96 protein-coding genes and 2 pseudogenes (1 of these 98 running past the window's edge) are annotated in these 115,343 nt (G+C 70.6%); 63 read left to right on the top strand and 35 right to left on the bottom strand.

The window, feature by feature from the left end:
* Positions 1–17, bottom strand: the 5' portion of a protein-coding gene (locus ABT061_RS20190; RefSeq protein WP_350919718.1) for a LysR family transcriptional regulator. It extends 868 nt beyond the left edge of the window; only the first 17 of its 885 coding nucleotides appear in the window; it begins with the start codon at positions 15–17; its stop codon lies beyond the left edge, outside the window.
* A gap of 105 nt (positions 18–122) precedes the next feature.
* On the opposite strand from ABT061_RS20190, the gene ABT061_RS20185 reads away from it, so the two are divergent.
* The 17 genes from ABT061_RS20185 (at position 123) to ABT061_RS20105 (ending at position 23,903) form a co-directional block, all read left to right on the top strand.
* Positions 123–1,052: a DMT family transporter gene (locus ABT061_RS20185; protein WP_350919715.1), complete on the top strand. Its 930-nt coding sequence runs from the start codon at positions 123–125 to the stop codon at positions 1,050–1,052.
* 587 nt (positions 1,053–1,639) lie between these two features.
* Complete coding sequence (locus ABT061_RS20180; protein ID WP_350919712.1) at positions 1,640–2,194, top strand: peptidoglycan-binding domain-containing protein; 555 nt, start codon at positions 1,640–1,642, stop codon at positions 2,192–2,194.
* Positions 2,195–2,539: 345 nt separating this feature from the next.
* Positions 2,540–3,280 (top strand): TetR/AcrR family transcriptional regulator, encoded by a 741-nt coding sequence (locus tag ABT061_RS20175; protein WP_350919709.1) that lies wholly within the window; start codon positions 2,540–2,542, stop codon positions 3,278–3,280.
* A gap of 10 nt (positions 3,281–3,290) precedes the next feature.
* Positions 3,291–5,030 carry a methylmalonyl-CoA mutase family protein gene (locus ABT061_RS20170; RefSeq protein ID WP_350919706.1) on the top strand — a complete coding sequence of 580 codons (1,740 nt, stop codon included), beginning with the start codon at positions 3,291–3,293 and terminating at the stop codon, positions 5,028–5,030.
* On the top strand, positions 5,027–7,177 hold the full coding sequence (scpA, locus tag ABT061_RS20165) for a methylmalonyl-CoA mutase (protein ID WP_350919703.1): 2,151 nt from the start codon (positions 5,027–5,029) through the stop codon (positions 7,175–7,177). Before ABT061_RS20170 ends, scpA begins: the two co-directional genes overlap by 4 nt.
* Entirely contained in the window at positions 7,161–8,147 is a 987-nt protein-coding gene (gene meaB / locus ABT061_RS20160) for a methylmalonyl Co-A mutase-associated GTPase MeaB (RefSeq protein WP_350919700.1), read from the top strand. The genes scpA and meaB overlap by 17 nt, the downstream gene beginning before the upstream one ends.
* Positions 8,148–8,587: 440 nt before the next feature.
* Positions 8,588–9,970, top strand: coding sequence for a cytochrome P450 (locus ABT061_RS20155; RefSeq protein ID WP_350919697.1), 1,383 nt, complete (start codon positions 8,588–8,590; stop codon positions 9,968–9,970).
* The gene (locus ABT061_RS20150; protein ID WP_350919694.1) at positions 9,967–10,860 is read left to right on the top strand and encodes a terpene synthase family protein; all 894 of its coding nucleotides are present in this window, start codon (positions 9,967–9,969) and stop codon (positions 10,858–10,860) included. Before ABT061_RS20155 ends, ABT061_RS20150 begins: the two co-directional genes overlap by 4 nt.
* Positions 10,857–12,527, top strand: a complete 1,671-nt coding sequence (locus ABT061_RS20145; protein WP_350919691.1) for a prenyltransferase/squalene oxidase repeat-containing protein — start codon at positions 10,857–10,859, stop codon at positions 12,525–12,527. The genes ABT061_RS20150 and ABT061_RS20145 overlap by 4 nt, the downstream gene beginning before the upstream one ends.
* Before the next feature lie 205 nt (positions 12,528–12,732).
* Positions 12,733–15,315 (top strand): sensor histidine kinase, encoded by a 2,583-nt coding sequence (locus ABT061_RS20140; protein WP_350920063.1) that lies wholly within the window; start codon positions 12,733–12,735, stop codon positions 15,313–15,315.
* A 90-nt stretch (positions 15,316–15,405) separates the two neighbouring features.
* Positions 15,406–15,837, top strand: a complete 432-nt coding sequence (locus tag ABT061_RS20135; RefSeq protein ID WP_350919688.1) for a roadblock/LC7 domain-containing protein — start codon at positions 15,406–15,408, stop codon at positions 15,835–15,837.
* Positions 15,834–16,220, top strand: coding sequence for a DUF742 domain-containing protein (locus ABT061_RS20130; RefSeq protein WP_326641175.1), 387 nt, complete (start codon positions 15,834–15,836; stop codon positions 16,218–16,220). The genes ABT061_RS20135 and ABT061_RS20130 overlap by 4 nt, the downstream gene beginning before the upstream one ends.
* Entirely contained in the window at positions 16,201–16,842 is a 642-nt protein-coding gene (locus ABT061_RS20125; RefSeq protein ID WP_350919684.1) for a GTP-binding protein, read from the top strand. The genes ABT061_RS20130 and ABT061_RS20125 overlap by 20 nt, the downstream gene beginning before the upstream one ends.
* Before the next feature lie 255 nt (positions 16,843–17,097).
* On the top strand, positions 17,098–19,098 hold the full coding sequence (locus ABT061_RS20120) for a CehA/McbA family metallohydrolase (RefSeq protein WP_350919681.1): 2,001 nt from the start codon (positions 17,098–17,100) through the stop codon (positions 19,096–19,098).
* Between the two features lie 64 nt (positions 19,099–19,162).
* Complete coding sequence (locus ABT061_RS20115; RefSeq protein ID WP_350919678.1) at positions 19,163–19,960, top strand: polyphosphate kinase 2 family protein; 798 nt, start codon at positions 19,163–19,165, stop codon at positions 19,958–19,960.
* A 146-nt stretch (positions 19,961–20,106) separates the two neighbouring features.
* Positions 20,107–21,558 (top strand): bifunctional phosphatase PAP2/diacylglycerol kinase family protein, encoded by a 1,452-nt coding sequence (locus ABT061_RS20110; protein ID WP_350919675.1) that lies wholly within the window; start codon positions 20,107–20,109, stop codon positions 21,556–21,558.
* A gap of 1,355 nt (positions 21,559–22,913) precedes the next feature.
* Positions 22,914–23,903 (top strand): hypothetical protein, encoded by a 990-nt coding sequence (locus ABT061_RS20105; protein WP_350919672.1) that lies wholly within the window; start codon positions 22,914–22,916, stop codon positions 23,901–23,903.
* Positions 23,904–23,985: 82 nt separating this feature from the next.
* On the opposite strand, the gene ABT061_RS20100 is transcribed toward ABT061_RS20105, so the two are convergent.
* On the bottom strand, positions 23,986–24,276 hold the full coding sequence (locus ABT061_RS20100; RefSeq protein ID WP_350919669.1) for a TFIIB-type zinc ribbon-containing protein: 291 nt from the start codon (positions 24,274–24,276) through the stop codon (positions 23,986–23,988).
* 45 nt (positions 24,277–24,321) lie between these two features.
* Complete coding sequence (locus ABT061_RS20095; RefSeq protein ID WP_350919666.1) at positions 24,322–25,215, bottom strand: phosphotransferase family protein; 894 nt, start codon at positions 25,213–25,215, stop codon at positions 24,322–24,324.
* Positions 25,216–25,273: 58 nt separating this feature from the next.
* On the opposite strand from ABT061_RS20095, the gene ABT061_RS20090 reads away from it, so the two are divergent.
* From ABT061_RS20090 to ABT061_RS20070, 5 genes are all read left to right on the top strand, one after another.
* Positions 25,274–26,173, top strand: a complete 900-nt coding sequence (locus ABT061_RS20090; RefSeq protein ID WP_350919663.1) for a TIGR03619 family F420-dependent LLM class oxidoreductase — start codon at positions 25,274–25,276, stop codon at positions 26,171–26,173.
* A 24-nt stretch (positions 26,174–26,197) separates the two neighbouring features.
* Positions 26,198–26,629, top strand: a complete 432-nt coding sequence (locus ABT061_RS20085) for a nuclear transport factor 2 family protein (protein ID WP_350919660.1) — start codon at positions 26,198–26,200, stop codon at positions 26,627–26,629.
* A 229-nt stretch (positions 26,630–26,858) separates the two neighbouring features.
* Positions 26,859–27,641 carry an HAD-IIA family hydrolase gene (locus ABT061_RS20080; RefSeq protein WP_350963040.1) on the top strand — a complete coding sequence of 261 codons (783 nt, stop codon included), beginning with the start codon at positions 26,859–26,861 and terminating at the stop codon, positions 27,639–27,641.
* Between the two features lie 67 nt (positions 27,642–27,708).
* A complete protein-coding gene (locus tag ABT061_RS20075; RefSeq protein WP_350919657.1) occupies positions 27,709–28,341 on the top strand; it encodes a hypothetical protein in 633 nt (210 codons plus the stop codon).
* Positions 28,314–29,012 (top strand): alcohol dehydrogenase catalytic domain-containing protein, encoded by a 699-nt coding sequence (locus ABT061_RS20070; protein ID WP_350919654.1) that lies wholly within the window; start codon positions 28,314–28,316, stop codon positions 29,010–29,012. Before ABT061_RS20075 ends, ABT061_RS20070 begins: the two co-directional genes overlap by 28 nt.
* Before the next feature lie 297 nt (positions 29,013–29,309).
* Here ABT061_RS20070 and ABT061_RS20065 read toward each other — a convergent pair whose 3' ends face one another.
* Genes ABT061_RS20065 through ABT061_RS20055 form a run of 3 tightly spaced genes read right to left on the bottom strand, consistent with a single transcriptional unit; the run spans position 29,310 to position 33,420 of the window.
* Positions 29,310–30,968, bottom strand: a complete 1,659-nt coding sequence (locus ABT061_RS20065; RefSeq protein ID WP_350919651.1) for a long-chain fatty acid--CoA ligase — start codon at positions 30,966–30,968, stop codon at positions 29,310–29,312.
* Between the two features lie 2 nt (positions 30,969–30,970).
* On the bottom strand, positions 30,971–32,722 hold the full coding sequence (locus ABT061_RS20060; RefSeq protein WP_350919648.1) for a CocE/NonD family hydrolase: 1,752 nt from the start codon (positions 32,720–32,722) through the stop codon (positions 30,971–30,973).
* Positions 32,719–33,420, bottom strand: a complete 702-nt coding sequence (locus tag ABT061_RS20055; RefSeq protein WP_350919645.1) for an SDR family NAD(P)-dependent oxidoreductase — start codon at positions 33,418–33,420, stop codon at positions 32,719–32,721. Before ABT061_RS20055 ends, ABT061_RS20060 begins: the two co-directional genes overlap by 4 nt.
* A 102-nt stretch (positions 33,421–33,522) precedes the next feature.
* Here ABT061_RS20055 and ABT061_RS20050 point away from each other — a divergent pair, with 102 nt between their 5' ends.
* Complete coding sequence (locus tag ABT061_RS20050) at positions 33,523–34,173, top strand: TetR/AcrR family transcriptional regulator (RefSeq protein WP_350919642.1); 651 nt, start codon at positions 33,523–33,525, stop codon at positions 34,171–34,173.
* A 178-nt stretch (positions 34,174–34,351) separates the two neighbouring features.
* On the opposite strand, the pseudogene ABT061_RS20045 reads toward ABT061_RS20050, so the two are convergent.
* Positions 34,352–35,270, bottom strand: a pseudogene (locus ABT061_RS20045) (IS5 family transposase).
* A gap of 320 nt (positions 35,271–35,590) precedes the next feature.
* On the opposite strand from ABT061_RS20045, the gene ABT061_RS20040 reads away from it, so the two are divergent.
* Both ABT061_RS20040 and ABT061_RS20035 read left to right on the top strand, forming a co-directional pair.
* Positions 35,591–36,601, top strand: a complete 1,011-nt coding sequence (locus ABT061_RS20040) for an FG-GAP-like repeat-containing protein (protein ID WP_350919639.1) — start codon at positions 35,591–35,593, stop codon at positions 36,599–36,601.
* A 491-nt stretch (positions 36,602–37,092) separates the two neighbouring features.
* On the top strand, positions 37,093–38,214 hold the full coding sequence (locus ABT061_RS20035) for a glycosyltransferase family 39 protein (protein WP_350919636.1): 1,122 nt from the start codon (positions 37,093–37,095) through the stop codon (positions 38,212–38,214).
* Here ABT061_RS20035 and tnpA read toward each other — a convergent pair.
* Positions 38,184–38,588, bottom strand: a pseudogene (tnpA, locus tag ABT061_RS20030) (IS200/IS605 family transposase). The gene ABT061_RS20035 and the pseudogene tnpA sit on opposite strands and share 31 nt — an antisense overlap.
* Positions 38,589–38,640: 52 nt before the next feature.
* Here tnpA and ABT061_RS20025 point away from each other — a divergent pair.
* Positions 38,641–39,906 (top strand): RNA-guided endonuclease InsQ/TnpB family protein, encoded by a 1,266-nt coding sequence (locus tag ABT061_RS20025; RefSeq protein WP_350919633.1) that lies wholly within the window; start codon positions 38,641–38,643, stop codon positions 39,904–39,906.
* An 82-nt stretch (positions 39,907–39,988) separates the two neighbouring features.
* On the top strand, positions 39,989–40,516 hold the full coding sequence (locus tag ABT061_RS20020; RefSeq protein ID WP_350919630.1) for a hypothetical protein: 528 nt from the start codon (positions 39,989–39,991) through the stop codon (positions 40,514–40,516).
* Between the two features lie 36 nt (positions 40,517–40,552).
* Here ABT061_RS20020 and ABT061_RS20015 read toward each other — a convergent pair whose 3' ends face one another.
* Together ABT061_RS20015 and ABT061_RS20010 are read right to left on the bottom strand one after the other, a co-directional pair.
* Complete coding sequence (locus ABT061_RS20015; protein ID WP_350919627.1) at positions 40,553–40,996, bottom strand: NUDIX hydrolase; 444 nt, start codon at positions 40,994–40,996, stop codon at positions 40,553–40,555.
* A gap of 174 nt (positions 40,997–41,170) precedes the next feature.
* Positions 41,171–41,398 (bottom strand): DUF397 domain-containing protein, encoded by a 228-nt coding sequence (locus tag ABT061_RS20010; RefSeq protein ID WP_350919624.1) that lies wholly within the window; start codon positions 41,396–41,398, stop codon positions 41,171–41,173.
* Between the two features lie 82 nt (positions 41,399–41,480).
* Here ABT061_RS20010 and ABT061_RS20005 point away from each other — a divergent pair, with 82 nt between their 5' ends.
* On the top strand, positions 41,481–41,759 hold the full coding sequence (locus ABT061_RS20005; RefSeq protein ID WP_350920057.1) for an ATP-binding protein: 279 nt from the start codon (positions 41,481–41,483) through the stop codon (positions 41,757–41,759).
* 56 nt (positions 41,760–41,815) lie between these two features.
* Here ABT061_RS20005 and arfB read toward each other — a convergent pair whose 3' ends face one another.
* Positions 41,816–42,238 carry an alternative ribosome rescue aminoacyl-tRNA hydrolase ArfB gene (arfB, locus tag ABT061_RS20000; RefSeq protein WP_350919621.1) on the bottom strand — a complete coding sequence of 141 codons (423 nt, stop codon included), beginning with the start codon at positions 42,236–42,238 and terminating at the stop codon, positions 41,816–41,818.
* 319 nt (positions 42,239–42,557) lie between these two features.
* On the opposite strand from arfB, the gene ABT061_RS19995 reads away from it, so the two are divergent.
* Both ABT061_RS19995 and ABT061_RS19990 read left to right on the top strand, forming a co-directional pair.
* Positions 42,558–44,600, top strand: coding sequence for a cellulose binding domain-containing protein (locus tag ABT061_RS19995; protein ID WP_350919618.1), 2,043 nt, complete (start codon positions 42,558–42,560; stop codon positions 44,598–44,600).
* A gap of 791 nt (positions 44,601–45,391) precedes the next feature.
* On the top strand, positions 45,392–47,569 hold the full coding sequence (locus tag ABT061_RS19990; RefSeq protein WP_350919615.1) for a sensor histidine kinase: 2,178 nt from the start codon (positions 45,392–45,394) through the stop codon (positions 47,567–47,569).
* Between the two features lie 52 nt (positions 47,570–47,621).
* Here the strand turns inward: ABT061_RS19990 and ABT061_RS19985 are convergent, their stop codons facing one another.
* Positions 47,622–48,263 (bottom strand): TetR/AcrR family transcriptional regulator, encoded by a 642-nt coding sequence (locus tag ABT061_RS19985; RefSeq protein ID WP_350919612.1) that lies wholly within the window; start codon positions 48,261–48,263, stop codon positions 47,622–47,624.
* 36 nt (positions 48,264–48,299) lie between these two features.
* Here ABT061_RS19985 and ABT061_RS19980 point away from each other — a divergent pair, with 36 nt between their 5' ends.
* Positions 48,300–48,836 (top strand): GNAT family N-acetyltransferase, encoded by a 537-nt coding sequence (locus tag ABT061_RS19980; protein ID WP_350919609.1) that lies wholly within the window; start codon positions 48,300–48,302, stop codon positions 48,834–48,836.
* 253 nt (positions 48,837–49,089) lie between these two features.
* Here the strand turns inward: ABT061_RS19980 and ABT061_RS19975 are convergent, their stop codons facing one another.
* Positions 49,090–50,094, bottom strand: a complete 1,005-nt coding sequence (locus ABT061_RS19975) for a LacI family DNA-binding transcriptional regulator (RefSeq protein ID WP_350919606.1) — start codon at positions 50,092–50,094, stop codon at positions 49,090–49,092.
* Between the two features lie 185 nt (positions 50,095–50,279).
* Between ABT061_RS19975 and ABT061_RS19970 the strand changes: the two genes are divergently transcribed.
* Positions 50,280–50,972 (top strand): alpha/beta fold hydrolase, encoded by a 693-nt coding sequence (locus ABT061_RS19970; protein WP_350919605.1) that lies wholly within the window; start codon positions 50,280–50,282, stop codon positions 50,970–50,972.
* A 297-nt stretch (positions 50,973–51,269) separates the two neighbouring features.
* Here the strand turns inward: ABT061_RS19970 and ABT061_RS19965 are convergent, their stop codons facing one another.
* From ABT061_RS19965 to ABT061_RS19935, 7 genes are read right to left on the bottom strand one after another with little or no spacing between them, the layout of a single operon-like run.
* Positions 51,270–52,898 carry an amidohydrolase gene (locus ABT061_RS19965; RefSeq protein ID WP_350919602.1) on the bottom strand — a complete coding sequence of 543 codons (1,629 nt, stop codon included), beginning with the start codon at positions 52,896–52,898 and terminating at the stop codon, positions 51,270–51,272.
* A gap of 31 nt (positions 52,899–52,929) precedes the next feature.
* Positions 52,930–54,345, bottom strand: a complete 1,416-nt coding sequence (locus ABT061_RS19960) for an amidase (RefSeq protein ID WP_350919599.1) — start codon at positions 54,343–54,345, stop codon at positions 52,930–52,932.
* The gene (locus ABT061_RS19955) at positions 54,342–55,169 is read right to left on the bottom strand and encodes an ABC transporter ATP-binding protein (protein ID WP_350919596.1); all 828 of its coding nucleotides are present in this window, start codon (positions 55,167–55,169) and stop codon (positions 54,342–54,344) included. Before ABT061_RS19955 ends, ABT061_RS19960 begins: the two co-directional genes overlap by 4 nt.
* Complete coding sequence (locus ABT061_RS19950; protein ID WP_350919593.1) at positions 55,162–56,130, bottom strand: ABC transporter ATP-binding protein; 969 nt, start codon at positions 56,128–56,130, stop codon at positions 55,162–55,164. Before ABT061_RS19950 ends, ABT061_RS19955 begins: the two co-directional genes overlap by 8 nt.
* A complete protein-coding gene (locus ABT061_RS19945) occupies positions 56,130–56,993 on the bottom strand; it encodes an ABC transporter permease (RefSeq protein ID WP_350919590.1) in 864 nt (287 codons plus the stop codon). Before ABT061_RS19945 ends, ABT061_RS19950 begins: the two co-directional genes overlap by 1 nt.
* On the bottom strand, positions 56,990–57,940 hold the full coding sequence (locus ABT061_RS19940; RefSeq protein ID WP_350919587.1) for an ABC transporter permease: 951 nt from the start codon (positions 57,938–57,940) through the stop codon (positions 56,990–56,992). Before ABT061_RS19940 ends, ABT061_RS19945 begins: the two co-directional genes overlap by 4 nt.
* 8 nt (positions 57,941–57,948) lie before the next feature.
* Positions 57,949–59,568, bottom strand: coding sequence for an ABC transporter substrate-binding protein (locus tag ABT061_RS19935; RefSeq protein ID WP_350919584.1), 1,620 nt, complete (start codon positions 59,566–59,568; stop codon positions 57,949–57,951).
* Between the two features lie 160 nt (positions 59,569–59,728).
* Between ABT061_RS19935 and ABT061_RS19930 the strand changes: the two genes are divergently transcribed.
* Positions 59,729–60,799 (top strand): LacI family DNA-binding transcriptional regulator, encoded by a 1,071-nt coding sequence (locus tag ABT061_RS19930; RefSeq protein WP_350919581.1) that lies wholly within the window; start codon positions 59,729–59,731, stop codon positions 60,797–60,799.
* Positions 60,800–60,923: 124 nt separating this feature from the next.
* Here the strand turns inward: ABT061_RS19930 and ABT061_RS19925 are convergent, their stop codons facing one another.
* Positions 60,924–63,317: a beta-glucosidase family protein gene (locus ABT061_RS19925; RefSeq protein ID WP_350919578.1), complete on the bottom strand. Its 2,394-nt coding sequence runs from the start codon at positions 63,315–63,317 to the stop codon at positions 60,924–60,926.
* 354 nt (positions 63,318–63,671) lie between these two features.
* Here ABT061_RS19925 and ABT061_RS19920 point away from each other — a divergent pair, with 354 nt between their 5' ends.
* From ABT061_RS19920 to ABT061_RS19905, 4 genes are all read left to right on the top strand, one after another.
* Entirely contained in the window at positions 63,672–64,265 is a 594-nt protein-coding gene (locus tag ABT061_RS19920; protein ID WP_350919575.1) for a TetR/AcrR family transcriptional regulator, read from the top strand.
* Positions 64,266–64,695: 430 nt separating this feature from the next.
* Complete coding sequence (locus tag ABT061_RS19915; protein ID WP_350919572.1) at positions 64,696–65,529, top strand: hypothetical protein; 834 nt, start codon at positions 64,696–64,698, stop codon at positions 65,527–65,529.
* A gap of 225 nt (positions 65,530–65,754) precedes the next feature.
* A complete protein-coding gene (locus tag ABT061_RS19910; RefSeq protein ID WP_350919569.1) occupies positions 65,755–67,320 on the top strand; it encodes an alkaline phosphatase D family protein in 1,566 nt (521 codons plus the stop codon).
* Positions 67,321–67,363: 43 nt separating this feature from the next.
* Positions 67,364–67,894 (top strand): hypothetical protein, encoded by a 531-nt coding sequence (locus ABT061_RS19905; RefSeq protein WP_350919566.1) that lies wholly within the window; start codon positions 67,364–67,366, stop codon positions 67,892–67,894.
* A gap of 104 nt (positions 67,895–67,998) precedes the next feature.
* On the opposite strand, the gene ABT061_RS19900 is transcribed toward ABT061_RS19905, so the two are convergent.
* A complete protein-coding gene (locus ABT061_RS19900; RefSeq protein WP_350919563.1) occupies positions 67,999–69,213 on the bottom strand; it encodes an ROK family transcriptional regulator in 1,215 nt (404 codons plus the stop codon).
* 39 nt (positions 69,214–69,252) lie between these two features.
* Positions 69,253–70,662, bottom strand: coding sequence for an FG-GAP repeat protein (locus ABT061_RS19895; RefSeq protein ID WP_350919560.1), 1,410 nt, complete (start codon positions 70,660–70,662; stop codon positions 69,253–69,255).
* Positions 70,663–70,757: 95 nt separating this feature from the next.
* On the opposite strand from ABT061_RS19895, the gene ABT061_RS19890 reads away from it, so the two are divergent.
* Entirely contained in the window at positions 70,758–71,987 is a 1,230-nt protein-coding gene (locus tag ABT061_RS19890) for a cytochrome P450 (RefSeq protein WP_350919557.1), read from the top strand.
* A gap of 6 nt (positions 71,988–71,993) precedes the next feature.
* On the opposite strand, the gene ABT061_RS19885 is transcribed toward ABT061_RS19890, so the two are convergent.
* Entirely contained in the window at positions 71,994–73,421 is a 1,428-nt protein-coding gene (locus ABT061_RS19885) for an MFS transporter (RefSeq protein ID WP_350919554.1), read from the bottom strand.
* Positions 73,422–73,536: 115 nt separating this feature from the next.
* Here ABT061_RS19885 and ABT061_RS19880 point away from each other — a divergent pair, with 115 nt between their 5' ends.
* From ABT061_RS19880 to ABT061_RS19860, 5 genes are read left to right on the top strand one after another with little or no spacing between them, the layout of a single operon-like run.
* A complete protein-coding gene (locus ABT061_RS19880) occupies positions 73,537–74,487 on the top strand; it encodes an STM4015 family protein (RefSeq protein WP_350919551.1) in 951 nt (316 codons plus the stop codon).
* Positions 74,484–75,629, top strand: a complete 1,146-nt coding sequence (locus tag ABT061_RS19875) for an STM4014 family protein (protein WP_350919548.1) — start codon at positions 74,484–74,486, stop codon at positions 75,627–75,629. The genes ABT061_RS19880 and ABT061_RS19875 overlap by 4 nt, the downstream gene beginning before the upstream one ends.
* Positions 75,622–76,437, top strand: coding sequence for an STM4013/SEN3800 family hydrolase (locus ABT061_RS19870; protein ID WP_451954131.1), 816 nt, complete (start codon positions 75,622–75,624; stop codon positions 76,435–76,437). The genes ABT061_RS19875 and ABT061_RS19870 overlap by 8 nt, the downstream gene beginning before the upstream one ends.
* A 29-nt stretch (positions 76,438–76,466) precedes the next feature.
* On the top strand, positions 76,467–77,843 hold the full coding sequence (locus ABT061_RS19865) for an STM4012 family radical SAM protein (protein ID WP_350920051.1): 1,377 nt from the start codon (positions 76,467–76,469) through the stop codon (positions 77,841–77,843).
* Between the two features lie 56 nt (positions 77,844–77,899).
* On the top strand, positions 77,900–78,787 hold the full coding sequence (locus tag ABT061_RS19860) for an STM4011 family radical SAM protein (RefSeq protein ID WP_350920048.1): 888 nt from the start codon (positions 77,900–77,902) through the stop codon (positions 78,785–78,787).
* Between the two features lie 71 nt (positions 78,788–78,858).
* On the opposite strand, the gene ABT061_RS19855 is transcribed toward ABT061_RS19860, so the two are convergent.
* From ABT061_RS19855 to ABT061_RS19830, 6 genes are all read right to left on the bottom strand, one after another.
* The gene (locus ABT061_RS19855) at positions 78,859–80,043 is read right to left on the bottom strand and encodes an acyltransferase family protein (protein WP_350919545.1); all 1,185 of its coding nucleotides are present in this window, start codon (positions 80,041–80,043) and stop codon (positions 78,859–78,861) included.
* On the bottom strand, positions 80,036–80,776 hold the full coding sequence (locus ABT061_RS19850; protein WP_350919542.1) for an alpha/beta hydrolase: 741 nt from the start codon (positions 80,774–80,776) through the stop codon (positions 80,036–80,038). Before ABT061_RS19850 ends, ABT061_RS19855 begins: the two co-directional genes overlap by 8 nt.
* A 285-nt stretch (positions 80,777–81,061) precedes the next feature.
* A complete protein-coding gene (locus ABT061_RS19845) occupies positions 81,062–81,718 on the bottom strand; it encodes a response regulator (RefSeq protein ID WP_350919539.1) in 657 nt (218 codons plus the stop codon).
* A gap of 49 nt (positions 81,719–81,767) precedes the next feature.
* Positions 81,768–83,081, bottom strand: a complete 1,314-nt coding sequence (locus ABT061_RS19840; RefSeq protein WP_350919536.1) for a sensor histidine kinase — start codon at positions 83,079–83,081, stop codon at positions 81,768–81,770.
* A 130-nt stretch (positions 83,082–83,211) separates the two neighbouring features.
* Positions 83,212–83,808 (bottom strand): TetR/AcrR family transcriptional regulator, encoded by a 597-nt coding sequence (locus tag ABT061_RS19835; RefSeq protein WP_350919533.1) that lies wholly within the window; start codon positions 83,806–83,808, stop codon positions 83,212–83,214.
* Between the two features lie 61 nt (positions 83,809–83,869).
* Complete coding sequence (locus ABT061_RS19830; protein WP_350919530.1) at positions 83,870–84,517, bottom strand: TetR/AcrR family transcriptional regulator; 648 nt, start codon at positions 84,515–84,517, stop codon at positions 83,870–83,872.
* 91 nt (positions 84,518–84,608) lie between these two features.
* Here ABT061_RS19830 and ABT061_RS19825 point away from each other — a divergent pair, with 91 nt between their 5' ends.
* Complete coding sequence (locus ABT061_RS19825; protein ID WP_350919527.1) at positions 84,609–84,983, top strand: DoxX family protein; 375 nt, start codon at positions 84,609–84,611, stop codon at positions 84,981–84,983.
* Positions 84,984–85,098: 115 nt separating this feature from the next.
* On the opposite strand, the gene ABT061_RS19820 is transcribed toward ABT061_RS19825, so the two are convergent.
* Positions 85,099–85,752 (bottom strand): biliverdin-producing heme oxygenase, encoded by a 654-nt coding sequence (locus tag ABT061_RS19820; protein ID WP_350919524.1) that lies wholly within the window; start codon positions 85,750–85,752, stop codon positions 85,099–85,101.
* A gap of 316 nt (positions 85,753–86,068) precedes the next feature.
* Between ABT061_RS19820 and ABT061_RS19815 the strand changes: the two genes are divergently transcribed.
* The 19 genes from ABT061_RS19815 (at position 86,069) to ABT061_RS19725 (ending at position 111,339) form a co-directional block, all read left to right on the top strand.
* Complete coding sequence (locus ABT061_RS19815; RefSeq protein WP_350919521.1) at positions 86,069–86,311, top strand: hypothetical protein; 243 nt, start codon at positions 86,069–86,071, stop codon at positions 86,309–86,311.
* Positions 86,312–86,313: 2 nt separating this feature from the next.
* Entirely contained in the window at positions 86,314–87,921 is a 1,608-nt protein-coding gene (locus ABT061_RS19810) for an ABC transporter permease (RefSeq protein ID WP_350919518.1), read from the top strand.
* Complete coding sequence (locus tag ABT061_RS19805; RefSeq protein WP_350919515.1) at positions 87,918–88,973, top strand: ABC transporter ATP-binding protein; 1,056 nt, start codon at positions 87,918–87,920, stop codon at positions 88,971–88,973. Before ABT061_RS19810 ends, ABT061_RS19805 begins: the two co-directional genes overlap by 4 nt.
* Before the next feature lie 281 nt (positions 88,974–89,254).
* Entirely contained in the window at positions 89,255–91,624 is a 2,370-nt protein-coding gene (gene lon, locus ABT061_RS19800) for an endopeptidase La (RefSeq protein ID WP_350919512.1), read from the top strand.
* A gap of 177 nt (positions 91,625–91,801) precedes the next feature.
* Positions 91,802–92,944: a Fic family protein gene (locus tag ABT061_RS19795; protein ID WP_350919510.1), complete on the top strand. Its 1,143-nt coding sequence runs from the start codon at positions 91,802–91,804 to the stop codon at positions 92,942–92,944.
* Positions 92,945–93,268: 324 nt separating this feature from the next.
* On the top strand, positions 93,269–94,231 hold the full coding sequence (locus tag ABT061_RS19790; RefSeq protein WP_350919507.1) for a methionine ABC transporter ATP-binding protein: 963 nt from the start codon (positions 93,269–93,271) through the stop codon (positions 94,229–94,231).
* A complete protein-coding gene (locus tag ABT061_RS19785; protein ID WP_343966585.1) occupies positions 94,228–94,884 on the top strand; it encodes a methionine ABC transporter permease in 657 nt (218 codons plus the stop codon). Before ABT061_RS19790 ends, ABT061_RS19785 begins: the two co-directional genes overlap by 4 nt.
* 170 nt (positions 94,885–95,054) lie before the next feature.
* Entirely contained in the window at positions 95,055–96,602 is a 1,548-nt protein-coding gene (locus tag ABT061_RS19780; protein ID WP_502991459.1) for an acyl-CoA synthetase, read from the top strand.
* Between the two features lie 241 nt (positions 96,603–96,843).
* A complete protein-coding gene (locus ABT061_RS19775) occupies positions 96,844–97,185 on the top strand; it encodes a hypothetical protein (RefSeq protein ID WP_350919500.1) in 342 nt (113 codons plus the stop codon).
* Positions 97,186–97,541: 356 nt separating this feature from the next.
* The gene (locus ABT061_RS19770; protein ID WP_350919497.1) at positions 97,542–98,891 is read left to right on the top strand and encodes a S1C family serine protease; all 1,350 of its coding nucleotides are present in this window, start codon (positions 97,542–97,544) and stop codon (positions 98,889–98,891) included.
* 191 nt (positions 98,892–99,082) lie between these two features.
* On the top strand, positions 99,083–101,011 hold the full coding sequence (locus ABT061_RS19765; RefSeq protein WP_350919494.1) for a S9 family peptidase: 1,929 nt from the start codon (positions 99,083–99,085) through the stop codon (positions 101,009–101,011).
* The gene (locus ABT061_RS19760; protein ID WP_350919491.1) at positions 100,960–102,285 is read left to right on the top strand and encodes a serine hydrolase; all 1,326 of its coding nucleotides are present in this window, start codon (positions 100,960–100,962) and stop codon (positions 102,283–102,285) included. Before ABT061_RS19765 ends, ABT061_RS19760 begins: the two co-directional genes overlap by 52 nt.
* A 9-nt stretch (positions 102,286–102,294) precedes the next feature.
* Positions 102,295–103,635 (top strand): serine hydrolase domain-containing protein, encoded by a 1,341-nt coding sequence (locus tag ABT061_RS19755; RefSeq protein ID WP_350919488.1) that lies wholly within the window; start codon positions 102,295–102,297, stop codon positions 103,633–103,635.
* Positions 103,628–104,506: a serine hydrolase gene (locus tag ABT061_RS19750; protein WP_350919485.1), complete on the top strand. Its 879-nt coding sequence runs from the start codon at positions 103,628–103,630 to the stop codon at positions 104,504–104,506. The genes ABT061_RS19755 and ABT061_RS19750 overlap by 8 nt, the downstream gene beginning before the upstream one ends.
* Positions 104,507–104,535: 29 nt before the next feature.
* The gene (locus ABT061_RS19745; RefSeq protein WP_350919482.1) at positions 104,536–106,119 is read left to right on the top strand and encodes a PucR family transcriptional regulator; all 1,584 of its coding nucleotides are present in this window, start codon (positions 104,536–104,538) and stop codon (positions 106,117–106,119) included.
* A gap of 95 nt (positions 106,120–106,214) precedes the next feature.
* Entirely contained in the window at positions 106,215–107,801 is a 1,587-nt protein-coding gene (locus ABT061_RS19740; protein WP_350919479.1) for an ABC transporter substrate-binding protein, read from the top strand.
* Positions 107,802–108,824 (top strand): ABC transporter permease, encoded by a 1,023-nt coding sequence (locus ABT061_RS19735; protein ID WP_350919476.1) that lies wholly within the window; start codon positions 107,802–107,804, stop codon positions 108,822–108,824.
* Complete coding sequence (locus ABT061_RS19730; RefSeq protein WP_350919473.1) at positions 108,824–110,650, top strand: dipeptide/oligopeptide/nickel ABC transporter permease/ATP-binding protein; 1,827 nt, start codon at positions 108,824–108,826, stop codon at positions 110,648–110,650. The genes ABT061_RS19735 and ABT061_RS19730 overlap by 1 nt, the downstream gene beginning before the upstream one ends.
* Positions 110,647–111,339 (top strand): ABC transporter ATP-binding protein, encoded by a 693-nt coding sequence (locus ABT061_RS19725; protein ID WP_350919470.1) that lies wholly within the window; start codon positions 110,647–110,649, stop codon positions 111,337–111,339. The genes ABT061_RS19730 and ABT061_RS19725 overlap by 4 nt, the downstream gene beginning before the upstream one ends.
* A gap of 110 nt (positions 111,340–111,449) precedes the next feature.
* Here the strand turns inward: ABT061_RS19725 and menC are convergent, their stop codons facing one another.
* The 4 genes from menC to ABT061_RS19705 form a co-directional block, all read right to left on the bottom strand.
* Positions 111,450–112,550 (bottom strand): o-succinylbenzoate synthase, encoded by a 1,101-nt coding sequence (gene menC, locus ABT061_RS19720; protein WP_350919467.1) that lies wholly within the window; start codon positions 112,548–112,550, stop codon positions 111,450–111,452.
* 157 nt (positions 112,551–112,707) lie between these two features.
* Complete coding sequence (locus ABT061_RS19715; protein WP_350919464.1) at positions 112,708–113,487, bottom strand: GNAT family N-acetyltransferase; 780 nt, start codon at positions 113,485–113,487, stop codon at positions 112,708–112,710.
* The gene (locus tag ABT061_RS19710; RefSeq protein ID WP_350919461.1) at positions 113,484–114,713 is read right to left on the bottom strand and encodes a M20 family metallopeptidase; all 1,230 of its coding nucleotides are present in this window, start codon (positions 114,711–114,713) and stop codon (positions 113,484–113,486) included. Before ABT061_RS19710 ends, ABT061_RS19715 begins: the two co-directional genes overlap by 4 nt.
* Positions 114,710–115,343 (bottom strand): dipeptidase (locus ABT061_RS19705; RefSeq protein ID WP_350919458.1); only part of this gene is annotated, 634 nt, incomplete at its 5' end. The genes ABT061_RS19705 and ABT061_RS19710, both read right to left, overlap by 4 nt.

The raw sequence follows: 115,343 nt of genomic DNA, 5'->3' as shown, positions 1-115,343 counted from the left end.
GCGACCGTGGCACTCATGAGGACATCTCATCACACTGCCGGGATAACTCATTGGACACATGACCTGGGCCTGGTGAGACTGCTCCGGTGACCCGTGAAGGAACCTCCTCAGCATCTCCACAGGTGCGGGCGATCGACGCCGTACCGTCCCCGGCGAGCCGGTCCGTGCTTGCCCAATATCTCGCGCTGGCCCTGACCTGGGGGGCCAGCTTCCTGTTCATCAAGGTCGCTCTCACCGGGCTGTCTCCCGTTCAGACGGTGCTGGGCCGTCTCGCGCTGGGAGCGCTCACGCTCAACGTGATCATGTTGGTCACCCGCCGGCGGTGGCCGAGGCAGGCGAGACTCTGGGCGCATCTGGGGGTGGTCGCACTGCTGCTGTGCGTGGTGCCGTTCCTGCTGTTCGCCTGGGCCGGGCAGTACATCCCCTCGGGACTCTCCAGCATCTACAACGCCACGACGCCGCTGATGACGATGCTCGTGACCCTGGCCGCGCTCCGGCAGGAGCGCCTGGGGGCGGCGGGGGTGCTCGGTCTGCTGCTGGGTGCGGCCGGTGTCGTCGTCGTCCTGGCCCCGTGGAACCTGACCGGAGCCGCCGGCCCCGGGTGGGCGCAGGCGGCTTGCCTGGGAGCGACGTTCTGCTACGGCCTGGCCTTCGCCTACACGCGGCGTTTCGTGGTCTCCTACGGCTACGACGCCCCCACGATCGCCGCCGCCCAGATCAGCGTGGCGGCCCTGGTCATGCTCGCGCTGAGCCCGCTGCTGGCCACCGGTCCCGTACGTCTGGACCTGCCCGTCGTGGCGAGCATGGCCGCCCTGGGCATCCTGGGCACGGGGCTCGCCTACATCTGGAACACCACGGTCATCGCCCGCTGGGGGGCGACGGCCGCCTCGACGGTGACGTACCTGACCCCGCTGGTGGGTGTCGTCCTCGGGGTGCTCGTCCTGGGCGAGGCGCTGACGTGGAACCAGCCGCTGGGAGCGGTGGTGGTCGTGGTCGGCATCATGACCGGCCAGGGCGTGTTCGGTTCCCGGCCCGGTCGCCGGTCTCGGTGACCAGGCCGGGGACGTCCTTCGAGGTGCAGGTCAGGGCGTTGTCCTCGGGCCTGGGCCACACGGTGCCGGGAACGTGGCCGGCGTCGGAGCCGAGGGCGGTCAGGGGTGAGGAGGCCGCGACGACGAGGGCAAGGCCATCCATGCCCGCCCGGAGCGGGAGGTGTCGCGGGGAGGAGAGGCCCGCGGGCGCTTTTCTGGTTTAGGGCGCCCGGCTGCGGTCAGGGGGATGGCTGTTTCGCTGCCCGACGACCACCCGGAACGTTCCCACATCACGATACGACGATAGATCAGTTGATTAACAGCACCATACGGTGTCGTATCAACCATTACGCTCCGGTAGGGCAACATCACTTAGACAGTGGAGACGTTCCGTGGCCATCGATCTTGTTACTCGCCGAGAGTGGGGCGCTCGCCAGCCGCGCGGTTCCTACAGCAGGCTCAGTTCCACCCGGGGAGTGAAGGTCCACTACACGGGCGGCCAGGTCAGCCCGGATATCGTGAACGACCACGCCAAATGCGTTGCTCTGGTGAAATCCATCCAGAATCACCACATGGACGGCAATGGCTGGATTGACGTTGGTTATTCCATGCTGGTCTGTCCGCATCGGAAGGTCTTCGAGGGCCGGGGGCCGAATCGTGTGCCGGCCGCCAACGGCGCAGGTCTCAACAGCGACCATTACGCGGTGCTCGGCCTGGTCGGCTCGTCGGGGCTCACCAAGCCGACCGACGGCATCCTGCACGGCATCCTCGACGCCGTCGAATACCTCAGGGACAAGGGCGGGGCGGGTAAGGAGATCAAGGGTCACCGCGACGGCTACTCGACCAGCTGCCCCGGCGAGCCCCTGTACGCGTGGGTCAAGCGGGGCGCCCCCCGTCCCGGCGGCGGGACCACCAACCCGCCGGAACCGCACCCCTCCTTTCCCGGCCGCACGCTCAAGCAGCCGCCGATCATGGAGGGTGCGGACGTCCGCACCTGGCAGCGGCGGATGCGCGACCGGGGCTGGAACATCGACGTCGACGGTCTGTACGGTCCCGCCTCCAGCGATGTCTGCAAGAAGTTCCAGAAGGAGAAGGGGCTGCCCGTCACCGGCGCCGTCGACCGCGCCACCTGGGACGCGGCCTGGCAGGAACCCGTCAGCTGACCAGTGACTCCTGCTGCACGGGGGCCTGCGGATAGTGCGGGCCACCCGCTGGTCGGGGCCGATCCGCCGCATGAGCGGTTCCTCCGCGGTGCACCCGGGCGCGCCGCCGCCGCCGGGCAACGGGTCCGGAAGCGGCACGTCGCCGGGGACGGGGCTCCCCGCTCACTCCTTGAAAAGGAAGGCCCGGTTCCCGCCGGCCTCCTTTCCTCCAGGTAGCCCCCGAGGGTGATTCACCGATAGTGCTATCGGTGAAAAATCGCACAAGTCTCTGAGGGGGGATGTTCACGCCGGGTGTGAGTGGGGGTTCACCGGTAGGATTATCGGTGAATGGAAAGCGAGGCGGCAGTGACGAGCACACCCCTGAGCAGGAGCGAGGCCAAGGATCTGACCAGGCGTCGTCTCATTCGCGCCGCGTTCGCGATCCTCGACGAGGAGGGTGAGGCAGGGCTGACCACCGTCAAGGTCTCAAAGGCGGCGGGGATCGCCCAGTCCAGCTTCTACGTGCACTTCAAGGACAGGCAGGAGTTGCTGCGGGCGCTCGGAGAACAGGCGGGGGAGCGGCTGCGGGGGGCGATGCGCGAGGCGCGGCGCAGGGCTCGCGAGGCACCCGACGACGAGGCACTCGACGACAGGGAGCGCCACCGCGAGGCCTTCCGGATACCGCTGGAGGCCATCTGCAGGCACCCCGCGCTCTTCCGCCTCGGCCTGCGCACCCGGCACGACCCGTCGTCGCCGCTCCAGGAGTTCGCCGTCGAGACCGCCGCCGCCTACCGGGCACACCTGGTCGCGGACCTGGCCTCGTTCGGCTTCCCGACCGAGCGGGAGAGCGACAGGCGCCGCCTGGAGATGATCGCCGACGGGATCGGCGCGCTGACCAACGCGATGGCGATCGGCCACATCGACGGGCGCTACCCCGACCTGGAGGAGGCGGTCGACGTGCTGGTCGCCTTCTCGTACGGCTACCTCGGGCTGCTGCGTAAGGATTCTTCCGCATGGTCCGGGAATCCCCCTTCGGCTCCTTTCGACGGCCCTCCTGTTGATGTTTGTCCAGAGCCCGGGGGGAGTTCGAAAAACGGCAACCTTTAGTATCCGGTGCATGACGGTGTCGCCTGAGGAACCCCGACCGGCCGCCGAGTTCCCACCGACCACGCGTGAGCGGTGGCGGGAGCTGGCGCTCGGGGTATTGCGCAAGTCCGGGGTCGAGACCGGCTCCCCGGAGGAGGCGTTGGCCTCCACCACCTATGACGGTGTGACGATCGCACCGCTCTACGACGCGTCCGATCTGCCCGGCGATCCCGGCCTTCCCGGCTCCGCCCCCTACATCAGGGGCTCCGCCCCCGAGGGGGGCTGGGAGGTGCGGCAGCGCCACGAGGTGCCTGATTCCGAGGCGATCCTCACGGACCTGGAGAACGGCGTCACCTCACTGTGGCTCACCCTCGACCCCGAGGACCTGCCGCAGGCCCTGGAGCGGGTCCACCTGGAGCTGATCTCGGTCACGCTCGACGCGGGCAAGCGGACCCGCGAGGCGGCCGAGGTGCTCCTCGGGCTGGCGGGTGAGAAGGCCGGCACGCTGAAGGGGAACCTGGGAGCCGACGCGCTCGCCGACGCGGAGACCGCGATCGAGCTGGCCCGCCGCTGCGTTCGGGACCACCCCGGCCTCAGGGCCGTCACGGTGGACGCCACCGTCTATCACGACGCGGGAGGCGGTGACGCCGAGGAGCTCGGTTGCTCCCTCGCCGCCGGAGTCGCCGCGCTGCGTACCCTGACCGGCGCCGGCCTGACCGTGCCCGAGGCGTTCGGGCAGCTGGAGTTCCGGTACGCGGCCACCGCCGACCAGTTCCTCACCATCGCCAAGCTCCGGGCCGCCCGCAGGCTCTGGGCGCGTGTCGCCGAGGTGTGCGGCGCCCCCGACGAGGGACAGCGGCAGCACGCGGTGACCAGCTCGGCCATGATGACCGCCCGCGATCCGTGGGTGAACATGCTCCGCACCACGCTCGCCTGTTTCGCGGCCGGGACCGGCGGGGCCGACGCGGTGACCGTCCAGCCCTTCGACGCCCGCCTCGGCCTGCCGGACGCCTTCGCCCGCCGTATCGCGCGCAACACCCAGTCGCTGCTCGTCGAGGAGGCCGGTGTGGCCCGGGTGATCGACCCGGCCGGCGGCTCCTGGTACGTCGAGCGGCTCACCGAGGACCTGGCCTCCAGAGCCTGGGAGTGGTTCCAGGAGATCGAGCGTGCCGGGGGCGTCGGGGCGGCCGAAGGCTCCGCGCTCGTCGCCGGACGGCTCGCCGCCACCTGGGAGCGGCGCTCGGCCGACATCGCCAGGCGCCTCGACCCGATCACCGGCGTCAGCGAGTTCCCCGACCTCGCCGAGCGGCCCCTGGTCAGGCAGGCCCGGTCCACCGGGAGTACCGGGGTGCACTACGCGCAGGAGTTCGAGGCGTTGCGCGACCTGGCCGACGCCCAGGCGAGCCGGCCGAAGGTCTTCCTGGCGACCATCGGCCCGGTGGCCGCGCACACCGCCAGGGCGTCGTTCGCGGCCAACCTGTTCCAGGCGGGCGGCATCGCCACCGTGGCCGGTGGTGCCATGACGGACCCCGCGGAGATCGCCGCCGCGTTCTCCGCCTCCGGTACCGAGGTCGCGTGCCTGTGCTCCAGCGACCGGCTGTACGCCGAACACGCCGAGGCGGTGGCCGCCGCGCTGAGGGCCGCGGGGGCGCGCAGGATCTGGCTGGCAGGAAAGGGCGGCTTCGAGGGCGTGGACGCCAACCTCTACACCGGGTGCGACGCGCTCGGTGCGCTCCGGACGACCTTCGACGACCTGGGGGTGGCTCGATGATTCCCGACTTCTCCGAGATCGAACTCGGTGCGCGACCGGCGGTGCCCGGCCCCGCCGCGGGGGACGGACCTCGTGGCCCGGTGTGGGAGACGCCCGAGGGGATCGACGTCAAGCCGCTCTACACCGCCGCCGACACCGACGGTCTCGACTTCCTGGAGACCTACCCCGGCGCCGCGCCCTATCTGCGCGGCCCGTACCCGACCATGTACGTCAACCAGCCGTGGACCATCCGGCAGTACGCCGGTTTCTCCACCGCAGCCGAGTCCAACGCCTTCTACCGGCGTAACCTGGCAGCCGGGCAGAAGGGACTGTCGGTCGCCTTCGACCTGGCGACCCACCGGGGCTACGACTCCGACCACCCGCGCGTCGCCGGGGACGTCGGTATGGCGGGCGTGGCCATCGACTCCATCTACGACATGCGGCAGCTGTTCGACGGCATCCCCCTCGACAAGATGAGCGTGTCGATGACCATGAACGGCGCGGTGCTGCCGGTGCTCGCGCTCTACGTCGTGGCCGCCGAGGAGCAGGGGGTGGCGCCCGAGCAGCTCGCCGGGACCATCCAGAACGACATCCTCAAGGAGTTCATGGTCCGCAACACCTACATCTACCCGCCGGGCCCCTCGATGCGGATCATCTCCGACATCTTCGCGTACACCAGCGAGAGGATGCCGAAGTTCAACTCGATCTCGATCTCCGGATACCACATCCAGGAGGCCGGGGCCACGTGTGACCTGGAGCTCGCCTACACCCTCGCCGACGGGGTGGAGTACCTGCGGGCGGGTGTCGAGGCGGGTATGGACATCGACAGGTTCGCGCCGCGCCTGTCGTTCTTCTGGTGCATCGGCATGAACTTCTTCATGGAGGTCGCCAAGCTGCGGGCCGCCCGGCTGCTCTGGTCGCGGCTGGTGTCCGGGTTCGGAGCCAAGAACCCCAAGTCGCTCTCGCTGCGGACCCACTCGCAGACCTCCGGCTGGTCGCTCACCGCCCAGGACGTCTACAACAACGTCGTCCGCACCTGTGTCGAGGCGATGGCCGCGACCCAGGGCCACACCCAGTCGCTGCACACCAACGCGCTGGACGAGGCACTGGCCCTGCCCACCGACTTCTCCGCGCGGATCGCCCGCAACACCCAGCTGCTGCTCCAGCAGGAGTCGGGCACCTGCCGAGTGATCGACCCCTGGGGCGGCTCCTACTACGTCGAGCGGCTCACCCACGAGCTGGCGACCAGGGCATGGGCCCACATCGAGGAGGTGGAGGCTGCCGGGGGCATGGCGAAGGCCATCGACGCCGGGCTGCCCAAGCTCCGCATCGAGGAGGCCGCCGCCCGTACCCAGGCGCGCATCGACTCCGGGCGCCAGCCGGTCATCGGCGTCAACAAGTACCGGCCCGACGCCGACGAGCCCATCGAGGTGCTCAAGGTCGACAACACCTCCGTACGCGCCCAGCAGCTCGACAAGTTGCGCCGCCTGCGCGCCGAGCGCGACCCCGGGCGGGTGGAGGAGGCACTGACGGCACTCACCAAGGGAGCCTCGGGCGACGGGAACCTGCTCGCGCTGGCGATCGAGGCGGCCCGTGCCATGGCCACGGTCGGGGAGATCTCCGACGCCCTGGAGCGGGTGTTCGGGCGGCATGCGGCACAGATCCGTACGATCACCGGCGTGTATCGCGAGGAGGTGGGATCCGGCGTGGACGCGGTCCGCGAGGCGTGCGCCGAGTTCGAGCGGCTGGAGGGTCGCCGCCCCCGGATCCTGGTGGCGAAGATGGGCCAGGACGGTCACGACCGGGGCCAGAAGGTGATCGCCACGGCCTTCGCCGACCTCGGCTTCGACGTGGACGTCGGCCCGCTGTTCCAGACGCCCGAGGAGGTCGCCCGGCAGGCGGTCGAGGCGGACGTGCACGTGGTCGGCGTGAACTCGCTGGCCGCCGGCCACCTCACGCTCGTACCGGCGCTCCGCGAGGCGCTGGCCGAGCTGGGCGCGGAGGACGTCATGATCGTGGTCGGCGGTGTCATCCCGCCGGGCGACTTCGACGAGCTGCGCGCCGCGGGCGCGAGCGCGATCTTCCCGCCCGGCACCGTCATCGCCGACGCGGCCAGGGGCCTGCTGGCGGACCTGCTCACCCGGCTGGGTCATGACGCGGACGCTTGACGACTACGTCCAGGGGGTGAAGGAGGGCTCCAGGGTGTGGATCGCGCGGGCGATCACACTGGTGGAGTCCTCCAGGGCCGACCACAGGGAACTGGCCCAGCGGCTGCTGGTCGAGCTGACCCCGCTGGCCGGCGCGGCGCGCAGGGTCGGCATCACCGGCGTGCCCGGCGTCGGCAAGTCCACGTTCGTCGACGCGCTCGGCACGCGGCTGACCGGGGAGGGCCACCGGGTGGCGGTGCTCGCCGTCGACCCGTCCTCGACCCGTACCGGCGGGAGCATCCTGGGCGACAAGACCAGGATGTCCCGCCTGGCGGTCGACCCGGCCGCCTTCATCCGCCCCTCGCCCACCTCGGGCACTCTGGGCGGGGTGGCCAGGGCGACCCGCGAGGCGATGGTCGTGGTGGAGGCGGCCGGGTACGACGTCGTCCTGGTGGAGACCGTCGGCGTCGGCCAGTCGGAGACCACCGTCGCCGACATGGTCGACACCTTCCTGCTGCTCACCCTGGCCAGGACGGGCGACCAGCTTCAGGGCATCAAGAAGGGCGTGCTGGAGCTGGCCGACGTGATCGCGATCAACAAGGCCGACGGTGCCGAGGGCAGCTCCCACGAGCTGGACGCGCGCAGGGCCGCCAGGGAACTCGCCGGAGCACTCCGCCTGCTGGGCGCGGAGCGGACGCCTCCGGTGCTCACCTGCAGCGGGATGACCGGTAACGGCCTGGAGGAGGTCTGGCACCAGGTCGTCAGGCACCGTGACGCGCTGGAGGCCTCGGGGGAGCTGGCCGAGCGCCGCCGCCGTCAGCAGGTCCGCTGGACCTGGGCCATGGTCACCGACCGGTTGCTCGCCCGGCTCCGCGAGCACCCCGAGGTCGCGGCGATCATCACCGAGCTGGAACGCGAGGTCGCCGAGGGTGAGGTCACCCCCTCGCTGGCGGCCGACCGCATCCTCGCGGCCTTCGGCAGGGGCGACTGACGGCTCCGGGCACGGCCCCTCGTAACCCTGGGTGACCTCGGGTGATGGCGTTGACGAGAGGCCGATCCGCCATTTAAGCAACCGTGTTAAGCGCAGGTTAACGATGCTCGTGTCCGGAACCGGCGAGGTTTATATCGAATACGAGCTTGATCGCTTCTGGTGGGTCATGTGATACTTCATGTGAAGATTTACTAATGCTGTGATGTGATGCGCTTTAGTGTGTAAATCAGGTAATGGGACAGGTGAGGAGACCCGGAGCGCCCTAGAAGGATTGTCGGTCGGCCGGTCCTGATCTGTGGGTGACCAGTAGTTATCCGCGCACCGGACGGGAACGGGACATGTGGGACGTCCCCGTTTCCGAACACCGCCGCGCTCACTCGCGCGGGCGGTTGTCTCACGCTGCGCGAATTCACATCACGTGAGGTGGGAGACGTTTGCCTATGTCCATCGACGTGCATCCCGGTCGCCGAGTGAGGTCCATCCCGATACACCGAGCTCTGCCGAAGCTGGTCCGCGAACCGGCGGGCGCGCTCGCCGAGTTCGCGCGGGAGGCCGGCGGGGAGGTCGTCCGGTTGGAGTTGGGGCCGTTCCGCCCCTACCTGGTCACCCATCCCGACCACGTCCAGCAGGTGATGCGCGTCGGATGGACGAACTACCAGCGCCTGGGGATGTTCTGGCGCCCGCTGGAGCGGCTCTTCGGGCACAGCATCATGAGCGACGGCGAGCACTGGCAGAACAGCCGGAAGGTCCTGCAGCCGCTGTTCACCACGCGGTACGTCGCCACGATCGCCGAGGAGGTGTCCAGGCGCGTCGCCGGGCGCGTCCAGGAGTGGGACGGGTATGTCCAGTCGGGGCGCAACTTCGACGCGGCCACGGAGATGTCCAGGATCCTCAGCTACATCGTCAACCGGGTGCTGTTCGGGGACAAGCTGAACCGGGAGGACGGGGAGCGCATCATCCCCGCCTTCGAACAGGCATCCCACTCGCTCGTCTACCGGATTCTCATGCCGTTCATGCCGTACTTCATGCGGATACCCGGTGACCGGGCCTTCCTGAAGGCCGTCAGGGCGATCGACGACGTGGTCTTCCCCGTGGCGAGAAAGGCGATGGCCGCCCCCGACGACAACGTCGACGTCATCTCCGTGCTCTGCCGGTCCGTCGACGAGAACGGCGGCAGGCTCACCGAGAAACAGATCCGCGACGCCCTGGTCAGCGTGTACGCCGCGTCGTCGGAGACCACCGCGATGGTCCTCACCTGGCTGTGGCTGCTGCTGGACGAGCATCCGGACGTCGAGGCCAGGCTCCAGGCGGAGATCGACGAGGTGGTGGGCGCGGGGCCGGCCCGTCCCGAGCACATCCCCCACCTCACCTACACCCGCATGGTCCTCCAGGAGACCCTGCGCCTGTACCCGGCGGGCTGGCTGCTCCCCCGCATGGTCATGGAGGACGCGGAGATCGGCGGCGTGCGGATCAAGGCCGGCTCGACGGTGCTGGTAACCCCGTACGCCACCCAGCGGCTTGCGGAGTTCTGGGAGCGCCCGGACGAGTTCGACCCCGAGCGGTTCGCGCCTGGAAGATCTGAGGAGCGTAGGCACAGGTACGCCTACTTCCCCTTCGGCGGCGGGCCGCACAGGTGCCTGGGCGAGCCCCTGTTCTACGTCGAGGCGCCACTGGTGGTCGCGGGCATCCTCAGCCGGTTCCGGATGTCGGTGCGCACGCCGGGGCCGTTCGTCACGGGGTGGGCCGCCTCGCTGCGCCCCAAGGGCAAGGTCGAGCTGGGCATATCCTCCGCCCGGCACGATCAGGGCGGAGTCTTGCGATGACGGCGCGACTCGACCCCGGCATCCGGCCGGAGGCCATGGAGGCGATGGCCGCCGGGACGATCTGCGCCCGCGCCGGCCGCTCCCAGCGGGAGATGCGCGAGTGGGCGGAGACCTATCCCGGTCTGTTCTCCGCGAAGCCCTTCGACGCGGCCCTGTACAGCACCCTCTCGCTGGCCATGGCGTTCGGCGGGCCCTGGTTCACCGCCGAGCGGCTGCGGATGGCGAACAAGACCTCCCTGTGGGCGTTCGGGCTGGACTGGCTCGTCGACTACGTCGCCACCTCGCCGGCCGAGGTGGCGGACATCGCCCGGCGGTGCTTGGACGTGGCCGCCGGGGGGCCGCCGGTTCCCGGCGACGACCTCACCCGCATGCTCGCCGGCATCCGCGACGAGCTCGCCTCCTCGCCGGCCTTCCCCGAGCTCGGACCGATCTGGCGCGACGAGCTGGAACGCATGCTGGACGGGATGCTCGCGGAGTGGCGCTGGAAGAACGACAAGGTCACGCCGACCTTCGAGGAGTATCTCGGCAACGCCGACAACCTCGGCTTCTCCTTCGTGTTCGCCGCCCACTGGATCCACGTCACGGGCCAGGGCTCGGTCGCGGACGTCGGCCCGCTGCGCGAGGCGGGCTGGGCCGTGCAACGGGTCATCCGCCTCCTCAACGACCTGGGCACCTACGAGCGGGACGTCGCCTGGGGAGACCTCAACGTCCTGCTGCTCGACATCGGCCGCGCCGAGGTGGAGCGGCGGATCGCCGAGCTGGCGGCACGGAGCAGGGAGCTGGTCGCCCCGCTCCGGGAGGCCCATCCGGAGCTGGCGGGCTACATGGAACGGCAGATGGACTTCTGCGCCGGCTTCTACCAGGTCGGCGACTACTGGGGGGCGTTGTGAGCGTCGACGGTCTGTCCGCTCCCGCGGTGCTCGGCGCCTCGCCGGCGATCGGCCAGGGAGCCCCCGGCGGGTCCGACGCGGGAAGCGGCACGAAGAGCGACACGAAGAGCGGCACCGGGGCAGGCGACGGGATCGACACGGTCGCCGAGGCGCGCGAGCTGGTCGCCGGGCTGCTGGCCCAGCCCTGGGGGCAGGTGTCCGCCTCCCCGTACGAGACCGGCCGGCTGGTGAGCCTGGCCCCGTGGCTGGCCGGGCATACCGAGCGGATCGGGTTCCTGCTCGCCACCCAGCGGCCGGGGGGCGGCTGGCACTCATCCGGCGACCACGCTCTGGTCCCCACCCTGAGCGCGGTCGAGGCGCTGCTGGCCGAGATCGGGCGCGGCACCTCCGCCGACCCCGACCTGCTCGCCAAGGCGGCCGATCGCGGGCTGGAGGCCGTGCGGAATCGCCTCCGCTCCGCCGCGCCCCTGCCGGACACGCCCGCGATCGAGCTCATCGTGTCGTCCCTGCTCTCCCTGATCGACGGCCACCTCGACGGAGAGGGGCCGAAACCGCCCCCGGGCCTGGACGGTGCCAAGCTGGCCGCGGTCAGGGCGTGGCTGACGTCGGGCGCGGAGATCCCGCAGAAGCTGGTCCATGCCCTCGAGGTCGCGGGACCTGAGGCGACGGCGGCCTCCGGGATCCTGCCCACGCCGATGCCCGGTGGGATGGCGGCCGTCGGCGCCTCGCCCGCGGCCGGTGCCGCCTGGCTGGCCGCGTCGCCCGGCTCCAGGCCAGGCCAGGAAGCGGCCGTACGGCGCTACCTGGAGGCGGTGGTGGCCTCCACCGGCGGGCCGGTGCCCTGCGCCTTGCCCATCAGCGTGTTCGAGCGCGGCTGGACGCTCAGCTGGCTGCGGCGCGCGGGAATCCCGGTGGACGTGTCACCGGAGCTGGCCGCGAGCCTGCGGCACGGGCTCGGTCCCGAGGGGACCGCCACGGGGCCCGGCCTTCCCGAGGACGCCGACACCACCTCCGTCGCCCTGTACGCGCTGGCGTTGATCGGCGAGCCGCGCGAGCCCGAGGGGCTGTGGCCGTTCGAGACGGAGACCCACTTCTGTACCTGGCGCGGGGAGGAGGGCATGTCTCCGACGACCAACGCGCACGTGCTCGACGCCTTCGGCGAGTACCTGCGCCGGTGCGGGGGAGAGCCCCGCCACGAGGCCGTCGCGACCAAGCTGGCGGCGTGGCTGCGTGACCGCCAGGAGGCGGACGGCAGCTGGACGGACCGCTGGCACGTCTCGCCGTACTACGCCACCGCCTGCTGCGCCATCGCGCTGCGCGAGTTCGGCGGTGAGGAGTCGGCGGGCGCGGTGGGCGGGGCACTGGCGTGGGTGTTCGGCACCCAGCGCGCGGACGGGTCGTGGGGCCGCTGGGAGGGCACCGCGGAGGAGACCGCCTACGCGCTGCAGACCCTGCTGCTGGCCGGCGCGACGCGGGAGGAGGAGCGGTGGCGGGAGGCCGTGGAACGCGGATACCGCCGCCTGGCGGCCACCCGGGACGGCGAGGCGCCGTCGCTCTGGGTCGACAAGGACCTGTACCTGCCGGTGGCGATCGTCAGGGCGGCCGTTCTGGGCGCGCTTCACCTGGCACGGCGTGCACTCTCACTTCCTGAGGACGACTCGTATTGAGAATTGACTGTGAATTCAAAACAGGACAGAAGGGCTCATCTGTTCTGTCCCACCTTGAGTGTGTTTAGTGACATTGCTAGGGTTCGGCGGGTGTGATGTGGGATGTCCCGCTGATCCGTGCGATGTGGCGACCGTTTGAACTACATGTGTCGACTGCCGCAAAAATGTGCCGTCTATTTTCTTTCTGCTTCCCGGGATGGATACCATGCGCTTGCGTAACGCGAGCTTGCGGACCAAGGTCACGGCACTTCTGGTGTCGCTCACCGCGCTCTGGGCGTTCACGGCATGGGTGACGGTCCGTGACGGTGTGAACATGCTGGGCGTGGCGACCCTCAACACCGACGTGGCGGAGCCGAGTGAGCGGCTCATCGTCGAGGTGCAGGCCGAACGACGGCTTACCGCGATCACGCTGGGCGCGGGCGGCACGGAACGCCGACGGCGCGAGGCGCTGGCCGCCCAGCGCGGGCGCACCGACGCCGCGGGCGCGAACTTCCGGGAGCTCACCGCCGGCAGCAGCGTGCAGCTGCTGGGAAGCTCGGCCCTGGGGCATCGTATCGCCGAGACACGCCGACTGCTGGACGAGCTGGCCACCACGCGCAGGGCGATCGACACGGGCCGGGGCAGCCGGACCTGGGCGGCCGCGGAGTTCACCGGTATCGTCGACTCCATCTACCGCGTCTACGACTCGCTGGCCACGCTGGACGACGAGGAACTCGCCAAGGACACCCGCACGCTCATCGAGATGAACCGGGCCCGGGACCTGCTGTCCCAGGGAGACGCCCTGGTGATGGGCGCCCTGACGGCGGGCAGGTTCGCCGACGGCGAGCAGGTCAGGTTCACGCAGATCGTCGGCATGCGGCGCTTCCTCCTCACCGAGGCGGTGGCCGAGCTGCCCGCGGCCGACCAGGAAGCCTACCGGCAGCTGGCCACCAGCGAGCAGTTCACTCGGCTGAGAGCCATGGAGGAGCAGCTGATCGGGGACGCGAACGTGGTGTCGACCGGAATGATCGACGTCGCGCGATGGAGCTCCGACGCCCAGCCCGCACAGGCCAAGCTGACGGAGGCGGTGCTCACGGCCGGCAGTGGCGTGGTCGAGCGGTCGGGCCCGGTCGCCGTCGGCGTCATAGTACGGCTCGCGCTGGCCGGCGGTCTGGGGCTGGTGGCCGTCATCGCCTCGGTCGTCCTGGCCATCACCACGGCCCGCGCCCTGGTCCAGCAGCTGGAGAAGCTGCGGGCCGCCGCCTGGGAGCTCGCCAACGAGCGGCTGCCCTCCGTGGTCGAGCGGATCGGCCACGGGGAGACCGTGGACGTCGCGGCCGAGGCACCGCCCCTCAAGTTCGGCGACGACCAGATCGGGCAGGTCGGCCAGGCGTTCAACGCCGTGCAACAGACCGCCATCAAGGTCGCCGCGGAGCAGGCCCAGCTCCGCCGCGACATCGCCGACATCCTGCGCAACCTCGCCCGCCGCACCCAGTCGCTCGTGCACCGCCAGCTGAGCGTGCTCGACGTCATGGAGCGGCGCGAGAACGACCCGCAGGAACTGCGCGACCTGTTCCGGCTCGACCACCTGGCGACCCGGATGCGACGCTACGCGGAGAACCTCCTCGTGCTCGCCGGTGCGGCGCCCGGCCGCGCCTGGCGCGACGCGGTCCCGATGATCGACGTGGTCCGCGGCTCGCTCGCCGAGATCGAGGACTACACCCGGGTCGACGTGATGCCCCTGGGCGAGGTGGCGCTGGACGGCCGGGCCGTGAGCGACGTGATCCACCTGATCGCCGAGCTCGTCGAGAACGCCGCCTCCTTCTCCCCGCCCTACACCACGGTCCAGGTCGGCGGGCACCTCGTGGCCCACGGCTACGCGCTGGAGATCGAGGACCGGGGGCTGGGCATGAGCGCCGCGGACATCGCGGGGGCCAACGAGCGGATCGCCAACCCTCCGGAGCTCAAGCTCTCCGGTAACGCCAGGCTGGGTCTGTACGTCGTCAGCCGCCTGGCCGAACGGCACAACGTCCGGGTGACCTTCAAGGCGTCCCCGTACGGCGGCACGACCGTCGTCGTCCTCATCCCGCAGGACCTGATCAACGAGGAGCAGCCGGAAGCCTCCATCGGCGTCGGCGTGCCGCAGGCACGCCCGGCGAGCACCGGCGAGATGAACGGCACCACGTCCGCGGTCGCCGCGGTCCGTGGCCGGGCCGGCGATCCCCTGGGCATCGCCGCCGGCCCGGTGCGGACCGGTGGCGCCGAGGGAGAGCCCGTCGACGAGTCCGTCCCGGGTGCCTGGCCCGAGGCGTGGGAACCCGCGTCTCCCGGCCGTGTCGCAGACCCTGGCCTTCCCGCGGGTCTCGCCGATCCGGCGGCCCCTGGCCGCTTCGCCGATCCCGCGGCACTCAGGCAGCTGCCCGACTCCGGAGCACCTATGAGCCTGCCCGACTTCACGAACCCCGGGTCTCCCGCCGCACCGGGCGCGCCCGACGGCTCCACCACTCCCGGACGTGCGGGCGGCCCGGGGGCGGCACTGCCGCCCGTGCTGCCCCCGCCCGACAGCAGCCACACACCGGGCGGCCTCCCGAGGCGTGTTCCCCAGACGCATCTCGCCGCCCCGCTGCAGGACGACGAGGTGGCCGCGCCGGTGCCCCCGGACGACGACGGCGCCGACGAGCGCTCCCCGGAGATGATCCGCGCGGCCATGACGTCCTTCCAAACGGGCACGCGCCGCGGCCGCGACGACGCGGCCCAGCTGACCAGGCGGGCAGGCGATCCCGTGGACGAGGGTGGGCCCGTCGGGTGACCCCAATATGTGAGCGTGTGCCGGGTCGGTGCCGATGAGGCGCCGAGGGCCGGCGACGGAACATCGGCAGGCAGAAGGAGAGGACAACGAGTGGTGCAGGGAACAGGATCTTTCACGGACCTGGCCTGGTTGCTGGACGACCTGGTCTCGCGGGTGGAGGAAGCTCAGCACGGAATCGTGTTCTCCACAGACGGCCTGCTGCTCGCCGCGTCGGCGGGATTCTCCCCCGCCGACGCCGAACATCTGGCCGCCGTCGGATCGGCGATCCAGAGCCTGGGCCGGGGGGTCAGCGACCGGGTCGGTGGCGGGCCGATGCGCCAGACCATCATCGAGATGCGGACGGCGTACCTGATCGTGACGGCCGCCGGGCAGGGAGCGTGCCTGGCGGTGCTCTGCGGAGCCGAGGCCGACGTCGGCCTGGTCGCCTACGAGATGGCCATGCTCGTCACCCGCGTCGGCCAGTACCTCACCTCGCCCACCCGGACCGCCGACTCCTCCTTCAGAGGCGACGGCACGCGATGAGCATCTTCGACGAGCAGCCCGAGGCCCAGTGGGTCGGGGACGAGGCGGGGCCGATCGTCAGGCCGTACATCCTGACGCGAGGCAGGACCGAACCGACCCGCGGCAGGTTCGACCTCATCACCCTGGTGGTGACCATCCGGCAGGTCTCGTCGAGGGAGCCGGGCCTGGACCCGGAGTGCCTGGCCATCGTCCGGCTCTGCCAGTTGGCCCAGTCGGTCGCGGAGATCGCCGCCCACATGAACCTTCCGGCAGGCACGGTCCGTGTCCTGCTCAGTGACCTGCTCGACCAGGGATTCATCGCCATACAAGAACCGCATTCGGAGACGGACATGCACGACGAGAGGCTGTACAGGGCGGTGCTCGATGGACTCCGTGCGCTCTAGCCGTGACGCCGGGCGCGCGAAGCTGCCCAAGGCGATCAAGATCCTGGTCGCCGGAGGATTCGGCGCGGGCAAGACCACGCTGGTCGGCGCGGTCTCCGAGATCGAGCCGCTGCGCACCGAGGAGACCCTGAGCGACCGGGGTATCGGTGTCGACGACCTGTCGGGCGTGGAGACCAAGCAGACCACCACTGTCGCGATGGACTTCGGCCGCATCACCATCGGCGACGACTACCGCCTCTACCTGTTCGGCACGCCTGGGCAGGAGCGCTTCTGGTTCCTCTGGGACGAGCTGGCGCTGGGCGCGCTGGGCGCGGTGGTCCTCGCCGACACCCGCAGGCTGGCCGACTGCTTCCCCTCGCTCGACTACTTCGAGCGGCGCGAGACGCCCTTCATCGTCGCGGTCAACTGCTTCGACGGGGCTCGCCGCTACGAGCTCGACGAGGTCAGGCTCGGGCTGACCCTCCACGAGGACATCCCGATCGTGCTGTGCGACGCCAGGCAGCGGGAGTCGGGCAAGGAGGTGCTCATCGCCCTCGTGGAGCACGCGATGCGGATGCGGCTGGGCATGCCGTCCTCTCCGGGGAGCGTCGAACCCTCCGCGGAGCGGACCGGGACCCGCTGACGCCCATGTCCCCCTTCCGGGGCGGACGGGAACCATCGAGCCCGTCCTCCCCGTGGAGCGGGTGGTCCCGCACGGTGGGCACGCCCACCTCCGGGGCGGATCGTCACCGTCCCGGGAGCGTTTTTGTCCCTCCGGCAGGGATGAATCCCTTCCCCTCGGACACGTGTACGCGATGCCCCGTGTCCGGCGTGTCACGATAGCGGCGATCACCGGGAGTCCTACCGCGTGGAGAGCCCTATGTGTGACGATCCGAACATGCCTCTCACCGTGGCGCGGGCGCTCGGAGAGTACCGGGCACTGCTGGCCGAGCACGGGGTCACCTGGGGTGAGGATCCCATCTTCTACGTCAAGTCGATGGCCACCGACGCCTACCTGATGGGCACGACGACCTTCTGGGAGGTCTGTTACGGCATGCTCGGCGCCCGCTACCCGGGAATGCCGTTCAAGGAGATCGGGGACCGCCTCGACGAGCTGGACATGGACGAGGTGGTCCGCGCTGTCCTGGCGGGCAGGGTGCTCGACAACCTCGCCGCGCTCCGCCTCACCAGGGAGGGCGCCGTGGTCGAGGCGCGGGCGCGGGCCGTGCTGGACGGCAGCCCCCTGCGCACGACGCTGCTGGTCGACTCCGCCAGGCCGGAGCCGGTCACCGTGCTGGTGGACGGGCGGGCACACGTGGTCGGCCCCGGCGGTGCCCGGCTCATCAAGATCACGAATCGGAGCGAGGTGGTCGCCGACGGCCTACCGGTCGACCTGTCGTCACTGGCACGCCGGGTCCCCGCGGCCCGCCTGCGGGTGCGCGCGGGCCTGGCGTGCAAGTGGAGCGTGTACGGCGAGCACGGGCAGGGCTGGTATCCCGAGGGTGCCCCCGACAGGTACGACTACCACGTGATGCCCTACTTCCACGGCGACGACCTGGTCCTGGACGTCCCGGCCGAGACGCTGACGGTCCGGGTCTCCAGGGGCATGGAGTACGGCTCCGCCGAGGTCACGCTCACCCCGGCCGCGGGGGAGGAGACCCTCGTCGAGCTGACCCCCGAGCGGCTCTACGACGCGGCGGCCCTCGGCTGGTACGGCGGGGACATGCACGTCCACCTCAACTGGGCGGGCGACATGGTCGGCACGCCCGAGCTCGCGGGGGCCATGCAGCACGGCGAGGACCTGCACGTCCTCAACCTGGTCGCGGGGAACGTCTCCTCCGAGCGGGTCTACGACTCCGAGGCGCTGGAGCACTGGGCGGGACGTGACCTGCCCTGGTCCGACGCCTCGCACGTGGCCAGGATCGGTGTGGAGTACCGCAACGACCTGCTCGGCCACCTCTACGCCTTCGGCGTCTCGGCTCCGCCCTCACGGTTCCACACGGGTTTCCTCGGCACCGCCGACTGGCCGCCCAACAGCGTCGCCTGCGAGGAACTCCGCGGCCTCGGCGCCGTGACCGGCTACAGTCATCCCTTCCACACGCCGTTCGCCGACGCCGACGCACCGGACAAGGCACTGCTGTGGGGACGCAACTGCTCCTCCAGGGAGATCGTCGCCGACGCGGCCCTCGGCCTCGTCGACACCCTCGACGTGCTCAGCCAGACCTCGATCACCGCGACCGCCGCCGTCTACCGGCGCCTGATCGGGGCGGGCAACCGCATCGCGGTCACCGCGGGGACCGATGCGATGGTCTCCTTCGCCCGGCGGGGAAACCAGTCCAACCCGCCCGGCTGGGCGCGGGTCTACGCCCGGGTGGACGGAGCGCTGAGCGCCGCGTCGTTCGCCGAGGCGGTCAGGAGGGGCCGTACCTTCGGTACCACCGGCCCCTGGCTGGAGCTGTCGGCCGGAGGCCACGGCCCCGGTGCCACCCTGGACCTGTCGCCGGGCGAGCGGATCACGATCACCGCCCGGTCGGTGGGTCCCGAGGTGCAGCGGCTGGAGATTCGCACAGCCGACGGCGTGCTGGCCGAGGGGCCGCCCGGCGAACTGACCGCGGAACTGGTCGTCGGCGACCCCACCTACGTGGTCGCCCTCGCCACCGGTGGCCCGCACGAGCGGTCCTTCACCGGCGAGGTGTACGCCCACACCAGCCCGGTCTACCTCGACGTGGGCGGCCGTCACGTGGCCAGGGCCGAGGACGTCGGCTGGTGCCTGGAGTGGCTGGACACCCTGGAGGCGCTCCTTCGTGAGGAGGGCGTCTTCGAGACGGCCGGGCAGCTCACCGACCATCTTGACCTGATCGGCCGGGCCAGAGAGGTCTACCGGGAACGCCTGACCTGACGGCGCGCGACCGGAGCCGCTCTTCGGGAGTGCCCACGGGATGGGACATGCGAGGCTTGTCAGCATGAATCGCCTGGCTGAGGTTGACCTGTCACGGAAGCTCACCAAGAACGAGGCCTCCGAGCGGCTCGACGCCGCTCTCGAACGCCTGCTCCACCTGCGGCTCACGCTCGGCGGTCAGGTCGGCGAGCAGCGCATCGGTCCGCCGCTGTGCGTGGTCTTCGAGGGGTGGGACGCCTCGGGCAAGGGAGGTGCCATCAAGCGGCTGGTGCGCCCGCTGGACCCGCGCCACGTTCGCGTCGCGCAGTTCGCCGCGCCGACCTACGACGAGAAGCGTCACCACTTCCTGTGGCGGTTCTGGCCGGTCCTGCCCGGCTGGGGCGGGATGACCGTGCTCGACCGCTCCTGGTACGGCCGGGTGCTGGTGGAGCGGGTCGAGGGCTTCGCCACCGAGGAGCAGTGGTCCCGCGCGTACGGGGAGATCGTGGAGTTCGAGCGGACCCTCACGGCCGAAGGCATGATCTTGGTCAAGTTCTGGATGCACGTCTCCGAGGACGAGCAGCTACGGCGCTTCCAGGACCGGGCCGGTGACCCGCTGCGGGCCTGGAAGCTCACGGACGAGGACTGGCGCAACCGCGAGAAGCGTCCGCTGTACGAGGCCGCGGTGGAGGACATGCTCGCACGTACCGACCATCCGAAGGCGCCGTGGCACGTGGTCCCCGGCGACGACAAACGCCTGGCCCGCGTCACGGTGGTGGAGACCGTCTGCGCCGCGATCGAGGCCGAACTCGCCGCCCGGGGCTACGAGCCGGCGATCCCCGCCGCGCCGGAGGCCGGGGCGGAGGATGTGGCGGACGACTAGCGGGACCGTGTCGTTAAAGCCGTTCTGACAAGAAGCATGGAAGCGGTGGGGACGTGCCGGGCACCGCCTGTCAGGGTAGACGGCAGAATCAAATGACTGTCCGTTCGTCTGTCATCGTTCTTCGTCGTCGCGGGAGGGTGTGACGCATGCGGTTGAGCTCACGGCTGAGCAGGCTGGACCGGAGGGTGTTCGCCATGGTGGCGAGCGCGAGGTTGCCCGGTCTTGAACGCGTCGTGCCCGCGCTGTCACGCGCGGCGGACAACTCCCTGCTGTGGGCCGGGGTGGCTGGAGCGTTCGCGGTCAGCGGGCGCCGGCCGTTGCGCCGCGCCGCGACCAGAGGGCTGCTCGCGGTCAGCCTGGCCAGCCCGCTGGTCAACCTGGTCGGCAAGCAGGCCTTCCGCCGGAGCCGGCCATCGGCAGAAGGGCTACCGCTCGCCCGGCTGATCAAGATGCCCACCTCGGCGTCGTTCCCCTCGGGCCACTCCGCCTCGGCGGCCGCCTTCGCCGCGGCCGTGGCGATGGAGGCGCCTCGCGCGGTCGCGGTCCCCGTCGCGCTTCTCGCGGCCGCCGTCTGCTTCTCCCGCGTCTACACCGGCGTGCACTATCCGGGCGACGTGCTCGCGGGGGCCGGGATCGGCGTGGCGGCGGGACTGGTCACCCGCCGCATCTGGCCCGACGCCGGAGAGGCGGGGCACGCCCGCGCCGCCCTCACGGCGCCCTCCGCGCTGCTCGACCCGGAGGGCGAGGGGGCGGTCGCCGTGGTCGACGGCGCGGCCGACGCCGCCGCGGGAACGGCGGAGACGCTACGCGCGGCCCTTCCCCGGGCCGAGGTCGTCGAGGTGGCGCCGGGTGCCGACCTCGGAGCCGCCGTGCGGGACGCCGCTTCGCGGGCCAAGGTGCTCGCGGTGGCCGGAGGGGACGCCGTGGTCAACCTCGCGGCACAGGAGACGGCGGGCGCGGCGACCCCGCTGCTGGTCGTCCCCACAGGCGTCCGCGGCCGATTCGCCCGCGCGCTCGGAGTCGAGACCGTGCAGGAGGCGGCTGAGGCGTACCGCAACGGTGACCTCGTGGCCGTCGACGTCGGCGAGGTCGCGGGCCGGACGTTCGTCAACTCCGTCAGTGTGGGCCTCTACCAGGCACTGGCGGAGAGCAGGGAGCGCCGGCAGAGCCGGATCGGCACGTGGCCCGCGCTGTTCTGGGCCATGGCCGAGGTCCTCGGCCCCGGGGGCGCGCGGCCGGTGGATCTCATCGTGGACGGTGTGCCCAGGCGTGTCTGGACGGTGTTCGTGGGCAACTGTCGTTACGAGGCACGCGGTGCTGCTCCCGCCAGGCGGCAACGCCTGGAAGACGGTCTGCTGGACATCCGCGTGCTCGCCGCCGCCGACCGGCTGCCCCGGGTGCGGGTGTTTCTCAGCCTGCTGGCCGCAAGGGTGAAGCTCTCACGCCACTACCAGCAGTGGCAGGCCGACACGCTGCGCCTCTCGGCTCCCTCGGGCCGGCTGCCGCTGGCGCGTGACGGTGAGACGTTCACGGTCACGGGCGAGGCGGAGTTCACCAAGCGCCCGCGCTCGCTCCTCGTGGTCCGGCCGTCCGGCTGAGATCCGGGCGACGTCTCGGCAGTGATCGGGATCCGCACCGGTCGCCGAGGGCGACCGGTGCGGAACATCCCGATCTGTTGACGCGGGCTCACTGCCGGAGCCGTCCCGATCGTCGGGCGGGCGCCGGTGTTTCTAGCGGTCTCGGATGCATCTGGCGATGGTCTCCGAGGCTGCCGGTGGATCAGCCGCCGCCGCCTCCACCGCCACCGCCGCCACCGCCACCGCCGTGGCGCCTGGCGAAGCACCTCGCGGGATTCGCGTGTTCCCTACAGGGCTTCTGAGCGGAGGTGAAGACGGTCGTGGTGGCCTCCTGTGCCACAGTGCCGGCACTGGCGGGTTGGGCCGACATCGCTACGGGGGCGGCGAGGGTTGAGACGACCATCGCACCGGCTGCGAGCATGTTCCTAAGGATGATCATGAGAGATCACTCCTGCCGAATCGGTGGAACCCTGGGAGATACCCGGGCTGCCAAGACGCCTGACCGGTATCGAGGACGACACCCGACCTGGCGTCCGGATCTGACTCACGCTAGGTGCGAAGCGTGAGAACGGTCATCTCAGGGAGGCAAAGGTAGCGGTTCAGTCTGATTGCCCTAGGGTTCCCGACAAGAATTAATCAAAGGCGTTTAATCACTCTGAGCTACACCTCAAGTGGCGAGGGTAGTTGTTTCCAAAGCTCTCCTGATCCGATGGCATGGTTTTCCGGGAACTCCTCATGGCGCGGGTGGCCTTCGGGGGTGAAAGACCCGGTTTAGGTAAGCACCTGGGCTTTTCACCGTTTTCTTCCACGCACTCCGGCGAGAGCCGGGCCGAGGATGTTCACCCGTACTGGTCGGTATGAGGGGACATGTCAGCCTCCGCTCCTCCGGGTGGTGTGGGGGTAGATCATGTTGTCCCGTCCGTGGTGGCGGACATGACCTCGCGCCGCCATATCGGCCGCCGGGAAACAGCCGAAACCGGTTCGGGGCTCCAGATGGCGGAGGGTGCGGGAAAAGGCTTGACAGGACCAGAGGCGTACTGTCATATTCCCCTCCCGCAGGAGGGGCCGTTGGGGTGCTGAGGCTTCGGACACCGCGTCGCACGAGTCGCCTTTCCGGCCCGGCGCATATCCGACCTCGGCGGACCCTTTATTGTCCCGATGACGATTTCCTGCGGAATCCCAGTGGCGTCAGAGAGCTCGCCCAGGCTCTGGAGACCTATCGGGGCGCACTCGTCATGGTCAGCCACGACCTGTCGTTCCTGGGATCCGCCGGTGTCACCCGGTGGCTGTCCGTGAATCGGGAGGGGGTTGGTGGAGACCACCGATTTTCCGGCACTGTTTGACGGACAATGATCGATGCGGCAATAGTTTGGTAAGTGACTACCCCCCGTATCCTCGCCTGTGCCGTGGCAACCCTGGTGGCCCTGACCGCCTGCACCGCGTCCTCTGACGAGAAGGTGGTCGGCCCGGCCACCGCGGGCGGTGTGGCCGGAGTGGGCCAGGGGTCCGGCGGCCGGGCCTCTTCGCCGCCCACCGGCTCACCCGCCACCTCACCCGCCGTCGTGACGCTGACGCCCGAGGAGTACCGGACCGAGTTGGAGAAGGCGCGCGGCCCGGTGCGTGCCGCGGTGAAGAAGCTGGCCGCGACCGGCGGGCTGAAGACCCTCGACAAGCGGCTGAAGCAGGCCTCCACCGCGGTGGACGGCGCGGTGACCCGATTGGCCGAGCTGGCCCCTCCCGCGGAGGTGAAGGTCCAGCACGACGACTACGTCGAGGCCCTGCGCGCCCTGTCGGTCGCCTTCGGAGGCGCCCGCCGGGACGCCGAGGCACAGCGGTTCTGCACCGGCCCCGCCGTGCTGACCGGCATGGACAGAGCAGGGGAGCTGTCCGATGTGGAGAAGGCGGCCGACGCGCTGAGCGGATATCCGGCGAGCGTCATCTCGGTCAAGGCGCCCAAGCAGCGCACCCGCCGACTGCCCAACGGCAGATTCATCGCCTCCGAGGGCCGTCCGGGGCGCGCCTTCCTCGAACTGCGCAACGGCACCCGGCAGGACGCCGTCGTCGTCCTGGTGCGCGGCAAGCGGAAGGCGGTCACCGTGTACGTCAGAAAGAAGTCGAAGTTCAAGATCCGGGGGGTGCGGGACGGCAGCTACAAGATCTACTACACCTTCGGCAGCGACTGGGATTCCAAGGCCCGCAGCTTCACCCGGTCGTGCGACTTCGAGCAGTTCGGCAAGTCCGTGCGGTTCAGGACCGTCTACACCGCGGCCCAGATCCGCTGGACCGACTGGACGATCACCCTGCACGCCGTCATGGGGGGCACCGTGAAGCCAAAGCGGATCAAGCCGGGCGACTTCCCCGGCTGACCTGCTCTTCGGTGGGCCGCCACGGACGCGAAGACCGCGATCTCGTCGTGAGATCGCGGTCCCTGTGTTCCCCCGGCTCCGATCAGGTCGAGAAGAGCATCCCCACCCAGCTGCGCTGGCGGTGGTGACCGTAGTGACCGTGGTGCGGTGCACCCCAGGCGGGAGCGCCGTAGCCGGGAGCGCCGTGCACGGGCGGCGGCGGAGGAGGCGGCGGAGCAGCGTGGGACTGCTGTGACCACTGGCTCTCCATGCGGGTCAGCGTCTCAAGCTCGCCGTAGTCCAGGAAGATTCCGCGACAGCTCTCACACTGGTCGATGTGGACGCCGTTGCGCTCGTAGGTGCGCATGGCGCCCCGACACTTGGGGCACTGCATCTGGCTGGTCTCCTTTTTCGGGCGTGATTACCAAGTAACCACAACCTACTGCGTGGGCACAGCATGGCAGGCGCTTCTGTGTCGGACAATCCTCAGGCACGCCTCGACGAGGATCTCCTCGACCTCGTCCAGCGGGCGCCCCGCCCGCCCGGCGGTGGCCACCGCCGCCGCCGCGAGCTGTACGGTCATCGCCTGCGCGGGGATCTCCAGCCGCTCCCACGGGTCACCGTCCGGAGGGACGGCGCCCCCGCCCGCGGCGCGGTAGGCATCCAGGAAGCGGTGCCACACCTGCGGTTCCAGCAGCCCGGCCGCGAACCAGGCGGCGGGCCTGGACAGGTCCCACGCCTGGTCGCCGACGCCCAGGTCGTCGATGTCGATGAGGATCCACTCGTCCGGCGCGCGGACCATCTGGCCCATGTGCCAGTCGCCGTGGGTCAGGCCGCCGGGGCCCGCGGAAGGGGAGGGCAGGCAGCCGAAGGCCCGGCGTACCGCCAGCTCGGCGGCGGAGCGGTCGCCCAGGCGGGCGACGGTCGCGGCCACCCGGCTCGGCCCTCCCGCGGCTCCCAGCGGGGGCAGGGTCCGCGCGGGTACGGCGTGCAGCCGTGCCAGCAGCCGGGCGGCGGCCTCCCAGGGCGCCGCGTCCGGATCCTCGGGGTCCACCGGAGTCCCGGCCGGCCAGACGGTGACCAGCCGATCCCCGGCGGTCATGACCTCCTCGGTCACCGGCTGGAGCATGATCTGGCGCAGCGCCGGATGGGCGGTGGCCCGCATCCGCTCCACCAGCGGTTCCCGCTCCGCCCCCGGTGCGTGCGCCTTGACCACGACGGAGCCGGCCCGCATGATGATCACGTCCGGCCTGGTCGGCAGCACGGTGCCGGCCACACCGCCGTACTCGACGCCGATCCGGCGTAATGTGTCGATCAGATCGTCGCTGTCCACCGGGAAAGTGAACCACTCGATCCAGGATCTTGCCGAGCAGCCGCATAAAGTACGAGATATGAGGATCGGGTTTGCGGTGCCGGTGTCGGGGTCATGGGCGACGCCGGGCAACATGACGCGGGTGGCACGCCGGGCCGAGGAACTCGGCTACCACGAGGTGTGGACCTTCCAGCGTCTGCTCTATCCGCAGGGGCACGACATGGGCCCGATCTACCGCAGCGTGCACGACCCGGTGGTCACGCTCGCCTACCTGGCGGGGTTGACGAGCCGGATCAGGCTCGGGGTCGCGGTGCTCAACATACCGTTCGTCTCGCCGGCGCTGCTGGCCAAGCAGCTGGCCAGCCTGCAGGCGGTCTCCGGCGGGCGGCTGGACGTGGGACTCGGGCTGGGCTGGCTGCCCGAGGAGTTCGCCGCCTCGGGGGCGTCGTTCGAGCGGCGCGGGCGGCGCGGGGAGGAGTTCGTCCCGCTGCTGCGGCGCCTGTGGACGGAGGAGGTCGTGGAGCACAGCGGCGAGTTCTACGAGCTGCCGGCCGCGTACCAGGATCCCAAACCGCCCACCGTGCCGCCGATCCTGCTGGGCGGGTCGGCGGAGGTGGCGCTGAGGCGCGTCGGGCGGCTGGCGGACGGCTGGATCAGTTCGAGCCGTGAGGACCTCGACGAGATCGACAAGAAGATCTCCGTCGCCAAGGAGGCCGCTCGTGACGCCGGGCGCGATCCCGAGGCGCTGCGCTTCGTCACCCGGGGCGTCACCCGCATCCGCCCCTCGGGGACGGCCGGACGAGGGCCGCTGACCGGCTCGTTCGAGGAGATCAGGCAGGACGTCGACAGGCTGGCGGCCAAGGGCGTCACCGACGTCTTCCACGACCTCAACTTCGATCCGGAGATCGGATCGCCCGACGCCGACCCCGAGGAGTCGATGCGCAGGGCGGAGGCGGCACTGGAGGCACTCGCGCCCTGATCAAGCGTTTGGTTCGATAGGGGCATGAGGGCACAGGAGATGGCGGACCGGCTGGAGATCGGCGAGTTGCTCGCCAGGTACGCCTACGCGGTGGACACCGGAGACTGGGAACGGCTCGACCTGGTCTTCACCCCGGATGCGGTGATCGACTACACCTCGGCGGGCGGTATCAGGGGCAGCAGGGACGAGGCACGGCGATGGCTCGCCGAGGTGCTGCCGACCTGGCCGGGACGCCAGCACCTGATCGGGGTGATGACCATCAGGTTCGACGGGGACGAGGCGGCGGTCACCGCCTCGTTCACCGACACGCTCGCGCCGTCCAGGGAGATGATCGCCGCCGACACCGCAGGGCTCATCCGCGGCGGCGGCTGGTACCACCACCGCCTGGTCCGCACCATGTACGGCTGGCGGAGCAGAGAACTGATCGAGGAACAGACCTGGCGGACCGTGCGTTAGGCCATGGCCCCTGGGGCTTTCGCCCACCGTTCCCCGCCACGGCAAGATCCGCGGACAGGGGCCGGAGCGGGAACGGGTAGGGGCGGTCCGGTACCGTGCGGTGGCCGGAGGCCCGTTTGGGCGGCCGTTCAACTGCGCGATGCTCTGATGTGCGAGCCTGATGGCGCATTGTCGGCCTTGCCCTGCCATCCTGGTTCTCGTACATATACGGCCGGAACAGAGGAGAACGGTGGACGAGCGCAAGCCGATCGAGTGCTGGCTGTCGGACATGGACGGGGTCCTCGTCCATGAAGGACACCCGGTGCCCGGTGCAGACGAGTTCATCCGCCGGCTGCGCGAGTCCGGCAAGCGGTTCCTGGTCCTGACCAACAACTCCATATACACCCCGCGTGACCTCGCCGTACGACTGCGCGCGGCAGGCCTGGACATCCCGCCGGAGTCGATCTGGACCTCCGCGCTGGCCACCGCCAGGTTCCTGGACGGCCAGCGCCCCGGAGGCTCGGCGTACGTGGTCGGCGAGGCCGGTCTGACCACGGCCCTGCACGAGATCGGCTACGTGCTCACCGACATCGCCCCCGACTACGTGGTCCTGGGCGAGACCCGCACCTACAGCTTCACCCAGATCACCCGGGCGATCCGGCTGATCGAGGGCGGCGCCCGGTTCATCGCCACCAACCCCGACGCGGTCGGGCCTTCCAACGAGGGGTCGCTGCCCGCCTGCGGCGCGGTCGCCGCGATGATCACCAAGGCGACCGGGGTGGAGCCCTACTTCGTGGGCAAGCCCAACCCGATGATGATGCGCAGCGCGCTGCGGGCCATCGACGGCCACAGCGAGAGCACCGCGATGATCGGTGACCGGATGGACACCGACATCGTCTCCGGCATGGAGGCGGGACTGCACACGATCCTGGTGCTGACCGGGGTCGTCAGCAGGGACCAGATCGACCGCTACCCGTTCCGTCCCTCCCGGGTGGTCGACTCGGTCGCCGACCTGATCGAGCTGATCGACTAGGGCCTGTCCGCCGGGCGGGGAGTATTCCTGCCGTGATCTGTCAGGTACGGGTGCCATGCTGCCGTGCATGACACGTGTTTACCTGGAGATCGGTGCCAAGAAGGTCTTCGCCTGCTCGGTGGAGTGGCCGGGCTGGTGCCGGATCGGCAGATCCGAGGAGGAGGCGCTGGAGGCGCTGGTGACGTACGCGCCGCGCTACCGGGTCGTCGCGGAGCGGGCGGGGCTGCTCTTCGAGCCGGCGGACCCGGTGGTGGTGGAGCGGGCCAAGGGCGGCACCACCACGGACTTCGGGGCCATCGAGGCGATCCCCTCGCTCGACGCCGAACCGGTCGGTGAGGCGGAGGCCGCTCGGGCCGTCGCGTTGGTCGAGGCGGCCTGGAAGCTCTTCGGCGAGGCGGCCGCCGCCTCGCCTGAGGAACTGCGCAAGGGGCCGCGCGGCGGTGGCAGGGACCGCGACAAGATGGTCGCCCACGTCGTCGAGGCCGAGCGCGCGTACGCCCGCAAGGTCGGCGTCCGCCACAAGCCTCCACGCGAGCCCGCGGACCTGGCGGCGATGCGCGCGGATCTCGCCGAGGTGCTGTCCCGGCCCTCCGAAGGAGGGCCGCCGGTCCCCGGCGGCTGGCCCGTCCGCTACGCCGCCCGCCGCATCGCCTGGCACGTCCTCGACCACCTGTGGGAGATGGAGGACCGCCGGACCTAGTGCTCCTATGCCCGGGGCGAGCACGACCTGAAGCGCACCGAGCAGGGCTGGAAGCTGACCGGGGCGCGCGTTCGGCCCGTCCACCACACCGGCAACGCCAACCTCCTCGCGGACGTCGCGGTGATCACCAAGTGAGCGCCCACGAGCCCCAAGCCCGCACGATCACCTTCGAGCGCTTCGGGCCGGCCGACGTCCTCACCCTCACCTCGGCCGCGATACCGCGGCCGGGGCCGGGCGAGGCCGTGGTCGAGGTACGTGCCATTGGCGTCGACTTCATGGACGTCTCCACCCGCCTCGGCTTCAACCCGACCGTCCGACCGCCCGCGACGCCTGGCGTCGAGGGCTCAGGCGTCATCCGCGCACTGGGCCCCGGCACCGACGACCTCCACGTCGGCCGGCGCGTGGCCTGGTATCACGTGCCCGGCAGTTACACCACCCACCTCCTGGCCCCCGCCGCCGCACTCGTCCCGTCCCCGACGCGACCTGGAATCCCGCCACACCGTCGGCAAACTGATCATCGAACCCTGAACAGCGTCCGTCCCGAACGACCTCGAACCGAGCGCGGGCGGCGCCGACACCGGGGCCACCCGCGTCCGCGCGGTGACGCCCCGTCCCGGCCGCCGCCGAACCAGCCTCCTTGGCGGATGCCCCGGCCTCCGAGGCCGGCTTGAAGTACCGACGGACGTTCTCCGGCTTGCGATGCCGCGACTTGGCGCCACCAGGTCGACGCCAGCAGTCCGACCCCGGCCGCGAACGCCGAAGCGTCCAAATGGCCGGCCCATGACCGCCGTCGCCATCGGCCCTCGGCCTCCGTGTCGCCCGCAACCGGAGCCCTTGGCCGTGCCTACTCGTCGTCCGGGTCCGATCTGGTCAGGCCGCGAAACAGCCGTCGACGTTACAGCTGACGCCGGTGCCCCTCACTCGCTCATGGATGAAAGACATCGGCTGTCAGCAGAGCGATGCCACCATCAACGGTCTGCCCTCTGCGGCTCAGCCATGGGCTCGCTGACCTGATAGCCGCCAAATCGTTCACGGAGCGTCTTCTTCGAGAACTTGCCGACGCTGGTCTTGGGGATCTCGTCGATGAACTCCACCACGTCGGGTACCCACCATTTGGCGACCCGCTCGGCGAGGAACTGGAGGACTTCGCTGGAGGTGAGTGCCTCGCCTTCCTTGGCCACGACAACTGCCAGCGGGCGCTCTACCCAGTGTTCGTGCGGGATGGCGATCACCGCCGCCTCGGCGACCTTCGGATGCGCCATGATCGCATTCTCCAGCTCGACCGATCCGATCCACTCGCCGCCGGACTTGATCAGGTCCTTGGTACGGTCGACCAGCCGGACCGAGCCGTGGCGGTCGATCGTGGCGACGTCGCCGGTGCGCAACCAGCCGTCCTCGGTGAACTGCGCACCGCCGCCCTCAGCGCGGTAGTACTCCTTGGCGACCCACGGCCCTGCCGCCTGTACCTCGCCGGTGGCCGTGTCGTCCCACGGCTGCGGCTCGCCGGTCTCGGGGTCGCAGATGCGCAGCTCGACCAGCGGTGCGGCCAAGCCCTGCCGGGCGCGTACGCCGTCACGCTCGTCCTCCGGCAGGGCGGCGTGCTGGGTGCCGGGCCGGGCGATGGTAGCGATCGGGCTGGTCTCGGTCATCCCCCATGCCTGCAGGATCGGCACGCCGATGGCCTCGCGGTAGGCCGCCGACAGCGCCTTCGGCACCGCCGACCCGCCGCACAGGATCGTGCGCAGCGACGACAGGTCGTGCTCGGCGAGCAGCGGCTGGACGCCCATCCAGATGGTGGGCACGCCGCCGGTGACGGTCACCTTGTGCCGCTCCAGCAGCGAGGCGATCGCGTGCGGGGTCATGTTCGAGCCCGGGAAGACGAAGGACGCGCCCGCCAGCAGCGCGCCGTACGGCAGGCCCCAGGCGCCTGCGTGGAACATCGGGACGACCGGCAGCACCACGTCGCGTTCCGACAGCGCCGCCGGGCCGTCGGCGATCAGCGTCATCAGCGAGTGCAGCACCGTCGAGCGCTGGCTGTAGACCACCCCTTTCGGGTTGCCGGTGGTGCCGGAGGTGTAGCACATCGCGGCGGCGGTGTTCTCGTCGGCGATGTGGAAGGTGCCGCTGTACGGCTGCGCCGCGGACAGCAACTGCTCGTAGTCGGCGATGCGCGGGTCGTCGGGGATCGGGGCGTCGGATCCGTCGTCGATCACCACGCAAGTGCGCACGGTCTCCAATCGGTCGGTCAGCGGCCACAGCACGGGTAACAGCGAGCGGTCGACGAAGACGACCTCGTCCTCGGCATGGTTGACGATGTAGACCAACTGGTCGGGAAACAGCCGGATGTTGAGGGTGTGCAGCACCCGGCCGGTGCACGGCGCCGCCAGGTACAGCTCCAGATGCCGGGCGGTGTTCCAGCAGAATGTGCCGACCCGCCCGTCCGCGCTGACGCCCAGCATGTCCAGCACGGTGGCGAGCCTGCGCACCCGCGCGCACATGTCGGCGATCGTCGTCGTGGTCTCGCCGGAGGCCTCGGCCGTGATGATCGTCTTGTGGCCGAAGTACTGCTCGGCGCGGTGGAAGAGGTGGGGTAGGGCGAGCGGGCGGTCCTGCATGAGTCCGAGCATCGCTACTCCTGAGTCGGCTCGCGGATGATGACGGGGAGGGTGACCCTGCTTGGATACGAGGGGCCGTGGTGGATCCGGTTGAGCGCGACAGCCATCTCCGACTCGTGCTCACGGGTGATCACGCCGCCGGTGCCCGAATTGCGGTCGAAGCGCGGGAAGTTGCTGCTGGAGATCTCCACCAGGATCCGGTGCCCCGGCAGGAATACGTTCGAGGTCGCCAGCAGGTCCACGGTGATCTCGTAGACGACGCCTGGCTCCATCAGCTCCGGCTTCTCCAGCGAGTCGCGGTAGCGCATCCGCTGGATGCCGTCGCACAGGTTGATCGCGCGGCCGTCCGGGTGGACGTCGACCAGCTTGACCGTGAAGTCGGTGTCGACCACCGACGACGACACGAACAAGGTCGCCGACACGGGTCCGGTCACCTCCACGGCCTCATCGAGGACGCCGCTGCTGAAGCACAGCACGTCGTCACGGCTCTGGACCGGGCGCTGATCGGTGGGGCCGTTGAAGCCGGTCGGCCGCATGACGGAGCCGCCCAGAGTCGGCACCGGCCGGTGCGGGTCGTAGAGGTAGGCATCGGTGAAGTTACTCTCGGGCTTATCCGAGGTCAGCGACCCGGAACCGACCGCGGTGTTGGCGGGACCGGAGCCGTCCAGGAAGTAGGGGATGTATCGGGTGTCGGGTAACGGCCAGCCCTGTTCGTCACGCCACTGGTCGATGCCCATAACGAAGATCCGGACCGGCGCCATGCTGTCGAGCGCATCCTTCCGGCCGCGCAGCCACCGGTCGAAGAACGCCAGATGCGCACCCGTCATGTCGGCCGCCTCAGGTGAGGCGCCTATCCCGAAGCTGCGGTCGGGAAAGACCCCGCTCACCGTGGTGTGGCTCCATGGCCCGATGATCAGCCGCTGTCCCTCGCGCGCCTCGGCCGTTCCGCCGCGCTGCTTCATCTCGGCGTAAGCGTGGATGGTTTCGCCCAGGAACGGGTCGTACCAGCCGCCGATGTTCAACGCCGGCACCGTGATGGAGGCCGCCCTGTCCAGCGCCGACAGCTCCTGCCAGACGTCGTCGCGATCCGGGTGGTCCATCGCCTGATCGAAGATCCATGGCAGGTACTTCGCCAGCAGCGGATGCTCCGCCGTCGGCGTGGCCGCCACCAACGCGTCCATGTCGTTCAGCGCCTCGCCCAGCCCGACCAGGTCGGCCGCCTCTCCCTTGCCGGAGCGCAGCCTTCGCGTCACGTCGTTGGCGCTCATGAGCGAGGTGAAGGTCAAGATGGTGTCCAGGGAGAAGGCGCCGCCCGGCGAGTAGTACGGGGCGCGGTAGAGGTCCGCGGAGGTGATCGCCGGGGCGATCGCCTTCAAGCCGGGCACGCCGGTGGCGGCGACCTGCCACTGCACCATCCCGAGGTAGGACACGCCCCAGGTGCCGATGTTGCCGTCGCACCAGTCCTGCCCGGTCAGCCAGGTCACGGTGTCCGCGCCGTCGGCGGACTCGTTGACGTGCGGGGTGTGGTCGCCGGCGGAGTTGAAGGTGCCGCGGCACTCCTGGACGACGACGGCGTAGCCGTTCTCGACGAGGGTGAAGATGTTGGGCGAGGTGAACCCGTAGTTGGCCAGCACGTGCTTGCCGTACGGATTGCGCACCAGCAGGACCGGGACCGGGCCGCCGGTCTGCGGGAGCCAGATGTCGGTGGCGAGCTCGGCGCCGTCGCGCATGGGCACCGGCACGTCGACCGAGACGCTGTACCTCACGGGTGCACCACCTCGACCAGGTCCCGCCTGCGCACCAGCGCCCAGACGAGGTCGGCGAGCTCGTCCGGGTCGATCACCGGCAGGTCGACCGCCAGCCGCATGTCGCCTGAGCGCACGGCCTGGTGGGCCTCGCTGCGATCGATGAGCGCGCGCACCGCCACCGCGCCCGCGTAGACGCCGTGCTCTGCCAGCTCGTCGTGCAGGGTATGGATGTAGTTGCGGGCGGCGGCCAGCACCGGGACCGGTCCGGACAGGCCCGCCGACGGCTCGAGCACCGAGTAGCCGTACCCCGTCACGATGGCGCCGGCACGGCGTTCGAGCATCTCTGGCAGCACCGCGTGCACCAGCTCGACCGGGGTCAGCAGGTACAGGTCGACCCAGTCGCGCAGCGTGGCCGCGTCGAGCTCGGCGGCGGGGATGAGGGTGGCGGGGCTGAACGGCGAGTACACCACGGCGTCGATCCGCCCGAAGCGCGCCCTGATGGACGCGACCAGAGCCGGGACGTCTTCGGTGCGACGCAGGTCCGCGACGAACGCCGCCGCCTCGATGTCGTCGGCGGCCAGCTCGGCGACCAGCTGGTCCAAGGGTTCGCGGCGCCGGGCGACCAGCGCGACCCGGTAGCCCTCTTGGCCGAAGCGGCGGGCGAGCGAGAGGCCCATCCCGCCTCCGGCGCCGAATACGGCGATGGTCTTGGCCATGTCACGGCCTCCCACAATGGTAAGTTGAGACATGTTCTCAAGTTCCTTGCGATGCTAACACTAACTTGAGGAGCATCGTCAAGTTAGCCTTTGGGAGGTTTCATGCGCGCGGATGCTCGCCGCAACCTGGAAAAACTCAAGAGCGCCGCGGTCGAGGTGTTCCAGGAACGTGGCCTGAGCGTGCCCCTGGAGGAGATCGCCCAGCGCGCCGGGGTCAGCATCGGGACGCTGTACAACCGGTTCGAAAGCCGTCAGGAACTGATCGACGTGGTCGTCCCGGATCTCGCCGCGGCCAAGCTGGGCCAAGCAATGCAGCGGGCGCGGGAGCAGACCAGTCCGTGGCAGCGGTTCGCCGTCTACATCGAGGAGATGTGCGCACTCCAGGCCGCCGATACCGCACTCAACGACATCATCGCCCGCTCCTACCAGGACGCCACGGCGCTGGCAGCGATCTGCGACGAGTCCGTGGCCTTCGGCACCAGGCTCATCACCGAGGCCCAGGCCGACGGCTCACTACGTCCTGACCTCACCCCCGACGACGTCTTCGTGATGTTCTGGCTGAACGCCCACCTGACCCGCACCACCAGCGCCGCCGCCCCCGACGCCTGGCGGCGTCATATCGCCCTCCTCCTGGACGGCCTTCGCACCAGCGCCGCAACCCAGCTGCCGACTGGCCCCGACAGCGTGGCCGCTGCTCTGCCCGTGATGCTCACCGGCGGTGCACCACGGCGACGTGAAGGTGTCGAACGGTGATGGGGGTGTTCAAGTTGTCCCACACCAGCACCAGTGGCTCAAACAGTGCTCCGTTCCTCAGCGGAGGTTGCGAACGCGCTGCAGGGAAACCGAGATTGTCGGGCCTGCCTTCCTGATGCCAGGACCGGGGTGGATCTGTACTTCCGGTAAGGAACGTCGCACTGGTCCTGTCCCGTGATCATGTAACTGGGTGTCGGAGCCAGATCCTGATGGAGGCGACGTCAAGAGTGCCCTGGTAGATGATGGCTCTCTTGTCGTAGCGGGTGGCGACGGCACGGTACTGGCGGAGCTTGTTGACGCACCGCTCCACGGTGTTGCGCTCCTTGTAGGCCTCCCGGTCGAAGGCCGGCGGCCGTCCCCCTTGGAACCGAGTCTCTGCCGGTTGTCCTGCTGGTCCTTCTTGACCGGGATGACGGTCTTGATACCACGCCTCCGCAGGTAGTGGCGGTTGGCGCGGGAGGAGTACGCCTTGTCCGCCATCGCCCGGGCTGGGCGCGTGCGCGGTCGCCCGAGGCCACGACGTCGGATGCGGATGGCCTCCATCAGTGCAATGAACTGCGGGCAGTCAGCGTGCTGGCCGGGGGTGAGGATGCGGGCGATGGGGCGGCAACGCCGATCGGCCACCAGATGAATCTTGGTCGACAGCCCGCCCCGCGACCGGCCGAGGGCTTCTCGCCCCGACGTTACCCGTTCGTGATCTTTCCGGTCCCCTTTGACAGTGCGTCCTTGGCCGGAGCATGCCGAGCGCCGGCCGCGTGCTGATGAGCGCGCACCACCGTGGAATCGACGCTGACCGTCCAGTCCTCGCCCTCAGCCTCATCACACCCCGCGCGCAGCCCGTCCAGGATCCGCTCCCACGTGCCATCCAGCGACCAGCGGCGATGCCGGTTGTAGACCGCCTTCCACCTGCCATAGCAGGTCGGCAGGTCACGCCACGGACTGCTCGTCCGGGTCCGCCAGAAGATCCCGTTGATCACCGTGCGATGGTCATTCCACTGCGCACCCCAGCCTGTGCTCACCGGCAGCAGCGGCTGCAGCCGCGCCCACTCCTCATCGGTCAGATCATGACGCTTCAGACGCTCCTCATCCACACAGATGATCTACGCCAGACGACAGCACAAACACCGATAGGCCCTAGGCTCGGTCTATGCCGCGACAGGTGATGATCTGGCTAGTTCTGGCCCTGGTACTCGCGGGCTGCGAAGATCGACCGCGCCCCGAGCGCCGTCTGACACCGCCAACCTCCGCACCGCTCCCGGTGTCCACGCCTCGTGAGGGCAAAGGCAGCCGACTAGCAGACGACGTCAACAGCGATGGCTACGCGGACCTGGTCGTCGAGTTCCGCTCTAGAAATCGGACGCATCTCACGGTCATCTATGGCTCGTCAAGAGGGCTCGATCCCTCGAAGCGGACGGTCGTGTCACCCGACAGGTTCGCCTCCTGGCTGATCGGCAGCGGGATCAGGGCCGACCTCGATGGCGACGGCTTCGGCGACCTGCTGGCCTACGGGAGTATCCCCGGCCGCGACAAGCAGCAGCGTCCGCACATCTTCTGGGGCGGCCCGCGCGGCCTCGACGCCCGGACACCGCCCACCCCGATCCAGGCGCCGGTGACGAACCGCCTGGCGAGCCATCGGACCGTTGCGGGCGACTTCAACGGCGACGGCGCGGCTGACGTGGCGATGTCCAGCCCCCACGGCGACGACGATGGCGGCGCTGACCTGGCCGTCCTCTACGGTCCGTTCAGCCGCGCGGCGGTTCCCGCCCGGCACACCATCCAGCCGTCGCCGACCGGCGAGGAGCTCTGGCGAATGACCGTGGACAGGGTCGACGGGCGACGCCCGACGGGGCTGGTCGTGTACGGGGGCGACGACGGCGAGCAGGCCGCCGGCTGGCTGCTCACGGCCGGACCCGACGGCCTGTCGAAGCAGGGCCGCAGGCTCAACGAGGGCATGGCCGCGGCGTTCGGCGACTTCGACGGCGACGGCGCCCGAGACGTCGCCGTCGGCGATGACGGCGGCCGCAACAATGAGCCCGGCTTCGAGACGGAACCACCCTCGGTCGACAAGACGCTGACCATCTATTACGGCGACGGTCGGCAGGCTGTGTTCAAGGGCATTGCGGGTCCTGCGGTCTCCGGCGACTTCGACGGGGACGGCCATGACGACCTCGCCTTCGGCGGGGTGGTCCCTTCATGGAATCTAACCTCATACATCCCAGCGCGGATCTTCTGGGGTGGGTCCGACGGTCTGCGAGCCGGCGAGAACGTCGATGGGGTGGGCCGGGCCGCGCCGCTGGCGGCGGGAGATTACGACGGCGACGGGGACGACGAGCTCGCCTTCGCCCACCGTGACGACGACCTCAAGATCGTGATAACAGACGGCAAGAGGGCGCTGGCCAGCTTCGACACTCTAAGCCTGGGCTTATAGCGCCCCCTCATCAGGTGACGAACGATCGGTGATGCGTCCTGCTCGAACACGGCGACCTCGTCACTCCCCACCGTCTCGAACCTTTGTGCAGCGCCACATCGTAGGGGGCCGAGCATCTGGCCGCTCTTAATTGCGTCGATCACGAAGAATGCCACGTCACGGTGGCTGATCATCCCGGCGAGGTAGTTCCAGGCTCCGCAGATGCTCTTGCCCGACCTCGTCTTCCCCAGGATCTTCACATGGTCGCTGATGATGTGGCCCGACCTCGTCCAGGCCCTGCCAGAGGCCGGGGCGCAGAGGCTCTGCCATGGAGGCACCCAGCCGCCCATGATCACGGGACAGGACCTAGCCCTCGGTGGCCTTCGCCGTTCCGGATGCCACGTGGGTGAACCGCCGGGTCCTCGCGAATCTTCGCGGGAAGTCCTCCGCCACGGCCCGATCCCGTCCAGTCATCGCATCATTCTGATCATCGTGTGAAATAGCACGATGTGATGGGTGTTGTGGAAAAAGTCATGGTCCGGCCACGTGGCCGGACCCGCCTGCCGGAGGTGATCCCGGCGGTGGTGGCGACGGTGATCGGCCTCTGGGGCATCGCCACCCCCTCGTTCTGGCGGGACGAGTCGGTCAGCGTGCTGGCCGCCGCGATGCCCATCGGCGACCTGTGGAACCTGCTCGACAGCATCGACCGGGTGCACGCGCTTTACTACCTCATGCTCCGGCCGATCGCCGCGATCTCGACCGGAGAGACGGCCATGCGCCTGCCCTCGGTCCTCGCCACGGCCGCCGCCGCGTACGGCATCGCGGTTCTGGGCGGGAGGCTCGCCACTCCGCGGGCGGGCCTGCTGGCCGGACTGTGCTACGCCGCGCTGCCGATGGTGAGCCGGTACGCCCAGGAGACCCGGAGCTACGCCATCGTGACGGCGGTGGCCGTGCTGGCGACCTGGGTGCTCATCGAGGCGACGCGCCGATCGAGCCGCCGGTGGTACCTGGGCTACGCGGCCTGCCTGGTGCTGCTCGGCTGGCTGCACGTCTACGCCCTGCTCCTGGTCGTCGCGCACGCGGTGACGGTGGCAGTGTGGCACCGCCGCGATGGCGTCTCGTCCACCGAGGCGTCCCGCCGAGGCATCGCGCCGGTGGTGTCGCCTCGTCGTGATTCCTCGTCGGTGACCGCGCCCCGCTCAGGGATCGCGCGGTTCGCCGGGGCGCTGACGGTGGCCGGGACCGGGATCGCCCCGCTCGCGCTTCTCGCGGTCGGTCAGCGCGAGGCCCAGCTGTCGTGGTTGCAATCGCCGGAGTTCGTCGACGTCGCCAGGTTCGGGAAGGAGATCGCGGGCAGCGCGTGGCCGGTGTTGCCCCTGGCCGCCCTCGTGATCTTCGGGGCGATCTCCGGCGGGCGGCTGACCGGGGTCGCGCTGCCCTGGGCGCTGCTGCCGTTGCTGTCCATGGCGATCTCGCAGATCCATCCGGTCTACCGAACTGTGGGCCAGTGCTCCGGTGTTCACACTGGGGGTGAAGGCCCACGCGGAAGTGCCCGCCAGGGCGCGAGCGTGCCCTGGCCTTGCGTGCCCGTGAGCAGGCCGGCTCACGCGGGTCGCCGCTGCTGTTCGATGTAGTGCTTGAGGACCGTGAGCGGTGCGCCGCCCACGCTTGCGGCGACGTAGGAGCCGGACCGGAAATGCCCGCCCTACAGGGGGCGGCGGACGTGAGCGCCGTACTCCTTGCGCGGCATCCGTGCCGAGACGTCCTTCGGTGAGTTGACGAGCCTGGAGGGGGCGACCTTCGGCGGGTAGTGGACCAGCAGATGGACGTGGACGTGGTCGTGGTCGCCGTTGAACTCGCGAGGTTCGACCTCGAAGTCGGCGCGGACCTCGCGCATCAGTTCCTCGCGGTGGACCGGCATCGGGCCGGTGAACACCCCACGCCGGTACTTCGTCACGAACACCACGTGTGCGTAGAGGTGGTGGACAACATGGCGTCTGGTGCGCATCTCGGGTTGGATTCCACGGCGGTGACGTAAACCGTAAGGATACGATCACGGCGTGGAGTTGGTGAAACGCAACCGGGCGCACAAGGCGCGGCTTGATCTCAGTGCGGCCCAGGTGGCTGTGCTGGACGCTCAGGCGCATACCGCCCGCGCGCTGTGGAACCTGCTGCATGAGTACTTCACCTTCCGCCAGGGCCGGTTCGCGACGGTGAAGGACTGCGACGCGGCGATCCGCACAGCCCGCCGCGAGATCGACTGGATGGGACAACTGCCCGCCCAGGCGGCGCAAGCGGTGCTGAAAACGTATCGGCAGGCGTGGGCGAATTTCTTCAACCCCGACCATCCCGCTAAGCGGCCCACGTTCAAGGGCCGGCTACGGACCCGGTTGGCCGTGGACGTCCCGCAGGCCCGTGATCTGCAGATCAAGCGGATCAACCGGCGCTGGGGCGCGATCAACCTGCCCAAGGTCGGGCGGGTACGGTTTCGGTGGACCAAGGACCTGCCCGGCCTCACCAGGGGCGGTCCTGCCGGGCGGATCACCGGGGCACGGCTGGTCAAGGACGCCCACGGCTGGCAGGTCGTGTTCCGCACCGAGACCCTGGCCGAACCCGCTGCCGCCCACCAGGGCCCGCGGGTCGGCATCGACCGGGGCATCACCGTCGCCTTGGCCCTGTCGGACGGCACCATGCGTGAGCACGCACCCTGGCTTCGCACCGGCGAGAGGGAACACCTGCGCCGGCTGGAGAAGAAAGCGGCTCGCCGGCGGCGCACCCGGCCTCGTGCGGAGCCAGCCTCGCGTCGGCTGGCCCGCACCTACGACCAGATCGCCCGGCTGCGCGCGAGAGCCAAGCGCCGAGCCGTCGACTGGCAGCACCAGACCACCACCGAACTCGCCGCCACCTTCGGCGTGGTCGTGGTGGAAGAGTTGAAGATTGCGAACATGGTCCGTTCGGCCAGGGGTACGGTCGAGGCCCCCGGCGTGAACGTCGCGCAGAAGGCCGGGCTGAACCGCTCGATCGCCGGGCAGGCATGGGGCCGGACGGTCACCTTGCTGGAGTACAAGACCTCCGAGCGGGGTGGTCAGGTGGTGAAGGTTCCCGCGTGGGGGACCTCGCAGACCTGTCATCGGTGCGGCCACCGCGACCCGGCGGCCCGGGACGGGATAAGGTACGCCTGCGCCAACTCCGCGTGCGGTTGGGTCGGGCATGCCGACACCAACGCCGCGATCAATATCAAGAACGCCGTCGGAACGCCGGTGTCAGGACGTGGAGACCTCGGGGTTACCCGGTCCGCGAAGCGTCAACCCCCGCGCGCCGCTTAACCGCGACGCGACGGGAGAGTCTCCGGCCCCAGGCCGGGGAGGAGTTCAAAGTCCGAGATACCTGCTCTTCGCCGTTCCCGCCATGGTGCTGCTCGTGGGGGCGGGCCTGGACGCCCTGCGGCCCCGGGCGTCGGCCTGGGCCGGACTGGTCCTCGTCGCGGCGTTGACCGTCCCGGCGCACCTGACGATCCGCGAGCCGGACACGCGCCCCGACGATCTGCGGAGCATGGCGGCCACGCTGCTGGCCGAGCAGCGCCCCGGCGACGCCGTGCTGTATGTGAAGGAGAACTGGCGCCTGTTCGCCGCCGTGTACGGGGACGCGTACCGGAACCTGCGCGATCTCACCTACGCTCCCGGCCAGACCGCGCCGAGAACCGCCGCGCAGTTCACGACCGCCCTGGACGGCGTCGAGCGGGTCTGGGTGGTCACCGGCGGCAGGAGGCGCCAGAACAGCGCCTTCGTGGAGGAGGACGAGCGCTATCTCGCCCTCATGGGCAACCGTGATTTCGTGCTGAGATCCACCGATGATTTTGGGTATTCGTGGATCGGCCTCTATGTCCGCAGGCCGGCCTGCTGCGGTGCCACCGCCTCGCCCGGCGCGAGCCGGTAAGGCGTTCCTCCGCGGTGACCTCGGCGGGCAGGAAGGTCAGGAGATCAGGCCGGGCAGCAGGGTGACGGTGCCCGCGAGGTAGGTGCCGAGCTCCGGGGGGACGAGGTTGATGGCGGAGATCTCGGCCGGATCGAGCGGGAGCCGCACCACCTCGTAGTGGCCACGGGCGGGATCGTCGAACTCCGGGCCGCAGCGCAGGGCGAGATCCATCGAGACCAGGCGGCAGCCGTAGACGTGCTGGGTCTTGATCCCCTCGTCGCGCACGCATTCCAGGGTGGTCAGCGGGGTGACGCCGGAGACCACGGCGCCCAGCTCCTCCATGACCTCGCGGTGCAGGGTGTGCTCCAGCGAGGCGTCCTCGGGCTCGACATGGCCGCCGGGGACGGACCAGTAGAGCTCCTTACCGGGGACCGTACGCCGGAATACCACCAGCCGGTCGTCGTCGAGGAGGACGGCGCGAACACTCGGCACGTCAGACATGGGCCCATTGTGTCACCGACCCGGTGACGCGATCCGCATCCGGGCCCCGGGGAGGCGGGATTTCCGTACGGCATGGGCGGCCGTTCACCTTTGGGAGAGAGGTTTCGGCGTCCTGAGCCTTTGATTCGTCCCATGTCTCGCCGAAGCCCGGCAGAGAGGGTGCCGCCATGACGGTCAGCCCAGATCGGCGAGTTCCCCGCCCTTGATCATCCCGAGGAAGAAATCCCACTCGGACGGGGTGAAGGACAGCACCGGACCTTCGGGGTCCTTGGAGTCACGGACCAGGACGAGCCGGTCGGCGTCCGGGGCGGTCTCGGCTCCGGCCTGGGGGGTGTCGGATGAATGCCGCCTCCGCTTCGAGCTGGATGTAAGTGGCGTAGTCGCTCGGTAGCGAGCTTGCATAGGCGTCCCACCACCCCTTCATGCGCGCTGTTCGCGCCAGCGCGTGCAGGGCAGGCCGCGTGCCCTCGTCGAGTTCATATAGATCGAGCAGGCGAGTGAGGTCCGGGGATGTGACCCCGACTCCGGCCGTACCCCCGGCGGCCGGGTCGCCGTCGCCGTCGCCCGCCACAATGGAACGCTCCATATCGATGTCATCGACGCCGGATCAACCACCGGACAGCGGCCTCAGGTCTACCTGGACACCGACCCCGACAGCGGCGGCGGACGCGGTCTCTGGCTCGTCCAGCAACTCTCCTCGGCCTGGGGCTGGTACGAGACCCCCGCCGGGCGGGTTGTCTGGTTCCAACTGGCCTGCCGGTGACCCCATGATCCTCTGGGACCACTCAGCAGGCATCCAGACCTGTTCTCGCGGTCTGTCTAGTGGTGGTCCCTGCGCAGGCGTTTGAGGTCGGAGCGTTGTTTCTTGGCGGTGATCCGCCGTTCGATCGCGCCCCTGCTCGGTTTGGTCGGGCGGCGCTTCTTGGGGGGCGGGGCGATCGCCTCGCGGAGCAGCTGGGCCAGGCGCATCTCGGCGGCCTCGCGGTTGCGCAGCTGGGAGCGGAACTCCGAGGCGGCGATGGTGATCACGCCGTTCACCAGGCGGGAGGCGAGGCGTTCGAGGGCACGGGCCTTGAGGACCTCTCCGAACGCACCGGTGGCGGCCAGGTCGAAGCTGAGCTCGACCCGGCTGTCGGTGGTGTTGACCCCCTGGCCGCCGGGGCCCGAGGAACGGGAGAAGCGCCAGCTGAGCTCGGCCTCGGGGACCGAGACCGAACCGCTGACCTGGAGCGGACCGGGCATGGCGGTGACTTCCTTCTCACGGGGGGTGTGTTCTCAGGGTACCGAGGAGTGACAAGCATGGATCAACTGGTTTTATGCCCCGTTTCTCGATGTGCGATGAGCTTTGAAGCGGTGCACGGTTGATCTTCCGTCTCTTGACGCTGCTCCCGGATCGGAGAAACCGCAGGCCGCACGGGGTCGGCGATCACCATGACAGCCGTACCGGCTGAAACTTTCACCGGCGGTTGACGCGCGTGGCGCCAGCCCACAAGATCATGGTGCCTCCCTGGTCAGGAGGGGGCGTCGACTGGATTCCGCTACCTATGACTGAGGTGTGCCGATGCCCAAAGTCCCGTTACGGGTCGCGTCCGCCGTCCTGCTGACGCTGGCCGCACTGAACGTTCCCACCGCGTACGCCGCCGACGACGTCACCCCGGTCACGGTGACCGTCAACGCACGTGCCGCACTCGCCACCGTCCCCGAAACCGGTATCGGCGCCAACCATGCGATCTGGGACAGCCAGTTGGGCACCGACGAGACCGCGGACCGGCTCAAGGACGCGGGCGTGAAGCTGCTGCGCTATCCCGGCGGCTCCTACTCCGACATCTACCACTGGGCCGACCACACCGCTCCCGGCGGCTACGTGGCTCCCAACACCGACTTCGACACCTTCATGCGCGGTGTGCGGCGCACCGGGGCGCAGGCGATGGTGACCGCCAACTACGGCACCGGCACCGCCGCCGAGGCCGCCGCCTGGGTCCGCTACGCCAACGTCACCAAGTCCTACGGCGTCAAGTACTGGGAGATCGGCAACGAGAACTACGGCAACGGTCACTACGGCGACCCCTGGGAGGCCGACGACCACGCCGACAAGAGCCCGGCCGAGTACGCCCGCCACGTCGTCGCGTACGCCGATGCGATGAAGGCGGTCGACCCGGACATCAAGATCGGCGCGGTCCTGACCACGCCCGCCAACTGGCCGGACGGGCTGGTCGCCGGCGGCGACGAGGGAACCTGGAACAAGGTGGTCCTGTCGATCGCCGGACCGAAGATCGACTTTGTGATCCTGCACTGGTACCCCGGCGCCTTCGACAGGGCCGGCCAGGTCCCCGACATGATCCATCTCACCCGCCGGCAGATCACCGAGTACGCGGGGCCCGGGTCGGAGCGGATCGGCATCTCGATGACCGAGTTCAACACCGGGACCAGCAGCAACGGCACGAACACCCAGCCCGGTGCGCTCGCCGCCGCCGACGCCTACGCGACGCTCCTCGCAGGCGGCGTGTTCACCGTCGACTGGTGGAACACCCACAACGGCATCGGCAAGGTCACCCAGGTCGAGGGACAGACCGACTACGGCGATTTCGGCCTGCTGTCGAGCGGGACGTGTACCTCCGACGGCAGCGTGTGCGAGCCGGCGGTGAACACGCCGTTCGCGCCGTACTACGCGCTGCGGATGGTGAGCGCGTTCGCCCGGGCCGGCGATCGGTTCGTCGGGGCCGCCAGCGACCAGGCGAAGGTCAGCGCGCACGCCGTCCGCCGCCCCAACGGCGATCTGGCGGTCCTGTTGATCAATACCTCGTCCGACACGTCGCTCCCCGTCACGATCGACTATTCCGGCTTCAGCCCGGCCTCCGGGGCGCCGGCCGTGCTGACCCACACCAACGGCGCCACCGACCTCGTCGGCTCGACCTCGGGGAGCGCGACCAGCCGGACGCTGCCGCCGCTGTCGCTGACCACGATCGTGGTGCGTCCCGCCTCGGCCCAGACCGGGCTGCCGGGCGCGCCGGGGCAGCCGACGGTCTCGAACGTGACGGACAAGACCGCCACGATCTCCTGGCCGGCCGCCTCCGCCGGGACGCGTCCGATCGTGAAGTACGAGGTCCACCGCCACAACGGAGCGGTCGGCGAGCAGCTCGGTGAGACCGCCGGCAACTCCTTCACCGTCGGCAACCTCAAGCCGGGCACGCGCTACACGGTCAACGTGATCGCGCGGGACAGCGGCGGCGGTGTCTCGCCGGCGTCCTCGCCCCTCACGTTCACGACCGGCACGCCCGCCTCCAGTTCCTGCGCGGTCCGGCTGAGTGACCAGTCCGACTGGGGCAACGGCTATGTCGGCGCCATCGACATCACCAACAACGGCGCGCCGATCAACGGCTGGACCCTGAACTTCAGCTGGCCCAGGACGTGGCAGAGCCTGGGCAGCGGCTGGAGCGCCGTCTGGACGCAGAACGGCTCGAACGTCAAGGTCGTCAACGAGCCCGGCAACGGCTCGCTGCCCACCGGCGCGTCGACCACGATCGGCTTCGTCGGCAACTACAGCGGCCCGAACATCCTCCCCGCCGTCTTCACCCTCAACGGAACCGTCTGCACGACGCGGTAACACCGTCAGGGGCCGTCCCGCGGACGGCCCCTGACACGCTCACGGCGTGGCGAGAACGGATCAGAACGGCTCGGCCGGGAGCACGGGGGAGTGACCGGCCGAGCCGTCCCGGCCAGGAGCGGTGTCGCGCCTGCTCCTCCCTTGGTGACGTGGCACCGTGGCCGAAAACCTCGCCCGTGCAGCTCAGGCGGCATGTGAGTATTCCTGGAGGACCCTGCCGAGCCGCATGGGTGTCCTCGTCCAGGTGACCGGCCGCGCGCTCGCTGGAGCCGGGTGCGAAAGTCGGCGAGCGCCTCCGCGAGGTCGGCCGTCGGGGGGGGGCGGCTCACTTCACTGCTCATTCTGTGTCGACGACCGGGTGAGCCGGACCATCGATGGATGTAGAACCTTGCGCGGGCCGGCCTTGAACAGTCGGGCTGGTCGCGGACTTCCGCGCAGAACCGGCCGCGACGATGAATCCATCGGTCTCCTGGACCTTGCGATAGAAGTTCCTGGGATCATGCCGGATCCCCCGTACCGCCTCGTACACCTCCTAAAGGTCGGTGATCGTGAAGGTCGGCCCGCAGAACGCCGTCGCGAGTGCGGAATGCTCGAGCTTGACGCGGGCCCGCTCCACCGCGCGGGTGAGGTGGCGCGGTGGGAGGCGATGCCTGAGAGAGTGGACCGGCGGGGAAGGGGGCCTACCCTCCCAATGATCGTTTGAGATCTCACCCGCGGCTCGTGGTGATCGCCTACGAGTCCGGCCTGGTCGATCCGCCGGCTACGGGCGCTGAGGTTTCCAGGGGGAGGAGATGCCGGCAGTGAAGGCAGGCGGGGACGCCGGTGCGAGCCGGGCGTTGGCGGCCGCGAAGCGGGTGCCGGCGCGGGCAGGCGACACGGCGTCCGCGAACGGGAACGTGGCTGCGAACGCGTTCCCAGGCGAGGGCGGTGAGCCGGGCGCGGGCCACATGGATGCCCGGTGGGTGGCGTGGGCGCGGGGGGTATCCGCCGTGCTGGCCGTGCTGTCGGTGTCGCTGACCGTGGCCGGCACCGCGATCCAGTTATCGGTGCCGAAGGAGTGGGAGCCGTGGCCGCCCACGGCGCCTGACCACGGCGCGGGCCTGACGTTCCCGCTGATCGGCGCGTTCCTGATCGCGTACCGTCCCCGCCTGAAGCTGGCCTGGCTGATGTGTGTCGGCGGCCTCGCCTGCGCGGTCAATGTGATGATGACCGGGCTGCAGTTCATGCAGGCGTCGGCCGGCGATCTGGAGAGCGCGGGGTGGCTGCGCATCCTGGCCGTCGCGGGCTGGACGGTCGGGGGTTGCACGCTGGGGATCCTCATGCCGCTGCTCTCACCGGACGACCGCCTGCCCTCCCGCCGCTGGCTGCCGGTGGCGATCGCCGGTGTGGCTGCGACCGTCATCGACGGCGTGCGCAACATCGTGCGGCCGACGCCGCCCGCGAGCACGTACCGCTGGCCGGAGGTCATTCCGAATCCGCTGGCGATCGAGGCCCTGGCTCCCTACCACACGGTGTTGGTGCGCTCACTGGCTCTGCTGATCAACGCCTGTGTGGTGCTTGCTGTGCTCTCTCTGCTGGTACGGCTGCGGCACGCGGCCTCGACGGCGCGCAGGCAGATCGCCTGGCCGCTGATCGCGTTCGTCGTCTATACGCTGCTCCTGCTGCTCGGCGAGGACTACTGGCTGCCGGTGACGATCTGGACCGGGCTGATTCCGGTGGCGATCGCGTTCGCGGTGCTGCGATACCGCCTGTATGGCATCGACACCGTCATCAGCCGGACCGTCATCGCGGCCGGCCTGATCGTTGCGGTCGGTGCGGTGCACTTCGGCACCGGCGCCCTGGCCGCGCTGCTGGTGTCGGGCTACGACCAGGTGGCGGGACTGACCGCCGCGCTGGTGGCAGGCGCGTTCTTCCAGCCGCTGCGCACGCGCCTGCGCCGCCTCACTGACGTGATGCTGTACGGCAAGCACGGCCGGCCCGAAGAACTGGCCAGGAGGCTGGCGCGCGAGGTCGCCGAGACCGAGCCGGTAAACGCGCTGGCCGCCGTCACGGCGGTGGTGCACGACGGCCTCGGCGTTACCGGCGTCGCAGTCGAGGTCGGTACGGCGGGCATGCGGGTGGAGCTGGGCGTGGCCGGGCCGGACCCGCGCGTCGTGCCGCTGGTGTGGCATGGCGAGCCGGTCGGCCGGATGCTGCTCGGGCCGCCCGGACCGCGCCGCTTCTCCGCCGCCTACACCGAGCGGCTGATCGGGGTGGCGACCCTTTACGTCGCGGACGTCGCGCACGCCGTGCTGATGGTGGCCGACCTGCAGCGTTCCCGGGAGCGCATCCTGAGCGCACGCGAGGAGGAGCGGCGCAGGCTCCGCCGTGACCTGCATGACGGCCTCGGCCAGGCGCTCACCAACATGTCGATGTCACTGAACATGGCCCGGCTGCGCCTGCGCGAGGTGCCATCCTCGGCCGACCGGATGCTGCGGGACTTGCGCAGCAGTATGGAGGCGGTCAGCCAGGAGGTTCACGAGTTGGTCTACGGCCTGCGCCCGCCCAGCCTGGACGACCTGGGCCTGCTCGGAGCGGTGCGCGCGCTCGCCGCGGAGCCGGGGCCGCCCGTCCAGGTCGAGGTGGAGGGTGAGACCCGCGACCTGCCGGCGGCGGTGGAGGTGGCGGCGTACCGGATCGCGCAGGAGGCGCTGACCAACGTGCGCAAGCACGCCGACGCCACCTGGGCCACCGTCACGCTGGCCCGCTCGGAGCACGCGCTGGTCGTGCGGGTGTGCGACGACGGCAAGGGGCTGCCCGGGGACCGGCGTTCCGGCGTCGGCTTCGCCTCGATGCGCGAGCGCGCCGCCGAGCTGAGCGGCACCTGTCTGATCACCCAGGCCCTCGCGACCAGCACCGACGCCGGGCCGGGGACGCAGGTGGAGGCCATGCTCCCGCTTCCCGGATGCTCCGCTGCCAGGCTCCGGTGAGGGAGGACCGGGCCGGGAACCTTGTGCCTGCCGGTAATGTCATCCGCGCAGGTCACTGGCCCGCTTTCCGCTCCTGGCCTTTGCCCGCACCGGTCAGGAGAGGGTGAAGTGCTGCGAGGCCGGTGGTGAGGATGGCTTCGGTGTCCACATCGTGGTGGGTGTGGAGGCGGGCATAGACCGGTGCGATGCCGGGGTCGATGGGTGCGGCTCGTTCGCTGTCTGCCGTGGGGGTGGTGGAAGCGCTGCCGATGACGTAGTTCGACAACGCATAGGCGACGCCGAGCGGATCAGGCGCTCCTGCTTCTTCGAGCAGAAGACACATGCGTTCGGATAGTCGAAGGTAGTTGGGCCCGCGCGGCGCTCTCATTGCGATGACCTGGCAGGCCCAACGGTGGCGCAACAGATGCCGGTAGTAGGTGACCATTAGGTCCCGCAGCCCCGCATCAACGACCGCGCCAGTGATGTCCTGATCACAGCCGAGGGCGTGGTCGAGCGCAAGGTCGAAGAGATCGTCGACCGACTCCACTCGTGAGTACAGACTTGCCGGGGCGACCCCGATACGTGCTGCGACCGCACGCACGGTGAGGGCGCGTAACCCGCCTTCATCGAGCAGGTCGGCGGCTGCTTGCGCGATGGCACCCACATCGACGGCACGGGCCCGACGGATGGGTTTGCGGTGCGACCAGTAGCTCATTCCACCAGCCTATTCGAACTATGTTAGTTTAGTAACATGCTTGACGCGTCCCTGCTCCCGCTCCACAACGACCGCGTGCGTCTACGCCCACTACGACCGGATGATGCCGTCGCGTTTGCCGAGGGAACCACGGATACCGATGTGCGGGCCTTCGGACACCTACCCGAGCCTGACTACACCGCCGCCTCGGTCCGGGCGATGATCGACGAACAGGCCCGGCCCGGGTTGGACCGCGGCGACTTGGCCGTCCTTGCCATCGCCGAGGTAGTCAGTGATGAGTTCGCCGGCAGTCTGGTGCTATTCGGTGTCACCGCGGACTCCGTCGAGGTCGGGTTCTGGCTCCATCCCCAGTGTCGCGGCTCTGGCTTTGCTGCTGCGGCATTGGAACTGGCCGCCCAGTTCGTCTCCCGCAGCGGTCTCGCCCGTCTCACCGCTCGCACCGCGGTCGAGAACACCTCGTCCCAACGGGTCCTGACCCGAGCCGGATTCACCCAAATCGGCAGCGCGGTGGACACCGCGCCCTCAGGACACGAGCTCGAGCTGTTGTTTTACACGCGGTCCGTCCGCCCTTGATCTGCTTCTGAGGACGACGCGGCTGTGGTTGCTCCTACACGCTCCCGCTGACGCAACCCAATTCCACTTGACGCCCTTGGCATAGGCGAAGTCCAGGACATCGCCGTTGCCGATGAACGCCCGCGCCTTCAGCGCGTCGTTGCCGTCGCCATCGAAGATCTCCTGGGCGACGTACGGGTGCTTGTTCTCCGCGTTCGGGGAGGGAGCCAACGCGGCAGTCACCCGGTGCCGAGTCGTCCCTGATCACCGGATCTCAGGTGGAGTCGCGCTCGACCAGGGCATGGGTCCACAGGGCGAGGCGGGGCCGCCTGGTCGTGCCCTCCTTGACGAGCTGGTCCAGGGTCTGGGCGAGCACGGCCGGGGCGTTGGTGACGTCGAGGCGGACGGTGGTCAGCCGGGGCCGCAGCAGCTTCGCCAACGGCAGGTCGTCGCAGCCCACGACCGCCACGTTGCCGGGAACGGAGAGCCCGTTGTCGGCGAGCACCGCCATCAGCAGCATGGCGTACTCGTCGTTGTAGGCGAACACGCCGCTGATGCCCGCGGTCCGCCACACATCCAGCCGCGCGGCGGTCGCGGTCTCGGAGAAGGCCAGATCCACCCGGGTGTACGGCACACCGCGGGCGGCGGCCACCCGCTGCACGCCGGCCGCCCGGAGCAGGCCCATGTCGCGCAGACCGTCCTCGGCCGGGACGATCGCGGTGAGGGTGCGACTGCCGCGTGCGAGGAGGTGTTCGGCGGCCATGGCCCCGATCCCCTCATGGTCCATGGTCACGGTGGAGACGATCTCGGAGGACCAGCCCACGGCGCCGATGCCGATCACCGCTCTGATCCCCGCCGAGTGCAGTACGTCCACGGCCTGCCGGGTCAGCCGCCCGGCCGGGGCGAGGACCGCGACCGGGCGTAGCCCGGCCCAGGCGCGGGCGGCGGCCACGCCTTTCAGGCGGCGCGCGCCGTACTGGATCATGGTGTATCCGAGCTGGCTGAGCTCGCGGTCCAACTCCTCCATCAGGCCGACGGCGAGCGGGCCGTACGGGACGTCGGCCAGCGGCACCAGCACCAGTCCGCTGTGCCCGGTCCGCAGCGTCCGGGCTCCGGCGTGCGGCACGTACCCGAGCCGGTCGGCGGCCTCTTGGACGCGCGCCCGCGTCTCGTCGCTGATACGCGCGCCCTCGCGGTTGTTGAGGACGTACGACACCGTCGCCTGAGAGACCCCTGCCTCACGGGCGACGTCGAGACTGGTGGGTGGCTTGGCGGACATCGAGTCCATTCTGGATCATCGCGAGTTCGTTAAGACCGAAGCCGCGCCCTTGTCGCCTTGCGGAGGCGATGCTATCAACTGCTTATACGTATAAGTGATCCCGCCGGCGGCGGGGTGACCTGCGGGGGTGCCACCTCTCGTCGGCGCGGCCGCCGTCCTGTTGATCACGTCTGTGAAGGAGTCCGATGCTGCACACTCGCGAATGGGGCCGCGGCGACCGGGTCGCCGTGCTGATCCACGGCATCATGGCCGACTCCCGCTGCTGGTGGCGGGTAGGCCCGGCGCTGGCCGAGCGTGGCTACCGGGTCGTCGCGGTGGACCTGCCCGGCCATGGCGAAAGCCCCCGTGCCGAGGAGTACACCCCCGAGCTGTACGCCTCAAGCGTGCTGGAGTCGGTCCCGGCCACACCCGAACTGGCCATCGGTCACTCACTCGGCGGCCTCACCCTGTCGCTCGCGGTCGAACGGCTCAAGCCGGGCAGGGCGATCTACTCCGATCCGGCGTTTCGCATCCCCCGGATCGACGGAGTGGACTTCGGTGCGATGATGGCCGCGGCCAAGGACCAGACCGTGGAGATGGTGCGGCAGGTCCATCCCGGCTGGTCCGCCGAGGAATGCGCCCTTGAGATCGAGATGCTGGCCAGCTGGGACCCGGCCACCGCGATGGCGCTGAACTCGTTCGCCGGCTCGGACTTCACGCCCGAACCGGTGGTGCCGTCACTGGTTCAGCAGGCCGACCCGAGTGAGCTGATCTCCCCGGAGGCGGCCGAGGCCCTCATCTCCAAGGGCTTCGAGGTGCGTGTGGTGAAGGGCGCCGAGCACACGATCCATCGCCATCTGTTCGAAGACTTCATGGCCGGTCTCGACGGCTGGATCTAGATCTTTCCGACACGGCTGCTCGCGCCGCTCGCCGCGGCGTCCGTCATCGGCCTGAGCGGCTGTCCGGCGCTCGTCGTCATCGTCATCGTGGCGGAGCCGGCCGTGCTCCCCGTCAAGTCCGTCCGCTGATCCGTACCGCTCCGCGCCGGACGCGAAAACTCGGCCGGGCGGGGAGCACGATGAGTCCAGGGGTCTTCCGGTCGCCGGCCCGGAGGTATGAGACGAGCGCGCGGAAGCTCGCGGACGAGGTCCTGGACGAGCTGTCCCCCCGGCCGGGACGCGTCCGGACGGCCGGCGTCAGAAGACCGGATCGGTGTGGACCCGCTCGCCCTCGACGTAGGTGGCCAGCACCGTGGTCTCGGCGATCTCGGTGGCCGGAATCGAGAAGGGGTCGCGGTCGGTGATCACCAGGTCGGCGAGCTTGCCCTTCTCGATCGTGCCGGTCCGGGTGTCCAGGTGGTTCACCCGCGCCGTGCCGATCGTGTAGGCGGCCAGCGCGGCCGTCAGGCTCAGACGCTGTTCCGGCAGGAACACCTTGGCGCTCTCGCCGGGGACCGTCCGGTTGACCGCGACATGGATGCCCAGGAACGGGTCGGGGCTGCTGACCGGCCAGTCGCTGCCCGCCGCGAGCGGAGCGCCCGTGCGGGCCAGCTCCCCGAACGGGTACTGCCAGCCCGCCCGTTCCGGGCCGAGGAACGGAATGGTCAGCTCGTCCATCTGCGGCTCGTGCGCCGCCCACAGCGGCTGCATGTTCGCGGTGATCTCAAGAGCGGCGAAGCGCGGCACGTCGTCGGGATGCACGACCTGCAGGTGCGCGATGTGGTGGCGGAGGTCGTTCGTGCCGTTGGCGGCCCGCGCCGCCTCGAACGCGTCCAGGGCCTCGCGGGCCGCGCGGTCCCCGACGGCGTGCACGTGGACCTGGAAGCCTTCGGCGTCCAGGCGGGTGACGTACGCGCGCAGTGCCTCCGGATCGACGAAGCTGATCCCCTGATTGCCGGTCCCGCATCCGCAGCCGTCCAGATAGGAGGAGGTCATCGCGGCGGTGAAGTTCTCCGCGACCCCGTCCTGCATGATCTTGACGCTGGTGGCGCGGAACCGCCCGGTCGTGCCTCTGCGCGCGAGCAGTTCGGGGATCTGCTCCTCGCCCCCGTCGCGGTCCCACCACAGCGCGCCGATCACCCGGGCGGTGAGCAGCCCGGACTCGGCCGCGGTGAGGTAGGCCTGCTGCACCGCGGGGGTGACCATGGCGTCCTGCCAGGCGGTCACGCCGACGGAGTGCAGCCGCCGCTGGCCGGCCCGCAGGGCGGCCAGCATCATGTCCGCGGTCGGCTCGGGGACGTGCCGGGCCACCAGGTGCGACGCGCCTTCGTGGAGCGTTCCCTGTGGGGTGCCGTCGGCCTCCCGCTCGATGCGCCCGTCGACGGGGTCCGGGGTGCCGGCGTCGACGCCGCACAGCTCCAGGGCCCTGGTGTTGACCCAGGCCCCGTGGCCGTCCCGGTTGATCAGATGGACGGGCCGGTCGGGGACCACCGCGTCCAGCAGGTGCCGGCTCGGCGTCCCGCCCGGAAACCATTCCATGGACCAGCCGCCTCCGCTGATCCATTCGGCCTCGGGGTCGGCCTCGGCGTAGGCGCGGACGGCGGCGACGGCCTCATCCGCGTCCTCGGCGTCGTGCAGGTCGCACCGGATCATGGTGAGGCCGGCCAGGACGGGATGCACGTGGGCGTCCTGGAACCCGGGGAGCAGGGCGCGGCCGGCCAGGTCGACGACCTCGGTGGCCGCGCCGATCAACGGCCGGACGTCCGGGTCCTCGCCGACGGCGATGATCCGGCCGGCGCGGACGGCGACCGCCGTGGCGGTGCGGGCGGCGGGTCCGAGCGTGTGCACCGGACCGCCGTGGAGGACGAGGTCGGCGGGGACGGTCATGCGGATTCTCCTTGAGATGAGATCAGGGGGTTCACAGCGACTCCGGGCGGTAGGCCCATGGGCGGACCCGCTCGACGGCGGCGCCGACCTGGAAGACGGTCGCGTCGTCGTAGCTGCGGCCGACGATCTGCACCCCGGTCGGCATGCCGTTGGACGCGCGGCCGGACGGGACGTTGAGCACCGGGCAGCGGCTGGCGATGTTGAAGACCGGAGTCAGCGCGTACTCCAGGTAGTCGTCCAGCTCGACGCCGTTCACGGTGAACTTGGTGTCGACGTAGTCCTCGCCCGCGAGCAGGCCGGGTGCCCCCGTGGTCGGGCAGAGCAGCGCGTCGTAGCGGTCGAGCAGCTCGCCGATCGGCGCGTAGACGGCCGCCTCCAGCTCCAGCCCGGTCAGGAAGGCGCCGCTGTCTCCCATCGCCTGCTCGGCCGTCGCGGCGAACGCGAGGGCGTAGGGGGTGAGCTTGTCGCCGTGCTCGGCCGCGACCCGGGTGACCATGGGGCCGAAGATGGCGCCGAAGTGGATGAAGACGGCCTGGAAGACGTCGGCCCGGCGCAGCCCGACCTCGACCTCCTCGACGATCGCCCCGGCCTCCCGCAGCGCGTCGGTCACCGCCTTGGTGTTGGCCGCGATCTCCGGCTCGATCTCCCAGTCGCCCAGGTTCGGCGCGTACGCGATGCGCAGGCCGGCCACGTCGCCGAGCCGCTCGGGGACGCGCACGGCGGGGCGGAGCGAGACCACGTCGCGGGGGTGCGGGCCGGCGATGACGTTCTGCAGCAGCGCGCAGTCGGCGACCGTGCGGGCCATCGGCCCGTCGTGGCAGTAGTGGTCGAGGTTGAACGGCGGCATCGCGGGCACCCGGCCGTAGGGCGGCTTGTAGCCGACCGTGCCGGTGTTGGCGGCTGGCAGCCGGATCGAGCCGCCGATGTCGGAGCCGGTCGCGAGGGTGGCGGTGCCGGAGGCGAGCGCCGCGCCCGAGCCGCCCGAGGAGCCGCCGGGGGAGTAGTCCAGGTTCCACGGGTTGCGGGTGAGTCCCCACAGCCGAGAGTGCGTGAAGCCCGCGCAGCAGAACTCGGGCGTGGTGGTGCGGGCGTGCACGATGCCGCCGGCGGCCTGCAGTCGCTCGATGACCGGATGGGTCACCTCGGCCACATGGTCGGTGTAGGCGAGCGATCCGTCCGAGGCGATCCGTCCGGCGATCGGCTGCTCGTCCTTCGTGGCGACGGGAATCCCCTCAAGCGGTCGCGGGGAGCCGTCGCGGTAGGCGCGCTCGGCGTCCTTCGCCTGGAGGAGCGCATCCTCGAACATGCGCTCGCTCAGCGCGTTGATCCGGGGCTCGACGGCCTCGGCGCGCTCGATGACGGAGGTCATCAGCTCGACGGGGGACAGCTCGCGGGACCGGAACAGCCGCAGGGCCTCGGTCGCGGCGAGGTAGGCGAGGTCCGTCATGAGATCTCCTTCGAATCGGTCGCGAGGGCACGTCGGTCCGCCGCGATCTGGGCGGGGTCCCAGCCGGGGCGCGGCACCGAGTGCAGTAGCAGGCGGGTATAGGGATGCTCGGGGGCGGCCAGCACCTGCCGGCTCGGGCCGTACTCGACCACGCGGCCCTGGTAGAGCACGAGGATGTCGTCGGCGATGTGCCGGACGAGCGCCAGGTTGTGGGTGACGAACAGATATCCGACGCCGGTGTCACGGTGGATCTCCGAGAGCAGGTCGAGGATCTGGGCCTGGATGGACACGTCGAGTGCGGCGGTCGCCTCGTCCAGGATCAGCACCTTCGGCTCGGTCGCCAGCGCGCGGGCGATGGCGACGCGCTGGCGCTGGCCGCCGGACAGCCGTCTGGGGAGCGCGTCCGCCTCCCGCTCGCCGAGACCGACCCGCTCCAGCAGTTCGTCGCGGCGGGCCCGCCGTTCCCGCGGGCTCATCCCGAAGTGCAGGCGCAGCGGTTCCTCGACGCACTGCGCGACGCTGACGCGGGGGTCGAGCGAGAGATAGGGGTCCTGGAAGACCATCTGGAGCTCTCGGGCACGGGCAAGCCGGGTCGCCTTGCCGCGGGCCACATCCGAGCGGTCCCGGCCGCCGACGCGGATCCGGCCGGCGTCCGGCCGCTCCAGGCCGACGAGCATCCGCGCGGTCGTCGTCTTCCCCGATCCCGACTCGCCCACGATGGCCAGGGAGCCGCCGGGCTTCAGCGAGAAGGAGACGTCGTCGACGGCCACCTGGTCGCCGAACGACTTGCGCAGGTTCTCGACCTCCAGTGTGTACTCAGTCATGGATGAGCTCCTCCGCGCGCAGGCAGGCCACCTGGGCACCGTCGATCTCCCGCCGGACGGGTTCCTCCTGCGTGCAGGCGGGCTGGGCGTGGGCGCAGCGGGCCGCGAAGGCACATCCGGCCGGGCTCTCGGCGAGTGACACCGGACGCCCGGGGACGCCGTGCGGCGGCTCGTCCGACCCCAGCCGCGGGGTCGCGGCCAGCAGTCCCGAGGTGTACGGATGGCGGGGGCGGCCGAAGAGCCCTTCGGTGGACTGCGCCTCGACGATCCGTCCCGCGTACATCACGTAGATGCGGTCGCAGATCGCCGCGGCCAGTTCCAGGTCGTGGGTGACGAAGAGCATCCCCATGTCACGCTCGGCCCGCAGCCTGGTGAGGATCGAGATGACCTCGGCCTGGGTGGTGACGTCCAGTGCCGTGGTGGGCTCGTCGGCCAGCAGCAGCCGGGGCCCGCCGGCGAGCGCGCCGGCGATCATCACGCGCTGCAGCATGCCGCCGGAGAACTCGTGCGGGTACCTGCGCAGGGCCGCGCGCGGCTCACGGATGCCGACCGACTCCAGCAACTCCTCGGCCCGCTTGAGCGCGTCTTTCTGTGACACACCGCCGGCCCGCATCCCTTCGGTGACGAAGTCGCCGATCCTGCGCAGCGGGTTGATGGAGGCCCGAGGGTCTTGGAAGATCATGGAGGCGTCGCGGCGGCGCAGCTCGCGAAGCCGGGTGGAGGACATCGTCAGGATGTCCGCTCCGTCCACCCGCAGGCTGCCGGCGGCCCGCGCTCCCCCGGGGAGCAACCCCAGCACCGAGCGGCAGGTGACGGACTTGCCCGATCCGGACTCGCCGACCAGCCCGACGGCCTCACCCCGCTCGACGTGCAGCGACACACCGTCGAGGATGGGGCGCGCGGCCTTGCCGGCCGCGAGCCGCACGGTCAGGTTCTCGATCTCCAGTAGCCGAGTGGTCATCACTGCTCCCGCCTGGCGACGCGATCGGCGATGGACTCGCCGACGATGCCGAACGCGACCACCGTGATCACGATGGCGACGCCGGGGGCGAGGGCGGGGAGCGTCGCGCCCTGGAGCAGGGCCGAGGAGCCCTCGTTGATCATCGCGCCCCAGTCGGCGGTGGGCGGCTGCACACCGAAGCCGAGGAAGGAGAGTGCCGCGAGATCCATGAGCGCGTACCCGAAGTTGATCGCGGACTGGGCGAGGATCAGCGGAGCGATGTTGGGAAGCAGATGCTTCACGCAGATCACCCAGCCCGACCAGCCCTGCACCCGGTACGCCTGGATGTAGGGGCGGGCCTTCTCCTGCAGGGCCACGCTGCGTGCCAACCGGCCGACGTACGGGGCGTAGGCGACGCTCATCGCGATGACCGGAGCGGTCAGCCCGACACCGAAGACCGCCACCAGGATGATGGCCAGCAGCAGGGCGGGGAAGGAGAAGACGAGCTCCATGGCGCGCGACAGCACGGAGTCGACGACTCCGCCGTGCCAGGCGGCGGTCACCCCGATCAGCATGCCGAGCACCGTCGACACGACCACGACCACCAGCGGGCCGAGCAGTCCCGTCCGGGCACCGAAGATCAGCCGGGACAGGACGTCGCGGCCGGACTGGTCGGCGCCCAGCAGGTGGTCGGGGGTGGAGCCGCTCAAGGTCGCGGACAGGTCGACGGCGTCGGGGTCGTGCGGAGCGATCAGCGGGGCGAGGACCGCCGCGATGATCAGCACGGTCAGCACGGCGAGGGCGGTCGTGACGAGCTTGTCGCCTCCCGCGAGGCGGGCCAGCGGTGCGAGGAGCCTGCGCCGGTGGACGGGCAGGGCGGTCATCTCGTGCCTCCCTTCGCGTGGGACAGGCGGGGGTCGATGAGCGGATGGACCAGGTCGACGACGAGGTTGGCGGAGACGAAGGCCAGCACCACCAGCAGGCTGACGGCCTGCACGACAGGGAAGTCCTTGACGGTGACGGAGCTGACCAGCAACTGGCCGACCCCGGACAGGCCGAAGGCGGTCTCCACGATCGAGGTGGCGACCAGCAGGCCGGCCACGATCGTCCCGGCCACCGTGGTGATCGGGCCGAGGGCGTTGCGCAGCACGTGCCGCCGCACCACGTCCGAGCCGGGCACCCCGCGTGAGCGGGCCACCTCGACGTGCTCGCGTCCCAGCTCCTCCAGCATCGAGGTACGGGTCACCCGGGCCAGCAGGCCGACGAAGGTCAGGGCGAGCGCCGCCGCCGGGAGCGTCAGATGGCTGATCCGGTCGCCGAAACCGCTGCCGTTGCCGAAGGCGGGGAACCAGCCCAGCTGGACGGAGAACAGCGAGATCAGCCCGATCGCGGCGACGAACGACGGGGTGGCCGTGGCGACGCCCGTGCCGATGAGGACCATCCGGTCGACGATGCCCCGCCGCAGCGCGGCCAGCGCCCCGAACGCCAGCCCTCCGATCAGGATGAGCAGGCCGGCGTAGCCGATGAGCCACAGCGTCGTCGGCAGCCGGGCGGTGATCAGACCGCCCACGTCCTGCCGGAACTGCACGGACTTGCCGAAGTCACCGGTGACGACGCCGCTGATCCACTTGGTGTACTGGATCAGGAACGGGTCGTTCAGGTGGTACTGCTCTTTGATGGCCGCGACGGCCGCCGGTGACGCCGAGCGCCCTCCCAGGAGGAAGGACGCCGGGTCGCCGGGGGCGAGATGGACCGAGCCGAAGACCAGGAACGACGTGATGAGCAGTGTCGCGATGATCCCGGTGATCCGGCGAAGGAGAAAGCCCGCCATGGTCGAACTCAACTGGCCGAACCCAGACGAGCGGCCCATGGGAAGACAAGCTGGGAGATGCTGGTCGGCGCGCCGGTGAGCCGCTTGTTGAGGAACATGCTGTGCGGCACCTCGTACAGCGGGATCCAGACCACATCGCGGACGGCGATCTCCTGCAGCTTGGCGATCGTCGCGGCGCGTGCGGCCGGGTCGGCCTGGGTGTTGGCCTCATCGACCAGGGCGTCGTATTCGGGGTTGGAGTAGCCGCCGTAGTTGGCGAAGTTGCCCGTCTCCAGGATCCCGTAGAACTCCAGCGGGTCGGGGGTGGAGTCGTACCAGATCGTCATGACCAGGTCGATGCCCTCGCGGGCTTTCGGGTCGGAGAACAGCGCCGTGTAGGCATCCGGGGCGACCGCCTTCAGCTCGACCTTCAGGCCGATGGCCTGCCCCGCCGACTGCACCGCGTTGGCGATGACGCTGATCTCCGGGGAGAGCGTACTGGTCGCGATCACGATCTTCTTGCCGGAGGCGCCGGCCTCCTCGATCAGCTTCTTCGCCCCGGCGACATCCCTGGTGAGGGGCGGAAGCTTGGCGTAGTACTCCTTGGCCGCCTCCGGGGCGATTCCCCAGGCGCCGGTGGCGCCGGGCGCCTTCGCCGGTGTGGCGACTCCGCCCGCGGCGGCCTTGATGATGCCGTCGCGGTCGAGCGCCATGGACAGCGCCTTGCGGACCTTGACATCACCGAGCGTGCCCTTGAGGTCGGTGGGGATCAGGTTCACGGCCGTCGTGTTGGGACCGAAGTAGAGCGTGCCGCTGTCGGCGGTGCGGAGCTTGGGGAACCCGGGGGGCGGCAGCAGGTAACCGCCGTCGACCTCGCCGGAGAGCAGCGCGTTGACGCGGGCGGCGGGGTCCGGGATGAACACGTTCTTGATCGTGTTCACCTTGGGTACGAGCGACGGGTCCCAATAGTCGTCGAACTTCTTGAGGTTGATCGACTGGCCCTTCTGCCATGAGTCGAGTGAGAAGGGGCCGGTGCAGTTGACTCCGACATCCGGGGTGCCGTAGCCCTCCTTGGCCAGGGAGGCGGCGCTCTCGATGGTTCCGGCGGAGGTGCCCATCTCCTCGTTGAAGAGCTGGTCGGGCTGCTTCAGATGGACCGTGACCTCCATCGGCCCGGTCTTCTCGATCTTGTCGACGTTCGTGTAGGCGGAGACCCAGTACGAGCCGACCTTGGGATCGAGGTGGCGGCGCATGCTGGCGACGACGTCGTCGGCGGTGAGCGTGGAGCCGTCGTGGAATTTCACCCCGGAGCGGATCGTGTAGACCCAGCGCTTGGGGTCGGGTGAGGTCGCGGCACTGGCCAGGCCGGGCTCCACCTTCAGGTCGGGAGTGATCCGCATGAGCTGCTCGCATATGTTGGCGAGCACGGTGTTGGGGTGGTAGTCGAAGGCGTACACGTAGTCCAGGGACTGCGGTTCGGCGTACAGCGACCAGGTCACCGAGTCCACGGCGCCCTTGGCCGCCGGAGTGTCCTTCGTGATCTCGAAAGCGGCGGAGCCGCCGTCCTTACCGGCGCTTGTGGCGCCGCCGCAGGCGCTGACCGCGAGGGCGAGCAGGGCGGTCGCCGCGACCAAACGGGAGGTGCGCATCAGATCACCTCTTTCTGAACGGGCCGCAACGATCCGATGTGCGGCTGAGATTGCAGTGAGTATTCGTGAAGGAACGTTCCTGCACAAGAGGTTGGCGGAACGATTCTGCAATGGTTGGACGGGTGGCGGCAGCGCCCGGCAGGATGACAGGATCGTTTCCATGAGCCAGTCAGAGCGCACGGTCCGGGTTCGCCTCGTGGATGTGGCCAGTGCCGCGGGGGTGTCCAAGACGACCGTGTCGGACGCGCTGAACGGGACCGGTCGGCTTCCCGCGGCCACCCGCGAGCATGTGCAGAGGGTGGCGCGAGCTCTCGGCTACCGCCCGAACGCCACGGCACGGCTCCTACGCAAGGGGCACACCCGGCTGCTCGGCCTCGCGGCACGTGAGTACGTCGAGACACCGTGGGTGTACACCGATCTGGCCTACTTCTCGCAACTCGTCATCGCCACGACCCGGGTGGCTCTGTCCCATGGATACGGCGTCGTCCTGTTGCCGACCTCCGGGCCGGGGGACTGCTGGCTGGACATGCCGCTGGACGGCGTGTTCGTCGTCGACCCGGTCGCGGGAGATCCGATGGTCGGAGACTTCCTCGCAGCGGGCGTCCCCGTGGTCTCCGATCGCCGGGCCCTGGCGGAGGTCACGAGCGGAGTACAGGAGATCGGCCGATGGGTCGACTTCGACAACGACGGCGCCGTACGCCAGGTCCTCGATCACCTGGAGGACGCCGGTGCCGAACGGATCGCGGTCGTCGCGGCCGCGGCCACAGCCTGCTTCCACCAGCAGTCCGTGGGCGCCTACCAGGACTGGTGTGCCGAGCGGGACCGTGAACCCTGGATCGTCTACCTGCCCGGCCCCGGTGTGCAACACACGCTCGACGCCGTGCGGGAACTGCTCGCCGCCCCGGTCCCGCCGGACGCGCTGTTCACCCTGGTCGAGGTCAGCTCGCCACTCCTGCTGGACACGATCCGCAGGCTCGGCCGCTCCGTCCCCGACGACCTGCTGCTCGTCTGCACCACGGAGGATCCGGCGGCCGCCTACACCGACCCGCCGATCAGCACGCTCAGCTTCCTGCCCGGCGAGACCGCCCAGGCGGCGGTGGAACTGCTCGTCGACCGCATCGAAGGGCGCGAGGGTGACCACGGCCGCCTCTTCTCGGCCGACTTCCAGATCCGCGCGTCTTCGGTCTTTCCCAGCCGGCGGCCGGTGGTGTCCCCGCTCACTCCTGGATGACGCTCAGGCGGAATCGGCCTCGGAACCCGCGGGGTGGGACGCCGGGCCCGGCCTCGAAGAGCTCGCTGAAACCGCTGGGGCCCTGAACGCCCCAGCGGGCCGCCACCGCGTACGCGGGAGTCTCCTACAGGGTTATGGCGGTGGTGAGGCGGATGTCGTCGAGTGAATGCCCGGTCTGGAGCACGTAGTCCCCGGAGACCAGGCGCCATCCCTGCTCGCTCCAGACCTCGGCCGCGCGGCGCGGGATCTCGACGGGCACCTCGGTGGTCTCGCCGGGGCCGGCCTCGGCGACGGCGAACCCGACCAGCCAGCGGGCGGGCCGGGACTCGTCGGGCACCGCGGGTGCCAGGTAGACCTGCACCACCTCGCGGCCGGGACGGTCGCCGGTGTTGCGCACCCGGACGGTGAGCGTCCCGTCGGCGTACCCGGCGGACTCGTAGTGCCAGGTCGTGTATCCGAGACCGGCTCCGAACCCGTAGGCGGGAGCCGTCCCCGCCCGCTCCCAGGCGCGGTAGCCGACGAAGACGCCCTCCTCGTACCGCAGCACACCGTCGACGGGGGTGACGTCGATGACCGGACACTCCTCGAGCACGCCGGGCCAGGTGGTCGGCAGGCGGCCGCCCGGCTCCGTACGGCCGAGCACCACGTCGGCCAGCGCGTGGCCACCCTCCTGGCCGGGGAACCAGGTGAGCAGGATGGCCGCGACCTCTTCCCGCCACGGCATCTCCACAGGGGAGCCGGCGTTGACCACGACGACCGTCCGCGGGTTGGCGGCGGCCACCCGGGACACCAGCTCGTCCTGGCGGCCGGGCAGCTTCAGCGACGTGCGGTCGAAGCCCTCGCTCTCCACCTCCTTGGTCGTGGCCACGACGACCACGGCGACGTCCGCCGCCGAGGCGACCCGTACGGCCTCCTCGATCAGCTCGTCCGAACCGGGCGACGGCTCCCGGTGACCGAGCGTGGCGCCGACGAAGGGGAACGACAGCAGGCCGGACCGGGGCAGCGTGTGCTCGAGGTGGACGTCGACCGGCTCCCCGGCGCGCAGATCCACGTCGACGACGGTGCGCGGCGGCATCATGAACAACGCGATCGGGTCATCGCCCTCCGGGACCATCTTCCCGTCGAAGCGGGCCTGCCCGCCGACGACGAGCCGGAAGCGGCCGACTCCCTCGATCGAGAGCCGGTGCACGCCGCCGACCGCGGGAGTGAACGTGCCGGTGATCTCGACGCTGCGCAACTCTTGGAAGGCCACGCCTTCCGGCATCTCGCCGAGCCACTGGATCACCCCCTCGGACAGCGGGAAATCGCCGAGCACCCGCCTGTCCTCCGCCCGGCAGACCGCGCGCAGCGGGAAGCGCGCCGGGTTGAACCTGCCGCTGGGGTCGGCCCCGCGGGCGTAGGTCATCCGGATCCCCGCGGACGCGAGCCCGTCGTACGGTGACACGACATGGGAGGGGAAGACCTGCGCGCTGCCCCCGCCCATCACGCGGGCCTCCTTCGCCGCTCCTCCGATGAGGGCCACGCTCGTGTCCGGGCCGAACGGCAGGACGCCGTCGTTGCGCACCAGCGTGAACGACGCCGCCGCGACCTCACGGGCCAGCGCCTCCCCGTCGACGGCCGGAAGGGGTTCGGCGCGGGACGCGCCCTCCAGGGCGCCCACCCGGCGGGCCAGGGTCAGCACCCGGCGTGCGTGCTCGTCCACGACCTCCTCGTCCAGTTCTCCGGCGCGTACGGCCGCCGCGAGCGCCGGGCCGTACACGGTGCCGGGGCCGGGCATGGCGATGTCGAGCCCGCCGAGCGCGGCGCGGATCGTGTCGCGGGCGGCCGTCCAGTCGGAGACGATGACGCCGTCGAAACCCCACTCGTCGCGCAGGACCTTGTTCTGCAGCTCGTCATGTTCTGTCATGGTGGGCCCGTTGACGCTGTTGTAGGCCGCCATGACGCCGAACGGCCCCGCCTTCTTCACCACGAGCTCGAAGGGGGCCAGGTAGAGCTCGCGCAGGGCGCGCTCGCCGACCAGGACGTTGGCGGTCATCCGCTCGGTCTCGAAGTCGTTGGCCACGAAGTGCTTGACCATGGCGGCGACCCCGCCCTCCTGGACTCCGGTGACGTAAGCGGCGGCGATCTCGCCGCTCAGCATCGGGTCCTCGGAGTAGCACTCGAAGTGCCGGCCGCCGAGGGGGGAGCGGTGCAGGTTGACGGTCGGTGCCAGCAGCACGTGAACGCCCTTGCGGCGGGCCTCCTGGGCCAGCAGGTTGCCGACGCGGCGGGCCAGCGCCACATCCCAGGTCGCGGCCAGGGCGGTCGGGCTCGGCAGGGCGATGGACGGGTCGTCGGCCGTCCACCTGGCGCCTCGGACGCCGATCGGCCCGTCCGACATGACGATCGCATCGAGGCCGGCGCCGGGCGCCGCGGGCAGGCTCCACATGTCCTGACCGGCCAGGATGCGTGCCTTGGTGTCCAGGTCGAGTTTGCTCAGCGCCTGTTCCACGATGTCGTCGTGCTCGATTCCCGACACGGTCAGCGAACCTCCTTGATGCGGGTGACCAGAACTGTGCCCACGATCACGCGGATCGAGGAGAAGAGGAAGAGTGCGGGCCGGTTCCTCCGGCGGTCGCGCGGAGCGTCGTCGGGGAACCGGGGCCGGCGAGGGCGAGGCGGCGCGCGAAACCAGCGCGTGCGGCGGCCGGGAGAACGCCGGGCCTCCCTGGACCGACGACGAGGGGTCCGGCCACGTGATCTCCTTGAGCCTCGCTGTACGCGCCTTCCCTCGGGAGTATGCCCGCAATTACCGAATAGTCGGTAGGTCATGATATGTAATTGTTATTCTTGCTGATCACGTTAGGCTCGGCGCGACGAGAGGAGTTGACGCATGGTGCGACGCCGAGGATCGCGCGAGAGCCGGCGGGAGGAGATCCTGCTGGCCGCGCTCGACGTGTTCGCCGAACGCGGCTACACGGGGGCGTCGATCGCATCGATCGCCGAGCGGGTGGGCCTCAGCCAGCAGGGGGTGCTGCATTACTTCCCGAGCAAGGATCGGCTGCTCGCCGAGGTTCTGCAGTTGCGCGACGAGCGCAACCTCGACGTGCTCGTGCTGCCCGGTGAGGGGGGAGCGATCACGCTGGACACCGTGGCCGCGCTGGTCGAGTACAACGCACAGCGCCGCGGCATCGTGCAGTCCTTCACCGTGCTCTCCGCGGAGAGCGTGATCGAGGACCACCCGGCCAGGGATTTCTTCAAGGAGCGCTACGGAACCTCCCGCGCCTGGATGGCCGAGGTGATCCGCGCCGAACTCGGCGACGAGTTGCCCGCCGGCCTCACCCCCGAGCAGGCCGCGCCGCTGATGTTCGCGGTGATGGACGGACTCCAGCTCCAGTGGCTGCTCGCCCCCGACGAGATCGACATGCCGGGGCTGTTCCGCGCCTTCCTCTCCCTCCTGAAAGCCCGCCACCCGGTCTCCGAATAGCACCCCATACGGCTCGGCTCGCGCTCGCCGCGAAGGCCGCCGCCCCCGCAGTGGTCGATACGGCGAGTGCGGCGACAGGCGCTCCGCCCGTGCTCTCCGGGCCGATCGGTCAGCCGGGAGACGGCCGCACCGACCCGTTCGCCCGCCCACAGTCCGGGGCCTCGGCGCCGGCGAAACAGAAGCCGCGAAGCAGCAGGTAGAGAACATCGGCCGCGAAGTCGGTGTCGGCCCCGCCCGCCGCCGCTGCCCGCGGGATCGATCCGCGCACAGCGACGCGTCATGCGCGATCCACGGACCATGAGCCCGTTGACGGTTTTCGCCGGTGCCGCCGTGGTCTTGTGGCGCGGGGCTCGCTTCCGCCACAGTTGCTCGGGGCGTATGCCATCGACACCCGTGAAAACCGGGCATCCAACACAGAAGGCGGGGGCGGATGGACACGATCGTCGGGGTGCACGGTATCGGTAAGTACCGCTACTACCGCGACGCGGGTAACTCGGTCAGCGGCGCGGCGGTCGCGATGCGCGACAAGTGGGACCGCTACCTGCACAAGGGCCTGACCGGCGGCAAGCCGCACGCCAAGGAGCGCTACATCACCGAGATCGCCTACTACGCCCACCTGCTGGGTGAGAGCAAGGACGACTCCAGGCGCGCGGTGCGGAGCATGAACGTCGGTGCCCAGGAGGTCTTCGTCGCCTGGGCCAAGCAGCTCGACTCGGTGGGGGAGGGGCTGACCGGCGCCCTGCACCGGATGACCGGCTGGTTGCTGGACCGGTTGCAGGGCAACGCCGTCGACTTCGCCAGGTTCTTCTGTCCCGAGGTCGCCGCCTACATGGTGGCCGGGAGCGAGGCGCGCGAGAAGTCGAGGGCGGCCGTGGCCGAGGTGATCAGGCGGAACCGGCCCAGGGTGGTGATCGCGCACTCGCTGGGCAGCGTGGTGACCTACGAGACGCTCTGGGCCAACCCCGACCTGGAGGTCGACCTGCTGATCACTCTGGGCAGCCCGCTCGGCATGCGCAATGTGATCTTCGAGCGCCTGGTGCCCGCACCGGTCAACGGCTGGGGCGGCCGGCCTCCCAAGGTCAGGCGGTGGGTGAACATCGCCGACAAGGACGACATCGCGGCGATCCCGCCGGGGCTGCGGACCTGCTTCACCGGCGTCGACCAGGAGGCGCTGGTCAACCTCGACTGGCTCGACTTCCACACCGTGGAGAAATACCTGGGTTGCGGCGCCCTCACCCCCCACCTCAAGCCCTACCTGGGGTGACCCGCCCGCTCGGGTTCACCGCCGCGGAGGCCGTCGCCTTCTGAACCGTCACTCCGGGGTTCGGGCGCGGCCACCGCGGGGAAGCCGACCCTTCGCCTCGATGTCGCCCGCCGGTCGGCCGGTGTTAAGTCACCCTGGGTAAGGCACTTGCCTGTGCAACGGCTGTTCATCCTGCCTTGATGCTCAGGCCATGGCGGGGAAAGGTGGGGCGGTTGCACTGGGGGCGTGGAGCAGAAGCTGTCACGCAGAGTGTTTCTTTCCGCCGCCGCCGGTGCGGGCGGCCTGTTGCTCACCGGGGCCGGGCACGGCCCGGCCCGGACCCTCGCCGGCGACCCGTTCAGGCTCGGCATCGCCTCCGGCGACCCGTCGGCGGACGGCGTCGTGCTGTGGACCAGGCTCGCCCTCGACCCGCTCGGCCCGGACGGCCGGGGCGGGATGCCGGCCAGGGACGTGGATGTCGAATGGCAGCTCGCCACCGACGAGCGGTTCGCCAAGGTGGTCCGCGCGGGCACCGAGACCGCGCGCCGGCAGCGGGCGCACAGCGTCCACGTCGAGGTGGACCACCTGGAGCCAGGCCGGGAGTACTTCTACCGTTTCCGGGCCGAGGGCCACCTGTCGCCGACCGGCCGCACCCGCACCGCCCCGTCCTCGGTGTCCGCAGTGTCCGCTGTGTCTTCATCGTCCCCGCTGACCTTCGCCATCGCCGCCTGCGCCCACTACGAGCACGGTTTCTACACGGCGTACCGGAGGCTGGCCGAGCAGGATCCCGAGTTGGTCGTCCACCTGGGCGACTACATGTACGAGTACGCGCCACGGGGGTACACGGCCCTCGCCGGGAGCGTACGGCAGCACACCTCGGGCACCTGCGCCACGCTGGCCGACTACCGGATGCGGCACGCGCAGTACAAGAGCGACGCCGACCTGCAGGCGGCGCACGCGGTCGCGCCGTGGCTGGTGACCTTCGACGACCATGAGATCGAGAACAACTGGGCGGGAGAGGTCTCCAGCTCCGGGGACCCGGCGTTCGCCCGGCGCAGGGCCAACGCCTTCCAGGCCTACTACGAGAACATGCCGCTGCGCCGGACGAGCGTGCCCGGCGGGGCGGCGATGCGGGTCCACCGCCGGGTGGACTGGGGGCCGCTGGCCCGTTTCCACCTGCTCGACACCCGGCAGTTCCGCGACGACCAGGCCTGCGAGGACGGGCTCAGGTCCGGCTGCGACGACAGGCTGGCCACCGGGCGCACCCTGCTCGGCGAGGACCAGCGGAGCTGGCTGCTCGACGGTCTCGCGAGCTCCGGCGCCCGCTGGAACCTGGTCGGCCAGCAGATCCTGATGGCCCAGCGTGACTCCAGGGTCGGGCCGGGCACCGAGGTCAACATGGACTCCTGGGACGGCTACGCCGCCGAGCGCACCCGCCTGCTGACCGGATTCCGGGACACGGGCGCGGCCAACCCGGTGGTGCTGACCGGAGACGCGCACATGCACCACGCGGCGGACCTGAGGCTCGACTTCGACGACCCGGACTCGCCCCGGATCGCGGTGGAACTCGTCACCTCCTCGATCGCCAGCGACGGTGACGGTTACCGTGACGAGAGCCGGGTCGCCGCGACGATCGCCGAGAACCCGCACATCTCCTACCTCGACCAGCGGCGCGGTTACATCGTCTGCCGGGTCACGCCACAGGAGTTGCACGCCGACTTCCGCACGCTCGACTACATCAGCAGGCGCGGCGCTCCGGCGAAGACCGGTGCCCGGTTCACCATTCCGGCAGGACAGGCGGTACTGACCTAAAGCACCAGAGGAATTCCTGAAGAGTTGTTGGATGATGCGGCTTATGAGTCCCCTCACCACGAGACTCGGCGCCATGGTTCTCGCCATGGCGCTGGGTGGCACCCTCCTCGTCCAGCCCCCCGCCTCGGCCGCCAGGTCCGCGCTACCCACCGCACCCGCCGTGTCACCCACCGCCGCGGCGCCCACCGACTTCAGGTACGTGATCTCCTTCCCCAAGCACGTCCGCCGGGGGGGATCCCTCGTCTACACGATCAAGGTCAGTAACAGGAAGGCCAGTGGCCAGCACTACGTGGCACTCATCGGGGACTTCCCCAACCGGTTCCGCAAGATCAAGGTGATCTCCAAGCCGCGCAGCGTCAAGTGCTCGGTCAAACGCCGTGACCTTTCCTGCTGGATCACCTCCCTCGACAAGGGCGACTCGACGACGGTGCGGATCCGCGCCTGGGCGGGCTCGCGCCGGGGCGTCGCCACGGTCAGGTTCGGTGTGATCGTCACCGCCGACGCGAAGGCCGACATCGGTAAGCTCCGCAAGGAGATTTCCCGCCTGGTCAAGGTCAGGACGCGTATCCGTTAGCCTCCCGGGGGCGTGCGGCCCGGCTCTCCGGTGTCCCGGCCGCACGGCCCGCCGCATGGGACGGGCCCTTCCCGTCCTGCTGCGGAACGAGCCGGAACGAACGGTCAGATCCCGGCGCGGTTCCGGGGACGCCTGGGAGCGCCGTTCGGCTTCGAGGTCGTGCCGACCTGCAGGAAGTTCTCGATCACGAGGGTGGCCGCGCCCAGCGCGACGGAGTCGACGCCGAGGCGGCCCAGACCGATGGAGACCGTCTTGTACGGCTGCGCCAGGCAGTTGTCCGCGGCGACCTTCCTGATCCTCGTCAGCAGGTGCTCGCCGAGCAGCACGCCGGCCCAGCCGCCGATGATGATCCGCTCAGGGTTGAACAGGTTGATCAGGTTGGCCAGGCCGATGCCCAGATAGGTGACGGTCTCGTCGATGACGGGGGAACCGCCGGCCACCAGTTCGGCCAGCGCGGCCTGCTCGTCGACGCTCTCCGTCCAGACCCCGGCACGTTCCAGAATGCCCCTGGCCCCCACGTACGCCTCCAGGCAGCCCTCTCCGCCGCAGCGGCACCGGTGCCCGCCGACCATGATCTTCGTATGGCCCCACTCGCCGGCGCTGCTGTTGGCCCCCAGGTACGTGGTTCCGTCGGTGATGATGCTCGCCCCGACTCCCGAGCCGATCAGCACCACCACGGCGTGCCTGGCCCTGCGCCCGACGCCGAACCACAGCTCGGCCTGCCCCATCGACTTGGCGCCGTTGTCCACGAAGAGCGGCAGGTCGGTGCCCGCCCGCAGGAGCCTGCCGAGGGGGACCGCGTCCCATCCGAAGGTCGGGGCGTGGATCAGGGCGTCGGGCCCCGTCTCGACGACGCCGGGAACGCCCACCCCCACGCCGAGCACCCGTTCGGCGGGCACGCCGCTCTCGTTCAGGACCACGTCGATGCCCTCGATGATGTGGCGGACGACCAGATCGACGTCGTGCCGGGTCGGGCGGAGCGCGTACTCGGCCTTGGCCTGGCGGTTCATGTCCAGGTCGAAGAGTTCGACGTGCACGTGCGTCTCGCCGACGTCGACGCCGATGGCGTAGCCGTGGGTGGTGTTGACCCGTAGCAACACGCGCGGCCTGCCTCCGTCGGAGTCGGCCAGGCCCGCCTCGACGATGGTCCCGCTCGCCAGCAGATCTCCCGTCACGTTGCTCACGGTGGCGGGGCTGAGCCCGATGGTCTCACTGAGCTCCTGGCGGCTGGCGGGTCCCTCGAAGTAGAGGGCGCGCAGCACTATCGCCCGGTTGCCTCGGCGTAGGTCGCGGACGGTCCTGTGCTGTGCGTCGAACATGACCATCATCTTAGGTAGCGAGTCGAAGAAAACGGTCGTCTACCGGGGTGAGGACGAGTTTGTGAGGGCGTAACCGAACAGGGTGCCCTTGGCGGCGGTGGCCAGCGTCCTCGCCGTCGACGGGCGGATGCCGGGGTAGGGGCCCTTCCGCACGGTCCCGCGCAGCAGGGTGAGCCTGCCGTCGTGCGGGGCGGCGATGACCAGGCCGCGGCCCGCGACCATGGCCAGAGCCCCGCCGAAGTCGCCGCCCTCGCCGGTGATCAGCAGGTTGTCGTTCTTGGTGAGCCCGCCGGAGCGGGTACCCGCGAGCACCTGGACGGCGTTCTCACCCGGCACCCCGATCGCCAGCTCGTCGTCGCCGTCACCGTTGAGGTCTCCGGCGGCGAGGGCGGCGCCGAAGCGGTCGAAGTAGCGCGGTTCCCCCTTCAGGGAGCGCTGCGACCAGGTTTCCGAGACCGCGGTGCGCAGCCCGGCGCGGGAGCCGTAGACGACGTGCACCGTGCCGTCGCCGTAGTCCATCGCCCGCTGGTTCTCGGTCAGGCCCTCGCCCGGTACGCCGATCGCCAGGTCGGCGTGGCCGTCGGCGTTGAAGTCACCGGATGCCAGGGCCTCGCCGAAGAAGTCCCAGGCCTCGGCGCGGCCGCTGATCCCCGGGCTGTCCTGGGTGAGCAAGGTCGCCTTCCGCCGCCGGACGTCGAGCACGGTGACCGAGCCCTGGCCGTTCTTCAGGACCGTGTCCGCGGGCGCGCCCACGGCGACCTCGGCCCGTCCGTCGCCGTCGAAGTCCCCGGTGGCGAGCACCGCGCCGAACTGGTCGGTCTCCTTCTCGGGCTGTCCCACCCATCCGGTCCGCTGCGTGATCATGTACGGCTCGCGTCCGCTGAACCCGTACACCCCGACCGCGCCGCCCCCCAGCCCCGGGGCGCCGATCACCAGCTCGTCGTCCCCGTCTCCGTCCAGGTCCCCCGCCGCGAGCGCGGCCCCGAACCGGCCGGAGTCGCGCTCGCGGCCCAGGTCACCGGCGTCGATCACCCTGCCGGGCCGCAGGCCGTCCGGCGAGCCGTGGAACAGCAGCACCACTCCGTCGCCGTCGGCTCCCGGCCGGGAGCGGTCCTTCTCGGAGACGCCCACGGCCAGGTCGGCGCAGCGGTCACCGTCGAAGTCACCGGTCGCCAGCGCCGAGCCGAACGCGTCCCCGGTCTCGCTCTCGCCGGGCACGCCGGGGTCGTCCTGGGTCAGCCTCCGGGCGGTGCGCATGTCGTACAGGACGGTGACCGCCCCCGCGCGGGCGTGGCCGCCGGAGCGGGTGTAGGGCGCGGCGACCGCGAGATCGGCCCGTCCGTCGCCGTCGAAGTCGGAGGGTACGCCGGAGCAGGCGCTCGCCATGGAGGGGGAGATGGAGACCAGAAGGGAGGTGAAGGCAATGGAGACGAGAAACACGGCTCTCATAGCCGTAATGGTTTCCGATAATTCGGACACGCGGCCCACAAGGATATGAAATTCACGTGGCCGGTACGGGTAAAGAACATGCCAGGATTGGAAGCATGGAAATCGACCTGGCCGACCTGGGATTCTGGCGGCGGCCGCTCAAGGAGCGGCATGAGGCGTTCGCGCGGCTTCGGGATCTCGACCGGCCGGTGTTCTTCGAGGAGAAGCGGGTGCCGTTGCTCCGCTCGGGCAAGGGTTTCTACGCGCTGGTCAGGCACGCCGACGTGGTGGAGGCCAGCCGCAACGCCAAGGTGTTCTCCAGCGAGCCCGGCGTGACCAGCCCCGAGCCGCCCGGCTGGGTCAAGCACGTGTTCGGCGAGTCCATGGTCAACATGGACGACCCCCGGCACGCCCGGCTCCGCCGCATCGTCTCTCGCGCGTTCAGCCCGAAGATGCTGAGCAACCTGCAGGGCGACATCGACGCCGCGTGCGCGCGGATCGTCGACGACGTGACGGCCTCGGGACCCGGCGACTTCGTCACGCAGGTGGCCGCCAAACTGCCCATCCACGTCATCTGCGACATGATGGGCGTCCCCGACGACGTGCGGGCCAGGGTCCACCAGCACGTCGACATCTCCACCGCCTACTCCGGCGTGCGGCCCAGCCTGGCGCACACGGTCAGGATGGCCGCCCAGAACACGCTCGCGCTGCTCGCCCTGCAGCGCCTGGTGATCAACCTGGGCAGGGAGCGCTCGGGGGCACCGGGCAACGACCTGGTCTCCGCGCTGGTCACCGCCAACGTCGACGGTGAGAGGCTGACCGACAGGGAGCTGGGGTCGTTCTTCACGCTCCTGCTCGTGGCGGGCAACGAGACGGCCCGCAACACCATGGCGCACGGTATCAAGCTGCTGACCGACAACCCCGAGCAGCGGCGCCTGCTGGTGGACGACTTCGACGCCCACATCGGCGGCGCCATCGAGGAGATGGTCCGTTACGTCTCCCCCATCATGCAGTTCCGCCGCACCGTCACCGAGGACTACGACCTGCGCGGCCTGCAGCTGAAGGCGGGCGACAAGGTGGTGCTCTTCTACGGCTCGGCCAACCGCGACGAGACGGTCTTCCCGGACGCCGACCGGTTCGACATCACCCGGGACACCAAGCCCCACGTGGGCTTCGGCGGTCCGGGGCCGCACTTCTGCCTGGGGGCCAACCTCGCCAGGCAGGAGATCAGGGCGATGTTCCGCGAGCTGTTCACCCGGCTGCCCGAGGTCCGCTCGGTCGGCGAGCCGGAGCTGCTGGTGTCCAACTTCGACAACAGCGTCCGCAGCCAGGCGTTCACCTTCTGAGGGCGGTCACCTGCCGGGCTGGGGAGCCGTCACCGGGCAGCCGGTCTTCGGCTCCGAGCGGATCAGCACGTTCCCCCGGACGGTGAGGAAGGTGAGCAGCGCCGCGAGGCCCATCATCGACGCGCTGACCAGCATGGTCGTATGGAATCCGGTGGTAAAGATCGCGGGGGAGTCGAAGGCGTCACCGGTCAGCCCGGCCAGCGGGGGGATCGCGGCCACCGCGAGCAGCCCGCCGGTCCTGGCGACGGCGTTGTTGACGCCGCTGGCCACCCCCGCGTGCCGCTCGTCGGCGCTGGCCAGCACGGTCGCGGTGAGCGGCGCGACCGCCGCCGACAGACCCAGGCCGAACAGGGTCGTCACGGGCAGCACGTCCACCACGTACGACGAGCCGGGGCCGATCCGCGACATCAGCAGCAGGGCTCCCGCGCAGACCAGGATGCCGGCCGTCATCGGCAGCCGGGGCCCGACGCGCCTGGCCAGCTCGCCCGCGCGCGACGACAGCAGCAGCATCAGGATCGTCACCGGGATCATCGCGGACCCGGCCAGCAGCGGGGAGAAGCCCGCCGACACCTGCAGCTGGACCACCAGCAGGAAGAACACCACGCCCATCGCGGCGTACATGACGAACGTGACGACGTTGACCGCGGTGAACACCCTTGACGCGAAGACCTCGACCGGTACGAGCGCCCTGGGCGAGCGCCTGATCTCCAGCCAGACGAACGCGGCGCCCAGCGACACGCCTGCCACGACCGGGACGACCTCCAGTCCGATCAGGCCGTAGGTGACCCCGGCCAGCGCCAGCGCCGCCAGCGCCGCGCCGAGCACGTCGAACCGGCCGGCGGCCTCGGCGTTCCTGCTCTCCGGGACATGCCGCAGGGCGACCAGCACGACGAGCGCCGACAGCGGCAGGTTGATCAGGAACACCCAGCGCCAGCCGGCCGTCTCCACCAGCCACCCGCCGAGCAGCGGGCCGATGGCCGAGGCCACCCCGCCCAGGCCCGACCACGCCCCGATCGCCCTGGGACGGTCCTCGCGGTCGAAGGACGACTGGATGATGGCCAGGGAGCCGGGGGTAAGCAGCGCCCCGCCGATGCCCTGCAGCGCGCGGGCCGCGATCAGCGTCTGCACGTTGGGCGCCAGGCCGCACAGGGCGGAGGCGAGGGCGAACCAGACGACGCCGATCAGGAAGATCCTGCGCCTGCCGTACCGGTCACCGAGCGAGCCGCCCAGCAGGATCAGACCCGCCAGGGTGAGGGTGTAGGCGTTGACGGTCCACTGCAGCCCGGCCATGTCGGCGCCGAGATCGGCGCCGAGGGCGGGCAGCGCCACGTTGACCACCGTGCCGTCCAGCAGGGCGATGCCGGAACCGAGCACCGTGGTGAGCAGAACCCAGCGTCCCACCGCGGAATTGAGACGGATGTGACCGTTGTCCATGCCGTCCATCATCGCCGAGCTTTCATGTCTTTCTGACCTGCGCACATGATTCTTAAAGTGTCGTGCACCTCTGGTAGGACAGGTTCTGTCGTGTCACGCCTGACGGGAGCTTCCGATGGACTACAGCGAGTTCAACGACGACGTCGACGGTCTCTACCGTGGGGAGTACGCGGGCCTGCCCATCGTGAGCCTGCGCCCGCCGGGGGCGCCCATGCCCGCGGCGGGTGAGGCGGCGTGGCGTCTCTCGGTCCACGTCTACGATGCCAAGGAGACCTTCGAGGAGCACTTCGCGCGCTTCGTCGAGACCGTCGACACCACCGAGGTCAGGGCGATCATCGTCGGTGGCTGGGGTGAGGCCTACGAGGTCGACGCCTCGGGCCCCATCCGGCTGCTGGCCGAGCACGCGGCGCGCCTTCCCAAGCTGCGATCGCTCTTCTTCGGCGCGATGCCCTCGGAGGAGTGCGAGATCTCCTGGATCGTGCAGAGCGACGTCACCCCGCTGCTGGAGGCGTTCCCGTTGCTGGAGCGACTGGAGGTGCGCGGCGGCACCGAGCTGAAGCTGCGGCCCGTCCGGCATGACAACCTCAAAATCCTCCGGTTCGAGACCGGCGGCCTGCCTCCGGCCGTGGCCAGGGCGGTCGGTGCGAGCGATTTTCCCGCGCTCGAATACCTGGAGCTCTGGCTCGGGTCGGAGAACTACGGCGGCGACACCACCGTGGCGGACCTGGAGGCCATCCTGTCCGGCGAGCGGCTGCCCGCGCTCAAGCACCTCGGCCTGCAGGACAGCGAGATCCAGGACGAGGTCGCGGCGGCCGTCGTCTCGGCCCCGGTGCTGGCCCGGCTGGAGTCGCTCGCGCTGTCGATGGGCACGCTCACCGACGCGGGCGCCGAGGCGCTGCTCGCCGGCCGGTCGCCGGCCCACCTCAGGCGGCTGGACCTGCACCACCACTTCCTGAGCGACGCCATGGTCGAGCGCCTCAGGGCGGCGTTCTCCGGCGTCGAGCTCGACCTGTCCGAACAGGAGAAGCCCGACGACGACTGGTATTACGTCGCGGTCTCCGAATGACCGCGCTCGCCGTCGTCGGCACGCCGGGGGAGCGGCGGGTGGCCATGTTCGCCGACGCCTGCGTCCGGCAGGGACTGCGCGAGCCCGCGGTCCTGCCGTGGACGTCCGTGCTGCGCGGCGCGGAGATCCGGATCGAGCCGGAGACGCTGGTACGGATCGACTCGCCGGGGGAGGACGCGGAGACGGACGAGCTGTTGCGCGGAGGCGGCGAGCCGTCCCGGGTCGGCGGCGGGGCCCGCTGGCACGCCGCGTTCGTCGCCGGGGCGGCGCGGGTCCGCGAGGCCGTCGGCCGGGCTCCGGGGGCCGTGCTGCTCGCCGACGTCGAGGACATCTCGGTGATGTTCGACAAACGACGCTGCCACGCCAGGCTGTCGGCGGCCGGGGTGCCGGTGCCGCCCGCGCTTCCCGGACCGATCCGCGGCTATGCCGAGTTGCGCGAGCGGATGGGCGAGGCCCGCTGGGGGCGGGTGTTCGTCAAACCGGCCCATGGCTCGTCGGCCTCGGGGGTCGTCGCCCTGCACGCGTCGGGAGACCGGGTCAGGGCGGTGACCTCGGCGGAGCTGACCTCCGGGGGGCTGCGCAACTCCCTGCGGGTCAGGTGCTACGAGGACGAGTCCGATCTGGCGGCGATCGTCGAGGCGCTGGCCGGAGACGGGCTGCACGTCGAGCGATGGTTTCCCAAGGCGAGCCTCGGCGGGCGTGTGATAGATCTGAGGGTGGTCGTCGTGGACGGCACGCCCACCCACGCGGTCGTCCGCACGAGCCGGGGGCCCATAACGAACCTGCACCTCGGAGGTCTGCGCGGCGACCTCGGCGAGGTCAGGGCCGGACTCGGCGCCGAGGGATGGGCGCGGGCCCTGGAGGTCTGCGCGCGGGCGGCGGCCTGCTTTCCCGGGAGTCCGGCCGCCGGGGTCGACCTGATGGTCGGGGCCGACTGGCACGATCTCGCGGTGGCCGAGGTCAACGCGTTCGGCGACCTGCTGCCCCGGCTGGAGGGCCTGCCCGGTAGCGGCGCGGAGGGCCTCGACACCTACGGTGCCCAGGTCCGCGCGATCCTCGCCCGGCACTCGCCGCAGGGGGCGGGGAGAACCGCGCCCGGGCGGTCCCGTGACCTCGGGGGCGAAGGCGGGGCCGATGCGTGACATGAACGAGATCGTGGGCAGCCACGACCTGCTGCTGGTAACGCTCGACACGCTTCGGTACGACGTGGCGGAGGAACTGCTGGCGGCGGGTCGGCTGCCGAATCTCAGCAGGGCACTGCCGGGCGGCCGGTGGGAGCGGCGGCACAGTCCGGGGAGCTTCACCTACGCCGCGCACGCCGCGATCCTCGCCGGTTTCCTGCCCACCCCGATCGAGCCGGGACCGCATCCCCGCCCGTTCGCCGCCGCGTTCCCCGGGAGCGAGACCACGGCCCCGGGCACCTGGGTGTTCGACGCGCCCGATCTGCCCGGCGGGCTGGCCGGGGCGGGATACCACACGGTCTGCGTCGGCGGGGTGGGGTTCTTCAACAAGCTGACCCCGCTCGGGTCCGCGCTGCCGGCGATGTTCGCCGAGAGCCACTGGGAGCCGGGGTTCGGGGTCACCTCGCGGACCTCGTTCGAAGCGCAGATCGCATGCGCCGAGCGGGTGGTCACGGGGGTGGACGGTCCGGTGTTCCTGTTCGTCAACGTGTCGGCCCTGCACCAGCCGAACTGGTTCCACCTGCCGGGCGCCACTCGCGAGCACGGTGACAGCCGGCGGAGCCACGCCGCCGCGCTCGAATACGTCGACCGGCACATCGGCAGGCTGTTCGCGCTGATGAGCGAACGGCGCCCTGGGTTCGCGATCGTCTGTTCCGATCACGGCACCGCCTACGGTGAGGATGGATACGTCGGGCACCGGATCGGTCACGAGGTCGTCTGGACCGTGCCCTACGGTGAGTTCACGATGGAGCGGGGGGAGTGGCGTTGACTCCGAGTCCTGGCCGGACGCCAGAGGTGGTGGACGGCGAGCGGGGCGCACCCGCACCGCCGCCGCCGGACGCCGTCTCACCCGAGGCGGGGCCGTATCAGGGGTACGTCTACGCCTACCCGCACAAGACCGCCTACCGGCCGCTCGATCCACGTCCGCCACTGGCGGAGGTGTGGGCCAGGGAGCCCGTCGACCACCTCTTTCTCTACCTGCACATCCCGTTCTGCGAGATGCGCTGCGGATTCTGCAACCTGTTCACCCGTACCGGCGCCCCCGAGGAGCTCGTCGACGCCTATCTCGGCGCGCTGGAACGCCAGGCGAGCGCCGTACGGGGCGCCCTGAACGGTCCCCGCTTCGTGGCGGCGGCCGTCGGCGGCGGCACGCCGACCTATCTCAAGGCCGCCGAGCTCACCAGGATGTTCGACCTCGCCGAGCAGATCATGGGCATCGACCTGCGGGCCGTCCCGATGGCCGTGGAGACCTCCCCGGCGACCGCGACGGCCGACCGGCTCGCGGTCCTCGCCGAGCGGGGCACGACCCGCGTCTCGATCGGCGTGCAGAGCTTCGTGGACGCCGAGGCCCGCGCGGCGGTCAGGCCGCAGCGGCGGCAGGAGGTCGAGACGGCGCTCGGCCGGATCCGCGAGGCCGGGTTCGAGACGCTCAACCTCGACCTGATCTACGGCATCGACGGGCAGACGGAGGCGTCCTGGCGTTACTCGCTGGACGCCGCGCTCGCCTGGAAGCCCGAGGAGATCTACCTCTACCCCCTGTACGTCCGCCCGCTCACCGGTCTGGGCCGTCGCGCCCGCGACTGGGACGACCACCGGCTCACCCTCTACCGTCAGGGTCGCGACCACCTGCTCGCCGCCGGGTACGAGCAGATCTCGATGCGGATGTTCCGGCTGCCGGGGCGGTCGAGCCCCGCCGAGTACAGCTGCCAGAGCGACGGCATGGTCGGCCTCGGCTGCGGTGCCCGCTCCTACACCTCTCATCTGCACTACTCCCACGAGTACGCGGTCGGCGCAGGCCAGGTGCGCGCGATCATCGACGACTACGTGCGCCTGGCTTCCGAGGAGTTCGCGGTCGCCAATGTGGGTTTCCGGCTGGACGAGGAGGACCGGCGCCGTCGCCACCTCATCCAGTCGCTGCTCCAGGCCGACGGGCTCGATCCCGCCGCGTACCGTGCCCGCTTCGGAGCCGGGGCCGAGGCCCACTTCGGCGAGGAGCTGGAGCGCCTGACGGCTGGGGGCCTGCTGGAGCGTGACGCGCCGCCGCCGGGCGGCGAAGGGGCGCGCCCCGGGTGGCTCCGGCTCACCGCCGAGGGGCTGGCCCGCTCCGACGCGATCGGTCCCGCGCTGTTCTCCGGCAGGGTTCGCGCGCTGATGGCCCGATACGAGGAACGGTGACAGGCTTGGCCGACTCACCTGGCGCCCCCGCCTCCGGAATCCGCCACCTGCCGCTCCTGCCGGGCAGGCCCGGTGGATCAGGTGATCCGAGCGCCGACGGCGAAGGTCTCGATCACCTGACGATTCTCTACCGGGGGCCGCTGGCGAGCTGCGACTACGACTGCCCCTACTGCCCGTTCGCCAAGCGGCGCGACAGCCCGGAGCAGCTGAGCCGGGACCGGGCGGCGCTGGAGCGGTTCACCGCCTGGGTGGCGGGACGGGAGCATCCGGTCTCGGTGCTGTTCACCCCGTGGGGCGAGGGCCTGGTCCGCTCGTGGTACCGCCGGGCGATGGTCGAGCTGAGCCACCTTCCGCACGTGCGGCGGGTCGCCATCCAGACCAACCTCAGCTGCCGGTCCGGCTGGCTGGCCGAGGCCGACCTGGACACGCTCGCCCTCTGGGCGACCTACCATCCCGGCCAGGTCACCCACGAGCGCTTTCTCACCCGCTGCCGCGACCTGGTCGCGCGCGGGGTCCGTTTCAGCGTCGGCGTGGTCGGGCTGCCCGAGCACCTCGGCCACGCCCGCCGCATCCGGGCCGACCTGCCCGCGGAGGTCTACGTCTGGGTGAACGCGGCGGAGGGCACCGTCTACACCGATGACGAGGCCGCCGACTGGACGGCGATAGATCCGCTCTTCCAGCACAGCCGGACACCGCACCGGAGCGCCGGCCTGCCCTGCCGTACCGGCGACAGCGTGATCTCCGTCGACGGCGACGGCACCGTGCGGCGCTGCCACTTCGTCCCGGCCGTGCTCGGAAACCTCTACGAGGGCACGTTCAGGCCGAGGGCCATGGCGTGCCCGGCGGCGATCTGCGACTGCCACATCGGCTACGTGCACCTGGAGGCGACCGGCCTCTACGACGTCTTCGCCGGGGGAGTCCTGGAACGCATCCCCGCCCGCTGAGGTCGGATGACGAACGGTCACAGGATGTTCCGCGACTGAAAAAATGGCGGCGCAGGAGCCGTGCCATCTCGTCAAGCAGATGCCGCCCCCCTGTCATCAAGCCGCCTCCGGATGACCCCCGGCAACCAGGCGAGCGCGAGAACCGCCACGAACACCGGAAACCAGGCCAGCCGGTGCAGCAGCCAGACCGGCTCGTCCGGCACGGCCAGCAGGCCGGGGACGTCGCCGAGGCGCAGGGCGGCGACGGCGATCACGGCCGGCGCGCTCTGGTGCCACAGGAAGAGCGTCATCGCCGACAGGTTGGCCAGCGCGACCGGCGCCCACAGCCGGGGACGCCGCATCAACCGGGCCAGCGGAGCGCGCGCCAGCAGTGCCGCCCCCACCTGGGCGAGCCCGAAGCAGACCGCCGCCAGGGTAGGCGGCGCCAGATTGGAGACCGCGGCCCCGGTCACCCCCACCATGCTCGCCGGATACCCGAACCCGGTGACCAGCAGCGCCGCCCCGATCGCCCCACCGGCCAGCAGACCCACCGCCACCCGGCGCGAGCCGAGCAGGCCGCTCGCCCAGGCGATCCCCAGCGCGTACGGCACCAGCCAGCCGGCCACCAGGTTCGCCCATCCCAGCCAGGCGGGACCGCCGAGCCAGAACCTGGCCAGGTCCACCCCGAGCACCACCGTGAACGCCACGGCGGCCGTGACAGCCGGATGCGCCCGCAGGAGCAGGGGAGTGGCCGCGGTCAGCGCGGCGAAGACGGCCAGGAACCACAGCGGCCCCACCGCCGGGAGCACCATCGACCTGATCAGCCCCACCGGTGCCCCGCGCAGCGCCATCCCCGTTGCGATTCCCGTCCAGACCAGGGCGAGCGGTACCACCGGCCCCAGCAGCCTCCCCATCCTGGCCCGCACCCACGCCCCCGCCGGATACGCCTCGCGGGCAACCCCCGCTGGAGCGCGCGATGCGGTGGGGGCCGCGGAGTCCGGCCTGAGGGCCGCCGGGCGGAGGCCGCGCGCCGCCGCGTAGCCGCCGACGAAGAAGAACACCGCCAGTGTCTGGAACACCCAGGACAGTGGTGTCAACGCCGGCAGGTGGCTGAGCGGGCTGGCCATGTACACCGCCCCCGCCGGGCCCGGCGCCCACGCCGTCACCAGCCAGTGCCCCAGCACCACGCCCAGGATCGCCAGCGCCCGCAGCGCGTCCACCCCCCTGTCCCGGCCGACCGGGGTGGCCGCCTCGATCCCGGCCGTGAGGCTAGCCACCGGACACCTCGCCGCCTCGGCCGAGGGCGATCAGGGTCAGGTTGCGCAGCGACTCGCTGCCCGGCTTGAGATAGTCGTCGTGCCCGGCGTCTTCGGTCCCGAACGGGTGGGCGCCGAAGGCCGGGGCGGCGGGATCGGGGCCGAAGCCGAACGGGCCGATCCGGAGTTTGGGCACCTCGCGCATCCAGTCGAGGGCGCCGCTGCCCACCCACAGACGGGTGCCGCCCAGCTCGGCAGCCGAGGAGACGCCCAGTCCCGGGCTGCCGAAGACGGCCGTGTCGGCGACCCCGGAGGCGGGTACGGCCCCGGCGCACACCACCGAGCCGTAGCTGTGGCACAGCAGGCTGACCCGCTTGCCTTCCAGGGCTCCGATGACGTAGCGCCGCAACTCCACCGCGCCCCGCTCGGCGGCCCCGTCGGTCATCACGCGAAGGCTGAGCATCGCCGGGCTGTCATAGCCGAGCCAGGCGACCACCGCCAGCCTCGCCCCCGGATCCAGCGCCCGAGCCTCGGCCAGCACCGCCCGCGCCCCTCCCCCCGGCGTGTTGTACCGCTTGGCCCTGCCGCCGTCGAAGGTGGCGGCCGTGGTGTCGGCCCCGGGGACGATGACCGCGACGTACTCGGCCGCGGCGAGATCGCCGTAGACCCGGACCACCCGGTCGCCCACGGGCGGCGGGACCGTCACGTAGGCGAGCGCCGTGGCGACGGCCACGACGAGCGTGCGGCGGAACATGCGAGCCTCCTGTCCGGCCTGCGGGATTGGACAGGAGGCTAGGAACCGCGGCCCGTCGATCGCGTCACCCCGGGGAGGTGTCTTCGCGATCCCTCTCGGGGGTGATGCGGGCTCACCCGGCGAGCGAGGCCGGCGCCACCAGGACCCTCAGGCCGGAGGTGAGAACCCGGCCGGGGCGCGAGTGTCTGGTGACCGGTCGCGTCTCCACGCGAACCGTCCGTCGTCCGGTGCGGTGTCCGGCGGGCGGGGGGAAGACGACTCCGGAGGCCCCGAGGCGCCGCGGACTCATTCGCCTGGGCGGACCAGGCCCGTCTCGTAGGCGTGGACGATCGCCTGGGCGCGGTCGCGCAGGTTCAGCTTCGTGAGGATCCGGCCCACGTGGGTCTTGACGGTCTGCTCCGACAGGATCAGCTCCTCGGCGATCTCCTGGTTGGACCTGCCCCGCGCGATGAGCGCGAGCACCTCGGTCTCGCGCTCGGTGATGTCGTCCAGGCGCCCACGCGGGCGGCGCGGGCCGACGCGGGCGAACTCCGCGATCAGCCGCCGGGTCACCGAGGGCGCCAGCAGCGCCTCCCCGGCCGCCAGCACCCGTACCGCCTCGGCCAGCTGCTGTGCCGAGGCGTCCTTGAGCAGGAACCCGCTCGCCCCGGCCCGCAGCGCCTCGTAGACGTAGTCGTCGAGGTCGAACGTGGTCAGAATCAGGATCCTCGGGGTGGGACCGGTGGATTCCATGATCTCCCGCGTCGCCGCGAGGCCGTCCATGACCGGCATCCGCACGTCCATCAGCACGACGTCGGGCCGCAGTTCGGCCGTCCGGGCCACGGCCTCGCGCCCGTCGGCGGCCTCGCCCACGACCTCGATGTCCGGCTGCGAGCTCAGGAAAACGGTGAAGCCGGTCCGTACCATGCCCTGGTCATCGGCTATGAGCACCCGGATCGTCATCGAATCTCCTTGAGCGTGGAGACCCCGGGCTTCGGCCCGGGGCAGGAGGTCAAGCGTTCCCCGTGATCGGCAGTATGGCGGTGACCGCGAAGCCCGCCCCGACCGGCCCGGCCCACAGGCTTCCGCCGAGCATGGACACCCGTTCCCGCATCCCGATCAGGCCGTGCCCCATGCGCCGGGGTTCCCCGGGGGAACGGTGCCCGGCGTCGTTCGTCACCTGGACGTGCAACTCGGCGCCGTACCGGGCGATCCTCATCGAGACGGCCGAACCGGGTGCGTGCCGCATGGCGTTGCTGAGCGACTCCTGGGCGATCCGGTAGGCGGACAGGCTCACCGCCGTGGGCAGCCCCGTCAGGTCGCCGCCCACCTTGAGCGTCACGGTGAGCCCTGCGGAGCGTGCGGTGTCGATGAGTTCCTCCAAGCGGCCGAGGCCCGGCTGCGGCGCGATGTCCGCGTGCCCGTCGTCCTCCCTCAGCACGCCCAGTACGCGGCGCATCTCGGTCATGGCCGCGAGCGACAGCGCGCGGATCTCTCTCAGCCCTTCCTCCAGGCGCTCCGTGTCTCCGGCCGCTCGCAGCGGAACGGCCTCGGCCTGGATGGCGATCACCGACATGTGGTGGGCGACGACGTCGTGCAGTTCCCTGGCGATCCTGGCCCGCTCCTCCAGTACGGCCTGTCCGGCCAGTGCCTGCCGGCTGCGCTGCTCCTCCTGGGCCAGCAGGCCGATGGCCAGCCGCCGGGCGCGCACGTTGTGGCCGAACAGGACGGTCGCCGTGACGATGCCGGTGACGACGGTCAGCGAACCGGGGTAGATCATCCAGGTGACGAGGACCGAGACGATCCACACGCCCACGGTGATGTGCCGCTCGGAGCGGACCGCGACCGCGTAGACCACGAGCGCGTACATGATCGCGGTGTCCACGTTGTACGGGGGGTCGATCAACTGCCGTGAGACGACCGTACCCAGGGGGATCAGCACGACCGCTGCCCGCCAGGCGGCCAGTGGCCACCGGCTACGGAGCGCGAGCGGCAGGGAGAAGGCCAGGGCCGTGAGCGTGAGCCAGTCCGGATCGAGCGGGGAGTTCACCCGGGCCGCCGTCTCCTGGAGCATGGAGAGGCAGGCTTTGAACAGTATGAAGGTCAGCGCCAGGTCGGCCAGCAGGACCAGGTCGATCGTCCGGAACGGCAGCAGCCTCAGCACCCTCGGCATGCGGGGGCGGAGGCGGCGTGACCGGAGGCGGCCGGCCGGATCGGCCGCCCCGGTCACCAGCGCCTCGACGAGGGGATGGGCCAGTCGCGCGGCGGCCTCCCGTACCGGCCGCGCGTGCCGTGCGAGGGCCTGCCGCGCGGAGCTGGGGATCACCCGGATCAGCCTAGGCGGCGCGATCGTGGTCCGCGTCCCACCAGGGGGTGATCTTCAGTGTCACCCGACTCCGGGCCGCGGGACACGGCCGGGACGTCCACCGTGACGGAACCCGCACCATCCGGTGGGCTCAGGTCGTGCCCAGGCCGCGTAGCACGAAGCCGGAGACCATCTCCGCGGCCTCCTCGGGCGTCACCGCGCCGCTGAGCAGCGGGACCCGCTCGGCGCCGATGACGGCGAGGATGAAGCGGGCGGCGACTTCCACGTCGGGGGCGTGGAAGTCGCCCGAGGCCACGCCGCTGTCGATGATGCCGGTCAGGATGCGCTGCATCGGCTCGACATGGTCGGCCAGGCGCTGGTAGGCGTCGGGGCCCAGCGCCGCGGACAGGTCGGCGGGGCCGGGATGGGGGTGGGCGAGCAGCCCGTCGAGCTGGAGCCTGACGAAGACCCGCAGCCGCTCGGCGGGCAAGGCCCGTTCGGGCAGCTCCCGCTCGTAGCTGTCGATGAAGTAGTGCGTCACCCGCTCGGTGAAGGCCAGCAGCAGCGCGGCCTTGTCGGGGAAGTAGTTGTACAGCACGGTGCGGGTGATCTCGGCCTCGTTCGCCACCTCGGTCATGGAGATGGCGTCGATGCCCTGCTCCCGGGAGAGACGCGAGACCGCCTGCAGGATGCGGTCCTGTGTCTGGGCGCGGTGCTCGCCGATGGTCGCGGCCGAAATCCGGGGCATGGCCCCATGGTCGCACAGTGCCGTCGCCGGCTGTCAGGTCGTTTGGGGTCCGGCCGCGAGGTCAGCGCTGGGGGCGCGCCGAACTCATGGCGGCCTGCAGGTCCTTGGTGCTGGGGGCCGGGGGGAGCGGAGGGCCGACGCGGTCGGCGCGGCAGGCGTCGAGGATCAGGCCGATCAGTCGCCGCCACGCCTGAGGGGCGGTGCAGCGGGTGGAGCCGAGCACCCCGGCGTTGGCCATCATGATCAGCATAAGGTCCTGACCGGTGAAGTCGGCGCGCAGCGTCCCCGCGCGGCGGGCCCGCTCGATCACCCGGTCGACCGCCGCCATCGCCCGTGCTCTCGGCGCCTCCAGCGCCGCGGTGGGGAAACAGGTGGTGAGGGCCTCGGTCACCCCCTGGTCGGCGGCCTGCATCCCGCAGACGTGTTCGACCAGCCCGGCGAACGCCTCCCAGGGGTCGTCGGCGAGCTCCGCCGCCTCGGCGGCCTCGACGAAATCGGCCATGTGGTCGGCCAGGATCGCCTCGATGAGCGCCTCGCGGTCGGGGAAGCGCCGGTAGAGCGTGGCGATGTTCACCTCGGCCCGGCGGGCGATCTCCTCCAGGGGCACGTCGAGCCCGCGCTCGCGGAACGCGACGCGCGCCGCTGTCATGATCCGTTCCCGGTTGATCTCGGCGTCCCTGCGCAACCTCCGCCGTTTGCACGCTTCCATGAGCCGATTCTACAAAGTGAAGGGTTCCCTGCGGTTGTGCTACGGTGGCGGCAAACGAAGGTGTGCCTTCACTTATTTTTCGGAGTGCCTGATGAACGTTGTCCTCTGGATCGGGCAGGGCCTGCTCGCCGCGATGTTCCTCATCGCGGGTCTCACCAAGTCCACCCAGCCGCGCGAGAAGCTGATCGCCAACTTGGGGGGATGGGTGGAGGATTTCTCCGGCGGACAGGTCAAGGCCATCGGCATCCTTGAGGTGCTGGCCGGGATCGGGCTGATCCTGCCCGCTCTCACCGGCATCCTGCCCGTGCTGACCCCGCTCGCCGCCGCCGGCCTGGTGATCACGATGATCGGCGCCATCGTCGTGCACGCCCGGCGCAAGGAGTATTCGGCACTTCCGATGAACCTGGTGCTCCTGCTACTGGCCGCCTTCGTGGCCTGGGGCCGTTTCGGGCCGTACGCCTTCTGAGTGCCGTATGCCTTGGGGGGCTTTGCCGGGACCGGGGATCGGCGCCGGACGGCTGAACGCTCCGGCACGGAGAATCCGTGCCGGAGCGTTCACTCGTGCTGTGGGACGACCGGGTTCAGGCGGCGACCTCGGACCGGGCCACCCGGCCGAGCTCGCCCAGGACCTCGGTGTTGAGCAGGTAGGCGAGCTTGGTCTCGCGGATCAGCCGCTGCTTCTCGGCCTCGTCCAGGGGTAGTGCGTCCAGCCGGGCCCGGTACTCGTTCTTGAAACGGGGCAGGCTGCCGATCCCGTCGAACAGGTAGAAGTCGATGCCGCCGCCCGGCTGGTAGCCGTAGATCTTCTGCAGCTCCATCCGGATGAACTGCCCGCCGGACAGGTCGCCCATGTAGCGGGTGTAGTGGTGGGCGATGTAGCCGGCCGGCCAGGTGGCGACCTGGTTGATGCGGGCGACCAGGGTCAGGGTCGGCTTGGAGGGCTCGATCCTGGACCGCCAGCCGGACCCGTAGATCGTCTCCAGGTCGCGGACCAGGGCCTCCTCCCGGTAGAGCTCGGGAAAGACGAACGGTGCCGCGACGGGGTCCTCGGCGAGCGACCGTGCGGCGCCGTCCAGGGCCACGTAGGCGAAGTAGTGCTGGGCGACCATCTCGCCGTACGCCTCGGGGGTGAGGCTGCCCGCCATCAGGGCCTTGAGGTAGCTCTCGTCCTCGGCGGATTCGTGGTCGCCCCAGGTGGCGTTCCTGAGGACTTCGGAGAACGGCGGCTCACTCATGATCACTCCGCGGCGAGGAAACTTTTCATGACGCAGTGTCACAAAAATCGCACCCTCCCGTCAAGCCGATGACGACACCTCGTCATTAAACCGGCCACCCTCCGCGTCGAGTTTCGGGTGGGGCGTGCGGGGACGAGGTTCTCGGCGTGAGCGGGTGGGGCATGCCGCCGGGAGCCGGGCGCGCCGGATGGTGCCGTGGCTTCCGAGGGGGGTGCCTTTGCCGCCAATCTACCCTTAGGTTAGGCTCGGCTAACTTTTACAGCGTTGTCGAAGCCGTGATCGGACTCCTCTCGATCGACAGAAGGAAAACACCGCCATGCCCGCTGAACCCCCCAAAGCCGTGCTCGCACCGGTAGCGGGTGCCCTGCTGTTCGGGCCCGCCGCCTGCGGAGACGATTCCGGGAGCGGTTCCGCCGCCGCAGGTGGGGATCGGTCCCCGGCGGACGCGTTCCTCGCCCGGGAGGCCGGCGCGCTTCAGGTTCCCGCGGTGGGGTTCAACGATCTCGGTCGGCCTGGGGCCACGATCGCGTTGATCAGGGAATCAGGACTCGTCTTCTGACCATGCGATCGCATCTCGCCAAGCGGGTCCGCCACGACGGACCCACCCCATGGTCGTTCGGGCGTGTCCTGCCGGTGGCCGGACGTCCTCGCAGGCCGCTACTGCTGGCCCTGTCGGTACTGGCCGTCGCGGTGGCCCTCATCCCGGTGCTCTATCTCGGCGTGCGGACGGCCGAAGCGGGCTGGGAGCGTATCGCCGAGGAGGTGTTCACCCCGCGAGTCGCGCTACTCGCGCTCCGTACCCTCGGCCTGGCGGTGGTGGTGAGCGCCGGTTGCCTCGTGCTGGGGGTCGGCTCGGCCTTCCTGGTCGTACGGACAGATCTGCCCGCCAGGCGCGCGTTCGCGGTCCTGGCGGCCCTGCCGCTCGCGGTGCCGACCTATATCGCGGCATTCGCGTGGAGATCGACCGTGGACGGGTTCGAGGGCTTCTGGGCGGCGGCGCTGGTGCTGACGCTGTGCTCCTATCCCTACGTCTTCCTGCCCGTCGCCGCGGCGCTCAAGGGCGCCGACCCGGCCCAGGAGGAGGTGTCTCGGTCGCTGGGCAGAAACGCCTGGCGCACCTTCACCGGCGTGACACTGCGGCAGGTCCGTCCCGCGGTCGCGGGCGGCGCGCTGCTGGTGGCACTGTACGTTCTGTCGGATTTCGGTGCGGTGTCGATCGTACGGGCCGACACCTTCACCCGGGCCATCTTCGTCGCCTTCGACCTGGGCTTCGACCGGACCGGGGCGCTGGTGCTGTCAAGCGTGCTGGTCCTCCTGACGATGCTCATACTCGCGGGTGAGACGGCGAGCCGCCAGCGCGGTGCCCGCTACGCTCATCTGGGCGCCGCCCGCCGGGCCCCGGCCCGGTTCCGCCTCGCCCGGACGCGGTGGCCCGCCACCTTCGTGCTGCTCGCTCTCGCCGGACTCTCCCTCGGTGTCACCGTGGTGAGCCTCGGCCACCGGATGATCGAGGGTGTCTCGCGGCCGGGGGCCTGGCCCGAGGTGGCCGCCGCCGCGGGCAACTCGCTCTGGCTCTCCTTCGCGGGCACCGCGCTCACCGTGCTGCTCGCGCTGCCGCTGGGCGTGCTCACCGCCAAGGCGCCAAGCCCGCTGACCACACTGCTCGATCGTCTCGGCTACCTCAGCCACGCCCTGCCGGGGCTGGTCATCGGCCTCTCCCTGGTCTCCTTCGGAATCAGCCTCGCCTATCCGATCTACCAGACGACCTGGCTGCTCGCGCTCGGCTACGCCGCCCTGTTCCTTCCGCTGGCGGTGGCCGCGGTCACCGCGGCGGCGGCCCAGGCACCACCCGTCCTGGAGGACGTCGCCCGATCACTGGGCCGAAGACCGCCGGCCGTGCTGCGCACGGTGACCCTGCCCCTCACCCTGCCCGGGATCGGCGCCGGCGCCGCGCTGGCCTTCCTGGCCTGCATGAAGGAACTGCCCGCTACGCTCCTGTTGCGCCCGACGGGTGTCGACACCCTCGCCACCGAACTGTGGACGCACACCACCGTGGCGGCCTACGCCGCCGCCGCCCCCTACGCGGCGTTGCTCGTGCTGCTGTCATCGGTGCCCGCGTGGCTGCTCACCTCGCGCACCGGCATCCTCACCAGGGAGTCCACCAGATGAGCCGGCTGGAACTGAGTGGCATCGCCAAGAGGTACGGCGCGATGACCGCGCTCGCCGGAGTCGACCTCACCGTGCCGAGCGGCACCCTGACCGCCGTACTCGGCCCTTCGGGGTGCGGCAAGACGACCCTGCTGCGCTGTGTGGCGGGTTTCGAACGGCTCGATGCCGGTGAGATCGCCATTGACGGGCGGATCGTCGCGGGTCCGGGGACGCACACCTCCCCGGAACGCCGGCATGTCGTCACCGTCCCGCAGGAGGGCGCGCTCTTCCCGCACCTGTCGGTGGGCGACAACGTCGGGTACGGCCTGAACCGGGAGGAACGGCGTTCGGACCGCGTCGAGGAAGTGCTCACCCTGGTGGGCCTGTCCGGACAGGGCGAGCGGATGCCGCATCACCTGTCCGGCGGGCAGCAGCAGCGCGTGGCGGTCGCCAGGGCGCTGGCACCGCGTCCCTCCCTCATCCTGCTCGACGAGCCGTTCAGCGCGCTGGACGCCGGACTCCGCGCCGACCTGCGGCGCGACGTGCGCGCCGCGCTACGGGCCGACGGGGCGACCGCCATCCTCGTCACCCACGACCAGGGCGAGGCCCTCTCCAGCGCCGATCAGGTCGCGGTGATGCGCGACGGCCTGGTCATCCAGAGCGGACCGGCGGTCGACGTCTACCGGGAACCGGTGGACCCATGGGTGGCGGCGTTCGTGGGTGACGCGGTGTTCCTGCCCGCCGGAACCGATATCGGCCCAGGCGCGGCTGGCACCGTGCTGTCCACGGCACTCGGTCACATCCCGGTGGGTGGGATACCGGCGGGGAGTGGGAGCCTCACCGCCATGGTGCGCCCCGAACAGATCCGCCTCACCACGGCGTCGGCCGGCCCGGCGGTGACCGCGACCGTGACCGGTTACGACTTTCACGGCCACGACGCGATCGTCACGCTCCGGCTCGCCGACGGCACCCAGATCATCGCGCGAGTACCCGGCCACGCGGCCCCGGTGACGGCGGGATCAGCTGTCGGGGTGCTCGTGGAGGGCGTCTGCCAGGCCTGGCGCGAGATCTAGGGGAGAGCGCTCACACCGGTTGTCCGTCATGGGGGCGGGCACGCGGCGGGTGAGACCGGGCTCTGGCCCCGGCGTATCCCCCCACACCGGGTGATACGCCGGGGCCAGAGCGTCTTGATGTCGTACACGGGGGTGCGCCGCTTGACGAGCCCCACCGTGGAGAGGGCGGCCGATGACTCCGATTACACGATTACGATCGCTCACAGCGAACACGCTCAACCTCGGGAACATTCTCGGGCTCCCATTAATTGAGTGAGTACAACTCAACCCTTGGAGTTCACATGAGTGAGAGCTTGATCCTCCCGGTCCTGCCGCTCGACGACGAGGTCGTGCTGCCGGGCATGGTGGTCCCGCTTGACCTGTCGGAGACCGAGGTCCGGGCCGCGATCGACGCGGCGCAGGCTCTCGCTGACAACAAGCCCGAAGTCCTGCTCGTTCCCCGGATCGACGGAAGATACGGCTCGGTGGGCGTGCGGGCGATCGTCGAGCAGGTGGGCAGGCTGCCCGGCGGCGAGCCCGCCGCCGTGCTGCGCGGCGTCGACCGGGTCCGGGTGGGCACCGGCACGACCGGTCCGGGCGCGGCCCTGTGGGTGCAGGCCACCCGCATTCCCGTGGTCGCGGCGGACGAGCGCGCCCACGAGCTGGCGAAGGCGTACAAGGCGCTGGCCACCACGATCCTGCAGAAGCGGGGCGCCTGGCAGGTCGTCGACGCGGTCAACCAGATGGACGATCCCTCGGTCCTGGCCGACAACTCCGGCTACGCTCCCTGGCTGAGCACCTCGCGCAAGGCGGAGATCCTGGAGACCGCCGACCCGGCGGACCGGTTGGAGAAGCTGGTCGAGTGGTCGCGCGAGCACCTGGCCGAGATCGACGTGGCCGAGACGATCCGCAAGGACGTCCAGGAGGGCATGGAGAAGCAGCAGCGCGAGTTCCTGCTCCGCCAGCAGCTCGCGGCGGTCCGCAAGGAGCTCGCCGAGCTGAACGGCGACACCTCCGCCTCCGAGGAGGAGGACTACCGCTCCCGCGTCGAGGCCGCCGACCTGCCGGAAAAGGTGCGCCAGGCCGCGCTCAAGGAGGTCGACAAGCTGGAGCGGACCTCCGACCAGTCTCCCGAGACCGGCTGGATCCGCACCTGGCTCGACACCGTCCTCGACATCCCGTGGAACGAGCGGACCGAGGACTCGTACGACATCGCCGCGGCCCGCGCCGTCCTCGACGCCGACCACACCGGTCTCGACGACGTCAAGGACCGCATCATCGAATACCTCGCCGTCCGCGGGCGCAGGGCGGAGAAGGGGCTCGGCGTGGTCGGCGGCCGTCGCAGCGGCGCCGTGCTCGCGCTGGCCGGCCCTCCCGGGGTCGGCAAGACCTCCCTCGGCGAGTCCGTCGCCCGCGCGATGGGCCGCAAGTTCGTCCGCGTCGCCCTCGGCGGTGTCCGGGACGAGGCCGAGATCCGCGGTCACCGGCGCACCTACGTCGGTGCCCAGTCGGGCCGGATCGTCAGGGCCATCCGCGAGGCCGGCTCGATGAACCCGGTCGTGCTGCTCGACGAGGTCGACAAGGTCGGCTCCGACTACCGGGGCGACCCGACGGCGGCGCTGCTCGAGGTGCTCGACCCCGCGCAGAACCACACCTTCCGCGACCACTACCTGGAGGTGGAGCTCGACCTCAGCGACGTGCTCTTCCTGGCGACCGCCAACGTGCTGGAGGCCATCCCCGGCCCGCTGCTGGACCGCATGGAGATCGTGACGCTCGACGGCTACACCGAGGACGAGAAGGTCGCCATCGCCCGGGACCACCTGCTCCCGCGCCAGCTCGACAAGGCCGGTCTCACCGCCGAGGACGTCACGGTCGACGAGGACGCGCTGCGCAGGCTCGCGAGTGAGTACACCAGGGAGGCCGGGGTCCGGTCCCTGGAGCGCTCGATCGCCAGGATCCTGCGCAAGGTGACGGCCAACGTCGCGCTCGGCGAGGGCGAGCTGCCCGTGACGGTGGGGGACCTGGTCCCCTATCTGGGCCGCCCGCGCAACGTGCCGGAGTCCTCGCTTCCCGAGTCCAGCCAGCGCACGGCGGTGCCCGGCGTGGCGACCGGCCTGGCGGTCACCGGGGCGGGCGGTGACGTGCTCTACGTGGAGGCGTCCCTGGCCGACCCCGAGACCGGCGACACCGGCCTGACCCTGACCGGCCAGCTCGGCGACGTGATGAAGGAGTCGGCCAGGATCGCGCTCTCCTACCTGCGCTCGCGGGGTGCGGAGCTGGAGCTGCCCGTCGGTTCCCTCAAGGACCGCTCGGTGCACGTCCACTTCCCGGCCGGGGCCGTTCCCAAGGACGGCCCGTCCGCGGGCGTCACCCTGATCACGGCCCTGGCCTCGCTGCTGTCGGGCCGTCAGGTCCGCGCCGACGTGGCCATGACCGGCGAGGTCTCCCTCACCGGCCGGGTGCTCCCGATCGGCGGGGTCAAGCAGAAGCTGCTGGCCGCCCATCGGGCGGGCATCACGACGGTGCTGATCCCGGCACGCAACGAGCCCGACCTGGACGACGTCCCGCAGGCCGTCCGCGACGAGCTCACCGTCCACGCGGTGAGCGACGTGCGCGAGGTCCTGGACATCGCGCTCACCCCGGCCAAGGTGGCCGAACACGCCGCCGCCTGAGCGGCGATCCCCACGACGGCCCGCCCTCTCACCCGAGGGGGTGGGCCGTCCGGCTGCCCGGTGGATGCCGGATCGGCCAAGCTCCGGCAATCCGCGTGTCACGGGACGGAACGGGCCCGTCGGATATAAATGGACGAATCATAAAGTTAATTGACCGAATGATTCGGTCATGGTGACATGGGATCCATGCTGTACGGAACGCCTTCCCTGGAGGCCATCGACGAAGCGGTTCTCGGCGAGATCGAGGAGATGCGCCGCGACCTGAAATACCGCCTCGCGGAGACCCACCGCTGGGACGGCCAGCTCAGGCGCCAGCTCCAGGCGCGGGCCATCCAGGGTTCCAACTCGATCGAGGGCTACCGGGCCAGCGTCGAGGACATCGAGTCGATCATGGCCGGTGAGGAGCCCCTGGAGACCTCCAGGGCGGTCGCCAGGGAGATCTCCGGCTACCAGCAGGCGCTCACCTACATCCAGATGCTCTCCCGCGCCCCAGTGTTCGCGTTCGACGCGGGCCTGCTCCACGCGCTCAATTTCATGATGATCGGTCATCACCATGGCAAGACCCCGGGCACGGTGCGGCCCGGTGGCATCTACGTCCGCAACTCCACCACCGGAGAGGTCGTCTACGAGGGCCCGGACGCCGAGCGGGTGCCGGAGCTGCTGGCCGAGCTGGTCGCCTGGCTCAACGAGGGCGACCTGAAGGCGCCGAGCTACGTGCGGGCGGCGATGGCCCACTTCAACCTGGTGAGCATCCACCCTTGGCGGGACGGGAACGGCCGCATGTCGCGGGCGGTCCAGACACTGGTGCTCGGCAGGGAGCGGATCACCACCCCGGAGTTCTCCTCCATCGAGGAGTGGCTGGGAACCGCGGAGAACACCGTCGACTACTACCGGACATTGGCCGCGGGCGGAAGACGAACCTGGAACCCGCACGGGGACACGCTGCACTGGGTGCGCTTCTGCCTGCGCGCCCACCACCTCCAGGCCCAGCAGGTCCGGCGCAGGCTTTCCGAGGCGGGGGAGGTGTGGATGCTTCTGGAGGAGCAGATCGACGCCGACGGGCTCAACACCCGCACCGTCTCGGCGCTCTACGAGGTGTTCGTCAACCGGCGGCTGCGCCGGAGCAGGTACCAGCTGGACGAGTCGCTCAGCCAGGGGCAGGCGGCCAGGGACCTGCGCGACCTGGCGGCCAAGGGCTGGCTTGCCCCGTACGGGGAGACCAAGGGCCGCTTCTACGCGCCGGGGGCGAGAATGCGGGCGATCAAGGACGACTTCGAGCGGAGGATCGTCCCGCTGCGGGATCCGTACCGGCACGACTAGCGCGATGTCGGCGCACGTTCACCGGATTCGGCAGCACGCTGGACTCGACCGGAAACTCGATGGTCACCGCCCGGTGGCCCGCGGAGGCCTTGCCGGGCGCGGGCGCTCGTAGGGACAGTCGTTTTAACATAACATGTCGGGAATGATGGTAAATGGGGGTGGCGTTGGGTCGGGCGTGAAAGTGGTCGGTAAGGCCCGAGACCATGATCTTTTCGGCAGGTCATCTCCTCCCGCGCCATCTGGGCCATCCGCCCCCGCCTCCGGAGGCCCGTCGACGTCCCACCCGTAGTCCTGCCGAGACCCGTTTCGTTTTGAGGAACAGCTGTGATTGACGTGTCGGACCTGCGAAAGGTCTATCAGGATCGGGGGCGCGAGGTGGTCGCCGTCGACGGCGTGGACCTCCACGTCCGCGAGGGTGAGATATACGGCGTGCTCGGGCAGAGCGGCGCCGGCAAGAGCACCCTGCTGCGCTGCGTGAACCTCCTGGAGCGTCCCACCTCCGGCACCGTCTCGGTGGCGGGTCAGGAGCTGACCGGCCTGGCCGAGCGGGACCTGCGCAAGGCGAGACAGCGGATCGGGATGATCCACCAGCATTTCGCGCTGCTCTCCTCCCGCACCGTCGCGGGCAACGTCGCCTTCCCGCTTGAGGTCATGGGGGTGGCCAAGGCGGAGCGCGCCAGGCGGACCGCCGAGTTGCTGGAGCTGGTCGGGCTGGCCGACAAGGCCGGGGCGTACCCCGCGCAGCTGTCGGGAGGGCAGAAGCAGCGGGTCGGCATCGCCCGCGCGCTGGCCGGCAGCCCTCCGGTCCTGCTGTCGGACGAGGCCACCTCGGCGCTCGACCCCGGTACCACGCAGTCGATCCTGGCCCTGCTCAAGAGCCTCAACCGCGAACTCGGCCTGACCATCCTGCTGATCACCCACGAGATGCACGTGGTCAAGTCGATCTGCGACTCGGTCGCGGTCATGCGCGACGGCCTGGTCGAGGAGTCCGGAACCATCCCCGAGCTGATCTCCAGGCCCGGCTCCCGGCTCGCCGCGGAGCTGTTCCCCCTCCCGGAGCCGGAGCCGGGCAATGTCACGATCACCTTCACCGGCCAGGCCGGTGAGCCGGTGGTGTCGCAGGTGGTCCGCAAGTTCGATGTGGACGTCAACATTCTCGGCGGGGCCCTGGAGGAGGTGGCGGGCGTCTCGACCGGGCGGCTGCGCCTGCTCGTCACCGGTGACGAGCGCGCCGCCGCGCTCAGCTACCTGGCCGAACGCGGCCTGCTGGTCGAGGAGGCCCGATGACCTGGGACGAGATGTTCCCGATGCTGCTGGAGTCGACGGGCCAGACCGTCGAGATGGTGCTGTGGTCGACACTGTTCACGGTGCTGCTCGGGCTCCCGCTCGGGGTGGCGCTGGTCGCCACCGACAGGGGCGGGCTGTTCCCCTCCGCGGTACTCAACCGGGTGCTGGGGCTGGTCGTCAACCTGGGCCGCTCGCTGCCCTTCATCATCCTGATGATCGCGGTGATCCCGTTCACCAGGCTGATCGTCGGCACCACCATCGGCACCATCGCCGCGGTGGTCCCGCTGACGCTCGGCGCGGCGCCGTTCTTCGCCCGGCTGGTGGAGACCGCGCTGCGCGAGGTCGGCAGGGACAAGGTGCAGGCGGCCCAGGCCATGGGAGCCGGCCGGGCGACCATCGTCGGCAAGGTGCTGCTGCCCGAGGCGATGCCCGGCCTGATCGCGGGGCTCACGGTGACCGTGGTCGCGCTGATCTCGTACTCGGCGATGGCCGGGGCGATCGGCGGGGGCGGGCTCGGAGACCTGGCCATCCGCTACGGCTACCAGCGCTTCGAGACCACCCTCATGATCGTCACCGTTGTCGTGCTGGTCGCCGTCGTGCAGCTCGTGCAGAGCCTGGGCGACACCGTCGCCCGCCGTCTCGCGCGCGATTGACCGGCCGCGCCGATGACCTTCTGCCATCGCGCGGCCACGCCGAGGTGAGCCGGGGGAGCGGGAGTGCTTCCACGGCCACGAAAGACCGTCGTTCACCGGGCCGCGACCTCGTCCGCGAGGTCGCGGCCCTGCCGTTTTCGAGTACTTCTCAGCAAACCTGAAGCCGAGTAATGTTCTGCTCCATGCACCCGGGAGCCATCGCAGCAGTTTCGCCGGACAAGCCCGCTGTGATCATGGCGGGCTCCGGGCGGATCGTCACCTACCGCGAGCTGGACGAGGAGTCCAACCGCCTGGCCCGGCTATTCCGCGCGGCCGGCCTGCGGCCGGGTGATCACATCGCCTTCATGCTGGAGAACCATCCGCTCTTCCTGGTGGTCGCCTGGGCCGCGCACCGCTCGGGCCTGTACTACACGGCCATCAGCTCGCGCCTGAAGACCGACGAGCTCGCCTACATCGTCGACAACTGCGGGGCCCGGGTCTTCATCTCCTCGGCGGCCCTCGCGGACGTGGCGGTCTCCATCACCGATCTCACGCCCCAGGTCGGGCTCAGGCTCATGCTGGACGGTGCCGCCCCTGGCTTCGAGTCCTACGAGAAGGCCGTCGCGGCCCACCCCGCCACGCCCGTCGAGGACGAGTGCCAGGGGGTGGACATGCTCTACTCCTCAGGCACCACCGGGCGGCCCAAGGGGGTCAAGCCCATGCTCTCCAAGGCGCCGCTGGATCAGCCGGGGCCGCTGCTGCAGCTCATCCAGTTCCTGTTCGCCCCCTCGGCCGACAGCGTCTACCTCTCCCCGGCTCCGCTCTACCACGCCGCCCCGCTGCGCTACTGCCTGAGCTTCCAGCGGATGGGCGCCACGATCGTGGTCATGGAGAGGTTCGACCCGGAGCAGGCGCTCGCGCTCATCGAGAAGTACTCCGTCACCCATTCGCAGTGGGTGCCGACCATGTTCATCAAGATGCTCAAGCTGCCCGAGCAGACCCGCGCGCGCTACGACCTGTCGTCGCTGGCCTGCGCGATCCACGCCGCCGCCCCCTGCCCCGTCCCGGTCAAGGAACGGATGATCGACTGGTGGGGGCCGATCATCCACGAATACTACGCGGGGACCGAGGGCAACGGTTTCCTGTACGTCGGCTCGCAGGACTGGCTCGCACACAAGGGAACGGTCGGCCGCCCGCTGCTCGGCGTCACCCACATCTGCGACGAGGAGGGCAACGAGCTGCCGCCGCGCGAGCACGGCACCGTCTACTTCTCGGACGGCCCCCAGTTCGTCTACCACGGCGACGAGGCCAAGACGGAGGCGTCCCGCGACCCGCTGGGACGGGGTTGGACCACCCTCGGCGACATCGGCTACCTCGACGAGGAAGGTTTCCTCTACCTCACCGACCGCCGCTCGTACATGATCATTTCTGGCGGGGTCAACATCTATCCGCAGGAGGCCGAGAACGTCCTGTCCGTCCATCCCAAGGTGGCGGACGTGGCGGTCTTCGGCGTTCCGGACGAGGAGATGGGCGAGCAGGTCAAGGCGGTCGTCCAGCCGGCCTCCATGGACCTGGCGGGCCCGGAGCTGGAGGCCGAGCTGATCGAGTACTGCCGTTCCCGGCTGGCGCCCTACAAGTGCCCCAGGTCCGTCGACTTCCGCGAGGAACTGCCCAGGCACCCCACCGGGAAGCTCTACAAGCGCCTCCTGCGCGACGAGTACTGGCCCGCCGGCTCCTGACCCGCCCGGCCGCGCCGACGACATCGTCGCCACGCCTCTCTCCGGCCGGTCGCCGCACCACGAGAAGGCTCGCTGAAAGGCGTATTACCGCCTATTGCATAGGAAGGTTTCCTATTTAATACTGTGATCGACGCAGCGTATCCCTATCGCGCAGAACTCCACCTCGCTCGGCGCTGCACCCCGTCACGCTCAGCCCCCCTCTCTCCGTGTCGCACGCCTTCCTGGATCCCGGAGGTCCTTCATGCCTCGTCGTGTCGTCGCGCTCGCCACCGTCGCGCTCGCCTGCCTCGGCGCGCTTGCCGTCTCCACCGCCCCCGCGCAGGCCGCCCGTTCCGCGGACGTTCTCGAAATCGTGTACAGCCCGCTCTCGCTCGGTGAGTACTGCGCGGCTAACGTCAACCCCTCGTCCATTGTCGGCTTCTACAACGGCAGCCTGGGCTGCTACCGCTGGAACGGCACTCAGACCACCTACGCGGGCAGCGGGAGCCCTTCCGCCGCGTGCGCCTACTTCCACCCCACCTACGCCTACATTGGCCACGCTCAGGGCGGCAGCCAGGCGTTGATCTGCAAGTACTCGGTCTGACCCGCCCCCGCACCCCTCCTCGCGGCGTCGCCCGCACGGATACGGCGAGGCGACGCCGGTGGAGGGTGCGCGTGCCTCGCCGCGCGCAGATCGTGTGCGGCTACTTCTCGGGCGGCCCGGTCCCCGATGGGTGACAGATGCTCATCGCCCCCCTCGACCGTCCAAGCCCCGAAAGAGTGGCCGAGAAAGATTTTCGAGCTGCCATCCAGGGGCTGAGCATGGCTGATAAAGCCGTTGTCAGAAGATCCCGATCACCAGGATCAACCTCTTAACCTGCGCTTATACGCCGTCGGGCATCGTTTGTGTCAACCGGTGAGCACCGGCTTCCACCCCGTCGAGCCGGGGGGATGTTGGACGTGGGGGAAGACATGGACCCGAACAGGAACGAGCAGCAGGACACACCGACCGAGGCGACCCCCGGGAACGACGGCTGGACCCAGTTCGGCAAGGTACCGCCGCGCGCCGGCGCCTATCGTGCCGGTGAGGAGACCGGGCCGCAGCCGACGCTGATCCACCCGGTGCCGGAGCAACTCGCCGCCGAGGCCCCCGAGAAGGCCGGAGGACCGGTGACGGTCCCCGTGCAGCGCGGCAGGCTCACCGCCGGGCAGAAGATCGGCGCCGGTCTCGCGCTGGCGGCCATGGCCGTCGGGGGCGGGGTGGCGGGGGCCTTCGCCGCGACGAGCCTCAACGGTTCCGCCACCGTGGTCTCGTCATCCAGCCCGCTCGTCAGCCCGGTCGGCAACGTGACGACGGTCGCCGACATCGCCCAGCTGGTCCAGCCCTCCGTGGTGTCCATCGAGATCAGGACCGCCGCGGGCGGGGGCGAGGGGTCCGGGGTGGTGCTGTCGGCCGACGGCCTGATCCTGACCAACAACCACGTGGTGTCGGCCGGCGGCCAGGCGGGCCCGGACAGCCGGGTAACCGTCAAGTTCAGCGACGGCAAGACCGCCACCGCGAAGGTCATCGGCACCGACCCGGCCACCGACCTCGCGGTCATCAAGGCGGAGGGCGTCTCCGGCCTCACCAAGGCCTCGATCGGCGACAGCGACCGGCTCAAGGTGGGTGACTCCGTGCTCGCCATCGGCAGCCCGCTCGGCCTGTCAGGCTCGGTCACCGCCGGGATCGTCAGCGCGCTGAACCGCACGCTCACCGTCGGCGGAGACCAGGGACAGCAGCAGCTCCCGCCCGGCTGGGGCAGGCCGCAGGGGAGCGGCCAGAGCCCCACCACCATCGGGGGCGCCATCCAGACCGACGCGGCGATCAACCCCGGCAACTCGGGCGGCGCGCTGGTCAACGCCGCCGGTCAGGTGGTGGGTATCAACACCGCCATCGCCACCAACGGCGGGGAGGGCAGCATCGGTGTCGGCTTCGCCATCCCCATCAACACCGCCAGCCACGTCGCCGAGCAGCTGATCAAGAGCGGCAAGGTCTCCCACGCCCTCCTGGGGGTGAGCGTGACCGACGCCACCGGGGACGCGGGCGGCGCCCTGGTCGGCCAGGTCACCGAGGGCAGCCCCGCGGCCAAGGCGGGCATCAGGCAGGGCGACCTGATCACCAAGATCAACGACACGCCCGTGGACGAGGCGGCCACCGTGGTCGGAGCCGTCCGCGGCTTCAAGCCCGGCCAGCAGGTGACCGTCGCCTACGTCAGGGACGGGCAGTCCCAGACCGTCACGGTGACCCTCGCTGAGAAGACCGGCGAGTAGGGCTCCTCGACGGATGTGCCGCCGGGCCGCCACGGCTCGGCGGCACAACCGTTTCCGGACCCGGTGGACGCGCGCCTCGACGGCCGTGAACAGGCGCTCCCGCGAGGCGATTGGAGAAAGACACAACGGATCGGGGCCGGTTCGTCGTGGAGGCCGAAGAAGCGTCGCCTGGGTGGGCTTAACGTTCGGACATGCCTCGCCTCTCCCTCAGCGACCTGTATCACATCGCGATACCGGCGGACCCCCGGCTGCATCCCGGCGGGAGCACCGTGGCCTACGTGGTCACCACCGCCGATCGGGAATCCGACGAGAACCGGTCCGAACTCTGGCTGGCCGCACCCGGCGCGGAGCCGCGCCGTCTGACGGGTGGCCCACGCGACTCCTCCCCGCGCTGGTCGCCCGACGGAAGCTCGCTGGCCTTCCTCCGCCCCGTGGAGGGAAAACCACAGCTTCATCTGCTGCCGATGAACGGCGGAGAGCCCCGCGTCCTCACCACCGCGGCACTGGGCGCGGGCCCGGCGGTCTGGTCCCCCGACGGCACCAGGATCGCGTACGGCGCGCCGCACGGCGACCTCGACCGGAACGCCCCGGTCGTGGCCGACAGCCTGGAGTACAAGGCCGATGGCGCGGGCCTGCTGCGCGGCCTCACCACGCACCTCTTCGTGGTGGACGTGGCGACGGGTGAGACCGGGCAGCTTACCGCGGGCGACTTCCACGCGGGTGAGCCGTCCTGGTCACCGGACGGCCGGCGGCTCGCCTTCACCGCGAGCATGGAGCCCGATCGCGACCTGGTCGTCAGCAGCGAGGTCTACTCGGTGGACGCCTCCGGCGGCGAACCCGAGCGGCTCACCGGCCCCGGTGTGATCTGCACGGGGGTCTGGTGGCTGGGCGGACGGCTGCTGGTCACCGGATACGCCGGTGACCCCGTCGGGCACGTTCGCCTGTTCGAGCTCGGGACGGACGGGCTCGTGGAGGTCAAAACCGGACTCGACCGCAACGTCATGCTCGGCGCGCCGGGCTATCCCGGCGCGACGCCTCAGCTGGCGGGGGACGACCTGATCTTCTGCGCCCGTGACGGTGGCTTCACCCACCTCTACCGGGCCCCCGGCGAGAAGATCGTCGGTGGGGACCGGGTGGTGTCCGGGGTCAGTGCCGTGGGGGGCAGGATCGCCTACGTCGCCGCGACGCCGGACAGTGCGGGAGAGGTCTATCTCGCGGACCTCACCGCGGGCCGGGCGGGCGCCCCGTCAGGCGATGTCCCGGCCGTACCCGGAGTGACGGCGCCGGAGACGACAAGGCTCTCCGCCTACGCGCTCCCCGGCATCGAGCTGTTCACCCCGCGAAGCCGTACCTTCACCGCCCCCGACGGGACACCGGTCGAGGGTTTCGTGCTGCGGGATGAGACGCTCACCGAGCCCGGACCGCTCCTGCTGGACGTGCACGGCGGCCCCCACAACACCTGGGCGCCGGTCTTCGACGGCGTGCACCTCTACCACCAGGTGCTCGCCGCACGGGGCTGGACCGTGCTCACCCTCAACCCCCGGGGCAGCGACGGGTACGGCGAGGCGTTCTACACCGCCGCGCTCGGCGCCTGGGGCCTCGCCGACACCGGTGACTTCCTGAGCCCGATCGACCAACTGGTCGCCGAAGGCGTCGCCGACCCCGACCGGCTCGCGGTGACCGGCTACAGCTATGGCGGCTACATCTCCTGCTGGCTGCCCACCCAGACCGGCCGGTTCAAGGCCGCCATCCCGGGCGGGTGCGTCAGCGACCTGGTCAGCATGGCCGGCACCTCCGACGCGGGACACCTCCTGAAGACGTACGAGTGCCGCGGCGACATCGCGGCCCAGTCCCCGATGAGCCACGTGGCCCAGGTGACCACGCCCACCCTGATCCTGCACGGTGAGAACGACGACCGGTGCCCCGTCGGCCAGGCCGAGCAGTGGTTCGCCGCGCTGCGCGAGCGGAACGTGCCGGTACGGCTGGTTCGCTACCCGGGTGGCTCTCACCTGTTCATCCTCAACGGCCGTCCGTCCCACCGGGTGGACTACAACGAAAGGATCGTCGAATGGCTGGAGCAGTGGATCCCGGTCGCTGGCACGCCCGTCTCGCCGAGCTGATCACCGAGTACCAGGTTCCCGGCGCGAGCCTGGCCTTCCTGCACGAGGGGGAGGTGCACGAGTTCGCCGCGGGCGTGCTCAACGTGGAGACCGGGGTTGAGACGACCACCGACTCGCTCTTCCAGATCGGCTCGGTCACCAAGGTCTGGACCGCCACCCAGATCATGCTCCTCGTCGAGCGGGGCGAGCTGACGCTCGACACCCCGGTCGCCGAGGTCCTGCCGGAGTTCCGGGTCGCCGACCCCGAGGTGACCAAGACCGTCACCATCAGGCACCTGCTCTCGCACACCTCCGGCATCGACGGGGACCTGTTCCTCGACACCGGCCGTGGTGACGACTGCATCGAGAAGTACGTCGAGGCCTGCGCGGACCTCGCGCAGAACCACCCCCTCGGCGCCACCCAGTCGTACTGCAACTCGGGTTTCATCATCGCCGGGCGCGTCGTCGAGCGCCTCACCGGCAAGGGGTGGGACGCCGCGCTGCGCGAGCAGATCGTCGAGCCGCTCGGCCTGACCCACACCTGGACCCTGCCGGAGGACGTGCTGCGCTTCCGCGCCGCCATGGGTCACGTCGACGGCGCACCCGCCCCCGTCTGGGGCCTGATGCGCTCCTGCGGCCCGGCGGGGTTGATCTGCGCACGTCCCGCCGACGTCGTGGCCTTCGCCCGCGCCCATCTGGGCACCGGGCTGCTCGCCGACCCGCGGGCGATGTGGGAGCCGCAGGTGGACATCCCCAACCCGCACACCCTCGGGAAGCAGTGGGGGCTGGGCTGGATCCTGGACGAGTGGCAGGGGCGCCGGATCATCTCCCACGGCGGCAACACCATCGGTCAGGCGGCCATGCTCTGGGCGGTCCCCGACACCGAGACGGTGGTGTGCGTGCTGGCCAACGGCGGCCACACCGCCGCGTTCCAGCACGCCCTGGCCACCGAGCTCTTCGACGAACTGCTCGGCCTGGCAGTGCCGCCCGTGCTGGGACCGCCGGCCGAGCCGTTCGAGACCGACGTCGAGCGGTATGCCGGTGTGTACGAGCGGGCGGGCAGCCGGATGACGCTGACGGTCCGCGACGGCCGGCTCTCGCTGTACGGCGAGGCCACCGGAGCCCTCGCCGAGCTGCAGCCGCCCATGGAGTTCGATCTCGTCCCGGTGGACGACGTCACCTTCGTCGGCCGCATGGAAGGAGAGCCGCAGTGGCTGTCGGCGGTGTTCTACGAACTCGCCGACGGCTCGCCGTACATCCACCTGGGTGTGCGTGCCACGCCCAAGATCGCTTGAGGAGCCGGCATGTTTGGGAACCTGCGGGAGCGTTTCGACGAGGCGGCACGGCGGCACGGCGTGCCCGGCGCCGCGCTCGCGGTGTGGGCGGGCGGCGAGCTCGTCGAGGTCGCCACTGGCGTGGTGAACAGGAACACCGGAGTGGAGACCACGACCGACAGCGTCTTCCAGGTCGGCTCCACCACCAAGGTCTGGACCGCCGCCCTGGTGATGCAGCTCGTGGACGAAGGGCTGGTCGAGCTGGACCGGCCGGTTCGCGACTACCTGCCGGAGTTCGCCGTCGCCGACGGCGCGGAGAAGGCCATCACGGTCAGGCACCTGCTCACCCACACCGGCGGCTTCGACGGCGACCTGTTCGAGGACACCGGGCGCGGCGACGACTGCCTGGACAGGTATGTGGACTTCCTGCACGACGCGGGCCACGTGCACGACCCCGGAGCCCTGTTCTCCTACTGCAACGCCGGGTACTGCGTGCTGGGCGCCCTGGTCGCGCGGGTGCGTGGCACCACGTGGGAGCGGGTGATGCGCGAGCGCCTGCTGGACCCGCTCGGTGCCACGCACTCGGCGCTCCTGCCCGAGGAGGCGATCCTGTTCCGGGCGGCGGCCGGTCACGTCGGCCCCGAGGGCGCCGTCCACCACAGGTGGGACATGCCGCGCTCCAACGCCCCCGCGGGTTCGACCATGTGCCTGGCCCCGCGTGAGCTGGTCCGCTTCGGCCGGATGTTCACCGCCGGGGGCCTGACGGAGGACGGCATCCGGCTGCTGTCCGAGGAGTCGGTCGCGGCCATGCGGACCAGGCAGGTCGACGTGCCCGGGATCTCCGGACTGCTCGCCGACCGCTGGGGCCTGGGCTTCGAGCTGTTCGACTGGGGAGGCGAGGTCTACGGTCACGACGGCGGCACGATCGGGCAGAGCACGTTCTGGAGGGTCGTGCCGGGAGCGGACTTCGCGATCGCGATGAGCGCCAACGGCGGCGGCTTCCTCGGCCTGCTCGTCGACGTGGTGCTGCCGGTGATCCGCGAGGCCACCGGGCTCGCGGTCCCGGACTTCCCGGTCCCGGCCGGGACGCCGCAGGTCGTGGACCTCACGCCGTACACCGGCGGGTACCAGGGGCCGATGATCTCCTACCAGGTGGCCGAGGTGGACGGCGGCCTGGAGATCACCATGATCCCCGGCGAGTTCATGACGAACGCGGGCACCCCGCGCACCACCACCCGCTTCGTCCACCACTCCGGCCACTCCTTCATCGCGGTGGAGCCGGAGGACGGCAGGCACGAGACGATCACCTTCGTGGTCGAGGACGGCCGCGCCTCCCACATCCACAACGGACGGGCGCTGCCCCGTGCGTGACGCGCTGCGTGAGGCGTTCGACGACGCGGACGTGGAGGGCTTCATCCACGTCCGCGACGTCGACGGCGACATCGAGACCGGCCTCGGCGCCGACGAGCCGGTCGTGCTCGCCTCGGTGTTCAAGATCCCAATCGTCCTGGAGTACGCCAGGCAGGCCGCGGCCGGGACTCTGGAGTGCACCGAGCGGCTGACCGTCACCGCCGCCGACAAGGACGGCGGCATCGGCACCTCCGGCTGCGCCGACGACATCTCGCTCACCCTGCGCGACCTGGCCCACTTCATGATGACCATGAGTGACAACGCGGCCACCGACGTGCTGCTGCGCCGGGTCGGGCTCGGCAACCTGCACGCCACGCTGCGCGAGCTCGGCCTGGAGCGCACCCGTCTGATCGGCGGCTGCGCCGAGTTGCTCGGGAGCGTCGTGGCCGAGCTGGGCCTCTCAGGTGAACTCGGTGTCTCCGATGAGGAGCAGCTCGCCGGGGTGAGCGAGGACCGGATCCGGGCGCTGTCGGTACTTGACCCGGAACGGACCACCTCGGGCACGCCCCGCGAGACCACGACCCTGCTGAGCAGGATCTGGCGGGACGAGGCCGGACCTCCGAAGGCCTGCGCGGAGGTGCGGAGGATCATGGGCAACCAGATCTGGCCGCATCGGCTCTCCTCCGGGTTCGGCGACGAGGTGAAGCTCTCCGGCAAGACCGGCACGCTCTGGGGCATCCGCAACGAGGCAGGTGTCGCGGAATATCCGGATGGGAGGCGCTACGCCGTCGCGGTCTTCCTGCGGACCGGCTCGCTCGGTCTCCGGTTGCCCAAGGCCGACGCGGTGATCGGCCGTGCCGCTCGCATGGCCATTGATCACCTAAGAGAATAATGTCACTCTATGTCCGTTATCGTGAGCGGATGACCGATCGGCCACGGGCAAGCCTGCAGCGGATCCTGGAGGATCTGGGCAGTAGCGTGCTGGACGTGGCGGCCTCCCCCGGGGAGCTCGACGCCGAGGTCACTGGCGTGCACATCTACGACCCCCTCGACGAGCTGCTGCTCCCGGAGGGGAGCATCCTGCTCGCCGTCGGGGTCGACCGCGCCGAGCAGATCTGCGCCCTGCTCGACGCGGCGGGCCCGGCGGCGGGTGTGGTCGTCAAGCAACCGGTGGACGTCGACGAGCTCGTCCGCGCGAAGGTCCGCCAGACCGGGGTGGCGGTGCTGGGCCTCACTCGGGCCGCCTCGTGGGCGCAGGTGGCCGCGCTGCTCCGCTCCCTGCTGGCCGAGGGCGACCTCGCCGAACCGGGGGAGGCCCCGCAGGACGACCTGTTCTCGCTGGCCAACGCCGTGTGCGCGCTCCTGGACGCACCGGTCACCATTGAGGACCGGTCATCGCGGGTGCTGGCGTACTCCGGGCGGCAGGACGAGGCCGATCCCGGCAGGGTGGAGACCGTGCTCGGCCGCCAGGTACCGGAACGGTACCGGCGGATGCTGGAGGAGCGCGGGTTCTTCCGCCGGCTCTACCAGAGCCGTGAGCCGATCTACATGGAGCTGGACGACGACAGCATCAACCGGGCGGCGGTGGCCGTCCGGTCCGGCGACGAGATCCTCGGCTCCATCTGGGCCGCCGTACGGGAGCCGCTGAGCGACCAGCGGCAGCGTGCTCTCGCGGACGCCGCCAAGATCGTCGCGCTGCAGCTGCTCCGGCAGCGGGCCGGGGCGGACACCAGGCGGCGACTCCGCGCCGACCTGCTCTCCACCGTGCTGGCGGGCGGCAGGGACGCGGCCGAGGCGGCAGGGCGGCTCGGCGTCGCCAGCGGGCGGCTGTGCGTGCTCGCGGCCCAGCTCAGCGGTGGATCCCACGTCGACGCCGCACACCGGGAGAGCGACAGGCAGCGATTCTGCGACGCGCTCGCCCTGCATGTCGGGGCCATCCATCCCAAGGCCGCCGCCGCGCTGGTCGGCTCGGTGGCCTACGCCGTACTGCCACTGCACGCCGGTGGCGACGAGGAGGCGCGGGCCGTGCGGGTCGCCCAGAGTTTCCTCGCCCGGGTCGGTCCCCGGCACGCGGCCAACATCGGCGTGGGGCGCCTGGCGGGCAACCTGACCGAGGTGGCGAGGTCCCGGGCCGACGCCGACCGGGTGCTGCGGGTGCTGCGTACCCGCGAGGCGTCCGGCGTGGTCGCCGGCTACAGCGGGGTGCACTTCGAGGCGCTGCTGCTGCAGCTGTCGGACCTGGTCGAGGCCGAGGAGCAGGTCCCCACCGGGCCCTACCAACGGCTCGTGAGCCACGACGCCGAACACGGCAGCGAGCTGGTCGCCACCCTGCGGGCCTACCTGGACGCGTTCGGCGACGTCAACGCCGCCTCGGCCAGGGTGCACGTGCACGCCAACACCTTCCGCTACCGGTTGAAGCGGCTCACCGAGATCAGCGGCCTGGATCTGGCCGACCCCGAGGCGCGGCTGACCGTGATGCTCCAGATGCGGATTTTCAGACGGTAGCACGATGAATTACGGGCTTTTCGTGGTGGAGGACGAAGAAGGATCACCGGGAAAAGGCGACTGTGGGGCATCACCCCCACCTCCCTGGAGTCCCGATGAGAAACGCAGGAGCGGCGGCCGTGCTCGGCGCCCTCAGCCTGTTCGCGGCCGCGTGTGGCGGTACGGCGGACTCCCCGTCAGCCGGAACCGCCGACGGCGGCACCTTCAACTTTGCGATCGCCAGTGACCCCGGGGTGCTGGACCCGGCCATGGGCGTGCTCTCGGTCACCAACACGGTGCTGTCGCTGGCCTACGACACGCTGACCCGCGTCGGCCCCGACGGTGAGATCATCCCCGGTCTGGCCGAGAAATGGGACGTCAAGCCAGACTCGGTGACCTTCACCCTCCGCAAGGACGTCACCTGCTCCGACGGCTCCAAGCTCACCCCCGCCGACGTGGCCGCCAACATCAACCACATCGCCGACCCGGCCACCAAGTCGCCGATCTACGGTGTGCTGGTGCCCACCGGGATGAAGGCCGAGGCGGACGGCGCGGCGGGGACGGTGACGCTCTCCACCCCGAAGCCCTTCAGCTTCATCCTGCAGAGCACGCCGATAGTGTTCATCGTCTGCGGCAAGGGGGTCGAGGACCGCTCGGTGCTGGCCCGTGGCACCTCCGGCTCCGGGCCCTACACGCTCACCGAGGTGGTGCCCGGCGACCACTACACCTTCCAGATCCGCAAGGACTACGCCTGGGGGCCGAACGGCGCCACCACCAAGGAGCCGGGCCTGCCCGCCAAGGTCGTGCTGAAGGTCGTGCCGAACGAGCAGACCGCCGCCAACCTGCTGATCTCCGGTGACCTCAACGGTGCGATCATCTACGGCGCCGACCGCGCCCGCCTGGAGGCCAGCCCGGGAGTGGGCAAGAGCATCCCGCCCATGGGCAACGGGCAGTTCTTCTACCACCAGGGCGACGACCGGCCCGCCAAGGACCCGGTGGTGCGCAAGGCGCTCACCCAGGCGATCAACCTCAAGGAGCTCGCCGGGATCGCCTCCAGCGGCACCGGCCGCCCGGCCACCGGGCTGGTGCTGGAACCGCGGCCGTGCCAGGGCGACACGGTCACCGGCCACGTCCCGGCGTTCGACGCGGCGGCCGCGGGCACCGCGCTGGACGCCGCCGGCTGGAAGGTCGGCGCCGACGGCATCCGCGCCAAGGACGACCGGAAGCTGGAGCTGCGCCTGCTCTACGCCACCACCAGAGGCGCGGGCGTGCAGGCGGCGGCCGAATACCTCGCCGCCGGGTGGAAGAAGGCGGGCGTCGACGTCAAACTGAACGGCGTCATCGACACCAAGTTGTCGGAGTCGCTCAACACCACCCAGGACTGGGATGTCGTCTGGCTGCCGATCGGCGTCACGCTTCCCACCCAGCTCGTCGGCTTCCTGTCCGGCCCGTCGGCGCCGGAGGGTGCCAACTTCTCCCATCTGAACAACGCCCGCTACCAGGAGCTGGTGGCCGAGGCCCAGCTCAAGCCCGCCGAGGAGGGCTGCAAGCTCTGGCTGGAGTCGGAGTCCGCGCTGTTCGACAACGCCGACCTGGTGCCGGTCGTGGAGAACACAGTGCTGATCGCCGCCAAGAACGCGAAGTTCGACATGCTGGCGGGCCTGTTCTCCCCGACCTCCATCCGGATGACCGAGGCGGGCTGAGTGGCCGGGACCTCTCTCCCCCCGGCCGGCGGGCGCCTGCTCGCCGACCGGGGGCTTTCGGGTCGGGGGCTTTCCGGCCGGGTGCGCGGCGCGTTCGTGCTGCGGCACCTCGCCCGGTTCGCGATCTCGCTGGCCGTGCTGCTCGTCGCGTCGTTCGCGATGATCCACCTGATCCCGGGCGACCCGGTGCGCGCCTCGCTCGGCCCCGCCGCGCCGGTCGAGCTGATCGCCGCCAGACGGGCGGCGCTCGGGCTGGACCAGCCGGTCCTGTCCCAGCTGGTGTCCTATGTCCGCAACGTGCTGGGCGGGGAGTTCGGCATGTCGTTCCTCAGCGGGGAACCGGTCGGTGAGGTCATCGCCGCCCGGCTCCCCAACACGCTCGTCCTCGCTCTGCTCGCGACCGTCGTGGCACTGCTCGTCGCGGTGCCGCTCGGCATGTGGGCGGGGATCCGCACCGAGAACGGCCGCCACCGGGGCACCGAGGCGACCTTCACCTCGGCGACCGGCGCGGCCGTCGCGGTGCCCGAGTTCCTCTACTCGATCGCCCTGGTGACCGTGTTCGCGATCGGTCTCGGCTGGTTCCCGCCCGCGGGCAAGGGCGGGCCGGAATCCTACGTGCTGCCGGTCCTCGCCCTGGCCATCGCGCCGACGGCGATGATCGCGCGCATCTCCCGGGTAGAGACGCTGCGCGAGCTGGGCGCCGACTACGTGCGGCTGGCACGTGCCAAGCGGCTGCCCGCCGCCCGGCTGTATGTACGGCACGTCCTGCCCAACACGCTCACCGCGACCCTCACCGTGGGCGGGCTGCTGCTCACCGGCCTGATCGCCGGAAGCGTGCTGGTCGAGTACGTCTTCGCGTGGCCGGGCCTCGGCCTGCGGATCGTGGAGTCGATCACGCAGAAGGACTATCCGGTCGCCCAGGGTGTGATCCTCGTCTACGGGGCGATCGTGCTCACCGTGAACCTCCTCGTCGACCTGCTGCTCGGCGTGCTCGACCCCACGTCCGCCCTGAAGGAGAGCTGATGCGGCACCTGCTGCGGACCCCCGCCGGGCTCGCCGGGACCACGCTGGTCGCGCTCATGGTGGTTCTGGCGATCGCCGGGCCGCCGATCTGGGGCGCCGAGGCCGAGCGCATCGACTCCACGGCCATCCTCCAGGGAGTCTCGGCCGCGCATCCGCTCGGCACCGACAACCTGGGCCGTGACATCCTCGCCCGGGTGCTGGTCGCCGGCCGGCTCTCACTGGCCCTCGCGTTGCTGGCCACGCTCATCGGCGCGATCGGCGGGACCGTGCTCGGCGCGCTCCCCTCGGTACTGCCCCGCCGGGCCGCGCGCCTGGTCAACGGCACGGTGAACGCGCTGGTCGCCTTCCCCGGACTGCTGCTGGCCATGTTCACCGCGGTGATCGCGGGGCTCGGTGCGCGAGGTGCCGTGCTGGGCATCGGCGCCGCCATCGCGCCCGGCTTCGCCCGGCTCACCCAGACGCTCGCCGCCTCGGTCGCCGGGGCCGACTACGTGTCGGTCGCCCGCATGCTCGGGGTTCCCCGGCGGCGGATCATGGCGCGGCACGTCCTGCCCAACATCGCCGAGCCGCTGATCCTCAACCTCACTCAGGCGTTGGGCGGCGCGCTGCTCGGCCTCGCCGGGATGTCCTTTCTCGGCCTGGGCGTGCAGCCGCCGTCGTTCGACTGGGGACGGCTGCTGTTCGACGGCTTCGGCCGCATCTACTCCACCCCGGCCGTGGCCCTCGGCCCCGCCGTCGCGGTGGCGCTCGCGGGCATCGGGTTCAACCTGCTGGGGGACGTCCTGGCACGTGCCGCGGCACGCACCGCCGTACCGGCGGGGAAGACCCGTCCGCAGGCCGCCCCCGCGTCCGGAGAGCTCGGCGAGCCCGACCCGGAGGCGATACTGGAGATGCGCGACCTCACCGTCACCTTCCCCGGCGGCGTGACGCCGGTGCGCGGACTGTCGCTGACCGTCGCGCCCGGCGAGATCGTCGGCCTGGTGGGGGAGTCGGGCAGCGGCAAGAGCCTGACCGCGTCGGCGATCGGCGGGCTGGTGCCCTACCCGGGCGAGGTGAGCGCGGCGCGGCTGCGGCTGTGTGGCGCCGACCTCGGCGAGCTGCCGGAACAGGAGCGCCGCAAGCTGCTCGGCACGTCGCTGGCGATGGTCTTCCAGGACCCGATGGCCTCGCTCAACCCGGCGCTCCGGGTCGGCGGGCAGCTCGCGGAGGTGGCGACCGTGCACCAGGGCGCGAGCCGTGCCGAGGCCAGGACCAGGGCCGTGGACCGGCTCGGGCACGTGCACATCCCCGAGCCGGGCAGGCGGGCCCGGCAGCACCCGCACGAGCTGTCCGGCGGCATGCGGCAACGCGCGGTGATCGCGATGGGCCTGATGGGCACGCCGAGACTGATCATCGCCGACGAGCCGACCACCGCCCTCGACGTGACCGTGCAGCGGCAGATCCTGCGCCTGCTGCGCGAGGTGACCGGCGAGGCCGGCGCGGCGACCCTGTTCATCTCCCATGACATCGCCGTGGTCGGCGAGCTGTGCCACCGGGTCGTGGTGATGTACGCGGGCCGGGTGGTCGAGGAACTGCCGGTCGAGAAGCTGGTCTCCGGCGCCGCGCACCCCTACACCCGCGCGCTGGTCGCCTCGCTGCCCGACATGGACACCGACAGGTCCCTGCCGCTGGCCAGCATCCCCGGCCATCAACCCTCACCCGCCGAGGTCGGCGGGGGGTGCGCCTTCGCGGCCCGCTGCGAGCTGGCGACCGACCGCTGCGCCGAGCGTCCGCCCCTGATCCCGTACGGCAAGGCGCATCAGGTCGCCTGCTGGGAGGCTTCATGATCATTAAGAACCTGACGGTGCGGTTCGGCGCGTTCACCGCCGTCGACGACGTCACGCTGGAGATCCCGGCCGGGGCGATCGTCGGTCTGGTGGGGGAGTCCGGGTCGGGTAAGTCCACGCTGGCCAGGGCGGTGACCGGGCTGGTGCCGTATACCGGTGAGATCGTCGGCGGTGATCCGCGGCGGATCCAAATGATCTTTCAGGATCCCTACGCCTCGCTCGACCCGCGGATGACCGTGGGCGCGTCGGTGGCCGAGGGGCTCCGCGTGCCCCGCGCCGCCCGCCAGGCGGAGGTGGAGCGGTTACTGTCGCTGGTGTCGCTGCCCGTCTCGCTGGCGGGGCGCTATCCGCGTGAGCTGTCCGGTGGTCAGCGCCAGCGGGTGGCGGTCGCCCGGGCGCTGGGCGCGCGCCCCGAGCTGCTGGTCGCCGACGAGATCACCTCCGCCCTGGACGTCTCCGTCCAGGGCTCGGTGCTCAACCTGGTCCGCTCGCTGCGCGCGGAACTCGGGCTGTCGATGCTGTTCATCTCGCACAACCTCGCCGTGGTCCGGTACGTCTCCGATGTCGTCGCGGTGATGCACCGGGGCAGGCTGGTCGAGCTGGGGGCGACCGAAGACGTGGTGGGGTCGCCCCAGGACGACTACACCCGCTCCCTGCTTGAGGCGGTGCCCCGCCTCAGGCGCAGCTGAGAGACGGCCGGTCTCCCGCTTCTCTCCCGTCCGGAACGGGGGGAAGCGGAAGACCGGCCGCGGCGTGCGCCACGACCGGCTCCTCTTCCCGCTGAGGCGGGAAACGCCCGCTAGATGGTGATCCATTCGGTGGAGACGGTGACCTCGTCCAGGATGTCGTGGACGGGGTCGACGCCGATGCCGGGGCCGGTGGGCACGCCGATGTGGCCGTCGTTCAGCTCGAAGGGCGGCGTGACGTCGGTGGCGTAGTAACGGCGGGAGGCGGAGGTGTCACCGGGCAGGGTGAAGCCGGGCAGGGCGGCCAGGGCCAGGTTGGCGGCGCGGCCGATGCCGGTCTCCAGCATGCCGCCGCACCACAGGGCGACGCCGTGGGCGCGGGCCAGGTCGTGGATGCGCCGGGCTTCGAGGTAGCCGCCGATCCGGCCGGGTTTGACGTTGATGATCGAGCAGGCGCCCAGGGTGATGGCGGCGGCGGCGTGTTCGGCTGATTCGATGGATTCGTCCAGGCAGATGGGGGTGGTCAGCCGGGTGGCGAGCCGGGCGTGCTGGACCATGTCGTCGTTGGCGAGGGGTTGTTCGATGAGCAGCAGGCCGAAGTCGTCGAGTTTGGCCAGGTGGGTGCTGTCGGCGAGGGTATAGGCGGCGTTGGCGTCGACCTGTAGCAGGAGATCGTCGCCGAAGCGTTCGCGGACGGCGCGGACGGGGGCGAGGTCCCAGCCGGGTTCGATCTTCAGTTTGATCCGGGCGTAGCCCTCGTCGAGGTAGCCGGTGACGGCGTCGAGGAGCTGGGGGATGGAGTCCATGATGCCGACCGACACTCCGCAGGGCACGCGGTCGGTGTCCGCGCCGAGAAAGGAGGCCAGGGACTGGCCGCCGGTGCGGAGCTGAGCGTCCAGGACGGCGGTTTCCAGGGCGGCCTTGGCCATGCGGTGCCCTTTGAAAGGCCGCAGGGCGCGGCCGGCGGTGTGGGCGTCGGCGTGGGCGGGCAGGGCGGGGATGAGGAAGCGGCGCAGGACCTCGGCGGCGCCGTCGACGTATTCGGGGGAGTAGAGCGGCTGGGACATGGCGACGCATTCGCCCCAGCCCTCGGCGTCGGGGGTGACGACGCGCAGGAGCAGTACGTCGCGTTCGGTCTCGGTGCCGAACGAGGTGCGGAAGGGGGCGACCAGCGGCATCCTGATCCGCCGCAGTTCGATTCCAGTGATCTTCATGATGGTGTGCGGCCTCCGCCGCGTCTCCCTCCGATAGCGTCGCCGGTCAGGCGACCCCGTTACAGGATGTCGCGCGGCTCGCGCCGCGTCCTTCTCTGAGTGCCCCGCCGACCGGCTCCCGGTGGTCTCCCGCCGCAGGCCTTGCCGGTCAGGGCGGTCAGACGGTCCGTTCCACGAGGTAGTGGCCCTCGCCGGTGAACCCGGTCACCCGGGCACCTTCCCCCATCAGCGTGCCCAGCACGTCGCGTACGGCGTGGCGCCATGCCTTGGCCGCGCCGGGGTCGGTGCGGCGCAGTGCCTCGATGTCGGGCGGGACCGCGACCAGCAGCGTCCGGGCGTCGGTCCGTCCGGCGACCGGGCGGCCGTCGCGCTCGGCCAGGGCGGTCACCGCGTCCGACGGGATCTTCGGCCGGTGCGGCTCGCCTCGTACGGCGGCCAGTACCCGCGGCTCGGTCAGCCGCCAGACGGCGAGCATCCGGTCGGACTCGTCGCCGGTGTTGATCGCGTCCTCCATGACGCCGTAGAAGGACGGCAGGTACTTCTCGGGGCGGGCGCCGAGTTTGACCAGGTTGAAGTGGGCGTTGCGGCGTATCAGCGGGTCGTAGGTCCAGGTGATGCGATCCAGGCCCCGGTCGAGTGCCCAGGCGCGCTGGTGCAGCTTGAGCGCGAATCCGATCCCGCGCCCGATGGCGGCGCCGGTGATGTGCGAGTGCAGCACCTGCCCGGCCGGGGCCGCGAGGAAGCCGACCGAGGCGCCCACCAGGCGGTCGCCCTGGTAGGCGCCGGTCACGTAGTTGCCCGCGTGTGACAGCGCCCGCATGAGCTCGACGGTGATGGGCTCGCTGCCGGGATCGGGGTGCCAGATGCCGTCGAACAGCCGGAAGACCTCCTCCAGTTCCTCGATGGAGCGGAGTTCGCGCAGCACCACGCCGTTCACCCGAGCATCGCCCGGACCAGGCCGGTCAGCAGCGCCGTACGGCCGGGCATCTCGGCCACGACCACATGCTCACTGTCGGCGTGGGCGCCGCCGCCCACCGCGCCCAGCCCGTCGAGGGTGGGGCAGCCGGCTCCGGCGGTGTAGTTGCCGTCGGAGGCCCCGCCCACTCCGACACCGGAGAGCGGGGCGAGTCCGAGGCCGGCGGCGATCCGCCGGGCGACGGCGAACAGCCCGGCCGATGAGGCCTCCTCCAGGGGAGGACGGTTCGGGCCGCCGATCACCTCCAGCCGGGTTCCGGCGAGCCGGGGGGACAGTGCCCTCATCAGCTCGTCCACCCGCTCCTGCGCGGCGAGGGTGGGCACCCGCACGTCCACCGACACGCGGGCCAGCGCGGGCACGGTGTTGACCGTGGTCCCCGCCGACAGCACCGTGGGCGTGACGGTGGTCGGGCCCAGGCCCGCGGGGTCGCCGGGTGCCGCCGCGCCGAACGGCGTCCCCGGTGCCGCGGAGCCCGGCCGCCGACCCGGAAGGAGGGGCAGCCCGCGCGTCGCGGCGGGTGACGTCTCCGCCGTCGTCATGGCAGAAGGACCACCGTTCACCCGATCGGCGATCCCGGTGACGGCGAGGATCTGGTGGGCCAGCTCGATCCCCGCGTTGACCCCCTTCTCGGGCTCAAGACCGGCGTGTGCGGCCGTTCCGCGCACCACGAGCTCGTAGACCGACGTACCCTTGCGCGCCGTCTTGAGCGCTCCGCCGTCGGCGCTCGCCTCCAGCACGAACGCGGCCGCGCGGCCGCGTGCCGACTCCTCGATCAGCGCGCGTGAGGACGGTGAACCGACCTCCTCGTCGCCGGTGACCAGCACGCACACCCCATCCGGCGACGGCAGCGCGGCCAGCGCGTGGAACGCCTGCACCAGTCCGGCCTTCATGTCGAACACCCCCGGTCCCCGGGCGATCCCGCCGGCCACCGACCAGGGGCGCTCGGCCAGTGTCCCGAGCGGCCAGACCGTGTCGTGGTGGCCGACCAGCAGGACCCGGGGCGTGCCGAAGGTCCACCGCAGATGGGTGACCCCGTCGATCACGATCGTCTCGGGGCGTGCGCCGAGCCTCCTGAACCCCTGGTCGGCGACCACCTTGGCGCTACGGGCCACCGCCTCGTGGTCGGCGGAGAACGACTCGCACGCGACGAGTTCCTCCAGGTCCTCAAGCATGACGTCCAGGTTCACCGTGGTCGCCCCAGCTCCGCGCGGAACAGCCGCAGGACGTTGCCGCCGAGGATCTTCACGATCTCCTCGTCGGCGAAGCCGCGCTTGAGCAGGGCGTCGGTGACCAGGGGCAGGCCGCTCGGGCCGGCCAGCCCGGGCAGGACGGCCAGGGGGTCGATCTCGCCGTATCCGAGATCCTCGCAGCACGGAGGTGTGACGTCGTGCATGACCTCGCGGATGAAGTCCGGGCCGAGGCCGACGTGGTCGATGCCACCGACCTGTGCGATGTGCTCGATGTGGTCCACCAGACGGTCCACGGTGAACTCCGCGGGGTCCGCGGCAAGGAAGCTCGGCACGAAGCTGACGCAGACCACGCCGCCGGTGGCGGCGACGCCGCGGATCTGGTCGTCGGTCAGGTTGCGGTGGTGGTCGCGCAGCGCGCGGGCCGAGGAGTGGGTCGCCATCACCGGCCTCCTCGCCAGCTCCAGCACGTGCCCCACCCCCGAGGCGCCCAGGTGGGAGATGTCGAAGATCATGCCGAGCCGTTCCATCTCCCGGACCGTCTCCACCCCCGCCGCGGTGAGCCTGCTGCCGGTGGCGTCCTCGCCGCTGCCGTCGGCCAGCGCGGTACGGCCCCAGTGCGCGATCGAG

Origin of the sequence: Streptosporangium sp. NPDC002544 (assembly GCF_040295965.1) — a bacterium.
In the GTDB taxonomy this organism is placed as follows: domain Bacteria; phylum Actinomycetota; class Actinomycetes; order Streptosporangiales; family Streptosporangiaceae; genus Streptosporangium.
The sequence above is the reverse complement of the archived record's forward strand: the minus strand, read 5'-3'. Positions and strand labels throughout refer to the sequence as shown.

Coding starts and splice junctions, on each gene's coding strand:
- ABT061_RS20180 (WP_350919712.1), top strand. CDS start 1,640: ATGCTGGTCTGTCCGCATCGGAAGGTCTTCGAGGGCCGGGGGCCGAAT.
- ABT061_RS20170 (WP_350919706.1), top strand. CDS start 3,291: ATGACGGTGTCGCCTGAGGAACCCCGACCGGCCGCCGAGTTCCCACCG.
- scpA (WP_350919703.1), top strand. CDS start 5,027: ATGATTCCCGACTTCTCCGAGATCGAACTCGGTGCGCGACCGGCGGTG.
- meaB (WP_350919700.1), top strand. CDS start 7,161: ATGACGCGGACGCTTGACGACTACGTCCAGGGGGTGAAGGAGGGCTCC.
- ABT061_RS20155 (WP_350919697.1), top strand. CDS start 8,588: ATGTCCATCGACGTGCATCCCGGTCGCCGAGTGAGGTCCATCCCGATA.
- ABT061_RS20150 (WP_350919694.1), top strand. CDS start 9,967: ATGACGGCGCGACTCGACCCCGGCATCCGGCCGGAGGCCATGGAGGCG.
- ABT061_RS20140 (WP_350920063.1), top strand. CDS start 12,733: ATGCGCTTGCGTAACGCGAGCTTGCGGACCAAGGTCACGGCACTTCTG.
- ABT061_RS20130 (WP_326641175.1), top strand. CDS start 15,834: ATGAGCATCTTCGACGAGCAGCCCGAGGCCCAGTGGGTCGGGGACGAG.
- ABT061_RS20125 (WP_350919684.1), top strand. CDS start 16,201: ATGGACTCCGTGCGCTCTAGCCGTGACGCCGGGCGCGCGAAGCTGCCC.
- ABT061_RS20120 (WP_350919681.1), top strand. CDS start 17,098: ATGCCTCTCACCGTGGCGCGGGCGCTCGGAGAGTACCGGGCACTGCTG.
- ABT061_RS20115 (WP_350919678.1), top strand. CDS start 19,163: ATGAATCGCCTGGCTGAGGTTGACCTGTCACGGAAGCTCACCAAGAAC.
- ABT061_RS20110 (WP_350919675.1), top strand. CDS start 20,107: ATGCGGTTGAGCTCACGGCTGAGCAGGCTGGACCGGAGGGTGTTCGCC.
- ABT061_RS20100 (WP_350919669.1), bottom strand. CDS start 24,276: ATGCAGTGCCCCAAGTGTCGGGGCGCCATGCGCACCTACGAGCGCAAC.
- ABT061_RS20090 (WP_350919663.1), top strand. CDS start 25,274: ATGAGGATCGGGTTTGCGGTGCCGGTGTCGGGGTCATGGGCGACGCCG.
- ABT061_RS20085 (WP_350919660.1), top strand. CDS start 26,198: ATGAGGGCACAGGAGATGGCGGACCGGCTGGAGATCGGCGAGTTGCTC.
- ABT061_RS20075 (WP_350919657.1), top strand. CDS start 27,709: ATGACACGTGTTTACCTGGAGATCGGTGCCAAGAAGGTCTTCGCCTGC.
- ABT061_RS20065 (WP_350919651.1), bottom strand. CDS start 30,968: ATGCTCGGACTCATGCAGGACCGCCCGCTCGCCCTACCCCACCTCTTC.
- ABT061_RS20055 (WP_350919645.1), bottom strand. CDS start 33,420: ATGGCCAAGACCATCGCCGTATTCGGCGCCGGAGGCGGGATGGGCCTC.
- ABT061_RS20050 (WP_350919642.1), top strand. CDS start 33,523: ATGCGCGCGGATGCTCGCCGCAACCTGGAAAAACTCAAGAGCGCCGCG.
- ABT061_RS20035 (WP_350919636.1), top strand. CDS start 37,093: ATGGGTGTTGTGGAAAAAGTCATGGTCCGGCCACGTGGCCGGACCCGC.
- ABT061_RS20020 (WP_350919630.1), top strand. CDS start 39,989: ATGGTGCTGCTCGTGGGGGCGGGCCTGGACGCCCTGCGGCCCCGGGCG.
- ABT061_RS20015 (WP_350919627.1), bottom strand. CDS start 40,996: ATGTCTGACGTGCCGAGTGTTCGCGCCGTCCTCCTCGACGACGACCGG.
- ABT061_RS20010 (WP_350919624.1), bottom strand. CDS start 41,398: ATGCAAGCTCGCTACCGAGCGACTACGCCACTTACATCCAGCTCGAAG.
- arfB (WP_350919621.1), bottom strand. CDS start 42,238: ATGCCCGGTCCGCTCCAGGTCAGCGGTTCGGTCTCGGTCCCCGAGGCC.
- ABT061_RS19995 (WP_350919618.1), top strand. CDS start 42,558: ATGCCCAAAGTCCCGTTACGGGTCGCGTCCGCCGTCCTGCTGACGCTG.
- ABT061_RS19990 (WP_350919615.1), top strand. CDS start 45,392: ATGCCGGCAGTGAAGGCAGGCGGGGACGCCGGTGCGAGCCGGGCGTTG.
- ABT061_RS19985 (WP_350919612.1), bottom strand. CDS start 48,263: ATGAGCTACTGGTCGCACCGCAAACCCATCCGTCGGGCCCGTGCCGTC.
- ABT061_RS19980 (WP_350919609.1), top strand. CDS start 48,300: ATGCTTGACGCGTCCCTGCTCCCGCTCCACAACGACCGCGTGCGTCTA.
- ABT061_RS19975 (WP_350919606.1), bottom strand. CDS start 50,094: ATGTCCGCCAAGCCACCCACCAGTCTCGACGTCGCCCGTGAGGCAGGG.
- ABT061_RS19970 (WP_350919605.1), top strand. CDS start 50,280: ATGCTGCACACTCGCGAATGGGGCCGCGGCGACCGGGTCGCCGTGCTG.
- ABT061_RS19965 (WP_350919602.1), bottom strand. CDS start 52,898: ATGACCGTCCCCGCCGACCTCGTCCTCCACGGCGGTCCGGTGCACACG.
- ABT061_RS19960 (WP_350919599.1), bottom strand. CDS start 54,345: ATGACGGACCTCGCCTACCTCGCCGCGACCGAGGCCCTGCGGCTGTTC.
- ABT061_RS19955 (WP_350919596.1), bottom strand. CDS start 55,169: ATGACTGAGTACACACTGGAGGTCGAGAACCTGCGCAAGTCGTTCGGC.
- ABT061_RS19950 (WP_350919593.1), bottom strand. CDS start 56,130: ATGACCACTCGGCTACTGGAGATCGAGAACCTGACCGTGCGGCTCGCG.
- ABT061_RS19945 (WP_350919590.1), bottom strand. CDS start 56,993: ATGACCGCCCTGCCCGTCCACCGGCGCAGGCTCCTCGCACCGCTGGCC.
- ABT061_RS19940 (WP_350919587.1), bottom strand. CDS start 57,940: ATGGCGGGCTTTCTCCTTCGCCGGATCACCGGGATCATCGCGACACTG.
- ABT061_RS19935 (WP_350919584.1), bottom strand. CDS start 59,568: ATGCGCACCTCCCGTTTGGTCGCGGCGACCGCCCTGCTCGCCCTCGCG.
- ABT061_RS19930 (WP_350919581.1), top strand. CDS start 59,729: ATGAGCCAGTCAGAGCGCACGGTCCGGGTTCGCCTCGTGGATGTGGCC.
- ABT061_RS19920 (WP_350919575.1), top strand. CDS start 63,672: ATGGTGCGACGCCGAGGATCGCGCGAGAGCCGGCGGGAGGAGATCCTG.
- ABT061_RS19915 (WP_350919572.1), top strand. CDS start 64,696: ATGGACACGATCGTCGGGGTGCACGGTATCGGTAAGTACCGCTACTAC.
- ABT061_RS19905 (WP_350919566.1), top strand. CDS start 67,364: ATGAGTCCCCTCACCACGAGACTCGGCGCCATGGTTCTCGCCATGGCG.
- ABT061_RS19900 (WP_350919563.1), bottom strand. CDS start 69,213: ATGTTCGACGCACAGCACAGGACCGTCCGCGACCTACGCCGAGGCAAC.
- ABT061_RS19895 (WP_350919560.1), bottom strand. CDS start 70,662: ATGAGAGCCGTGTTTCTCGTCTCCATTGCCTTCACCTCCCTTCTGGTC.
- ABT061_RS19890 (WP_350919557.1), top strand. CDS start 70,758: ATGGAAATCGACCTGGCCGACCTGGGATTCTGGCGGCGGCCGCTCAAG.
- ABT061_RS19885 (WP_350919554.1), bottom strand. CDS start 73,421: ATGGACAACGGTCACATCCGTCTCAATTCCGCGGTGGGACGCTGGGTT.
- ABT061_RS19880 (WP_350919551.1), top strand. CDS start 73,537: ATGGACTACAGCGAGTTCAACGACGACGTCGACGGTCTCTACCGTGGG.
- ABT061_RS19875 (WP_350919548.1), top strand. CDS start 74,484: ATGACCGCGCTCGCCGTCGTCGGCACGCCGGGGGAGCGGCGGGTGGCC.
- ABT061_RS19870 (WP_451954131.1), top strand. CDS start 75,622: ATGCGTGACATGAACGAGATCGTGGGCAGCCACGACCTGCTGCTGGTA.
- ABT061_RS19850 (WP_350919542.1), bottom strand. CDS start 80,776: ATGTTCCGCCGCACGCTCGTCGTGGCCGTCGCCACGGCGCTCGCCTAC.
- ABT061_RS19845 (WP_350919539.1), bottom strand. CDS start 81,718: ATGACGATCCGGGTGCTCATAGCCGATGACCAGGGCATGGTACGGACC.
- ABT061_RS19835 (WP_350919533.1), bottom strand. CDS start 83,808: ATGCCCCGGATTTCGGCCGCGACCATCGGCGAGCACCGCGCCCAGACA.
- ABT061_RS19830 (WP_350919530.1), bottom strand. CDS start 84,517: ATGGAAGCGTGCAAACGGCGGAGGTTGCGCAGGGACGCCGAGATCAAC.
- ABT061_RS19825 (WP_350919527.1), top strand. CDS start 84,609: ATGAACGTTGTCCTCTGGATCGGGCAGGGCCTGCTCGCCGCGATGTTC.
- ABT061_RS19820 (WP_350919524.1), bottom strand. CDS start 85,752: ATGAGTGAGCCGCCGTTCTCCGAAGTCCTCAGGAACGCCACCTGGGGC.
- ABT061_RS19815 (WP_350919521.1), top strand. CDS start 86,069: ATGCCCGCTGAACCCCCCAAAGCCGTGCTCGCACCGGTAGCGGGTGCC.
- ABT061_RS19810 (WP_350919518.1), top strand. CDS start 86,314: ATGCGATCGCATCTCGCCAAGCGGGTCCGCCACGACGGACCCACCCCA.
- ABT061_RS19805 (WP_350919515.1), top strand. CDS start 87,918: ATGAGCCGGCTGGAACTGAGTGGCATCGCCAAGAGGTACGGCGCGATG.
- lon (WP_350919512.1), top strand. CDS start 89,255: ATGAGTGAGAGCTTGATCCTCCCGGTCCTGCCGCTCGACGACGAGGTC.
- ABT061_RS19795 (WP_350919510.1), top strand. CDS start 91,802: ATGGGATCCATGCTGTACGGAACGCCTTCCCTGGAGGCCATCGACGAA.
- ABT061_RS19785 (WP_343966585.1), top strand. CDS start 94,228: ATGACCTGGGACGAGATGTTCCCGATGCTGCTGGAGTCGACGGGCCAG.
- ABT061_RS19780 (WP_502991459.1), top strand. CDS start 95,055: ATGTTCTGCTCCATGCACCCGGGAGCCATCGCAGCAGTTTCGCCGGAC.
- ABT061_RS19775 (WP_350919500.1), top strand. CDS start 96,844: ATGCCTCGTCGTGTCGTCGCGCTCGCCACCGTCGCGCTCGCCTGCCTC.
- ABT061_RS19765 (WP_350919494.1), top strand. CDS start 99,083: ATGCCTCGCCTCTCCCTCAGCGACCTGTATCACATCGCGATACCGGCG.
- ABT061_RS19760 (WP_350919491.1), top strand. CDS start 100,960: ATGGCTGGAGCAGTGGATCCCGGTCGCTGGCACGCCCGTCTCGCCGAG.
- ABT061_RS19755 (WP_350919488.1), top strand. CDS start 102,295: ATGTTTGGGAACCTGCGGGAGCGTTTCGACGAGGCGGCACGGCGGCAC.
- ABT061_RS19745 (WP_350919482.1), top strand. CDS start 104,536: ATGACCGATCGGCCACGGGCAAGCCTGCAGCGGATCCTGGAGGATCTG.
- ABT061_RS19740 (WP_350919479.1), top strand. CDS start 106,215: ATGAGAAACGCAGGAGCGGCGGCCGTGCTCGGCGCCCTCAGCCTGTTC.
- ABT061_RS19730 (WP_350919473.1), top strand. CDS start 108,824: ATGCGGCACCTGCTGCGGACCCCCGCCGGGCTCGCCGGGACCACGCTG.
- ABT061_RS19725 (WP_350919470.1), top strand. CDS start 110,647: ATGATCATTAAGAACCTGACGGTGCGGTTCGGCGCGTTCACCGCCGTC.
- menC (WP_350919467.1), bottom strand. CDS start 112,550: ATGAAGATCACTGGAATCGAACTGCGGCGGATCAGGATGCCGCTGGTC.